The 115,066-nt window shown below is 66.4% G+C and carries 94 protein-coding genes, 1 tRNA gene and 2 pseudogenes (2 of these 97 only partly in view); 41 read left to right on the top strand and 56 right to left on the bottom strand.

Annotated features, from left to right (window positions below; all coding sequences use genetic code 11):
* Positions 1-10, top strand: the 3' end of a protein-coding gene (locus tag QTH91_RS01290) for a YqaA family protein (RefSeq protein ID WP_286658228.1). It extends 473 nt beyond the left edge of the window; the window shows 10 of its 483 coding nt (coding positions 474-483); its start codon lies beyond the left edge, outside the window; the stop codon is at positions 8-10.
* Between the two features lie 9 nt (positions 11-19).
* Here the strand turns inward: QTH91_RS01290 and QTH91_RS01285 are convergent, their stop codons facing one another.
* The 3 genes from QTH91_RS01285 to QTH91_RS01275 are packed head-to-tail and all read right to left on the bottom strand — an operon-like array spanning position 20 to position 2,753.
* Positions 20-694 carry a glutathione S-transferase gene (locus QTH91_RS01285; protein ID WP_286658227.1) on the bottom strand — a complete coding sequence of 225 codons (675 nt, stop codon included), beginning with the start codon at positions 692-694 and terminating at the stop codon, positions 20-22.
* A gap of 20 nt (positions 695-714) precedes the next feature.
* Positions 715-1,809 (bottom strand): redox-regulated ATPase YchF, encoded by a 1,095-nt coding sequence (gene ychF, locus QTH91_RS01280; RefSeq protein WP_286658226.1) that lies wholly within the window; start codon positions 1,807-1,809, stop codon positions 715-717.
* A 59-nt stretch (positions 1,810-1,868) separates the two neighbouring features.
* Complete coding sequence (locus QTH91_RS01275) at positions 1,869-2,753, bottom strand: MOSC domain-containing protein (protein ID WP_286658225.1); 885 nt, start codon at positions 2,751-2,753, stop codon at positions 1,869-1,871.
* A 75-nt stretch (positions 2,754-2,828) separates the two neighbouring features.
* Here QTH91_RS01275 and QTH91_RS01270 point away from each other — a divergent pair, with 75 nt between their 5' ends.
* The 4 genes from QTH91_RS01270 to QTH91_RS01255 are packed head-to-tail and all read left to right on the top strand — an operon-like array spanning position 2,829 to position 7,364.
* Positions 2,829-4,004: an FAD-dependent monooxygenase gene (locus tag QTH91_RS01270; protein ID WP_286658224.1), complete on the top strand. Its 1,176-nt coding sequence runs from the start codon at positions 2,829-2,831 to the stop codon at positions 4,002-4,004.
* Positions 4,005-4,012: 8 nt separating this feature from the next.
* Complete coding sequence (locus QTH91_RS01265) at positions 4,013-4,738, top strand: DsbC family protein (RefSeq protein ID WP_286658223.1); 726 nt, start codon at positions 4,013-4,015, stop codon at positions 4,736-4,738.
* Complete coding sequence (locus QTH91_RS01260) at positions 4,738-6,588, top strand: M61 family metallopeptidase (RefSeq protein WP_286658222.1); 1,851 nt, start codon at positions 4,738-4,740, stop codon at positions 6,586-6,588. The genes QTH91_RS01265 and QTH91_RS01260 overlap by 1 nt, the downstream gene beginning before the upstream one ends.
* On the top strand, positions 6,585-7,364 hold the full coding sequence (locus QTH91_RS01255) for an enoyl-CoA hydratase (protein WP_286658221.1): 780 nt from the start codon (positions 6,585-6,587) through the stop codon (positions 7,362-7,364). Before QTH91_RS01260 ends, QTH91_RS01255 begins: the two co-directional genes overlap by 4 nt.
* A 23-nt stretch (positions 7,365-7,387) precedes the next feature.
* Here the strand turns inward: QTH91_RS01255 and QTH91_RS01250 are convergent, their stop codons facing one another.
* Together QTH91_RS01250 and QTH91_RS01245 are read right to left on the bottom strand one after the other, a co-directional pair.
* On the bottom strand, positions 7,388-8,794 hold the full coding sequence (locus QTH91_RS01250) for a hypothetical protein (RefSeq protein WP_286658220.1): 1,407 nt from the start codon (positions 8,792-8,794) through the stop codon (positions 7,388-7,390).
* Positions 8,791-9,462 (bottom strand): sigma-70 family RNA polymerase sigma factor, encoded by a 672-nt coding sequence (locus QTH91_RS01245; protein ID WP_286658219.1) that lies wholly within the window; start codon positions 9,460-9,462, stop codon positions 8,791-8,793. The genes QTH91_RS01250 and QTH91_RS01245 overlap by 4 nt, the downstream gene beginning before the upstream one ends.
* A 136-nt stretch (positions 9,463-9,598) precedes the next feature.
* Between QTH91_RS01245 and QTH91_RS01240 the strand changes: the two genes are divergently transcribed.
* The 3 genes from QTH91_RS01240 to QTH91_RS01230 all read left to right on the top strand — a co-directional run bounded on the left by QTH91_RS01240 (position 9,599) and on the right by QTH91_RS01230 (position 12,753).
* Positions 9,599-11,116 (top strand): vWA domain-containing protein, encoded by a 1,518-nt coding sequence (locus QTH91_RS01240; RefSeq protein WP_286658218.1) that lies wholly within the window; start codon positions 9,599-9,601, stop codon positions 11,114-11,116.
* 58 nt (positions 11,117-11,174) lie between these two features.
* Positions 11,175-11,251 (top strand) — tRNA-Met (locus QTH91_RS01235).
* Positions 11,252-11,478: 227 nt separating this feature from the next.
* Entirely contained in the window at positions 11,479-12,753 is a 1,275-nt protein-coding gene (locus QTH91_RS01230) for a hypothetical protein (RefSeq protein WP_286658217.1), read from the top strand.
* Positions 12,754-13,058: 305 nt separating this feature from the next.
* On the opposite strand, the pseudogene QTH91_RS01225 reads toward QTH91_RS01230, so the two are convergent.
* Together QTH91_RS01225 and QTH91_RS01220 are read right to left on the bottom strand one after the other, a co-directional pair.
* Positions 13,059-13,220 (bottom strand): annotated as a pseudogene (locus tag QTH91_RS01225) (type I restriction enzyme endonuclease domain-containing protein); the annotation flags it as partial.
* Positions 13,221-13,607: 387 nt separating this feature from the next.
* Positions 13,608-14,360, bottom strand: a complete 753-nt coding sequence (locus tag QTH91_RS01220) for a DUF5677 domain-containing protein (RefSeq protein WP_286658215.1) — start codon at positions 14,358-14,360, stop codon at positions 13,608-13,610.
* A gap of 374 nt (positions 14,361-14,734) precedes the next feature.
* On the opposite strand from QTH91_RS01220, the gene QTH91_RS01215 reads away from it, so the two are divergent.
* The gene (locus QTH91_RS01215; RefSeq protein WP_286658214.1) at positions 14,735-14,869 is read left to right on the top strand and encodes a hypothetical protein; all 135 of its coding nucleotides are present in this window, start codon (positions 14,735-14,737) and stop codon (positions 14,867-14,869) included.
* Here QTH91_RS01215 and QTH91_RS01210 read toward each other — a convergent pair.
* Complete coding sequence (locus tag QTH91_RS01210; RefSeq protein WP_286658213.1) at positions 14,866-15,051, bottom strand: hypothetical protein; 186 nt, start codon at positions 15,049-15,051, stop codon at positions 14,866-14,868. The genes QTH91_RS01215 and QTH91_RS01210 overlap by 4 nt on opposite strands.
* 125 nt (positions 15,052-15,176) lie before the next feature.
* On the opposite strand from QTH91_RS01210, the gene QTH91_RS01205 reads away from it, so the two are divergent.
* Positions 15,177-15,377, top strand: coding sequence for a hypothetical protein (locus QTH91_RS01205; protein ID WP_286658212.1), 201 nt, complete (start codon positions 15,177-15,179; stop codon positions 15,375-15,377).
* 20 nt (positions 15,378-15,397) lie between these two features.
* Here the strand turns inward: QTH91_RS01205 and QTH91_RS01200 are convergent, their stop codons facing one another.
* Entirely contained in the window at positions 15,398-16,231 is an 834-nt protein-coding gene (locus QTH91_RS01200) for an IclR family transcriptional regulator (RefSeq protein ID WP_286658211.1), read from the bottom strand.
* Between the two features lie 137 nt (positions 16,232-16,368).
* On the opposite strand from QTH91_RS01200, the gene QTH91_RS01195 reads away from it, so the two are divergent.
* The 5 genes from QTH91_RS01195 (at position 16,369) to QTH91_RS01175 (ending at position 21,960) form a co-directional block, all read left to right on the top strand.
* Positions 16,369-17,397 (top strand): TRAP transporter substrate-binding protein, encoded by a 1,029-nt coding sequence (locus QTH91_RS01195; RefSeq protein WP_286658210.1) that lies wholly within the window; start codon positions 16,369-16,371, stop codon positions 17,395-17,397.
* Between the two features lie 8 nt (positions 17,398-17,405).
* The gene (locus tag QTH91_RS01190) at positions 17,406-18,101 is read left to right on the top strand and encodes a hypothetical protein (RefSeq protein WP_286658209.1); all 696 of its coding nucleotides are present in this window, start codon (positions 17,406-17,408) and stop codon (positions 18,099-18,101) included.
* Between the two features lie 84 nt (positions 18,102-18,185).
* Positions 18,186-19,346 carry an acyl-CoA dehydrogenase family protein gene (locus QTH91_RS01185; RefSeq protein WP_390368658.1) on the top strand — a complete coding sequence of 387 codons (1,161 nt, stop codon included), beginning with the start codon at positions 18,186-18,188 and terminating at the stop codon, positions 19,344-19,346.
* A 103-nt stretch (positions 19,347-19,449) separates the two neighbouring features.
* A complete protein-coding gene (locus QTH91_RS01180; protein WP_286658207.1) occupies positions 19,450-21,285 on the top strand; it encodes a DUF294 nucleotidyltransferase-like domain-containing protein in 1,836 nt (611 codons plus the stop codon).
* Positions 21,286-21,294: 9 nt separating this feature from the next.
* Entirely contained in the window at positions 21,295-21,960 is a 666-nt protein-coding gene (locus QTH91_RS01175; RefSeq protein ID WP_286658206.1) for a 3'-5' exonuclease, read from the top strand.
* A 4-nt stretch (positions 21,961-21,964) separates the two neighbouring features.
* Here QTH91_RS01175 and QTH91_RS01170 read toward each other — a convergent pair whose 3' ends face one another.
* From QTH91_RS01170 to QTH91_RS01155, 4 genes are all read right to left on the bottom strand, one after another.
* Positions 21,965-23,695 (bottom strand): cation acetate symporter, encoded by a 1,731-nt coding sequence (locus QTH91_RS01170; RefSeq protein ID WP_286658205.1) that lies wholly within the window; start codon positions 23,693-23,695, stop codon positions 21,965-21,967.
* Positions 23,692-24,000, bottom strand: coding sequence for a DUF485 domain-containing protein (locus QTH91_RS01165; protein WP_286658204.1), 309 nt, complete (start codon positions 23,998-24,000; stop codon positions 23,692-23,694). The genes QTH91_RS01170 and QTH91_RS01165 overlap by 4 nt, the downstream gene beginning before the upstream one ends.
* A 122-nt stretch (positions 24,001-24,122) precedes the next feature.
* A complete protein-coding gene (locus tag QTH91_RS01160; RefSeq protein ID WP_286658203.1) occupies positions 24,123-24,869 on the bottom strand; it encodes a response regulator transcription factor in 747 nt (248 codons plus the stop codon).
* Positions 24,866-26,824 (bottom strand): hybrid sensor histidine kinase/response regulator, encoded by a 1,959-nt coding sequence (locus QTH91_RS01155; RefSeq protein ID WP_286658202.1) that lies wholly within the window; start codon positions 26,822-26,824, stop codon positions 24,866-24,868. The genes QTH91_RS01160 and QTH91_RS01155 overlap by 4 nt, the downstream gene beginning before the upstream one ends.
* 136 nt (positions 26,825-26,960) lie before the next feature.
* On the opposite strand from QTH91_RS01155, the gene QTH91_RS01150 reads away from it, so the two are divergent.
* From QTH91_RS01150 to QTH91_RS01125, 6 genes are all read left to right on the top strand, one after another.
* Positions 26,961-28,604: an acyl-CoA synthetase gene (locus tag QTH91_RS01150; RefSeq protein ID WP_286658201.1), complete on the top strand. Its 1,644-nt coding sequence runs from the start codon at positions 26,961-26,963 to the stop codon at positions 28,602-28,604.
* 35 nt (positions 28,605-28,639) lie between these two features.
* On the top strand, positions 28,640-30,610 hold the full coding sequence (gene acs / locus QTH91_RS01145; RefSeq protein ID WP_286658200.1) for an acetate--CoA ligase: 1,971 nt from the start codon (positions 28,640-28,642) through the stop codon (positions 30,608-30,610).
* A gap of 424 nt (positions 30,611-31,034) precedes the next feature.
* Positions 31,035-31,304: a hypothetical protein gene (locus QTH91_RS01140; RefSeq protein ID WP_286658199.1), complete on the top strand. Its 270-nt coding sequence runs from the start codon at positions 31,035-31,037 to the stop codon at positions 31,302-31,304.
* Between the two features lie 155 nt (positions 31,305-31,459).
* Positions 31,460-31,966, top strand: coding sequence for a hypothetical protein (locus QTH91_RS01135; protein ID WP_286658198.1), 507 nt, complete (start codon positions 31,460-31,462; stop codon positions 31,964-31,966).
* A 158-nt stretch (positions 31,967-32,124) separates the two neighbouring features.
* Positions 32,125-33,867, top strand: a complete 1,743-nt coding sequence (locus QTH91_RS01130; RefSeq protein ID WP_286658197.1) for a DEAD/DEAH box helicase — start codon at positions 32,125-32,127, stop codon at positions 33,865-33,867.
* On the top strand, positions 33,864-35,873 hold the full coding sequence (locus QTH91_RS01125; protein ID WP_286658196.1) for a DEAD/DEAH box helicase: 2,010 nt from the start codon (positions 33,864-33,866) through the stop codon (positions 35,871-35,873). Before QTH91_RS01130 ends, QTH91_RS01125 begins: the two co-directional genes overlap by 4 nt.
* A gap of 147 nt (positions 35,874-36,020) precedes the next feature.
* Here QTH91_RS01125 and QTH91_RS01120 read toward each other — a convergent pair whose 3' ends face one another.
* Positions 36,021-36,371, bottom strand: a complete 351-nt coding sequence (locus tag QTH91_RS01120; protein ID WP_286658195.1) for a DUF1428 domain-containing protein — start codon at positions 36,369-36,371, stop codon at positions 36,021-36,023.
* 75 nt (positions 36,372-36,446) lie between these two features.
* Complete coding sequence (locus QTH91_RS01115; RefSeq protein WP_286658194.1) at positions 36,447-38,369, bottom strand: bifunctional metallophosphatase/5'-nucleotidase; 1,923 nt, start codon at positions 38,367-38,369, stop codon at positions 36,447-36,449.
* 130 nt (positions 38,370-38,499) lie between these two features.
* On the opposite strand from QTH91_RS01115, the gene QTH91_RS01110 reads away from it, so the two are divergent.
* Complete coding sequence (locus QTH91_RS01110) at positions 38,500-38,886, top strand: c-type cytochrome (protein WP_286658193.1); 387 nt, start codon at positions 38,500-38,502, stop codon at positions 38,884-38,886.
* Here QTH91_RS01110 and QTH91_RS01105 read toward each other — a convergent pair.
* From QTH91_RS01105 to QTH91_RS01095, 3 genes are read right to left on the bottom strand one after another with little or no spacing between them, the layout of a single operon-like run.
* On the bottom strand, positions 38,865-40,379 hold the full coding sequence (locus tag QTH91_RS01105) for an efflux transporter outer membrane subunit (RefSeq protein ID WP_286658192.1): 1,515 nt from the start codon (positions 40,377-40,379) through the stop codon (positions 38,865-38,867). The two genes, QTH91_RS01110 and QTH91_RS01105, sit on opposite strands and share 22 nt — an antisense overlap.
* Positions 40,366-43,557, bottom strand: a complete 3,192-nt coding sequence (locus QTH91_RS01100; protein WP_286658191.1) for an efflux RND transporter permease subunit — start codon at positions 43,555-43,557, stop codon at positions 40,366-40,368. The genes QTH91_RS01105 and QTH91_RS01100 overlap by 14 nt, the downstream gene beginning before the upstream one ends.
* Positions 43,554-45,119, bottom strand: a complete 1,566-nt coding sequence (locus tag QTH91_RS01095) for an efflux RND transporter periplasmic adaptor subunit (RefSeq protein WP_286658190.1) — start codon at positions 45,117-45,119, stop codon at positions 43,554-43,556. Before QTH91_RS01095 ends, QTH91_RS01100 begins: the two co-directional genes overlap by 4 nt.
* Before the next feature lie 190 nt (positions 45,120-45,309).
* Between QTH91_RS01095 and QTH91_RS01090 the strand changes: the two genes are divergently transcribed.
* The 4 genes and pseudogenes from QTH91_RS01090 to QTH91_RS01075 all read left to right on the top strand — a co-directional run.
* Complete coding sequence (locus QTH91_RS01090) at positions 45,310-46,599, top strand: RNA polymerase sigma factor (RefSeq protein WP_286658189.1); 1,290 nt, start codon at positions 45,310-45,312, stop codon at positions 46,597-46,599.
* A gap of 93 nt (positions 46,600-46,692) precedes the next feature.
* Positions 46,693-47,055 carry a YciI family protein gene (locus QTH91_RS01085; RefSeq protein WP_286658188.1) on the top strand — a complete coding sequence of 121 codons (363 nt, stop codon included), beginning with the start codon at positions 46,693-46,695 and terminating at the stop codon, positions 47,053-47,055.
* Complete coding sequence (locus tag QTH91_RS01080) at positions 47,052-47,414, top strand: YciI family protein (RefSeq protein ID WP_286658187.1); 363 nt, start codon at positions 47,052-47,054, stop codon at positions 47,412-47,414. Before QTH91_RS01085 ends, QTH91_RS01080 begins: the two co-directional genes overlap by 4 nt.
* Positions 47,411-48,910 (top strand): annotated as a pseudogene (locus QTH91_RS01075) (MFS transporter); the annotation flags it as partial. The gene QTH91_RS01080 and the pseudogene QTH91_RS01075, both read left to right, overlap by 4 nt.
* A 28-nt stretch (positions 48,911-48,938) precedes the next feature.
* Here the strand turns inward: QTH91_RS01075 and QTH91_RS01070 are convergent.
* The 10 genes from QTH91_RS01070 to QTH91_RS01025 all read right to left on the bottom strand — a co-directional run bounded on the left by QTH91_RS01070 (position 48,939) and on the right by QTH91_RS01025 (position 72,634).
* Positions 48,939-49,232, bottom strand: coding sequence for a hypothetical protein (locus tag QTH91_RS01070; protein ID WP_286658185.1), 294 nt, complete (start codon positions 49,230-49,232; stop codon positions 48,939-48,941).
* Positions 49,233-49,254: 22 nt separating this feature from the next.
* Positions 49,255-52,230, bottom strand: a complete 2,976-nt coding sequence (locus tag QTH91_RS01065; protein ID WP_286658184.1) for a hypothetical protein — start codon at positions 52,228-52,230, stop codon at positions 49,255-49,257.
* A 10-nt stretch (positions 52,231-52,240) separates the two neighbouring features.
* Complete coding sequence (locus tag QTH91_RS01060; protein WP_286658183.1) at positions 52,241-56,284, bottom strand: hypothetical protein; 4,044 nt, start codon at positions 56,282-56,284, stop codon at positions 52,241-52,243.
* A gap of 13 nt (positions 56,285-56,297) precedes the next feature.
* Entirely contained in the window at positions 56,298-57,344 is a 1,047-nt protein-coding gene (locus QTH91_RS01055; RefSeq protein WP_286658182.1) for a hypothetical protein, read from the bottom strand.
* A complete protein-coding gene (locus QTH91_RS01050; protein WP_286658181.1) occupies positions 57,341-59,179 on the bottom strand; it encodes a hypothetical protein in 1,839 nt (612 codons plus the stop codon). Before QTH91_RS01050 ends, QTH91_RS01055 begins: the two co-directional genes overlap by 4 nt.
* 3 nt (positions 59,180-59,182) lie before the next feature.
* Positions 59,183-69,169 carry a DUF6603 domain-containing protein gene (locus QTH91_RS01045; protein ID WP_286658180.1) on the bottom strand — a complete coding sequence of 3,329 codons (9,987 nt, stop codon included), beginning with the start codon at positions 69,167-69,169 and terminating at the stop codon, positions 59,183-59,185.
* A 25-nt stretch (positions 69,170-69,194) separates the two neighbouring features.
* Positions 69,195-69,764, bottom strand: a complete 570-nt coding sequence (locus tag QTH91_RS01040; protein WP_286658179.1) for a hypothetical protein — start codon at positions 69,762-69,764, stop codon at positions 69,195-69,197.
* Between the two features lie 175 nt (positions 69,765-69,939).
* Positions 69,940-70,332: a VOC family protein gene (locus tag QTH91_RS01035; protein WP_286658178.1), complete on the bottom strand. Its 393-nt coding sequence runs from the start codon at positions 70,330-70,332 to the stop codon at positions 69,940-69,942.
* Positions 70,333-70,486: 154 nt separating this feature from the next.
* Entirely contained in the window at positions 70,487-71,575 is a 1,089-nt protein-coding gene (locus QTH91_RS01030) for a tartrate dehydrogenase (protein WP_286658177.1), read from the bottom strand.
* A 123-nt stretch (positions 71,576-71,698) separates the two neighbouring features.
* Positions 71,699-72,634 carry a LysR family transcriptional regulator gene (locus tag QTH91_RS01025; protein WP_286658176.1) on the bottom strand — a complete coding sequence of 312 codons (936 nt, stop codon included), beginning with the start codon at positions 72,632-72,634 and terminating at the stop codon, positions 71,699-71,701.
* Positions 72,635-72,787: 153 nt separating this feature from the next.
* Between QTH91_RS01025 and QTH91_RS01020 the strand changes: the two genes are divergently transcribed.
* Positions 72,788-73,789, top strand: coding sequence for a Bug family tripartite tricarboxylate transporter substrate binding protein (locus QTH91_RS01020; RefSeq protein WP_286658175.1), 1,002 nt, complete (start codon positions 72,788-72,790; stop codon positions 73,787-73,789).
* A gap of 37 nt (positions 73,790-73,826) precedes the next feature.
* Here QTH91_RS01020 and QTH91_RS01015 read toward each other — a convergent pair whose 3' ends face one another.
* Positions 73,827-75,533, bottom strand: coding sequence for an amidohydrolase (locus QTH91_RS01015; protein WP_286658174.1), 1,707 nt, complete (start codon positions 75,531-75,533; stop codon positions 73,827-73,829).
* Between the two features lie 96 nt (positions 75,534-75,629).
* Positions 75,630-76,565, bottom strand: coding sequence for a LysR family transcriptional regulator (locus QTH91_RS01010; protein WP_286658173.1), 936 nt, complete (start codon positions 76,563-76,565; stop codon positions 75,630-75,632).
* A gap of 82 nt (positions 76,566-76,647) precedes the next feature.
* Here QTH91_RS01010 and QTH91_RS01005 point away from each other — a divergent pair, with 82 nt between their 5' ends.
* Positions 76,648-77,676 (top strand): Bug family tripartite tricarboxylate transporter substrate binding protein, encoded by a 1,029-nt coding sequence (locus QTH91_RS01005; protein ID WP_286658172.1) that lies wholly within the window; start codon positions 76,648-76,650, stop codon positions 77,674-77,676.
* Positions 77,677-77,711: 35 nt separating this feature from the next.
* A complete protein-coding gene (locus QTH91_RS01000) occupies positions 77,712-78,920 on the top strand; it encodes an aromatic ring-hydroxylating dioxygenase subunit alpha (RefSeq protein WP_286658171.1) in 1,209 nt (402 codons plus the stop codon).
* Between the two features lie 18 nt (positions 78,921-78,938).
* Here the strand turns inward: QTH91_RS01000 and QTH91_RS00995 are convergent, their stop codons facing one another.
* Complete coding sequence (locus QTH91_RS00995) at positions 78,939-79,658, bottom strand: GntR family transcriptional regulator (protein ID WP_286658170.1); 720 nt, start codon at positions 79,656-79,658, stop codon at positions 78,939-78,941.
* A gap of 124 nt (positions 79,659-79,782) precedes the next feature.
* Between QTH91_RS00995 and QTH91_RS00990 the strand changes: the two genes are divergently transcribed.
* From QTH91_RS00990 to QTH91_RS00980, 3 genes are read left to right on the top strand one after another with little or no spacing between them, the layout of a single operon-like run.
* Complete coding sequence (locus QTH91_RS00990; RefSeq protein WP_286658169.1) at positions 79,783-80,769, top strand: Bug family tripartite tricarboxylate transporter substrate binding protein; 987 nt, start codon at positions 79,783-79,785, stop codon at positions 80,767-80,769.
* A gap of 18 nt (positions 80,770-80,787) precedes the next feature.
* A complete protein-coding gene (locus QTH91_RS00985; protein WP_286658168.1) occupies positions 80,788-81,543 on the top strand; it encodes a sulfite exporter TauE/SafE family protein in 756 nt (251 codons plus the stop codon).
* Between the two features lie 21 nt (positions 81,544-81,564).
* A complete protein-coding gene (locus tag QTH91_RS00980) occupies positions 81,565-82,962 on the top strand; it encodes an amidohydrolase family protein (protein ID WP_286658167.1) in 1,398 nt (465 codons plus the stop codon).
* 27 nt (positions 82,963-82,989) lie between these two features.
* Here the strand turns inward: QTH91_RS00980 and QTH91_RS00975 are convergent, their stop codons facing one another.
* From QTH91_RS00975 to QTH91_RS00940, 8 genes are all read right to left on the bottom strand, one after another.
* On the bottom strand, positions 82,990-83,790 hold the full coding sequence (locus QTH91_RS00975; RefSeq protein WP_286658166.1) for an enoyl-CoA hydratase-related protein: 801 nt from the start codon (positions 83,788-83,790) through the stop codon (positions 82,990-82,992).
* Positions 83,790-84,968 carry an acetyl-CoA C-acetyltransferase gene (locus QTH91_RS00970; protein WP_286658165.1) on the bottom strand — a complete coding sequence of 393 codons (1,179 nt, stop codon included), beginning with the start codon at positions 84,966-84,968 and terminating at the stop codon, positions 83,790-83,792. The genes QTH91_RS00975 and QTH91_RS00970 overlap by 1 nt, the downstream gene beginning before the upstream one ends.
* Positions 84,969-85,091: 123 nt before the next feature.
* Positions 85,092-85,874, bottom strand: coding sequence for an SDR family NAD(P)-dependent oxidoreductase (locus QTH91_RS00965; RefSeq protein ID WP_286658164.1), 783 nt, complete (start codon positions 85,872-85,874; stop codon positions 85,092-85,094).
* Positions 85,875-85,978: 104 nt separating this feature from the next.
* Positions 85,979-86,398, bottom strand: coding sequence for a YidH family protein (locus QTH91_RS00960; RefSeq protein WP_286658163.1), 420 nt, complete (start codon positions 86,396-86,398; stop codon positions 85,979-85,981).
* Positions 86,388-87,908 carry an arylsulfatase gene (locus QTH91_RS00955; RefSeq protein ID WP_286658162.1) on the bottom strand — a complete coding sequence of 507 codons (1,521 nt, stop codon included), beginning with the start codon at positions 87,906-87,908 and terminating at the stop codon, positions 86,388-86,390. The genes QTH91_RS00960 and QTH91_RS00955 overlap by 11 nt, the downstream gene beginning before the upstream one ends.
* Before the next feature lie 187 nt (positions 87,909-88,095).
* Positions 88,096-90,624 carry a cbb3-type cytochrome c oxidase subunit I gene (locus QTH91_RS00950; protein ID WP_286658161.1) on the bottom strand — a complete coding sequence of 843 codons (2,529 nt, stop codon included), beginning with the start codon at positions 90,622-90,624 and terminating at the stop codon, positions 88,096-88,098.
* The gene (locus QTH91_RS00945) at positions 90,625-91,599 is read right to left on the bottom strand and encodes a cytochrome c oxidase subunit II (protein WP_286658160.1); all 975 of its coding nucleotides are present in this window, start codon (positions 91,597-91,599) and stop codon (positions 90,625-90,627) included.
* Positions 91,596-92,006 (bottom strand): c-type cytochrome, encoded by a 411-nt coding sequence (locus QTH91_RS00940; RefSeq protein WP_286658159.1) that lies wholly within the window; start codon positions 92,004-92,006, stop codon positions 91,596-91,598. Before QTH91_RS00940 ends, QTH91_RS00945 begins: the two co-directional genes overlap by 4 nt.
* 78 nt (positions 92,007-92,084) lie before the next feature.
* On the opposite strand from QTH91_RS00940, the gene QTH91_RS00935 reads away from it, so the two are divergent.
* Positions 92,085-92,963: a c-type cytochrome gene (locus tag QTH91_RS00935; protein WP_286658158.1), complete on the top strand. Its 879-nt coding sequence runs from the start codon at positions 92,085-92,087 to the stop codon at positions 92,961-92,963.
* A gap of 28 nt (positions 92,964-92,991) precedes the next feature.
* Here QTH91_RS00935 and QTH91_RS00930 read toward each other — a convergent pair whose 3' ends face one another.
* The 10 genes from QTH91_RS00930 to ruvA all read right to left on the bottom strand — a co-directional run bounded on the left by QTH91_RS00930 (position 92,992) and on the right by ruvA (position 103,293).
* Positions 92,992-93,828 carry a hypothetical protein gene (locus tag QTH91_RS00930; protein ID WP_286658157.1) on the bottom strand — a complete coding sequence of 279 codons (837 nt, stop codon included), beginning with the start codon at positions 93,826-93,828 and terminating at the stop codon, positions 92,992-92,994.
* A gap of 50 nt (positions 93,829-93,878) precedes the next feature.
* Positions 93,879-94,100, bottom strand: coding sequence for a formate dehydrogenase subunit delta (locus tag QTH91_RS00925; RefSeq protein WP_286658156.1), 222 nt, complete (start codon positions 94,098-94,100; stop codon positions 93,879-93,881).
* Positions 94,090-94,962: a formate dehydrogenase accessory sulfurtransferase FdhD gene (fdhD, locus tag QTH91_RS00920; RefSeq protein ID WP_390368676.1), complete on the bottom strand. Its 873-nt coding sequence runs from the start codon at positions 94,960-94,962 to the stop codon at positions 94,090-94,092. Before fdhD ends, QTH91_RS00925 begins: the two co-directional genes overlap by 11 nt.
* Positions 94,959-97,826, bottom strand: a complete 2,868-nt coding sequence (gene fdhF, locus QTH91_RS00915; RefSeq protein ID WP_286658155.1) for a formate dehydrogenase subunit alpha — start codon at positions 97,824-97,826, stop codon at positions 94,959-94,961. The genes fdhD and fdhF overlap by 4 nt, the downstream gene beginning before the upstream one ends.
* Before the next feature lie 36 nt (positions 97,827-97,862).
* The gene (locus QTH91_RS00910; protein ID WP_286658154.1) at positions 97,863-99,419 is read right to left on the bottom strand and encodes a formate dehydrogenase beta subunit; all 1,557 of its coding nucleotides are present in this window, start codon (positions 99,417-99,419) and stop codon (positions 97,863-97,865) included.
* Complete coding sequence (locus QTH91_RS00905; protein ID WP_286658153.1) at positions 99,416-99,928, bottom strand: formate dehydrogenase subunit gamma; 513 nt, start codon at positions 99,926-99,928, stop codon at positions 99,416-99,418. Before QTH91_RS00905 ends, QTH91_RS00910 begins: the two co-directional genes overlap by 4 nt.
* Before the next feature lie 129 nt (positions 99,929-100,057).
* A complete protein-coding gene (locus QTH91_RS00900; RefSeq protein ID WP_286658152.1) occupies positions 100,058-100,999 on the bottom strand; it encodes a LysR substrate-binding domain-containing protein in 942 nt (313 codons plus the stop codon).
* Positions 101,000-101,060: 61 nt separating this feature from the next.
* Positions 101,061-101,651: a hypothetical protein gene (locus QTH91_RS00895; protein ID WP_286658151.1), complete on the bottom strand. Its 591-nt coding sequence runs from the start codon at positions 101,649-101,651 to the stop codon at positions 101,061-101,063.
* A 6-nt stretch (positions 101,652-101,657) separates the two neighbouring features.
* Positions 101,658-102,713, bottom strand: a complete 1,056-nt coding sequence (gene ruvB, locus QTH91_RS00890) for a Holliday junction branch migration DNA helicase RuvB (protein WP_286658150.1) — start codon at positions 102,711-102,713, stop codon at positions 101,658-101,660.
* 7 nt (positions 102,714-102,720) lie between these two features.
* A complete protein-coding gene (gene ruvA, locus QTH91_RS00885; RefSeq protein WP_286658149.1) occupies positions 102,721-103,293 on the bottom strand; it encodes a Holliday junction branch migration protein RuvA in 573 nt (190 codons plus the stop codon).
* A 28-nt stretch (positions 103,294-103,321) separates the two neighbouring features.
* Here ruvA and QTH91_RS00880 point away from each other — a divergent pair, with 28 nt between their 5' ends.
* Positions 103,322-104,275: a PhoH family protein gene (locus QTH91_RS00880; protein WP_286658148.1), complete on the top strand. Its 954-nt coding sequence runs from the start codon at positions 103,322-103,324 to the stop codon at positions 104,273-104,275.
* A 9-nt stretch (positions 104,276-104,284) separates the two neighbouring features.
* Positions 104,285-104,740 (top strand): rRNA maturation RNase YbeY, encoded by a 456-nt coding sequence (gene ybeY / locus QTH91_RS00875; protein WP_286658147.1) that lies wholly within the window; start codon positions 104,285-104,287, stop codon positions 104,738-104,740.
* Between the two features lie 12 nt (positions 104,741-104,752).
* Here the strand turns inward: ybeY and dtd are convergent, their stop codons facing one another.
* The gene (gene dtd, locus QTH91_RS00870; RefSeq protein ID WP_286658146.1) at positions 104,753-105,193 is read right to left on the bottom strand and encodes a D-aminoacyl-tRNA deacylase; all 441 of its coding nucleotides are present in this window, start codon (positions 105,191-105,193) and stop codon (positions 104,753-104,755) included.
* Positions 105,190-106,104 (bottom strand): cation diffusion facilitator family transporter, encoded by a 915-nt coding sequence (locus QTH91_RS00865; RefSeq protein WP_286659577.1) that lies wholly within the window; start codon positions 106,102-106,104, stop codon positions 105,190-105,192. The genes dtd and QTH91_RS00865 overlap by 4 nt, the downstream gene beginning before the upstream one ends.
* 120 nt (positions 106,105-106,224) lie before the next feature.
* Between QTH91_RS00865 and QTH91_RS00860 the strand changes: the two genes are divergently transcribed.
* A complete protein-coding gene (locus tag QTH91_RS00860; protein ID WP_286658145.1) occupies positions 106,225-106,821 on the top strand; it encodes a FecR family protein in 597 nt (198 codons plus the stop codon).
* Positions 106,818-107,429, top strand: coding sequence for an OmpA family protein (locus tag QTH91_RS00855; RefSeq protein WP_286658144.1), 612 nt, complete (start codon positions 106,818-106,820; stop codon positions 107,427-107,429). The genes QTH91_RS00860 and QTH91_RS00855 overlap by 4 nt, the downstream gene beginning before the upstream one ends.
* Here QTH91_RS00855 and tyrS read toward each other — a convergent pair.
* Entirely contained in the window at positions 107,426-108,658 is a 1,233-nt protein-coding gene (tyrS, locus tag QTH91_RS00850; protein ID WP_286658143.1) for a tyrosine--tRNA ligase, read from the bottom strand. The two genes, QTH91_RS00855 and tyrS, sit on opposite strands and share 4 nt — an antisense overlap.
* A 189-nt stretch (positions 108,659-108,847) precedes the next feature.
* Between tyrS and QTH91_RS00845 the strand changes: the two genes are divergently transcribed.
* The 3 genes from QTH91_RS00845 to QTH91_RS00835 all read left to right on the top strand — a co-directional run bounded on the left by QTH91_RS00845 (position 108,848) and on the right by QTH91_RS00835 (position 112,489).
* Positions 108,848-110,194 (top strand): M23 family metallopeptidase, encoded by a 1,347-nt coding sequence (locus QTH91_RS00845; RefSeq protein ID WP_286659576.1) that lies wholly within the window; start codon positions 108,848-108,850, stop codon positions 110,192-110,194.
* Positions 110,195-110,268: 74 nt separating this feature from the next.
* The gene (locus QTH91_RS00840; RefSeq protein ID WP_286658142.1) at positions 110,269-111,408 is read left to right on the top strand and encodes an anhydro-N-acetylmuramic acid kinase; all 1,140 of its coding nucleotides are present in this window, start codon (positions 110,269-110,271) and stop codon (positions 111,406-111,408) included.
* Positions 111,409-111,478: 70 nt separating this feature from the next.
* On the top strand, positions 111,479-112,489 hold the full coding sequence (locus QTH91_RS00835; RefSeq protein WP_286658141.1) for a glycosyltransferase: 1,011 nt from the start codon (positions 111,479-111,481) through the stop codon (positions 112,487-112,489).
* An 86-nt stretch (positions 112,490-112,575) separates the two neighbouring features.
* Here QTH91_RS00835 and erpA read toward each other — a convergent pair whose 3' ends face one another.
* From erpA to rplM, 3 genes are all read right to left on the bottom strand, one after another.
* Entirely contained in the window at positions 112,576-112,941 is a 366-nt protein-coding gene (erpA, locus tag QTH91_RS00830) for an iron-sulfur cluster insertion protein ErpA (RefSeq protein WP_286658140.1), read from the bottom strand.
* Positions 112,942-113,077: 136 nt separating this feature from the next.
* Entirely contained in the window at positions 113,078-113,470 is a 393-nt protein-coding gene (gene rpsI / locus QTH91_RS00825) for a 30S ribosomal protein S9 (protein ID WP_286658139.1), read from the bottom strand.
* Positions 113,471-113,482: 12 nt separating this feature from the next.
* On the bottom strand, positions 113,483-113,911 hold the full coding sequence (rplM, locus tag QTH91_RS00820) for a 50S ribosomal protein L13 (RefSeq protein ID WP_286658138.1): 429 nt from the start codon (positions 113,909-113,911) through the stop codon (positions 113,483-113,485).
* A gap of 220 nt (positions 113,912-114,131) precedes the next feature.
* Between rplM and QTH91_RS00815 the strand changes: the two genes are divergently transcribed.
* Positions 114,132-115,040 carry a 23S rRNA (adenine(2030)-N(6))-methyltransferase RlmJ gene (locus tag QTH91_RS00815; protein ID WP_286658137.1) on the top strand — a complete coding sequence of 303 codons (909 nt, stop codon included), beginning with the start codon at positions 114,132-114,134 and terminating at the stop codon, positions 115,038-115,040.
* 7 nt (positions 115,041-115,047) lie between these two features.
* Here the strand turns inward: QTH91_RS00815 and QTH91_RS00810 are convergent, their stop codons facing one another.
* A protein-coding gene (locus QTH91_RS00810) for a porin (protein ID WP_286658136.1) crosses the window boundary here: on the bottom strand, positions 115,048-115,066 show its 3' portion. Its footprint extends 1,043 nt past the window's final position; the window shows 19 of its 1,062 coding nt (coding positions 1,044-1,062); the start codon falls outside the window, past its right edge — the gene reads right to left on this strand; it ends in the stop codon at positions 115,048-115,050.

Below are 115,066 nucleotides of genomic sequence, written 5' to 3'. Positions count from 1 at the left end.
CCTGGGCTGAGCCGTCGGCTCAGGCTGCCGGCGCGGAAGGCCCGCCGCGCTCCAGCGCCCGCCGGTAGGCGGGCCGCGCGTGGATGCGCTCGAGCCAGGCCATCAGGCGTGGACGCGAGCTGTCCAAACCGGCACGCGCACGTGCCGCCTCGACCGGAAAGCTCATCTGGATGTCTGCCGCACTGAACTGTTCCCCGGCGAACCAGGTGCTGCGGCCCAACTCGGATTCCATGTAGTCCAGGTGCGTCTTGAGCTGCGGCTCGATGAGCGCACTGCGCACCTTGCCCGCGATGCCGCGCGCAATGGGCCGCACGAAAAAGGGCATCGGACCCTTCTCCACGCGGTCGAACACCAGCTTGAGCAGCAACGGCGGCATGGCCGAACCCTCGGCGTAATGCATCCAGTAGCGCCAGCGAAGGCGCTCGGGCGAACCCTCCGCGGGCACGAGACGCCCATTGCCGAAGCGTTCGAGCAGCGTCTCGATGATCGCGCCCGATTCCGCCAGCACTGTTCCATCGTCCAGCACGACCACCGGCGACTTGCCCAGCGGATGCACCGCCTTCAACGCGGCCGGCGCGAGCATCGTGGCGGGGTCGCGCTGGTAGCCCACGATCTCGTAGGGCAGACCGAGCTCTTCGAGCAGCCACAGCACGCGCTGGGAACGCGAGTTGTTCAGGTGGTGGACGGTGATCATGGAGGTGGCGGTGTGGTCGCTCAGACGTTGAACAGGAAGTTCATCACGTCGCCATCCTTGACGACGTATTCCTTGCCTTCAGAGCGCATCTTGCCCGCATCCTTGGCGCCCTGCTCGCCCTTGCAGGCGATGAAGTCGTCGAAGGCGATGGTCTGCGCGCGGATGAAGCCGCGCTCGAAGTCACCGTGGATGACGCCGGCTGCCTGCGGTGCGGTGTCGCCGATGTGGATGGTCCAGGCCCGCACTTCCTTCACGCCTGCGGTGAAGTACGTCTGCAGGCCCAGGAGCTTGAAGCCGGCGCGCACGAGGCGGTTCAGGCCCGGCTCCTCCTGGCCGATTTCCTCGAGGAACATCTTCTTGTCCTCGTCGTCCATGTCCGCCATCTCGGCTTCGATCTTGGCGCAGATGGCGACGACCGGCGCGTTCTGCTGGTTGGCGAACTCGGTCAGGCGATCGAGCAGCGGGTTGTTCTCGAAGCCGTCTTCGCTCACGTTGCCCACGAACATGGCGGGCTTGGCCGTGATCAGGCACAGGGGCTTGATCAGCGCCTGGTCTTCTTTCGACAGGCCCAGCGAGCGCACCGGCTTGCCCTGGTCCAGCGCGGCCTGAATCGGACCGAGCACCTTGACCATGGCGGTGGCTTCCTTGTCGTTGCCGCTCTTGGCCTGCTTGGTGTAGCGCGCCACGGCCTTTTCGACCGTGCCCAGGTCGGCCAGGCAAAGCTCGGTCTGGATGACCTCGATGTCGGAGATCGGATCGACCTTGCCGGCCACGTGGATCACGTTGGGGTCTTCGAAGCAGCGCACGACGTTGACGATGGCGTCGGTCTCGCGGATGTGGGCCAGGAACTGGTTGCCCAGGCCTTCGCCCTGGCTCGCGCCCGCCACCAGGCCGGCGATGTCGACGAACTCGACGATGGCCGGGACGATGCGCTCGGGCTTGACGATCTCGGCCAGCTGCGCAAGGCGCGGATCAGGCACTTCGACCACGCCCACATTGGGCTCGATGGTGCAGAAGGGATAGTTTTCCGCCGCGATGCCGGCCTTGGTCAGGGCGTTGAAAAGAGTGGACTTGCCGACGTTGGGCAGGCCAACGATGCCGCATTGCAGGCTCATGGCGCAACTTTCAGGGTTTCTAGGGGAAGCCGGCGATTTTAGGCGGGCCGGCGCAGGCCCTAGTCGAAGCGCAGATTCGCCCCCACCGCCTGTCCCACCTTCAGGTTGCAATCGACGCCCTCGATCACGATGGCGTTCATGCCGAAGGTGATGGCGCCATCGACCCGCGGATCGGCCCGGTAGGTGCGCAGGGTGTCGCCGACTTCCGGGCTGCTGGTGGCGGTGGCCGGGTCGATGTCCGGAATGGGGCAGCGCGAGCATGGCTTGACCGGACGCAGCTGGGCCGCCTGCGCGTCTTCCGTCTGCACATGCAAAGCGTCGACCCGGTCTTCGTCATGGGCCTCCAGACCCGCCAGCACGATGTTGGGTCGGAAGCGCTCGATTCCGACGTTCGCGTGGCCGGCGGCCGACAGGCGCTCGTTCAGGCTGGCGAGCGATCCCTCGCCGACCACCAGCAGCGGAAAGCCGTCGGCGAATTCGGTCGGCGCTTCCACGTCGCCGGTCCACTTGCGGCTGGCCAGCCTGCGCTGATCGGGATCGAAGCGCACCAGCCGAAGCCGCTGCGGCTTTCCGGGTTCGGAAAGGAAGTCGCTGAACCACTGCGCCGCGATGTCGCCCATGTCGTAGGCGGCCACTTCGTCGTCCCATACGCGCACCTTGACGGGCGCCTCGACGCGGTCGAAGGCAATGTGCAGCGCCAGCATGCCGGGGGCGCGCAACACCATCTCGCTGTATTTCAAGGTGGGGCGGATGAGGGCCATGCGCGGCAGCTCGCGCTGGCTGACGAACTCGCCGGTCTCGTCCACCACCATCCAGGCGCGGTCGAATTCCAGGCCGGTCTCGACCAGCAGGCTTTCCTTGAGCTCGACGCCCGCGCAGGACTTGATGGGGTAGACGAATAGCCGCGCAATCGTGGCCTGAAGGTCGAAATCGGCAGGGTTCACAAGAGTCCTCGAACAGTGGGCAAGGATTGTCCATCATCGCCCCGCCGCCCGAATGCAACTCCCTACAATGGCCGAATGGCTCTTCCCCCTGAAGTCTGCATCCGCGGCGCCGGCATTGTTGGCCGGGCGCTGGCATTGCTGTTGGCCGGCGCGCGAGTACGCGTCGCACTGGTCACACCCGAGCAGGATCGCGAGGCGCGGGCGCGCGAGGACATCCGGGCCTACGCCCTCAACGACGCCTCGCGGCGCCTGCTCGAATCGCTTCGCGCCTGGCCGGACGACATGCACGTCACCGCGGTTCGCGAAATGCAGATCCGCGGCGACGCCGACGGCAGCGTGCAGTTCAAGGCCGCCGACCATCATGTCGACGCCCTCGCCTGGATCGCCGACGTGCCCGCCCTGGAGCAGCGCCTGGCCGATGCCGTTCGATTCCAGCCGTTGGTCGATGTGGTGAAAGCCCCGGTCGCCGCCCCGCTCACCATCGTCTGCGAAGGCCGGGCCAGTGCCACACGCGAAGCGCTGGGCGTGAACTACGAAGTCACGCGTTATCCGCAGCAGGCCATCGCGGCGCGCTTCACGGCCGAGCAGCCGCACGGCGAAGTGGCCCGACAGTGGTTCAACCATCGCGGCGAAGTGCTGGCCCTGTTGCCGCTGGGCGGAACAGGCGGCCACGAAGTGGCCCTCGTCTGGTCGGTTGAGCTGGCCCACGCGGCGCGCCTCATGGCCCTGGACGAGACGGCCTTTGCCACCGAAGTCGCCGAAGGCAGCGGCAATGCGCTGGGCGCGCTGACCCCCATCGGCGAGCGGGCCGCATGGCCCCTTCAACGAGCCATTGCCGATCGCTGGACGGGCCACATGCCCGATGACGAACGAGACAGCTGGGCGTTGGCCGGCGATGCCGCCCACACCGTGCACCCGTTGGCGGGCCAGGGCCTCAACCTCGGCCTGGCGGATGCCCGGGCCTTGGCCGACGTCATTGCAACCCGCGAACATTGGCGCAGCGTGGGCGATCTGCGCCTGCTGCGCCGCTACGAGCGCGCGCGCCGCGGCGAGGTGATGGCGATGAGCCTGGCGACGGACGGCCTGCAGCAGCTCTTCGCACATGGTGCCGAGCCATTGCCGCGACTTCGCAACCTGGGCATGACCGGCTTCAACCGGACGCGGCTGCTCAAGTCATGGGTGGCTCGCCAGGCGATGGGCCTGCCGACCGCCGCCCCCCGATTCGAATTTCCCCGACTTCCCGTTCTCTGAGAAACATCATGAAACCCTCCCGCCTGCTGGCTGCCGCACTGGCCTGCGCCGCCGCCTGTATCGCTGTGTCTGCCGTCGCGGGCGAAGCCGAGATCCGCAAGAACCTCGGTGAACGCTTCCCGCAGTTCCAGAAGATCGACGAAGTGCGCAAGACGCCGATCGACGGCCTGTTCGAAGTCCGCGTCGGCTCCGACATCTTCTACGTGGATGCGCAGGGCAACTACCTCATGCAGGGCGAGATGATCGACATCAAGGCCCGCCGCAACCTCACGCAGGAACGCGTGGACAAGCTCAACGAAGTGGCCTTCGACAAGCTGCCGCTGCAAGACGCCTTCAAGATCGTGCGCGGCAACGGGCAGCGCAAGCTGGCGGTGTTCGAAGACCCCAACTGCGGCTACTGCAAGCACTTCGAGAAGGACCTGCAGAAGGTGGACAACGTGACCGTCTACCTGTTCCTGTATCCGGTCCTGGGGCCGGACTCGCACACCAAGTCGCGCGACATCTGGTGCAGCAAGGACAAGGGCAAGGCCTGGAACGACTGGATGCTGACGCAAGCCAAGCCGACCACGGCGCCCGCGAGCTGCAATGCCGACGTGCTCGCGCGCAACGTTGCCTTCGGGCGCAAGTACAACATCAGCGGAACGCCGACGCTGATCTTCGCCGACGGTTCGCGCATTCCCGGCGCGGTGCCCGCCGAGCAGGTCGAGCAGAAACTGGCGGCCATCAAGAACTGATGGCATCCCACAGAGCACCCATCGCCTATCGCGTGGCGTGTGCCGACCGGCACGCCCACCTTTTCGAAGTCCAGCTGCAGATCGAGAATCCGGCCGCATCGCAGCGCGTGTCGCTGCCGGCGTGGATTCCGGGCAGCTACCTGATCCGCGAGTTCGCGAAGGACCTGCAGGGGCTGCAGGCGAAGCAGGGACGGCGATCGCTCGCGCTTGCGCACTTGGACAAGGCCACCTGGCAGGTCGAATGCAAGCCCGGGCAGCCGCTGGTCATGACCTGGCAGGTCTGCGCGCACGACAACTCCGTGCGCACCGCCTGGCTCGACGACGCGCGCGGCTTTTTCAACTCCACCAGCCTGTGTCTTCGTGTCGAAGGTCAGACCGACGTCCCCCATGCGCTGGAAGTCGTGGCGCCCACGGCGTCGGCCGGAGAGGCGCGCTGGCAGTGCGCTACCGCGCTCGCGCCGCTCAAGGTCGATCGCCACGGATTCGGCAGCTACCTTGCCGCCGACTATGACGAACTGGCCGACAGCCCGGTCGAGATGGGCGCCTTCTGGAGCGGCAGTTTCGATGCGGGCGGCGTTGCGCACCGCTTCGTGGTGGCCGGTGCAGCGCCCACATTCAACGGCGAAAAGCTGCTGGCGGACACCCAAGCCATCTGCGAGGCGCAGATGCAGCTGTGGCATGGCGATCGCGTCGGGCGCCGCGGTGGATCGAAGCCGCCGCACGACCGCTACGTCTTCATGCTCAACGTGGTCGACGACGGCTACGGCGGACTGGAGCATCGCCACAGCACGGCCCTGATCTGCGCACGCCGCGATCTGCCGCGCATCGGCGAGACGCGACAGACCGAGGGCTACACCACGCTGCTGGGCCTCATCAGCCATGAGTACTTCCACACCTGGAACGTCAAGCGACTGCGACCCGCCGAGTTCGCCGCTTACGACTATGCATCCGAGAACTACACGCGGCTGCTCTGGTTCTTCGAAGGCTTTACGAGCTACTACGACGACCTGGTTCTGCGCCGCTCCAACCGCATCGACGACGCCACCTACCTGCGCCTGATCACCAAGACCATCAACCAGGTGCTGCAGACGCCAGGGCGCGAGGTGCAGTCGGTCGCGCAGGCGAGCTTCGACGCGTGGGTCAAGTACTACCGGCAGGACGAACAGACGCCCAATCTGACGGTGAGCTACTACACCAAGGGTGCCTTGGTGGCGCTGTGCCTGGATCTCACTTTGCGCGCCGAAGGCAAGGGCACGCTCGACGACGTCATGCGACTGCTGTGGACCCGCAGCGATGGCGGACCCATTGCCGAAGCGGATATTGCCGCAGCCTTGGCCGAAGTGGGGCATCGTTCGTTCTCATCCGAGCTCGACCGATGGGTGCACGGCACCGGCGAACTGCCGCTGACCGAACTGCTCATCGCGCACGGTGTGGCGGCCCTCGACGAGCCGGCGCAGCCTGCCCAGCGATTGGGCCTGCGAGTGGCCGAGACCAACGGCGCCGTGCAGGTCAAGGTGGTGCTGCGCGGCGGCGCGGCTGAAAAAGCCGGCTTTGCGGCAGGCGACGAATGGCTGGGTGTCGAGGTCACGGGCAACCGCGGTCGCCCCGCGCAAGCCTGGCGCATTGCCAAGCTCGAAGACCTGGCCCTGTACCTGGGCCCCGACGCCAAGACGGTCACCGCGATCGTCGCCCGGGACCGGCGCCTTCTGCGACTGCCGCTGCAACTGCCCGCAGGCATCACCACCTGGCGACTGGCGGTACAGGACGCCCGGCGCATGTCGCATTGGCTGGGCGGCGCGGTCAGCGAGCATCCTCCAACCCGTTCACGTTCAAAGAGGCAACCCAGATGAGCTACGAAAACATTCAGGTCCGCACCGAAGGCGGCAAGGTCGGCATCGTCACCCTGCATCGCCCCAAGGCGCTCAATGCGCTCAACGACGCGCTGATGGATGAACTGGGCCAGGCGCTGATGGCCTTTGATGCCGACGAGGCCATCGGCTGCATCATCATCACCGGCAGCGAGAAGGCATTTGCCGCTGGCGCCGACATCTCGGCGATGGCCAAGTACAGCTTTCAGGACGTCTACAAGAAGAACTTCATCAGCCGCAACTGGGAAACCATCCGCCAGGTGCGCAAGCCGGTCATCGCCGCGGTGAGCGGATTCGCCCTGGGTGGCGGCTGCGAGCTGGCGATGATGTGCGACTTCATCATCGCCGCCGACAACGCGAAGTTCGGTCAGCCCGAGATCAAGATCGGCGTGATCCCCGGCGCCGGCGGCACGCAGCGGCTTCCGCTGGCGGTGGGCAAGTCCAAGGCCATGGACATGACCCTGACCGGCCGCATGATGGACGCCCAGGAGGCCGAGCGCGCCGGCCTGGTCAGCCGCGTGGTGCCGGTGGACAAACTGGCCGACGAGGCCTTGGGAGCGGCCCTCGTCATTGCGGGCTATTCGCAGATCTCGGTGATGGCCGCCAAGGAATCGGTCAACCGCGCCTTCGAATCCGGCCTGTCGGACGGCCTGCTGTTCGAGCGCCGCTTGTTCCATTCGCTTTTCGCCACGGCCGACCAGAAGGAAGGCATGGATGCCTTCCTGAACAAGCGCGCACCGGACTTCAAGAACGCCTGAGCTTCGAGCACAGGCGCGGGGCGCTATTTGCGCCCTCGCCCCGAAGGCGCCCTGACCGCCTCGCGCAATGCGGCATGGAGCGCTTCGAGCAAAGCCGGGCTGGGGCGGCTCGTGATGGGCGCAGAAGCGCCTTCCGTCCAGCGAAGCTGACTGCGCCCGACTTCCAGCAATGCCAGTGGCTGGCCCTTGCGCTCCAGCGAAACGCGCCATTGCGGCAACTCTCGCAAGACCTCGCCGCTGGATTCCTGCGCCGCCGCCTCGTTCAGCAGCGCAACAAGGTTGCTGCCTTCCACACGCGGCACGGTCCTGATCTGGCCGGAAACGCTTGCGATGTGCAGTTCGCTCCAGCGCGAGAGTGATGCGTAGGCTGGGGTCGCCTTGGCCGTCGGCTCGGCCGGGGCTTGAGGCGTTGGCGTCGACGACGGCGACGACTGCAATAACGGCGATGACGGCGCCTGCGGCACCGGCCGGGTCGTGGCTGGCGGCATCGGCATCGGCATCGGCATCGGCATCGGCATCGAAGCTGCTGGCGCCGGCGGCACCGCAACCCGCGACTGCGCCTTCGCCAGGTCCTGCATCTGCGAAGGACTCAGGGCTTGGGCTTCTGCTGCGGGTGCCGAGTCGGTGCCTGCCTCCCCGAAGGCGCCCTGCTCGCGCGCGCCGTCCTTGCTGCCGGCATTGGCCGGCGGCGTGGGCATGGACGGGGTGGACGGTATGGATGGCGTGGCAAGGGGCGCCGATGGCGGTGCGGCCGACAGCGGCGGTAAGGGCGCTGCGGGTGCGGCTTTCGGCGCTGCCCCGGACGCTTGAGTGCCAGGTGCGCGCTGCTCGGCGGCTCGCTGCTCGACCACCTTTTTCTCGACCGCCCGCTGCTCGACTGCGCTTTGCCCGGCGGCACTTTGCCCGGCCGCATCGGGCTGAGCCGCGTTGCGATCCGCCGACCCTGGCTCGGTCGACGCTTCTTCTGTGGCCTTCCCGGTCTCCGGCGCTTCATCGCGGTCAAGCCGCTCGCGCGGCGACGATTTCATTTCCGGCGAGGCAACGCGCGGCCAAGACTCGTGATCGGGCCGCGCGTCGGGCACCGGTTCTCCTTGCCAGACCAAGGTGATCAACACGCCCACCACCACCGTGGCCAGGCCCGCCGCCCAGGGCATCGCACTGCGCCCGCGCGCTTCATTGCGGCCGCTGCGCAGCCAGGTACCGATGCGCCACCAGGCCGTCCGTGACCGGCTCGCGGCGATCAGTTCTTCGGCCGCGGCAACGGCGTCGTGCGCATGATCGAGCACCGCCTTGCGAACATGCCAATCCGGCAATTCGGAGCGGTCTGGCGCCTGAGCGAGCGCCTGGGCCATGAATGCATCGTGCAAGTCGGCATCGCCACCGGGGCCCTCGCCGGGGAGCGAATTCAGGTGTGGATCCTTGCTCGTCATGCGCGCGGCCCCAGTGCCTCGAGATAGGTGGCCATGCAGGCGCGCAACTTCTTCAGGCCGTAGCGAAGGCGGCTGCGTACGGTCTCGAATTCGACCTCCTGCATCTGCGCAATGTCTTCCACCGCCACGCCCTCTTCGTTGCGCAGCAGGAAGGCCGCGCGTTGATCGTCCGGCAACTCGTCCAGGCATGCCAGCAGCCGGCGACCGGCCGCACGCCAGAACGCAAGCTCCTCGGCCGACGGATGAGCGGCTTCTGCTCCGTGGCCCGCGCTGCGCGCCCGCCGAAATGCGCGCAAGGCTTCGGCGCCATCGCCGCCTTCTTCATCGTCGTCGCCATGAGCGAGCACGACTTCGCGCCCGCTGACGCGCAGTCGATCCATGGCCAGGTTGTGCGCGATCGTGAAGGCCCACGTTCGCCAGCGCGCGCCCTGGGGCGCGAAGCTTTCGCGTGCGGCGACGATGCGAAACCACGTTTCCTGGAACACCTCGTCCACCTCGGCCGCAAGCCGCACCCCGAGAAGCCGGCGCACGAAGCGGTACAGCGCGCCCTCGTGGCGCCCATAGAGGACATCGAAGGCACGGCTGTCGCCGTCGGCAAAGGCGCGCATCAATGCCTCGTCCGGCATGGCTTCATGCAGTTCGGCAATGGCGGCGTCGGGTTCGAGCATCGTTGGATTTTCACCTGAGCTGATACGGACCAAGGACGAGCTCGGGGTTAGTCCGAGGCGAATTCTTTCGCCCGACGCAACCCGCCTGCAGGGCGACGGCCGTATCAGTGGGCATCGACAACCCCGGAGCCTATCCATGAATCTGCCTTGCCCCCGCCCCCACTCACGCCTCTTGCGTCCATGGATCGCGCTGTTGTGCGTGCCATTGCTCGGTGCCGGCAGCATGGCAACCGCCGACGTGGTCGCGCCCCACGAGACGCGCTGGCCCCAGCCCGCGCGGCAGACGTCCTGGCCGATGGCCGTGCAGACGGCGCCGAATTTCAATGCGCCTTCGGCCACCCATTGCATGCGGCCTGCCCGGATGGTGGAGGTGCCCGGCGGCCAGAGCGCGCCGAGGGCGGTCGATGAAGCCGCGCCACCGGTCGGCATGCCGCGGCGGGATCGCGCAGGAGACGCGCTCTTCGAAAAGGGCGCGAGGCTTGAAAGCCGCAAGGAAATCGCTTCGGGAAGCGCGGCCCCGACGCCGGCTCCGGCCCCGTCGGCCCCGGCCGCGAGCGCCTTTGCAGACGAGCGCGCGCATGGCGCGGACAGCAAGCCAGAACGGCAACGGCAAGAGGAGGTCGTGACGGCCGGCATGGTCGACGACAACGCCAACTTCTCGGACTACCTGCAGTTCCTGCGCAAATACGCGCAGGTGCCGCACCGCGAGCGCAACGTGCGCGAGCGCTACCTGCTCGAAGTGCGTACGCCCGCCGGCATCGCCGTGCCCGACGCCGAAATCGCGCTGCGCGCCGACAATGGCGCGGCCATGTGGGCCCGCACCGACAGCGCCGGTCGCGCCTGGATCCACCCACTCGCATTCGATCCGCAGGGCAGCGCCCGCTATCAGGTGGCCGCGCGAAAGAACGGTCGCGAGGCCACCGCCGTGCTTGCCCGCGGGCAGAAGAGCGCCGTCGAACTGACCCTCGATGCCCCGCCCTCCCCGCCTCGCGCACAGCTCGACCTGGTCTTCCTGGTCGACGCCACCGGCTCGATGGGCGACGAGATCGGCAAGCTGCGCGCCAGTCTGCGCAGCATTGCCGACGAAGTGGCGCGGCTGCCCAGTCGCCCCGACCTGTGCTTCGGCCTGGTCGCCTACCGGGATCGCGGCGATGCCTTCCTGCTGCGCCGTTACGACCTTTCGAACGACCTGGCAGGGTTTCAGTCGGCACTCGATGCGCTGCGTGCCGATGGCGGCGGCGACTACCCCGAGGCCATGAACGAGGCCTTTCACGACACGCTCCACAACATCGACTGGCGCGGCCCGGGCGCCACGCGCCTGGTCGTGCTGCTGGCCGATGCGCCGCCCCACCTGGACTACGGGGGCCCGCAATACGACGAGGACATGATGGCTGCGCTCGGAAAGGGCATCAAGGTGTTCTCCGTAGGGGCGAGCGGCCTGCGTCGGCAGGGGGAATATGTGCAGCGCCAGATCGCCCAGTACACGGGCGGCAGCTTCGTTTTCCTGACGTACCAAGATGCGCGAAACCCCGCCAGCGGACCCGGCCGCGAGACCGTGCACGACGTGCGCAACTATTCGGTGCAGACGCTGGACAAGCTGATCGTGAAGCTGGTGAGCGACGAACTGGCAAAGCTGCCGGCAGGAAACGGTTGAGCGCCAACGTGCACCCAGTTGCGAGCCCCAGAAATTTCTGGGTTATAATTTTGGGCTCGGCTCTTTAGCTCAGTCGGTTAGAGCGATGGAATCATAATCCACAGGTCCGCGGTTCGAGTCCGTGAAGAGCCACCAAACGATAACCCTCGTGGTTACTGGAAAGCCCGCTATCAAAAAGGTAGCGGGCTTTTCTCTTTTCGGCGCTTCTGGCCCAGCGATGTGACGGCGGATGTAAGAGTATTTGTTGGCGCTGGTGGCAAAGCAGCTCCTATCGCGAAGACTGGGAGGCCGTAGGCGTTTACGAGACGCGGCCACGACCCCAGTGCTGTGACAATCTGCTACTGGACAAAGTGAGGCTTTGAATGACGAGTGAGGTATTGATCCTCAATAAGCGAGCAGTCGTTCTTGGAGCGGACAGCGCCGTCACGACATCCGGGGGCGGCGACCACCCCAGGTACTCCAAGACGGCAAACAAGATCTTCGAGTTGACGAAGCTCGGGTCAGTCGCCGCGGCCATCTACGGATCCGCGAGCATTGATCAAGTCCCTTGGGAGATCGTGCTAAAGCTCTTTCGACAGCACCTGAGTACGACTTCCTTTTCCCAGCTCGACGAGTATGCAACCGCACTTGCGGCCTTCCTCGATGGCAACGACGTTCTGTTTCCGGCGCCCCTCCGGGCAGGATGGGTTGAAGATCAATTCGACAACGCCCTTGTCGAGATAACGAAGCACATCGCGAGCAATGCACCGGGACTCGAGGATCTTTCGATCCCGCTTGCGGATCGCAAAAGGCTCTGGAAGGAGCAAGCCGAAGCACTGGAGACCACCCTTGATCGACGCGGCGTCGCAGCGCCCCTCTCTCAGGGGCGATTGGACGAGTTGCTCGCCAACCTAGGCCCATGGGTGCAACGGGCTCAAAACCAGATCAACGCGGAGCCCATTCTGGAGCCAATCGACTCAGCACACATTGCAGCGCTGGGTCACAAATTGCGCTACAACCTTCCGGAAATGGTTCTGCCGGGCAGGTCCGGGATAGCAGTCACGGGATACGGAGACACACAGATTTTCCCTGCCTTCACCCGACTGGAGGTGTTTGGGCATGTTGGCGATGAGCTTTACTTCACCTCGGCCGGCAACTTTGAAGTCACTCATACCAGCATCGCGATGATTCAGCCGTTAGCGCAATCGTCGATGATCGACATGTTCACAGACGGGTTCGGTCAATCGCTGGAACTCATAATTAACGAAAAGAGCAGAAGCGCTATTGCCGACGTGTTCAGCAAACTCGACGCAAAGGGCATCGGAGTTCCCCCGGACTTGAAGCAGGAGATTTCGGCGTCGTGCCATGAATCCTTCACTATGGAATGGAAGAAGGCGAACTGGCAGGAGAACTTCAACCCGCTGGTGGGAGTGCTGCAAAGTTTGAGCGTGGGTGAAATGGCGCACTTGGCCGAGTCACTTCTGGGTTTGCAATCCTTGAAGGAGCGCGTAACCTCTGCGTCTGAGACCGTCGGCGGGCCGATTGATGTGGCGGCGATCACGAAAGGTGAAGGTTTGGTCTGGATTAAGCGGAAACATTACTTTGATCCGGACTTGAACTTGCGATTCGCCGCGAGACTCAACAAATCATTCGACTAATGGAGATCGGTGTGGGGATATTTGATCAGTACCTGTTGTCGAAGAGGTCGAACGTAAATGCCGGCCGTTCGCCGAGGCCTACCCTCGACGGCCGCGCTAAGCTGTACAAGGCATTCGCCGAGGAAAAGAGGGCTGAGGATGCTCGCACGGAGCACAGCCCGCTGGTGGTGTGGGCACGTCGGGTAGAACATGGGAAGAACGCTCCAGAAGTGCACAAGCGACCGGCCAACCTCAAGACCATCGTCGAATAGCAAGAGCTCGCTTCGCCGTCCGTCAAGCAGGCCGCTTGGACCTGTACCTGCTGGCTATGTCCACTCAGCCGATAGAGACTCGGCCTGCCTCAGCACCGCCTCGGTCGCCTCTTCCTGCCGATCTGGCGGATACTTGTATTGACGCGGCAGGGTCCTCACCATGACTCGAATATGGGCCCGAACCGATTCGCGCTTGGCACAGTCCACCGTCACAGACCAATCTTCACGGCTACGATTGCGTTATGGCCGACGCCCTTTTCCGCCGCATCGACCGCCGCCATCCGGCGCCGTGGTACCGCCGACAACTGGACCGCGAGACTGGTGAAGTGAGGTACTACGCAAAGTTGCCACCAGGTTTCGCCTGCGGGGGGTCCGTGGAATCCTATTGGCTTACGCCCACCGAGACCGCAATGCCGAATTGCGCCTATCTGGATGGGGAAATGAGGCCGCATTGAGACCTGCCGGGCAGAACGGATTCAGCGCCTTTTTTCGGCCCAAGGCCAAGTTGGTGCCGTGACAACCTCGCGCGTGCGCGCGTAGTTTTCATCTCAATGTGCGGCTCGCGCGTGTTTGCGCGGGTCATGTCCTCAATCACGCCTGGGTCTAACCTCCCCACCCGGAAATCAAACTCTGCAGGAGAGCGTCAGCAGCCTGGAAGAAGGTCGCGGCTGTGTCCAGCGTTTGGCCTACATGGGCGAAGGTCGGTCCGAAAACGATGCCCGAGTTGTCGCCGTCCTCGATGGTCACGAACTCAAGGCTGCGAAGTGTGGCGTGCCCGGCAGTAAATGAGTAGCCACGAAACGCAAACTGGTACAGGTCATCCATGCCCGCGACGTGTGCGGCCCTCTCTGCTGTCAGGGTTGAAATACCTCCGTCGGGCGCCGCCGCAAGCTGATGCAAGAACTCAGCATTTCTTTCTGAGATTCGCGCCAAGAGTCGCCCATCCCGAACGATGGCGTTCGCCTGAGTACGGCGGTGCCGCTCGTCATTTGCATGCATGCTGGCGAGCAACCCGGGCTCCCTGAACAACGCCCCACTGAAGAATAGGCACTCCGCGCCCGTGCGAATCAAGACCTGCGCTTCTGCGACTAGGCCCCGCTCCACCAAGATGACTGCTCCTTGAAAAGCCGTCATCGCTCTGACCCATAAGGCGATCGTTGCAATGCGTGAGTCATCGAATTCGTCTGGCCAAGCCCAGTCAAAAAACCGAGTCGTCACAGTTTCTGACGCTGCCTTTGCCTGGCTCAGATTCTCGGCGAACTGCATTCGCACCTGAGCAGGAATGGCCTCCGCCTCGAGCGAGAGGTAGCCTCGCAGGGTGGAATCGTTGGGGGCTTCAAGAAACGTTGCCATCATCGCTCGGGTGGGGCTCAGGACTATGAAGCATGCCACGCCTGCGTGGATCGCTCCGGGAGCGTTTTTGAGCCGCGGACGCGGGCCCTGGCAGCGTGTTGATGGCTTCTTTGGACCCTTGTGGGCCTGGTGTACTGGCCGCCAACTCCTGCACGGCTCACACAAGGTTCCGGCCCAGTGAGGACATCTTTGCCTCGCGTGCGCGCGCGTACAACTCGAACCTTGCAGGGCCGCCCCCCGTGCCTACCTCGGCAGTGCGCGTCCTGACGGTTAGCCCAGGGGGGGGCGTGATGCCGCCTTCTCCCACAGCGCGGCGCACGCGCCGAGTGTACGCATCGAACGCCTCGCGGCTTACGCTCAGATCTGTCTCGTCCCACTTGCCCAGCCCCAGCTCGATGCTCTTGGCCTCGATGGTCAAGCGCGAATGGTCCCAGGAGTTCAAGGGCATGCCCGCGGCCGCCTCGATGGCACCGGCTTGGAAGAGCTGGCGCTTCACGATGCCCAGCATTTAGTTGAAACCCTTGGGGGGCGCGGCCTTCATGCACGTGTCGGCGGCGCCCTCGAAGGTATCAAGCGGAACGCCCTTGTCAACGAGCACACGGAAGTTAGGGTGGCCGGAATTGACATCGGCCATGCCCTTGGCACGGAGAGCCGCGGAGATGTGTTCGATGGCGACGTTCTTCTCCTGAGACACCACAGAACACCCGCGGGGTACTACTTGGGGGGGTTAATTTCCTTACACTGGTTCCGTACCCGGAACCGGTTCCGGGTACGGTGCCGGTGTCGGATTCAAGGCGAACTCCCGGCGAAGTCCCTTAGGTGAGCGTGGCAATCCTCAATCTGCCATCGTTGGCCTCCAGGGGCAGCGAGCGAGAACGCGCCCTGCTTTCCGTACTGAGCGAGAGCGAACGGGAATTGCTGCTCGCACTGCTCAAGCGGCTCCATGAGAACCTGCCGGAAGTGGAGTTGGCCACTCAGCGCTACGTTCAGGGCCGACTATCGAACGACGACGGCAAGTAAGGAACAGCCGGGGATCCAATTCATCCGCGCTTGCGCTGCGCCGGCTTGTCGGCCACGTTGCCCCACGTTCCCACGTTGGCGGACTTCAACAGCGGCGAGGCGCTGCCGGTCATGGCCAGTTCTTCCGCAGCGGCAAGAAGATCGGGGCCGAACTTCTGCATGCGCTCCAGCGTCAGGCGCTGGGAAGGTCCGGCCACGATGATCACGCCCGTCGCCGGCTCGCCCGCGCGTCGAACGGGCGCCGCCATCGAACTCATGCCTGGCGCGTACACGTCCTGGATGATGCTGTAGCCGCGCTTGCGATGCTGGTCGAGCACCTTCAGCAATGCCTTGATCGACGTGGGCGCGTTGGGCCCGTAGTTCTTGGGATCGCCCATGCCTTGGTGGCTCACATATTCGATGGCCGTGTCCTCGGGCAACGTCATCAGCCATGCCTGGCCGGCCGCACTGCACGACAGACGCAGGTCGATCCCCATGTCGGGGTCGTAGAGCAGCCCTGACCGTGCCCCCTGGGCTTTGGCGACGAGCGTGAGTCGCTCGCCATCGACGATGGCCAGCCTCACCAGCTCCTCCGTCGTCTGGGCCAACCGCGCGATCACCGGCTGTGCAATGTCCACAACCCCGGATTTACTGAGGAAAGTCAGCCCCATCGAAGCGAGCTTGGTCGTCAATGCGTAGTCGCCGCGCTGTGGCAGCTGCCGCACGTATCCGTACTTGATCAACTCATGCAGGGTTCGGTGGCAACCGCTGCGCAGCTGATTCAGGTCGGTCGAGATCTGAACCAGGCTGGTGCCGTCGGGGTAGTCGATCAGGTACTCCAGTATCGCCAGCGACTTTTCCATTGCTCCGCTCATGCGCGTGCCCCACCTTTGTGATCGTTCATTTTTTGAATGCTATCTGAAACTTGAATGACATTCAATATTCATGCATCATCGCGCTCCGCGGCGCCGGAGGGCTGCCGATTGCATTGCCAGAGAACCGAAGGAGACACATGAACTTCCGCAACCCCGTTCGCCGCGCACTCGTGGCTGCGCTTGGCGCACTGACCGTACTGGGCGCGTCGTCCCTGCACGCCCAGGAGATCAAGGAGCGCAACCTGCGCTTCGCCTTCAGCCTGGCCAAGGAGCATCCCCTGGGCGTCGGTGCCCAGAAGTTCGCGGACGCCGTGGCGCAAAAGAGCGGCGGCAAGATGAAGGTCACGCTGTTCCCCAACGCGGTATTGGGCAGCGATCCGCAGAACCTGTCGGCCGTGCGCGGAGGCACGCTCGACTTCACATCCATGGCCACCGGCCTGGTCGCCTCCATCGACAAGCGTTTCATGGTCTTCGACCTGCCCTTCCTGTTCAACGACGCCAAGGAGGCCTACGCAATCGCCGATGGCCCGGTCGGCAAAGGCTTGCTCGACGACTTGTCGGCACACGGCGTGATCGGCCTGGGCATCTGGGACCTGGGTTTTCGCAACATGACGAACAGCAAGAGGCCGATCACCAAGGCCGAGGACTTGCAGGGTCTCAAGATCCGGGTGATCGCCTCGCCGATCTTCATCGACCTGTTCACCACCCTCGGGGCCAACCCCGTTCCGATGACCTTCGGAGAGGTCTACGGCGCGCTGGAGTCCAAGGCCATCGACGGACAGGACAATCCCGTCGCGGTGATCGAGTCCGCCAAGTTCGCGGAAGTCCAGAAGTACCTCTCGCTGACGCGCCATGTCTACACCGGCATGCCGTTCATGATGAGCAAGAAGACCTGGGACTCCATGTCCGACGCCGAACGCAACGTGATCCGCGCTGCTGCCGAAGAAGCCAAGCAGGAAGAGCGCAAGGTCACCGCAGCCAAGGAAGGCCAGTCGGTGGAAACCTTGAAGAAGAGCATGCAGGTCAACGAAGTCAGTCCGGCCGAGGTCGCACGGCTTCGCGAGAAGGTTCAGCCGGTCACCGACAAGTTCTCCAAGGAAGTGGGCGATGCCACGTTCCAGCAGGTCAGCGCCGAACTGGCGCGCCTGCGCACTGCCAGCAAGTAGGAGTTCGGATGTCGCTTCTGGGCAAGGCCGCACTGGCCATGTGGTGGGACATGGCGCCCGACGCCCGTGCCGACTTCGAGCATTGGCACGCGCACGAGCATTTCCCCGAACGCTTGTCGATCCCGGGGTTCAGGCGCGCCTCGCGCTGGAGCAGCGCGGAAAACGAGGAAGGCGTGTTCGTCATCTACGAACTCGAAGACCACGCTGTGCTTTCGTCTGAGCCATACGCCGCGCGATTGAACGCGCCCTCCGCATGGTCCACGCGCATGATGCCCCTTCACCGCAACATGGTCCGCAGCCAATGTCGCGTTCTTGAAAGCCACGGCGTACTCACATCGCGCCAGGCGCTGACCATTCGCCTGTCACCCGCGCCGGGCCGCGCCGAATCGCTGCGCGCCGCCGTGAGGAGGTTGGGCCAGAAATTGTGGATGCAGCCGGGCATGGCAGGGCTGCACCTGCTTCGGCACGAGACACCTGCGCTCCCGTCGACGACCGAACAGAAGATGCGCGGCCTAGCCGACAAGGTCGCGGACTGGGTGCTCGTCGTCTGCGCCTACGATCCCGCCTCGCTGCAGGCGCTTGGCGAGAACGAACTGAGCGACCGCGCACTGGTCGACATGGGCGCGGCCCAAGGCACAGAACGCCACCGCTACAGCCTGGCCCTGTCCGCCACAGCGTACGAGTTCTCGCCCGCTTCCTCCTGAGCGCGACCTGGGCACAGCGACGGTAGGCCGGCGCGGCATGGCCGCTTGTGCTCCGAACGGAGCGTCTGCATGATGGACCGACGCATGCAACACGACACCGACCCCCACCAGGAAATCCGGGACGCGCTCCGCGCCTTGTGCGCGCAGTTCCCCGATGAATACCACCGCAAGGTCGACGAAGCGCGCCGCTATCCGGAGGAATTCGTCGATGCACTGACCCAGGCCGGCTGGATGGCCGCGCTGATTCCGCAGGAATACGGCGGCTCCGGCCTCGGGCTGACCGAGGCGTCGGTCATCATGGAAGAGATCAACCGCTGCGGCGGCAACTCCGGCGCCTGCCATGGCCAGATGTACAACATGGGCACGCTGCTGCGTCACGGCTCCGCCGAGCAGAAGGACAAATACCTTCCCAGAATCGCCAGCGGCGAATGGCGCCTGCAGTCGATGGGCGTGACCGAACCCACCACCGGCACCGACACCACCCAGATCAAGACGACGGCCGTGAAGAAGGGCGACCGCTATGTCGTCAATGGCCAGAAGGTCTGGATCTCGCGCATCCAGCACAGCGACTTCATGATCCTGCTGGCGCGCACCACGCCGCTGGCCGAGGTCAAGAAGAAGTCGGAGGGCATGTCGATCTTCATGGTCGACCTGCGCGAAGCCATCGGTCATGGCCTGGCGGTACGGCCCATCGCCAACATGGTCAACCACGAGACCAACGAGCTTTTCTTCGAGAACCTGGAGATCCCGGCCGAGAACCTGATCGGAGAGGAAGGCATGGGCTTCAGGTACATCCTCGACGGCCTCAACGCCGAGCGCACCTTGATCGCCGCCGAATGCATCGGCGACGGCTATTGGTTCATCGACCGGGTGACCCGCTACGTGAAGGACCGCACCGTGTTCGGCCGCCCGATCGGCCAGAACCAGGGCGTGCAGTTCCCCATCGCCGAGGCTTTCATCGAGGTGGAGGCCGCCAACCTCATGCGCTGGGAGGCCTGCCGCCGCTTCGATGCCCGCGAGCCTTGCGGCACGCAGGCCAACATGGCCAAGTACCTGGCCGCCAAGGCCAGCTGGGAAGCCGCCAACGCCTGCCTGCAGTTCCACGGCGGCTTCGGGTTCGCCTGCGAATACGACGTGGAACGCAAGTTCCGCGAGACACGGCTCTACCAGGTCGCGCCGATCTCCACCAACCTGATCTTCAGCTACGTGGCCGAACACGTACTCGGGCTGCCACGTTCGTTCTGACACGGCCAAGACGCGAACGGGGCGTGCGATCGCTTGATCCACATCAAACCCCATCGGCAGCGGCGCGGTCCAATCGACGCAACGGCTCGAGCCGGCTGCCACCATGCCCAGCGCCTTCAATTTCGAAGCTTCTCCCTTCGACTGCCTCGATGCCTACGAACGGCAGATCGTGCAAGACGGCGTCGTCATCGCTTACTTCCCCAAGGACCAGGTGATCCTCGATGCCGGTGCCGCGGCGACGCACCTCTATGTGCTTATCAAGGGCTTCGTGCGCCAGGAAAGCGGCGGCGAGACCATCGCCAGCTACGGGCCGGACGACACCTTCGACGGCCGCGGCCTCATGGCGGGCAGGACGAGCAGCCGCTTCGTCGCGACCGAAGAAGTGCTGGCCTACGAGCTTTCGCACGAAGCGGTCAACGCATTGATCGCGCGCAACGCAGCGTTTGGCGCCCTGCTCTTCGCCGACCTTTCCAACAAGCTTGACGCGATCGCCGGACGCCAGGGCCGGCACGAGTTGCAGTCGCTCAACCTGACTCGCGCCGACCAGGCGGGGCTGCGCCCGCCGCACTTCGTCGATGCGGATACCGATGTGCTGTCGGTCGTGCGGCTGTTCCAGGCGCAGCGCACCACCAACGTCATCGTGCGCGACATGACCGCGACGCCGCCTCGCCTGGGCATCTTCACCGCGACGGCATTGCAACGCGCGGTGCTCGAAGGCACGCCATTGGACCGCCTGCCGGTCGGCGCCGTCGCCAACTTCAATCTGGTGTGCGTACGCGCCAGCGACCCGGTCGGCGACGCGCTGACCGTCATGGTGCGCCATGCGGTGCACCGCGTGGTGGTCACGAGCGACGACGATGCGACGCAGATCGTCGGCGTGCTCGAGGCGCTGGACCTCTTCAGCTTCTTGTCCAACCACTCCTACCTCATCAACCGCGAGATCGCCGAAGCGGACGACCTCTCGGGCCTGCGCACGGCGGCCGCCCGCATCGAACCGCTGATCGCGCTGCTGCATCGAGGTGGTACGCGCGTCGGCCAGATCGCGGCGCTGGTGCAGGCGCTCAATGCCAAGTTGTTCGAGCGCGCCTGGGCTTTCATCGCCCCGCCGGATCTGGTGGCCAACAGCTGTCTCATCGTCATGGGCAGCGAAGGCCGGGGCGAGCAACTGCTGCGCACCGACCAGGACAACGGCCTGCTGCTGCGCGACGGGTACGAGCCGCCAGAGCAACTGCAGGCCGTCTGCGACTCGTTCTCGCAGGCGCTGTCGGACTTTGGCTATCCGCCATGCCGCGGCGGCGTCATGCTCTCGAACCCGGCATGGCGAGGCAGCGAACGCGACTTCTCCGACCGCGCCCGCGACTGGCTGTTGCGCGCCGATGGCGACTCGCTGATGTCGCTGGCGATCTTTCTGGATGCGCACGCAGTGTGCGGCGACACCGGCCTGCTGGAAACCGTGCGTGGGCGAATCTTCGCCGCAGCCAACGACAACGACGTCCGCCTCGCCCGTTTCGCCGCCGCCATCGACGCCTTCGCCGAAGACGAGAACTGGTGGAGCCGCCTCTGGGCACCCGGGCCTTCGCTCGCCGGTCGCCTCGATCCCAAGAAGCAAGGCACCTTCCCGATCGTCCACGGCGTGCGCAGCCTGGCGTTGCAGGCCCACGTGCGCGAGACCTCCACCGCCGCGCGGCTCGACGCGCTGGTCGCCGCCGGCCAGATCGACCGTGGCCTGGCCACCGACGTGCTCGAAAGCCTGCACTTCTTCATGCGCCTGAAACTGCAGGCCGGGTTGGAAGAGATCGACCGTGGCCAGGCTGTCAGCGGCAGCGTGGACCTCGCCCGCATGAGCAGCCTCGACCGCGATCTGCTCAAGGACACGCTGGACGTGGTCAAGCGCTTCAGGCGACTGCTGAGAATGCGCTTCCGGCTCGACGCGCTCTGACGGCCTCCCATGCCGGACACAACGCTCGATCACCTGGGCGCGCCGAAAGGCGGCTGGCTCGGGGCGCTCAAGCGGCAGTGGCTGCTCTACCACCTGGGCGATCCGCGCTACCGCTTCATGTGGGACCCGGCGCCGCCGCAGGAATGGGTGTCGATCGATTGCGAGACCACCGGACTGGATCGGCGGCGCGACGAGATCATTGCTATCGGCGCGGTGCGCATCCACGGCAACCGCATCCTCACCAGCGAACGGCTGGAGTTGCTCGTGCGACCCGACAAGCGCCGGGTGTCGGCGGACAGCGTGCGCGTGCACCAGTTGCGCGAGCAGGACCTGGCCGCGGCCATGTCGATCGACGAGGCCCTGCCGAGGCTGCTGCACTTCATCGGCAGCCGCCCGCTGGTGGGCTACTTCCTGGAGTTCGATGTGGCGATGATCGACCGGGCGCTTTTCCCGATGCTGGGCATGGGCCTGCCTCAGCCGCGCATCGAGGTGTCGGCGCTCTACTACGAGTTCAAGGACCGGCAGCGCCCGCCGCTCGAGCGCGGCCGAGATGTCGACCTGCGCTTTGCCACCATGATGCGCGAGTTGGGCCTGCCCTTGCGCGATGCGCACGACGCGGTCAACGACGCGATCATGGCGGCCCTGGCTTTCGTCAAGCTGCGCAACCTGCGCTGAATGCTCAGTGGCCCGAAGCGCCGGCCGCGCCCAGGCCGGTCTCCGAGCGCACCTGCTGCGCTGCGAAGGCGTCGCGTTCCTGCGCGGCGCGGGCGCTGCGGTCGAGCACCGAGAACAGCCAGATGCCCACGAAGCCGATGGTCATCGAGAACAGCGCCGGCGACGTGTACGGGAACCATGCCGAGCCCTTGGGATGGCCGAGCGTGGCCTCCCACACCGAGGGCGACAGCACCGTCAGCGCCACCGACGAAGCCAGACCCAGGAAGCCACCGATCACGGCCCCGCGGGTGGTGCAGTCCTTCCACAGCACCGACATGAACAGCACCGGGAAGTTGGCCGAAGCCGCGACCGCAAAGGCCAGCGACACCATGAAGGCGATGTTCTGCCGCTCGAACGCGATGCCCAGCAGCACCGCCACCATCCCCAGCCCGACCGTGGTGATGCGCGACACGCGCAGCTCCGCCGCACTGTCGGCCTTGCCCTTCTTGACCAGCGTGGCGTAGATGTCGTGCGACACCGCCGAAGCGCCCGACAGCGTCAGCCCGGCCACAACCGCAAGGATCGTCGCAAAGGCCACTGCCGAGATGAAGCCGAAGAACACGTTGCCCCCCACCGCCTTGGCCACCAGCACCGCCGCCATGTTGGCTGCGCCGCCGCCGCCCTTGATGACACCCGTGGCGGTGTTGGCGAACTCGGGGTTGGTCAGCACCAGCGTGATGGCACCGAAGCCGATGATGAAGATGAGCAGATAGAAGTAGCCGATCCAGGTCGTGGCCCAGAACACCGACTTGCGCGCCTGCTTGGCATCGGGCACGGTGAAGAAGCGCATGAGGATGTGCGGCAGCCCGGCGGTGCCGAACATCAACGCCATGCCGAACGAGATGGCCGAGATCGGATCCTTGACGAAGCCGCCCGGCCCCATGATGCCCAGGCCCGCCGCGGCCGCCTCCGACGCGCTCTTGCCGCTGCTGGCCGCGATCTGCGTGCGCACTTCCACCGACTTGGCAAACAGCGCCTCGGGACTGAAGCCGAACTGCGCCAGCACCATGATGGCCATGAACGTCACGCCGGCCAGCAGCAGGACCGCCTTGATGATCTGCACCCAGGTGGTTGCCGTCATGCCGCCGAAGAGCACGTACACCATCATCAGCACGCCCACGATGATCACGGCCAGGATGTAGTCGAGCCCGAAGAGCAGCTTGATCAGCTGCCCCGCACCCACCATCTGCGCGATGAGGTAGAAGGCCACGACGACAAGCGTGCCGGATGCCGCGAAGGCGCGGATCGGGCCGGGCTGGAAGCGATAGCCGGCCACGTCCGCGAAGGTGAACTTGCCCAGGTTGCGAAGCCGCTCGGCCATGAGGAACGTGATGACGGGCCAGCCCACGAGAAAGCCGATCGAATAGATCAGCCCGTCGTAGCCGGTGGCCATCACCGCAGCGGAGATGCCGAGGAACGAAGCGGCCGACATGTAGTCGCCCGCGATCGCCAGGCCATTCTGGAAGCCGGTGATGCCGCCACCGGCGGTGTAGAAGTCCGCGGCCGATCGGGTCCTGGCTGCGGCCCATTTGGTGATGAACAGCGTCGCCACCACGAAGGCCGTGAACATGCCGATGGCGATCCAGTTGGTGGGCTGCTTCTCGGCCTGGCCGAGGTCGCCGCCCGCGGCCAACGCGGCGCCGGCAAGAAGACAGAGCGGCGCAACGGCGACCGCGCGGGACAAGTGGCGGTTCATCGCACGCACTCCTTCAGGATCTCGGCGGTCAGCCGATCGAACTCGCCGTTGGCACGCCGGATGTAGATGGCGGTGATGACGATGGTGAACACGATCACGCCCAGTCCGATCGGAATACCGATGGTGGTCACGCCCGCACCGATGGGCTTGGCCAGGAAGGGCTTGTCGAAGGCAATGAGCGCGACGTAGCCGTAGTACACGACCATCATCAGTGCCGTGAGAAACCAGCCGAAGCGGTTTCGTTTTCGGCGCAGCTCCTGGTACTTGGGATGAGACTGGATCTTGACGACGAGCGGATCACGCATGAATGCCTCCTGGATGGGTCGAGGCGATTCTGGGATGCGGTCGCAGCGCGTGGGCGGCGATGCAAATATTCGTCACATTGCGGTGCATTCACTGCGCAAATGCGCAGCGCGACAGCCGCCCTTCAGCTCCAGCTCACGTCCGCGGCGAACAGGTAGCCCGCGCCGTACACGGTCTTGATGATGGTCGGGTCGTGCGGGTCGCGCTCGATCTTGCGGCGCAGGCGCGAGATGCGCACGTCGATGCTGCGGTCGCTGGGCAGCAAATCGCGCGAGCCGACCAGTTGCTCGCGCGTGAGGATCTGATGGGGCCGCTCGACGAAGCAGCGCAGCACCTGCGTCTCTGCCGTGCCCAGCAGGTGCTCGCTGCCATCGGCGGCGCGCAGGATGTTGGCGGCGCAGTCGATGCGCCAGCCCAGGAAGCTCGCATAGCGCCGCTGTCGGCCGCTCGCCGAACCGGGCACCGCGGCGCGCCGGCGCAGGATGCTGCGCACACGGGCCACCAGCTCGCGCGGCTCGAAGGGCTTGACGACATAGTCGTCTCCGCCCAACTCCAGGCCCATGACGCGGTCGGCCGCATGTCCGCGCCCGGTGAGGATGAGCACGCCCGCGCTCGACAGCGTGGTGATTCTGCGCAACAGGTCCAGGCCGTCCATGTCCGGCAGACCCAGATCGACGATGCACAGGTCGGGTGTTTCGGTCTGCATTCGGCGCAGTGCGGCGGCCCCGGTCTGGAAGCCCTCGCCGTTGAAGCCGAACTCCTTGAGCGTGGCGAGCACCAGGCGGGCGACATCGGGGTCGTCCTCGATGACGAAGATCAATGACGGCGGAGCGCCGTCTTCGCCGGCAGGATGGGGGAAAGGCGTACTCATCGCTGTGTGGCCTCGATGGCTTGCAACAGTTGCGTCGGGGTGAAGGGCTTGACCAGCACCGGCACGCCGGGCACGCGCAGCTCGCCGGGAGCGAAGCCGCTCATCAGCACCACCGCGCGAGCGCGGCCGGCCTCGCGCGCCGCACGTGCAACCTCGCGGCCATCCACCCCGCCGGGCATCATGATGTCCGACAGCAGCAAGGCGATGCCATCGGTGCGCTCCAGCAGACGCAGCGCCTCGGCGCCGTTGTCCGCCTCCAGCACCGAATAGCCGAGCGTCAGCAGGTCGCGCCGCACGACGCGCCGCACCTGCGTGTCGTCGTCCACCAGCAGCGCCAGGCCGCGCTCGCCGGGCGCGCCCGCGTCGGGGCCGGCGAGCGCGGCCTCGGCTTCGTCCGCCATGCCGGCAGGCAGCCACAGCGACACGGTGGTGCCCTGCCCCGGCCGGCTGCGCACGTCGATGGCCCCGCCCGATTGCTTGATGAAGCCGTAGACCATCGCCATGCCCAGCCCGGTTCCGCTGCCCGGCTGCTTGGTGGTGAAGAAGGGTTCGTAGATGTGGGCCAGCGTCTGCGCGTCCATGCCGATGCCGTCGTCCTGGACCTCGATGCGCACGCAAGGCCCCGGCGCCATCTGCAGCGCCTGCGCTGCCGGCTCTTCCAGCACCTGCTGCGTGGCGCTGATCTCGATGCGTCCGCCCGGGCGGACGGCGTCGCGCGCATTGAGCACGAGATTGAGCACCGCCTGCTCGAGCAGGCCCGCGTCGATCCAGGCATGGGCTGGCGCACGCGCACCCACGATGGCCAGGCGCAGGTTCTCCGGCAACGAGCGGCGCACCAGCCTGGCGACGCTGTCGATGAGCGCCGACACCTCCACGCTGGCCGCCTTGAGCGGCTGGCGCCGCGCGAAGCTGAGCAGCCCCTTGACCAGCTCCGCGCCCCGACGCGACGCGTCCAGCGCAGGCTGTACGTACTCCGGAACGGCAGGATCATCCGGCCGCGCCTGTGCCAGCGCCGCCAGGTTGCCGATCACCACGGTCAGGATGTTGTTGAAGTCATGCGCCAGCCCGCCGGTCAGTTGCCCCAGCGCCTCGAGCTTCTGTGCGCGGGCGATCAGTTCCTGCGAGCGCTTCTGCTCGGTGATGTCGAAGGTCAGCTCGAAGAAGCCGGCCACGCTGCCGTCGGCGGCCAGCTCGGGAATGATCGAGGTTCGCACCGCCAGCGTCTGGCCGGCCCGAGTGCTCAGTTCGTACTCGAAGCTCACCGCTTCGCCCGCGCGTGCGCGCAGCACGTAGGGCCGGACGATGGCATACACCGCCTCGCCCAGGAACGCGCGCGCGCTGACCTGGTCGGGCCGTGATGTGTCCACGCCGAACCAGTCGGCATAGCCACGGTTGAGGTACTGGTAGCCGCGCTCGCGGTCGGAATAGGCCACCAGCGCCGGAATCGAATCCATGATGAGGCGCACGCGCTGTTCGCTGCGCTGCAGATCCTGGGTGCGCGCCGCCACGCGGCTTTCGAGCTCGGCGTTCTGCCTGCGGATGATGCCCTCGGCCGCCTGCTGGGCCGTCACGTCGGAATAGAGGGTGACGAATCCATGCCCGGGCACCGGCACGCCACGGATGTGGAGCACACGCCCGTCCGGGCGTGTCCGCTCGATCTCGTGGGGCTCGAAGGCGCGCGCCGCCTGCAGCCGCCGGGCCACCAGGTCGTCGGGGTCGCCGGGTCCGTACTCGCCCCGGTTGGCGTTGTAGCGGATGAAGCTCTCGAAGGGCGCGCCCAGGTAGGCCATGTCCTGGGGAAATTCGAGCAGGCGGCAATAGGCGGCGTTCCAGGCGACCAGCCGCAGCGCGCCGTCGAAGATCGACAGCCCCTGGTCGAGCAGGTCCAGCCCGGCCTGCAGTGTCTGGTAGCGGGCCAACGGGGCTTCGGCAGGCGGCGAAAGATGGTGGCTCAAGACGTCTCCTTGGCTCGGCATCCGTCCGTGCGGCGTTCCGGCACTTGGTTGCACCCCCGCTGCAAACATTCGTCATTTTTGAAGGGGGATGGTGAAAACTTTGTCCGCCATGCTAGGTGCGCCAACCGGAGAGACCATGACGCACATCAATCCCTATGCATGGGGCCTGGACAAGAATTCGGCCAACTTCGTGGCGCTGTCGCCCCTCTCCTTCCTCGAGCGGACGGCGCACGTTCATCCGCAGCGCACCGCGCTGGTCTATGGCCGCCTGCGCCAGAGCTGGGCCGAGACCTATGCGCGCTGCAGGCGCCTGGCCGGCGCGCTGGCGGGCCGCGGCATCGGCGCAGGCGACACGGTCGCCGTGATGCTGCCCAACACGCCCGCCATGTTCGAGGCGCATTTCGGCGTGCCCATGTGCGGCGCGGTGCTCAACACGCTCAACACACGGCTGGACGCCTCCGTCATCGCCTTCATGCTGGCCCACGGCGAGGCGAAGGTGCTGCTGACCGACCGCGAGTTCGCCGGCGTGATCGGTCCTGCGCTGGCGACCTTGGGCGAGCGCCGCCCGCTGGTGATCGAGGTCGTGGACCCATCCGCGCCCGCCGGCCAGCAGCTCGGGGAGATCGACTACGAGCGCTTCCTGGCCGAAGGCGACCCGGACCATGCGTGGCGCCTGCCGGCTGACGAGTGGGACGCCATCGCCCTGAACTACACCTCGGGCACCACGGGCAACCCCAAGGGGGTCGTCACCCATCACCGCGGCGCCTACCTGAACTCGGCGAGCAATGCCATCGCCTGGACCCTTCCCGAAGGCTCGGTCTACCTCTGGACGCTGCCCATGTTCCATTGCAACGGATGGTGCTTTCCGTGGGTGATGGCGCTCACGGCGGGCACGAGCGTGTGCCTGCGTCGTGTGGACCCGGTGCGCATCTACGAGCTCATCCGCGAACACCGCGTGACCCACATGTGCGGCGCGCCGATCGTCTACAGCCTGATGATCAGTGCGCCGCCTGAATTGCGCGCGGGCATCGACCAACCGATCAAAGGGCTGGTCGCGGGCGCCGCGCCGCCGGCAGCAGTCATCGAAGGCTGCGAAGCGGCGGGCATCGAAACGACCCACGTCTACGGCCTGACCGAGGTCTACGGCCCATCGGCCATCTGCGCCAAGCAGCCGGAGTGGTCAGCGCTGCCCGTGGTGGAGCGCGCGCGGCTCAACAGCCGCCAGGGCGTGCCCTACCCGCTGCAGCAAGCGGTGACCGTGCTCGACCCGCTGACCATGCAGCCCGTGCCGGCCGACGGCGAGACCATCGGCGAGATCATGTTCCGCGGCAATGCCGTGATGAAGGGCTACCTCAAGAACCCGAGCGCCACGCAAGAAGCGTTTGCCGGCGGGTGGTTCCACACCGGTGACCTGGGCGTGCTGCATCCGGACGGCTACGTGAAGATCACCGATCGCAGCAAGGACGTGATCATCTCCGGCGGCGAGAACATCTCGTCGATCGAAGTGGAGGATGCGCTGCACCACCATCCGGCGGTGCTCAGTGCCGCCGTGGTCGCCCTGCCCGATGCCAAGTGGGGCGAAGTGCCCTGCGCCTTTGTGGAGTTGAAGGGCGGCAGCATAGTGAGCGAGCCCGAGCTGATCGACTTCTGCCGTCCGCTGCTGGCCCGCTTCAAGTTGCCCAAACAGATCGTGTTCGGCGAACTGCCCAAGACCTCCACCGGAAAGATCCAGAAATACGTCCTGCGCGAGCGCGTTCGCTCGAGCAGCGCCATCGAATGAGTCGCCCACCTTCGAACGTCCCCAAGGAGCCCGCCATGAACCCGACCGAGACCCGCCTCTACCCGCCCAGCGAAACCACCGTGCGCAACGCCCACGTGTCGGGCCGGCCCGCCTACGAAGCCCTGGTGGCCGAAGCCGAGGCCGACCACCAGGCCTACTGGGGTCGCCTTGCACGCGAGTTCGTCAGTTGGAAGAAGCCTTTCACCCGCGTGCTGGACGACAGCGAAGCGCCCTTCTTCAAGTGGTTTGCCGACGGGACGCTCAACGCCTCCTACAACTGCCTGGACCGCAACATCGAGCGCGGGCTCGGGCACAAGACGGCCATCATCTTCGAGGCGGACGACGGCACCGTCACGCACATCACCTACGCCGAACTGCTCGAGCGCGTGTGCCGCACCGCCAACGCACTCAAGAGCCTGGGCTTGAAGAAGGGCGACCGGGTCGTGATCTACCTGCCGATGTCGATCGAGGGCGTGGTGGCGATGCAGGCCTGCGCCCGCATCGGCGCCATCCACTCGGTCGTGTTCGGCGGCTTTTCGGCGCATGCGCTGCGCGACCGCATCGCCGACACCGGCGCGGTCCTGGTGATGACGGCCGACGAACAGATGCGCGGCGGCAAGGCGCTGCCGCTCAAGACCATCGTCGACGAAGCGCTGACCCTGGGCGGCTGCGACAGCGTGCGCCATGTGCTCGTCGCGCGACGCACCGGCGCGCCGGTGCCTTTTGCGGCGCCACGCGATCTCTGGATGGCCGAGCTGGTGGACGCACAGCCCACCACCTGCGAACCCGAATGGGTGGAGGCGGAGCACCCCCTGTTCCTGCTCTACACCTCCGGCTCCACCGGCAAGCCCAAGGGCGTGCAGCACGCCACCGGCGGCTATCTCCTGCATGCCGCCCTCACCTGCTACTGGACCTTCGACCTCAAGCCCGAAGACGTGTTCTGGTGCACCGCCGACATCGGCTGGGTGACCGGCCACACCTACATCGCCTACGGCCCGCTGGCACTGGGCGCCACCGAAGTGATGTTCGAGGGCGTGCCCACCTACCCCGACGCCGGCCGCTTCTGGAAGATGATCCAGGACCACCTGGTCACCGTGTTCTACACCGCGCCCACCGCCATCCGGTCGCTCATCAAGGCGGCCGAGGCCACGCCTTCGGTGCACCCGCGCAACTACGACTTGTCGACACTGCGCATCCTGGGCTCGGTGGGTGAACCGATCAATCCCGCCGCCTGGGAGTGGTACCACGAGCACGTAGGCGGCGGCCGCTGCCCCATCGTCGACACCTTCTGGCAGACCGAGACCGGCGGCCACATGATCACGCCGCTGCCGGGCGTGACCACCCTGGTGCCGGGCTCTTGCACGCTGCCATTTCCCGGCATTGCCGCGGCGGTGGTCGACGAGACCGGCAACGACCTGCCTTGGGGCCAGGGCGGCATCCTGGTGGTGAAGAAACCCTGGCCTTCGATGATTCGCACCATCTGGGGCGATCCGCAGCGCTTCAAGAACAGCTACTACCCCGAGGAGTTTCAGGGGCGCTACTACCTGGCCGGCGACGGCGCCGTGCGCGATGCGCAGACCGGCTACTTCACCATCACCGGCCGCATCGACGATGTGCTCAACGTGAGCGGCCACCGCATGGGCACGATGGAAATCGAATCCGCCCTCGTGGCCTGCACAGAACTCGTGGCCGAGGCCGCCGTGGTTGGCCGGCCCGACGAGACCACCGGCGAAGCGATCTGCGCCTTCGTGGTGCTCAAGCGCCCGCGCCCCACCGGCGAGGAAGCGCAGAAGATCGCGGCGCAACTGCGCGACTGGGTGGCCAAGGAGATCGGCCCCATCGCCAAGCCCAAGGACATCCGCTTTGGCGACAACCTGCCCAAGACGCGAAGCGGCAAGATCATGCGCCGCCTGCTGCGCTCGGTGGCCAAGGGCGAAAAGATCACGCAGGACACTTCGACGCTGGAGAATCCGGCGATCCTGGAGCAGTTGGCGAACAAGAGTTGAGCAAGGCAGGGGCATCCGGCGGACTCGGCCGGCTCTGGCCTGCCCGACATTGAACCGATGCCTCGCCGACGCCGTCGATGACCAGGTCCAAGAATGCGTGGCGCCGCGCCAGTCCAAGTAGGTCCTGGTGATAAGCGAACCAAACGTGCCTGCCAGCGGGGCGGATGCATGCCGTATCGCTCAGTAACGGGAAATTCCTTCAACATGGTTGTGGAATTCGCGGTCTAGCACCTCGAATTCCCTTGGCTAAGGCATCGCGTCGTTCAGCGCTCACAACGGATTTCGGGCGATTTGGAGTACCTTTTGTGCCCGCTTGCGGCCCGTCCGCGCAATCGACTCAAGGACCGATTCCAGTTGCAGCGTTGCCAATATTGGCGACCATGGGCCAAACGAGCACTAAAGCGCGATGCCTATGATGCCGGGCATGGAAGCGGAGACTCACGAATTCGGCGCCGATGGTGCGCGAGCCAGCATTTTGGAAGTTCAGGTGCGCCCACAGACGACACAAGAGCAACGGTCAGAGGTGCTTAGAAAGCTTGGCCGTGTGCTGCCGCGTCTTCAGCAGTATGAGCTACTCACCAAGGACATCCTCGTTTCGCATGAGGCGAGTGGGACGATGTCGAACTGGCAAGAGCGTCGCCAGGCGCGCCTCGGGTGTTTGCTAAGAAATCGCTTGGGCAACTGGTCGAAGTGATGGCGGAGTCATACCTATCGACGGACTCCGAGCGAGAGGAAAGTGCGTACTCCAAGGCCCCCGAGGGCCTGGCCGAAGTCTTGTTCACCTTCCGAGGTGGGCTGCAGCTTGATCCTCAGGGCTACTCAGATACCGTCGCAGCAATGAGGGAGCTCGTGGCACTTCGCAACGACATCGTCCATAACCTGCTCGAGCGCTTCGACCTTTGGTTGCTTGAAGGGTGCTCAGCTGCAGACGCCCATTTAGAGCAGAGCTATGGACTCGTCGACCGCCATATGGACCAGCTCCTAGCATGGGCTCGCGGTATGAACGAAGCCGCCCATGCAACCACCAGCTTCATGGCCACATCCGAGTATCGGGAGGCATTGTTTGCAAAGGAACCCGAGACAGACGGGGCCACGGATCATGCTCTTTCCGAACTCAGCGAGTACTGGTCGGTGGCCGAGCGGCTGAAAGAGGCTGAAGCCTTCCTGGCTGTAGAAGGCTCTGAAGAGGCAATGGCTTTCGTCGCGCGAGTCGATGCAGAGGAGAGCCCGTCGCGCTATCGACGCAAGAGCTGGCGGCAAATCTTGAGCGGCTGCGGCATCTTGGAGATGCAGCGCATTGCGCTTCCGGAGCGTGCGGGGCTCCACACGGTCTTCAGATCTAAGCGCAGAGCGTAGCTGCGCGAACTAGGGCGGTGCACCAGATGCCGACACCTTGGACAGCTAGGCTGTGCGAGGTAGTCTCTTCTCAGATCGGCATGGCGAAACTGCCTCAATGATTGCAAGGCTGACCAGTATCGACCTGCGCGAATGCACCACGAACCAACATTGAGTCCATGGCACAGTCTCACGCACAACTTCTATTCGACCTCCTGTCATTCGTGCGCGATGAGCAACAAGCCGCGAACGAGAAGCTACTGGCGATCTGGAATCAATCACTGCCAGAGAAGCTTGGCAAAGGTATGTCGCAGAGTTTCACGCGGCTGGAGCGAGCCGATGAACCGAACACCTTGTGGGCGTACTTGGGCGATGGCGAATCACGTTTTCGGGAGGGGGATCTCTTGCTTCTGCACGCCGGTGATCCACTGACAACGTCTCTCGGCCGTGGTTTGTCACTTGATGCCGAGGAAGACGATCGATGGCTACTGCGGGGCAATCGTGCAGCCGCGGTGTTGGCAGAGTATGGCGGTGGATGCTGCTATGGGGATCCCGATGGGATGGACTTAACGCCGTACTACGAACGCGCCCTTGAGGACATTAGCACCTCGAGGATCGGACGCGACATTGTTCTGCCGCTCCTTGGCGGCGACCTTGACATCAGTTTCGATGATCGTGACGTTGGCGAAGGAGAGCTGATCGCACTGACCGAGGGATTCAACCAAAAGCAAGCTGAAGCGGTGGGTTTGGCATTAGGGGCCGAGCAGATCGCATGCATCCAAGGGCCTCCGGGTACCGGCAAGACTCGAGTTCTATCACTCATCGCCCGACTTTTGGTTCTACGGGGTGAACGAGTGCTAATGACCTCACACACGCACATGGCAATCAACAATGCCCTCAACAAGATTCACGAGCAGGGCGTACCTACGGTGAAGGTCGGCCGGGACAGTCAGCGGAAGGGATTGGATGAAGCTGTCGCTTGCTATCCGAGCATGGATGCCTGGGAAGGCCGACCGACAAACGGCTATGTTGTTGGTGCCACCCCCTTTGCAACGTGCACTGCGCGACTGGAGAACTATGAGTTCGATACCGTGATCTTCGACGAAGCCAGTCAGATTACAGTTGCGCTCGCACTCATGGCAATGCGCAAGGGCAAGCGCTTCATCTTCATCGGCGATCAGAAACAGCTTCCACCCGTCGTGCTCTCACGGTCCGTCTTGGCGGAAAACGCACCATCGGTCTTTGGGGTGTTGACGTCAAAGGATGCCGACCACACAACCATGCTCGCCGAGACCTATCGGATGAACCACTGGCTCACGGATTGGCCAAGCCGGGCCTACTACGGGGGAAAACTGGTGTCGGCTGGCACAAACAGAGACCGAAGGTTGGTCGTCAACTACGTACCAGCGCGATTGGCCAATGTCTTTGAACCTTCGGAAAGCTCGATCTTCATTCCCACCTTAGACATCACGGCCAAGACGCGCAACTTTCGTGATGCAGAGCTTGTTGTCGAACTGTGCGCTGCGGCCGTCGGAGGCGGTGTACCTATTCATGAGATTGGGGTTGTGACACCGTACCGCTCCCAGGGGCGGGCAGTTCGGAATTTGCTGCGCAGTCACTTTGGAGGTGACTTGGGGAGACAAATAGTGGCCGACACGGTTGAACGGATGCAGGGGCAGGAACGCGAGTTCGTCATTCTTTCGCTAGCCACAGGCGACGAGGCTTTTCTGGGGGCAGTGGCACCATTCTTCTTTCAGCCCGAGCGCCTGAACGTCTCCATTACGAGGCCCAAGTCGAAGCTGATTGTCATTGGCCCTCAGGTCTCGCGTGAGCTGGGCTTGGTGGACAAGAATGTCTTGCCTTGGATCGCACAGTATTGCGACCTGATTTCGCGGTGCTTCAAGGTTGACTTGTCAGCATGACCACATTCATACCTGAGTGGGTCAAAGTTCCTGCCAGGCTTGTTCACGTCAAGCGCATGCTCAGTGTGCTAGACGGCGATTACGTCATCCGACGCCCTCTAACGGCGGATCACCGAATCGTAGATTTCTTCGTTGAACATCGTTCCAAGGGATGGCTCATCGTTGCAGTCGAACAAGCGCCGTTTGGAGAGATCGATCCAGCGCAGTTGTTTGACACGGATGCGAGAACCTTATTCGAACGACGCCTAGCGTCGTTGCAGAAGATGGCCTGCCTCGAGGGACAGCCTGCCGCTTTGGTCAAGGTGCTCGTAATCATGTGGTCGTGCTCCATCGAAGAAGCGCGGGCACTGATGATGCAGTACCTACCTAAGTACGGCACCCGCATTGTTTCGCGAGAGCAGTTCAGCAGCTGGACTGGCAAGATCCTGGAAGCGTCCTTGACTCTTCTATCTGAAGAAGTCAGCGATTCATTCCGAGGTACACACTTCCCGGAGGTAGAAATCCCGGCTGCCTGCACCACTCGACGCTTCTTCAACAGAGACAATCGTGCAAGCCTTAAGCGCCACTTTCTCGATCAAGAACAGGAGTTGGCGTCCAAGCTGGACCTAGAGCTCCCAGGGGACCAGGCTTCGACAGCGCGCGACTTTTCCGTACGCTTGATTAACGGCGTGGCAGGCAGTGGAAAGACATTGATCGCTCTGAATCGCGCGCTTCTCCTTGCGGAGCTCTTCCCGAAGCAAAGGCTGCTTATCCTCATCCACAACACTCCGGTCGTGGCAGATATCAAGGAACGGTTGCATCGTGTCCGGGGTGGGATACCGGAGAGCCTGGAGATCAGCACGTTCTTCAGCTGGACTTGTCAGCAGTGGCGCTACGCGTTTGGCGGTGCGCCAAAGATGCCGGGTGATCCGTATGTTGTGTCATACCTAGTTAAACAGGCACGCTCGAGGTGGCCTGACATCAAGTTGTCGGACGGCCAGCTCATCGCGGAAATGGATTTCATCAACGAGGCCCTAGTACTGGACGAGGCGGCATATCTTGAGGTCAATCGCGCCGGCCGTGGATTCTCGCTCAGGCCTAGGGAGCGCGAGCAAATCTGGTCGCTATATCAAGCAGTCGCTGCATCCCTTCAGGCGTCAGGACTGCGAATGTGGAGCGCGCTGCCGCGGGACATATGTCTGGCCGGCGCTAGCACGGATCGGATTCTTAAGTACGACCATATTCTGATCGATGAGGCACAGTTCTTCGCGCCTTCTTGGTTTCAGGTCGTCAAGCTGTCTACGGCTCCTGACGGACAACTATTTTTGTGCGCGGATCCGAATCAAGGTTTCATGAAGAACCGTTTGAGTTGGAAGAGTGCGGGCCTTGAGGTAGCTGGGCGAACCAGGAAGCTGCAAAAATCCTATCGCACCACAAGAGCAATCCTAGAAGCTGCAAGCGGCGTGCTGGCGAAACTGGGAAGTGGCAACGACGAGGACTACTTGCGTCCTGACTTTCGTGGGATGGAACCGGGCGTACGCCCAATGGTGATCTACACAGATTCACCGCAGGATGGTGTAGATCGGGTTCTGGCTGAGGTATCGGCCATTGCGGCAGAGGATGTACTTCCGCTAAGTGCTGTGCTACTGATCTATGGTGACGCCGTTCAGCGGTCCGCGTTCCATGAACAGCTGACTAGGCAACTAGGCGTCGGGAAGGTATGGTGGTTCAATGAAAAGGGCCAGAAGAAGGCACCTCCCAGTGGGTATGGAAAAGACTACCTGCGCATGGCATACGTGGAAACCGCAACAGGGCTCGAAGCAAGTGTCGTCTTCCTGGTGGGCGTCGAACAGCTCTTTTCTGGCAGCGAGAAGGTTGGCCTCAGCGAAGAGGCGCAGTCGGAGCTCCGAGAAGTCAATGCGCGCAAGCTATACATGGCGATGACGCGAGCTGGGCAACGCCTTGTTCTCATATCTTCCCAGCACCTACCTCCCGAACTGGAAGCGCTCTTCGACGTTGTCAAGTAGAAGGGCCTCACTCGGCCACTGAAGGTCTGCTTCTGACCGTCGTTCAGACGTTTGTGCATTGAAGTTTGGGAGGCCACTATCGCTGCTCAGCCGCCGTCCACTGGTCGAGACCGATCGGCAGAACCGGGCCCGAAACGTCCGCTTCAGTCAAAGGGCTGAGACCATCTCGAACCCGCCAAAGATCATCCGCTTGCCGTCGAACGGCGGCACCCCTGCAGATTGCATGCGCTGATCGGCCATGACCTTCTTCCAGGCTTCGTCGCGCACCTCGCGTGATGGCCAGGTGACCCAGCCGAAGACGACCGTCTCGTCCGGCTTGCACTGAACGGCCAGCGGAAACGACGTCAGCTTGCCTGGCGGCACATCGTCGCCCCAGCAGTCGACAACGCTGATCGCACCGAACTCCTTGAATAGCTTGGCCATGGACTGCGCGTGTTCCACGAACTCGGCGCGTCTGGCTGTCGCTACGGAGGCGACGAATCCATCGACGTATGCCATTGCAGTTCTCCTGTTGGGCTTGGTCGGTATCCGATCTCCGAAGCGGTTCGATCGAGGCTGAAGCGGCGACAACCTTCAGCCCGCCCTGATCGCGCGAACCTCCGCCGCGCGCGCGTCGACCGGGATCACCGGCAACTCGCCCTTGGCCTTCGGCGGCAGGCTGCGCAGGTGATCCATGATTGCCTGCCATTCCTTGACCTCGCGAATGCCACCGTCTTCGCCTCCGGTGGCAACACTATTCCTGTCCACCGTGCCGCGGGGCGCAAGCAGGAAGCCCGAGTTCTCACGCGGCGCATCCAGCGCATCGAGGCGTGACGTCAGAGGTTGGCCGTCCTTGCGCTTGGCGACCAGCGCAAGCTTGCCCTTGCTGTACTTGGGAATGGCGACCAGGATCACGCCGACCATCAGGGGGCAGGTCAGGCTGTACAGGCGAGTCGCCTTGTCAGTAGTGTCGATCGCCTTGTAGCCCCTGTCGATGTCGCCCAACTCGATGGCCGTCACGACGTCCAAGGCAGGGCGCGACTTGTCGTAGCGAAAGCGCATGCCCGATGCGCGAGGAAAGTATTCGCCAGGGTGAGCCGGGTTGTCCGTGAGGAAGAACTCCAGAATGTTCTTCAAGTCCATCCCCGTGAAGTAGCCTGTGACCATGGCGCTGCCGGCGGTGGTGTCGACCACGCCCGCGCCGAGCGGCGCCACGGCGAACACGTCATAGACCGTCAGCACGCCCGTCTTCCCGCGCATGAGCGGGGCACGCATCATCCCGTTGACGGTGAAGCCGATGTCCGCCTGCGTCGCCTTCCTGAATGAGTCGGTCACAAGATTGGCCAGGATCGTGCCGGCGGCGATGTCGGTGAAGGTGTTGGGCAGGTCCTGGGTCGTCATCGCCAGGGGCTGGTCGACGCCATAGCCTCGCGATGCAAACACGGCCGCGCTGACGCCCTGCTTCAGCTTGTCGATCTGCTCGCCGATGACGGGGTCGCCGGCAATGGTGTCGTCGATCGGGTGGAGCTGATAGGCATCGACCGTGAGCTTCGGGCCATCGATGGTGATGACCAACTCGCCGAGGTTCTTGCCTTCCAGTCCGGTCTGTACGACCGGCGTGCGGCCGTTGACCATGATCGGCTCGAGCAAGGCGGTGTGGCTGTGCGCGCCGATGACGACGTCGATGCCCGGCACCGCCTCGGGCAGACGCACGTCTTCACCTGTTGTGAAGCGCCCGTCCTTGCCCTTCTCGACGCCGCCGTGGCTGAGGGCGATGACCACGTCGACCTTCTCGATCTCGCGCAGCGTCTTCACCACCTCGCGCGCGGATTCAACGGGGTCGGGGAATTTGACCGCTCCGCCGCTTGTGTAGATCTGCGCTTCCTTGCCCAGCACGCCGAGGAGGCCGAAACGCACGCCGCCGCGCTCGATCACGAGGTAACGCCGCACCAGGCCTGCTTTCGACAACCGCTGGAGATTGGCCAGCGTGGGATCGCTGCCCGAGAAGTCGGTGTTCGACGACAGCACGGCCGGAATTCGCCCGGCCTTGCTCGCGACAGCGATCGCCTGACCCAGGCCGTCCGGCCCGAGGTCGAACTCATGGTTTCCGAAGGTGGTGGCGTCGTAGCCCATGCGGGCCATGACCTGCAACTCGCCGCCGATCTCACGGCTTGCAGCGGCAAAGGCGGTGCCCATGCTGAAGTCGCCGCCATCGACGATCAGCACGGGGCCCTGGTTTTCGCGTGCCTTCTTTCGCGTCGCGATCATCGTGGCCAGGCGCGCGTAGCCGCCGCGCGTCTTGTCGTCGTTGAGCGTGTACGGCGTGTAGTCTGACGCTGGGCCCATGCCGACGAAGTTCGAATGCATGTCGTTCGTGTGCAGTATGGTGAAGGTGCTTTTCAAGCTCTTCTCCTGTGCCATTGCAGGCAGCGCTCCGGTCAGGACAGTCGTGCCGCCCGCGGCGGCCGCGCCCGCGAGGAATTTGCGGCGCGAGAGCGTTGCGTTCTTCGCTGGCATTCATGTCTCCTTCAATGGCCGTGACGCGTCGAAAGAATGAAGCAGATGCGTCGTCCGCCGATGATGCTTGCGAACTACCCAGCGACTTTGACGTGCATCAAGTCATCTCCCGCTGGGCAAAATGCAGAACATGAAAGCCGGCATCGCGTTCCTCGCCTCACTCGCCACACTCGCCATCAGCCTGGCGGCGCACGCCGCGCCGCAGGCGGGAGACGTCACGGCAGGCAAGGCGGCATTCGCCGCTTGCGCCTCGTGCCACCAGGTCGGCACCGGCGCGCGGCATGCCTTCGGTCCTCGCCTCGATGGCGTCATCGGCCGCCGCGCCGGCACCCAAGCGGGCTTCAACTATTCGCCCGCGATGCGCAAGTCGGAGATCGTCTGGTCGCCAAGCACCCTGGCCGCGTACATCCGCCACCCCGACGAAGTCGTGCCCGGTACGTCCATGCGCTTCAGCGGCTGGGCATACAGCGAGCAGAAGCTGGCCGACCTGTTCGCCTATCTGCAGACGTTCCCGTAGGCCGGCCCGCAAACTTCACGCGTCGCCACCGATGGCTGCAGCGTCTTTTGATCCGCAAGATCCAGCCAGCCACCGCCCATTGCCTTGTACAGCGCGGCGGACTGCAGCAGCACTTCGGCCTGGCTTTGCGACAGTTGCAGTTGTGCATTGAACAGGCTGCGCTCTGCGTCCAGCACTTCCAGGTAGCTGGTGTAGCCGCCGTCGTAGCGCCTGCGCGCCAGCCGGGCATAGTTGATCAGCGCGACGGTCTGCTGTTCGGCCGCATCGCGCGCCTGTCTTGACTTGCTCACGCCCACCAGCGCGTTCTCGGTTTCCTGAAAGCCTGACTGCACCGCCTTGCGATAGCGCGCCAGCGATTCGCGCTGTGCGGCCTCCGCGCTTTGCACCTGGCCGGCAATGGCGCCCGCGGTGAAGATCGGAACGCTGATGTCCAACCCATACGACCAGATGCGCGCCGACCCCTTCGAGAGATCCGACAAGCTGCGGCTCGCACCGCCAAATGCGCCGGTGAGCGAAATGCTCGGAAAGTAAGCGGCCTTGGCCGCGCCGATGCGCGCATTGGCGGCCACGAGCGCCTGCTCCGCCGCCACGAGATCGGGCCGCCGCTCGATCAGTTCGGATGGAAGTCCCGCAGGCACCACGGGCAGCGCCAATTGGTCGATGGCCCGACCACGCGAAACGGGCCCCGGATTGCGGCCGACCAACACCGACAACGCGTTCTCCTGCTGCGCGGCGGAATACTCCAGTTGCGGCAGCGTGCGCAACGCAGTGGCGTATTCGGACCGCGCCTGGCTGACCTCCAGGTCCGACACCACGCCGCCTTTGAAGCGCCGCTCGAAGAGCTTGAGCGAATCCTCGCGCAGCTTGACCGTATCGCGCGCCACCTCCACCTGCTTGTCCAGGTCACGCAGCAGCACGTAGCCGGTGGTGACCGCGGCGACCAACGACAGGACCGTGCCGCGCCGAAACGCTTCGCTCGCCCTGGCTTCGGCAGTGGCGGCCTCGGTCAGGCGGCGCGTTCGCCCGAACAGGTCGAGCTCCCAGCTGGCCAGCAAGGCGGCCTGCACCGAGTCGTAGGGGTTGGTGAGGGGCGCCCCCGTCACGGTCTCGCGGCTGGCGCGCTGGCGGCTGCCGGTCAGGTCTGCGCCGACTTGCGGAAACAGTGCGGCACGGGTCGTGCCAAGCACTCCGTAGAACTGGTCGACGCGTGCCGCAGCGGCCACCACATCCAGATTGTTGGCCAGCGCCTCGTCGACCAGCGCATCGAGTTGCGGATCGCCGAATTGCTGCCACCAGGCGGTGTCCGTGGCGGTGGCGCTCGTCGACGTGCTTTCGGCCGGGGCAGCGCGGAACTGCTCCGGGACAACCAGTTCCGGGCGCCGGTAGTCGGGCCCGAGCGTGCAAGCCGACACGAGCAACAGTGCGGCGCATGTCGCCGCAAGCACCGGCAGCGGCGCTCGCGTCGCTGGTCCATGAAGGTCAGTGCGTGGCATGCCCCTCCTCCGCGCCCTCATCGCCCGGCGCAGGCGCATGCGGCGCCTTCTTCTTGTTGCTGCTGCGGTCGCTCCAGGTCTCCAGCCCCCAGAAGAACATGGGAATGAAGAAGATCGCAATCGCCGTTGCGCCCAGCATGCCGCCGATCACGCCCGTGCCCAGCGAATGCCGGCTGGCCGACGACGCGCCACTCGCAATGGCCAGCGGCACGCAGCCGAGGATGAAGGCCAGCGACGTCATGATGATCGGCCGCAGCCGCAGCTTGGCCGCCCCAAGCGCCGCGTCGTAGGGCGACAGGCCCTCCTTTTGCCGAAGCTCGATGGCGAACTCGAAGATCAGGATGGCATTCTTGGCCGCCAGTGCGATCAGCACCGTCAAGCCGATCTGGAAGTACACATCGTTCTCGGTGCCGCGCAGCCAGATGGCGGTGATGGCACCGAACAGCGCGAACGGCACCGCCAGCAGCACGCCGATCGGCAGGGACCACTTTTCGTATTGGGCGGCAAGGATCAGGAACACCATCACCAGCGCAAACGCGAACACCGCGCCGGCGGTGGAGCCGGACTTCTTCTCCTCGTAGGCCTGTCCGGACCACGCGAACGAGAAGCCCTCGGGCAGCACCTCGCGCGCCGCGGCCTCCATCGCATTCAGCGCCTGACCCGAGCTGTAGCCCGGCGCCGGCCCGCCCGAGATCTTGGCCGCCGGATAGTTGTTGAAGCGCGTGACGAGGTCCGAGCCCACCACGTAGCGCGTGTTGGCCAGCGCCTTGAGCGGCACCATTTCGCCGCTTCGGTTGCGCACGTACATGTTCTGAAGGTCTTCGGGCCTGGTGCGGTAGTCAGGCTCGGCCTGCAGGATGACCTGGAACAGCCGGCTGTTCTTCGGAAACTGGCTCACGTAGAGCGACCCGAACAGCGTCTGCAAGGTGCTGTACACATCCTGCACGGGCACGCCGAGGCTTTCGGCCTTGTCGCGGTCCACGTCCACCATCAGTTGCCGCGATCGCGTGTTGATGGTGGAGTTCACGCCCTGCAGCTCTGGCCGTTGCCGTGTCTTGGCGATGATGGCCCGCGTGAGTTCTTCCAGCCGCTGCAGCGTCGCATCGCCCTCGCTTTGCACCCAGAACTCGAAGCCGCCGGTCGTGCCCAGGCCGGGAATCGACGGTGGATTGACCGGCACCAGCACGGCCTCCTGGTCCTTGGCGAATTCGTGCGAGGCGTCGCGAATCAGGGCGTCGGCCTTGTCGGAGGCAGCCTGCCGCTCGCCGAACCCCTTGAGCGAGACGAACAGCACGCCGGCATTGGCCTTGAGTTGCGAGTCGATGAGCGAGAAGCCCGGCACCGTGGCCACCGACTTCACGCCCGGTTGCTTGGCGAACCAGCTCTGCGCCCGGTCGGTCGCGGCCTCGGTGCGGTCCAGGCTCGCCGCGTCGGGCAGGATGGCGGCCGTGTACAGGTAGCCCTGGTCTTCCACCGGAAGGAACGACGAAGGCACCCGCTTGAACAGGCCCAGCATGATCACCACCATGCCGACGATGAGCAACAGGGCCATGAGCACGCGTCGGATCGCGAGCTGCACCGTGCGTCCGTAGCCATCGGTCAGCTTTGCGAAGCTCCGGTTGAACCAGCCGAAGAAACCCTTCTTGCCATGCTCGCTGCCCGGCGGATGCGGTTTGAGCAGGATGGCGGCGAGTGCCGGCGACAGCGTGAGCGCCACCACGCCCGACAACACCACCGACACCGCGATCGTCACCGCGAACTGCTTGTAGAGCTGGCCGGTGATGCCCGACAGAAAAGCCACCGGGATGAACACCGCGCACAGCACCAGGACGATGGCCACCACCGGCCCGCTGACCTCGTCCATCGCGCGCTTGGCGGCGGCCTTCGGGTCCAGGCCGAACTCGGTCATGTTGCGCTCGACGTTCTCCACCACCACGATGGCGTCGTCGACCACGATGCCGATGGCCAGGATCATGCCGAACAGCGTCAGCATGTTGATCGAGAAGCCCATCGCCGTCATGCCGATGAAGGCGCCGATGATCGACACCGGCACCGCCAGGATCGGCACGATGGTGGCCCTGAAACTCTGCAGGAACAGAAACACCACCAGCACCACCAGCACCACCGCCTCGAAAAAGGTGTGCACCACTTCGTCGATGGATTCCTTGACGAACTCGGTGGTGTCCAGCGCGACGTCGTAGTCCAGCCCGGGCGGGAAGGTCTTCTTCATCTCGGCCAGCGCCTTTCGCACATCGTCGGCCACCTGCAGCGCGTTGGCGCCGGGCTGCTGGTAGATGGCAATGAGCGTGGCCGTCTTGCCGTTGTACTTCGAGCGGATCGAATAATCCTTGGCGCCCAACTCGGCGCGGCCGATGTCCTTGACCCGGACGATGGCGCCGGTTCCCTGCTGCGCCCGCAGGATGATGTTCTCGAACTGCGAAGGCTCGGTCATCCGGCCGGACGTGGCCACCGGAAAGGTCTGCTGCACCGGCGCTGCCGTGGGCGAAGCGCCCAGGCGCCCGGCGGCGAACTGCTGGTTCTGCTGCGCCACGGCGTTCTGCACGTCGGTCGCGGTCAGGCCCAGGCTGGCCATGCGGTCGGGCTTGAGCCACAGGCGCATGGCGTAGTCGGGAGCACCGAAGATGGAGCTCTGGTTCGCACCGGGAATGCGCTTGATGTTGTCCAGCACATTGATGTTGGCGTAGTTCGCCACATAGGTCTGGTCCAGGCTGGCATCGGGCGAGTAGATCGCCACGATCATCATGAACGCCTGCGACTTCTTGGCCACCGAGACGCCCTGCTGGCTCACCGCCGATGGCAGCGTGGGCAGCGCGAGGTTCACGCGGTTCTGCACGTCGACCTGCGCGAGCGACGGGTCGGTGCCGATGTCGAAGTAGACCGACAGCGTCATGTTGCCGGTCGAACTCGATGTCGAGTTCATGTACATCATGGCGTCCGCGCCGTTGACCTGCTGCTCGATCGGCGCCGCCACGTTCTGCGCGACCACCTCGGCGCTGGCGCCTGGGTAGGTGGCCGTCACCGAGATCTGCGGCGGCGTGATGTCCGGGAACTGCGCGATCGGCAGGTTGAGCATGGCCACGGTGCCGGCCAGCACCAGGATGATCGAAAGTACGCTTGCAAAGATCGGGCGGTCGATGAAGAAGTGCGCCAGCTTCATCGTGCCTCCGCCAGCACGAGGTCCACCCGCCGCGCCTGCGCGGGGGACTGGCCGCCGGTGATGTCGGCGGGTTTCTCGAGCACGATGCGGTCGGCCGGAACGCCGGCGGCGGCCAGCGCGTCGCGCACCGCGTTGGCGCGCTGACGCGCCAGTTCCCGATTGCGCTTGCTGCTGCCGCTGGCATCGACATAGCCGTGCAGCGTCACGCGAAGCTCTGGCTGCGCGCGCAGGGCAGCGGCCACCTGCCCCAGCACGGCCTGGCCGGTGGCATCCACCCGCGCACGGTCGACGTCGAAATAGACCGATTCGGTGCCGGCGCGCGGCGACGCTCGCGCCGCCTGTGTCGTGGGTGGCGCGGCTGCACCCGGCGGCGCCTGCGAGGTCGCCGAGCCACCCGAAGCGGCCGCGCCTCCCGCCGCCGCTGGCAGGGGCTCGGCCGCCACCTCCTTGGCCTGCACCGGCATGCCCGGCGCCAGGCGCATGAAGCCATCGACGATCACGCGCTCCCCGTCCTTCAGGCCCTGGCTGACCAGCCATTGGTCGCCCACCCAGTCTCCGGCCGTGACCGGTCTCTGGAGCGCCTTGCCTTGGGCATCCACCACCCAGACGAACTGCCCGCGCGGCCCCTCCTGCACCGCGCGCTGCGGCACGACGATCGCGTTTGGCCGGGTAAAGCCCAGCACGTTCACGCGCACGAACTGCCCGGGTCGAAGGTCCCCCTTCGGATTCGGCAACTCGGCCCGCAGCAGGAAAGTGCCGGTCTCTTCGCTGAACGCGGCATCGGCAAAGGTGATGCGCCCATGCTCCGGGTACACCGAGCCATCGGCCAGCACGAGCTCGACCGGATAGTCGTCATTGGCCATGCCGCGCAACTGGCCCTTGGCCAGTTCGTCCTTGAGCCGCAGCGTCTCGTTCTCGGACAGGCTGAAGTTCACGCGGATCGGATCCAGCCGAGCCACGTAGGTCAACAGGCTGTTGGCGGGACCCACATAGGCGCCGTCCTGCACCTTGGCGAAGGAAGACAGGCCTTCCAGCGGCGAGGTGATGGTGGCGTATCCGAGCTTGAGCTGGGCGTCGATCACCCGCGCCTTGGCCGACTCCACAGCCGCTGCGGCGGCCTGCTCCTGACCGGTGGCATCGTCCAGGTCCTTGGCTGCCAGCGCGTTGTCGGCCACCAGGGGCTTCACGCGGGCGAGGTTGGCGCGGGCCGTGGACAGCCGCGCCTGCTGCTGGGCCAACTCGCCGTTGGCGGCCTGCAGGTCGGCCGCGAAGGGCTTGGCGTCCATCTGGAACAGCACCTGGCCCTTCTCGACGCGGCTACCCTCGCGGTAGACCCGCTTTTCCAGGAAGCCCGCCACGCGGGCCCGGATCTCGACCTGCTGAGGGCTTTCGGTCTGCCCCACGAACTGGAAGGTCACCGGGATCGTCCTGGCCTGAACCGCCAAAGCCGACACCGCAGCCGCCTGTGCGGCTGGCGCGGCGGCCTCTTGCTTCGAGCAGGCCGCAATCAGCCCAGCGGCACACAGGGCCAGACAAAGTCCCCCGGAATAGCTGATCTGCATGAATCGCCTTCCTCACCGCCACGTGGATGGTCATTTGTTAGACCGCCATTCAACCATTGAATGCAGGTTGAATTCAAAGGTTACGTGAGGGATGGATGGCGAGAGTGGGCGGTGCTGGCCGCGAGCCCGACCTTGGGTCGATTCCCGCTTGAATGTCGAGTAGATTTGCCCGGCTGCACCAACGACTCGCATGCCCAACCGCCCTGTTCTTCCATCCAACGGCGTCCACAAGGCGATCGACGCGCTCTACCGAGCCGAAGGCCGGCGCATCTTCGCGACGCTCGTGCGCCTGCTGGGGGACTTCGACATGGCGGAGGAGGCGCTGCACGACGGTTTTCGCATTGCACTGGAGCGGTGGGCGACCGAGGGCGTTCCCGATAACCCGCGCGCATGGATCGTGTCGGCCGGCCGATTCAAGGCGATCGACGGACTGCGGCGCAACGCCCGGCTTGTCGGGTGGGACGAGGCGGGCGAAGCCGCCCGGGACGCATGCGACCCGACGTCCAACTGGGATGAACGCGATGTGCAGCACGATCTGCTCGAAGACGATCGCCTGCGTCTCATGTTCACCTGCTGTCACCCCGCCCTGGCGCCTGAGGCTCAGGTGGCGCTGACCCTGCGCGAGGTGTGTGGCCTGAGTACCGAAGCCATCGCCAGTGCATTCCTGGTGCCCGCGCCTACGCTGGCTCAGCGCATCGTGCGTGCCAAGGCCCGCATCCGCGAAGCGCGCATACCTTACGAGGTGCCCGAGCGCGCCGAACTGGCCGCACGTTTGGACAACGTGCTGCGGGTGGTCTACCTGGTCTTCAATGAAGGCTATTCGGCCTCTGCCGGCGACCGCCTCACGCGGCCCGACCTGTCAGCCGAAGCGATCCGGCTGGGCCGCTTGCTGCTGCAACTGCTGCCCGAGCCGGAAGCGATGGGCCTGCTGGCCCTGATGCTGCTGCACGAATCACGCCGAGACGCGCGCAGCACGCACGCCGGCGACCTGATCCTGCTCGAAGACCAGGACCGCAAGCTCTGGAGCAAGGCACTGATGGCCGAAGGCAAGACCCTGGTGGAGCAGGCGCTTGCCTCGCGCCGCTTCGGCACGTACACCGTGCAGGCGGCCATTGCGGCCCTGCACGCCGACGCTCCCGACGCGGCGGCCACCGACTGGCCGCAGATCGCCGGCCTTTACGACGTGCTGCTGCGGGCGGCGCCATCGCCGGTGGTGGAACTTAACCGCGCCGTGGCGATTGCCATGCGCGACGGGCCGGCGTCTGGCCTGGCGCTCATCGACGCTCTGCTCGCGCGCGGCGCGCTGAACGACTATCACCTGGCACACGCCGCGCGGGCCGACCTGTGTCGCCGCATGGGCCTCGTCGAACAGGCGCGCACGTCGTACCAGCGCGCCCTGGAATTGGCGCAGCAGGCACCCGAGCGCGCCTTCATGACGATGCGGCTTGCCGCCCTCAACCGCGCCGACCCTACGACCTGATACAAATTCTTTGCGGCCGGGCTGTCGAAAACCACGCGTCCCGTTCGACCAGTGTGGTCGTCACATCGACGTCGTCACTCAGAGGAATCCGTCATGCGCTACCTGTGCCTTGTCCACTTCGACGAAGGGTTGCTCGACGCGCTCTCGCCCGCTGCGCTTGCTGCGTTGGAGCGAGAGTCGCTCGCCTACGACCTGGAACTGCAAAGCCGCGGCCAGCTCTTGGTCGCTCATGCCCTGCAACGGCTCGACACGGCAAAGGTTGTCCAGCTTCGCCAGGGTCGAATTCATCGGACCGACGGGCCTTTCATCGAAACCAAGGAACAGCTTGGCGGCTTCTTGCTGATCGATGTGCCGGACCTCAATGCGGCAATTCAGGTCGCAGCGCGCGTGCCAATGGCGCGCTACGCGAGCATCGAAGTGCGCCGGGCTGCCGTCGTGGAAAGGATGGCGCCATGAGATACCTGTGTCTGATCCACTGCAGCGATGCACAAATGGCCGACGGCGTTCCGCCCGAGGAATTCGCCAGCTTCGTCAACGCACACCTCGACTATGACGACGCGCTGCGCGCAAGCGGCCAGCTTGTCGCTACAGAAGCGTTGGAGTCGGCGCACTCCGCCTCCATCGTTCGCGTGCGCCAGGGCAAGTTGTGGGTGACCGACGGCCCTTTCGCCGAAACCAGCGAACAGCTCGGCGGCTTCTACCTGATCGATGCCGCGAGCGAGGAGGATGCGGTGAGGATCGCAGCAGGCATTCCGTCGGCGCGTGTCGGCAGCATCGAGCTGAGACCGGTGGCACACCAGAAGGCTGTGCCATGAATCTCAAAGTCGCGAACAAGGCGGGTCCACGAGAATGGATCGGCCTGGCCGTCATCGCGCTGCCCTGCATGATCTATGCGATGGACCTCACGGTCCTGAACCTGGCGGTGCCGCACTTGAGCGCGGCGCTGGCGCCGACCAGCGCGCAGATGCTGTGGATCGTCGACATCTACGGCTTTGTACTGGCCGGCTCGCTCATCACCATGGGCACGCTCGGCGACCGCATCGGGCGGCGCAAGTTGCTGTTGATTGGTGCCCTGTGCTTTGGTATGGCGTCGGTACTGGCGGCCTTCTCGACGAGTGCGCCCATGCTGATCGCGACCCGCGCGCTGCTGGGCCTGGCCGGTGCGACGCTGGCACCGTCGACCCTCTCGCTGATTCGCAACATGTTTCTCGACGAGCAAGAGCGCAGCGTGGCCATCGGCGTGTGGATTGCCAGCTTCTCGATCGGAGGCACCATCGGCCCACTGGTCGGCGGCGCCCTGCTCGAGCACTTCTGGTGGGGTTCGGTGTTTCTGGTGAGCGTGCCGGTGATGGCAATGCTGCTACTGCTCGGGCCCTGGCTGCTGCCCGAGTATCGCGACGAAGCAGCCGGGCGACTGGATCTACTCAGCGCGCTGCAGTCGTTGCTGGCGGTGTTGGGCGTGATCTACGGCCTCAAGCGATGGGCAGAAGGTGGCGCTGGACCATTGGCATCGGGCGCCGTGGTGGCTGGGGTTCTGCTCGGAATCGCCTTCGTGCGGCGCCAGCGCCGGCTCTCCGACCCGTTGATCGACCTGCAACTGTTTGGCCGCCCCACCTTCCGCGCAGCATTGACCATCAACACGCTGGGTTTCTTCGTCGCCTTCGCGTGCTTCCTCCTGGTGTCGCAGTACCTGCAGCTCGTGCTGGGACTCAGCCCGCTGCAAGCAGGACTATGGACCGTGCCGTCCGGCCTCGCCTTTGCGATCGGCTCGACCATCGCACCTCGATGGGTGCGAGTGATGCCAGCGGGCCGCATCGTGGCATGCGGCCTGCTCACCGCAAGTGTCGGATTCGCCGTCATGGCACGGGCCGGTCGCGGCGACGGACCGTTGCTGCTTGTGAGTGCCTATACCTTGCTGTCGCTGGGTCTTTCGTTCGTGTTCACGCTGTCGGTCGACCTGATGGTGGGTGCGGCGCCACCCGAACGCGCGGGCGCTGCTGCGGCCATTCAAGAAACGAGCTCGGAACTGGGAGGCGCCCTGGGCATCGCGATGCTCGGCAGCATGACGGTTGCTGTCTACCGGATGACACTGGGCCAGGCCGCGCCCGATGGCCTGCCGGCGCATATCCTGGAGGCGGCGCGCGCAGATCTGAACTCGGCAGTGCTTGCTGCGGTTGGACTGCCCGCTGGACAGGGACAAGCCTTGCGAGAGGCGTCGCGCCAGGCATTCGAGACCGCCTTCCAGGTCTGTGCAAACGTCAGCGCAGGGGTTGCATTGGGCGCGGCGATATTGGCGGCGCTGATGTTGCGCAGTCCGACGCGGCCGCCGGATGCGATGGCTACCCCGAGCCCGTCGGCCGAGCCTCCAGGCCACGCCGCTGCACCCAGCGCCGCCAGTCCCTGCGCGCCATCCAACCCGTGACCAGCGCAGCGATGGCAAAGGCCAGCACGATGCCCCATTCAGCCTCGCCGCTGCCCTGATCCGGGCTCACCTCGAACCACCGCTCGATCCAGTCGGGCACGAACCAGGTGAGCACGGCCAGCGCGGCGCAGATGGCCGACAGCAAGCCTTCGGCCTTGATCCGCACAGGCATGCGCGAGTCGGTGGTCAATTCAGGTCGATCGAGGTTCATCTGCATGGCTCCTGGTCGTTGATCACTGCGTGGCCACCACGGCGCCCACCACCAGCGCAGCCATGCCCACGGCCACCAGCACGCCGAGCACGATGGTGCCGGTGGATGCGCTCAGGTCGGCACGGCGCAGCGCCGTTCGCTTGTTGGTCGTGGCCACCAGCCGCACGTCGGTGCGCGACTCGGCAATCGGGTCTTCGTCGCAGCTCACCACCGCGAACAGGCCCACGTCGTGCAGCCCTTCCGGCGCGATGAAGTTGAAGGTGAACACCTGCGGATCACCCGGCGCGACGCTGGCGCGCGTCTGCGCCGCGGCCACAGCGTGCCAGCTGCCGCCATCGGCCAGCGCGCCATCCGGGAAGCTGGCCCAGAAGCTCGCCGGCAGCGCGGGAAAGTTGCCATCCGCCTGTCGTTCGCACCAGTACACGCGGGCCTTGACGTTGCTGGCCGACGCCGGCCCGCGATTGAGCACCTGCAGGTGCACGCGCGCGTCGCAGTCGCGCAGCAGGCCTTCGCTGCCCAGCTTCTGGAAGCCCACGTAGTCGAGCGCGCCGGCGGGTGTGTAGTCGATGGTGCCGGGCGCCGTCTGGAAGCCGCCCTCGAACAGGGCCGAGCTGTCCACCTTGATGTCCACCGCATCGAACCAGGCCAGCGTGCCGCTCGCGGCCAGCGGGTCGGTGCCGCTGTCGGGCGTGTCGAAGCGGCCGATGTCGATCACGTTGTCGCGGATGTAGAGGTCCGCCTGCGTCTCGGGCGCGCCGAGCGGATCGACCGGCCGTTCCCACACGCTGCGGCCCATCGTGGCCGCGCGCAGCAAGCGATGCGCGGGATGGAACTGCAGGTCCACCACGGGTGCCAACGGCAGATCGGTGCCGAAGGCGGGCGTCCAGCTCGCGCCGCCGTCCACGCTTTCGAAGACGCCCATGTGGCAGCCCACGAACAGGCGCTGCACGTTGGCCGGATCGATGGCGATGGCGTTGACGAAATTCCATTCGAAGCCAAGTGCCGGCCCTGAAGGGAAAGTCACTGCCGGCAGCGTCGTGCCCAGTGCGGTCCAGTCGGGCGCGGCGCCGCTGGTGAAGTCGTATTTCCAGATGCGCCCGGCGTTCACCGGCGTGGGCGCGAAGCCGCTGAAGGTCAGGTAGCTGCTGCCCTGCACCGCATACACCGGCGCCAGCGCACCGGGCGCCGCCAGCTTGGGCACCGCCACGTCGGTGAACTCGCGCAGATCTGGCAGGGGCGCGGCGCCACTGGTGCGCGCCTGGGTGACGGTGACGGTCGCCTGGCCATTGGCCGCCACGCTGTCGATGTGCACCCGGAACAGGCGGCCGTGGCCCGTCCCCACGTAGACGTTGGTGTTGTCGTTGGGGTCGACGGCGATGCACTTGATGCTGTTGGCGCCGAAGGGCGTACCCGCGGTGGTCGAGAAGAAAGTGCCGTCGGCCTTGCGCACCGCCTGCCAGCTTTCGCCGCGGTCCTGGCTGCGCCACAGGCGCGTGGTGCCCAGCCACAGCACCTGGGGCGCCACCGGATCGCAGACGAAGGGCACGTAGAACGGCTCGTTGTTGGCGCCGTATTCGGTCGGGTCGATGCCGCTGGTCTTGGTGACCCAGTTGGCGCCTGCGGCATCGGAGCGCTGGATCGCCGCGATGTTGCCGCTGCCGTCTCGGTAGACGTAGCTGGCGTACCAGTAGCGCGGGTCGATCGGGTCGATGGCGCAGAAGAAGCCGTCGCCACCGCCGATCAGGCTCCAGCCCGGGTGGCCGGCGTAGCGCTGCGTGCCGTTGTCCTGCGCGCCCGCCAGCAGCACGCTGTCGACCGTGGGGTGATGCACCAGCGCGTAGTACTGCAGCGTCGCCAGTCCCCGGTTGCGCGAAGACCAGGTGCTGCCGCCATCGGTCGACAGCCACACGCCGCCATCGTTGCCGAGCCACACGCGAGTGGGGTCGGCCGCATCGAAGGCCAGCGCGTGCTGGTCGGAATGCGTGCCCGGTGTGGCCGATGCCAGGTCGGTCCAGGTGCTGCCGCCGTCGGTGCTGCGCCAGATGCCCGTCTCGCCGAAGTACAGGGTGTCCGGCGTGGTGGGATGCACCGACAGGATGATGTTGTAGTGCGACTGGCCCAGCGGACGCTGCGGCGAGGTGGCGGCGGGCAGCGTCATGCGCGTCCAGCCCTTGCCGCCGGCATCGCTCTTGAAGATGCCGTCCCAGCTGTTGTCGCTGCGGCCCAGCGCCAGGTACACGCGCTCGGCGTTGCTGGGCGCCACCGCCAGGATGATGCGCTGCCCCATGGCCGCCACGGCGGGCAAGGCGCCCAGGTCGGTGGTGAGCGCATCGAACTGCGTCGGGTCCGCCGCGCGGCGCACGTACAGGCGCTGGTCCCAAAGCGCCACCAGCATGCGCGCGGTGCCTTGGCTCGTGCACAGCACCATCGAGGCCACGTCGTCGCTCAGGCGGCCATTGAAGGTGACCTGCGTCCAGGCCCCGCCGCTGTCGGTCGATCGGAACAGTCCATCGTTGGTCGCCCACCAGACGATGGGCGGATTGGCCCCGTCGGGCTCCAGCAGGATCTGCGCGCTGCGCAAGGCGCGGAAGTCGTCGGCCCCGCGCGGCGCCGGCAGGTTGGTAAAGCGCGTGATGGTCGGCGTGGCATTGCCCAGCGTGGTCGTGTCCAGCATGAACAGGCCCTGCCCGAACATGGCGCGACCGGCGCGGTTGCCCTCGCCCGAGCCGATCCACAAGCGGTGGTTGGCCGCGTCGAACGCCAGTGCGCCGATGGAGGCGCACGGCAGCCGATCGGTCAGCGGCCGCCAGCTCACGCCTTCGTCGCCCGAGTGCCATACGCCGCCGCCTGCCGTGCCGATGAACATGGCGCCCGCATTGCCGCGAACGAGGCATGTCACGCGGCCGGCGATGGTGGGCCCGTTGGGTGTGGAAGGCAGGTGCATCTGCCCGTCGAGCACCCCGGTGGGGCCCAGCAGCGTCCATCGGGTTGAGCTCATCGCGCCCTCCTCACCCGCCTTCGGCGCCGCCATCGGGCGGCGGCGCATCGGGGTCCAGCGGGGTCAGCCGCAGCCAGCCTTCGCTGCCCACCGGCGGGTCCTGCGGGAACAGCGCGTCGTGCGTGGCGTGCTGCACCGGCAGGTTTTCCCAGGTGGTGACGTCGGTGCGATGGTCCCAGCTCCAGGTGCCGTGCAGGTCCACCGCCACCGGCATGCGCACCTTCTTCGGATCGACCAGAACGGGGCCGAAGCGGAAGGTGGGCGACAGCCTGGCCAACGCGTCCTGCGTCCACTCGCGTCGCAGCCCCACTTCCTTGCGGGGCAGCACGCCGCAGGTCGCATGCACCAGCGTGTGCGGCTCCAGCAGCAGCGTCAGGCGGATGTCGCGGTTGGGCCGCACGGTGATGACGCCGCTGCGATCCACGTACGGATGCGTGATCGGGTCGATGGCCGCGTCATCTCCAAAGCCATCGGCATATTGCGGCACGGCCTCCACGGCCTGCAGGAAGCCGCGGTTCTGGCCGAAGGCGCGCGCCAGTTCGGCCACAGAGGCCTGCGAGCAATGCAGGGTGCGGTAGTCGTCGTCGACAAAGTAGCCCAGCAGCCCGTCCTGCCATTGCGTGAGCGCACCCAGGCGCATCTGGAAGGCCATGCCTTCGACCTTGGTCGGGTCCACCGGCTCGTCCACTTCCAGGCGCAACACCGCGCGCACTACCACCACCGGCTGGCCCACCAGCAGCGCGAGGTGCTCTTCCCCCTGATGGCCGAAGGGATCGACGGTCCAGCGCGTGGTGTCGATCACGCGCATCAGCGCGCGCAGCGCGGTGTCGGTGTCCTGCTCGCCATCCAGCAGGCCGGCGTCGCTCACGCCCCAGTCGAGCAGGCCCTGCGCCATGCCGGCCGCAAAGGGGTTGGCGATCGCCTGCGATGGCGAGGCCCCCACGGTGGAAGGCGCGCCTGGCGCGTCCTCCCAGACGATGCGGTTGTCCTCGCTGCGGCGAACCACGCCCAGGTCGCGCCCGTCGGTGCCGTAGAAGAGCAGCGCATCGTCCAGGTGGTTGGGCATGAGGTAGCCACACACGGGCGTGATCTCCTCGTCGACATCGGTCTTGTCGTGCGCCTCGTCCGGACCGCCGCGCGCATCCATGAAGCGCAGCCACAGCCGCGCCGGCGAAGTCAGCCGCGGCGCCAGCGCCAGCCACTGCGCACGCGTGGTCACTTCCAGCGATTCACTGCGGCCCAGGGACTTGGTCACCGCGTCCGGGTCGCTGGCCGGACCGGAACCGGCCAGATCCAGCACCTGGCCGAAAGCGTCCACCACCCGCAGGCGCCGGATCCGCAGGAAGCCGGAGCGCAGGGCCACGAAGTCCGGCGGCACGCTGCCATCGCCCGGCGCGGCGGCGCCATCGCCGACAAAGCCGCCGCGCAGTTTGGTGTGTAGGCCGTCGAGCGATGCGGACAGCAGGTCCGACTGCTCCAGCGCGCTGGCAATGTCGTCCAGCGTGGCACGGTCCTGCGCGTCGATGCTGCTGGCGCCGCCTGCGCTCGCCGTCATCACCAACTGGCTGATCTTCTGGCTGAACTTCAGGAAGCCCATCGTGCCCCCGGCCTGCACCGCCTGCACGTTTATCGCCGCGCCGGCGTCTGCGCGGCCGGCACCGGCATCGGCCAGCGCACGACGGATGGCGCCAGCCATGGTGCGCCCCACACCGGCCGACAGCGGCGTGCGTCCTTCCAGCACCAGCGGCGTCACAGCCGCCGGATCGGGCAGGTCGGGCACGTCTTCGTCGTAGTCGATCTCACCCAGCGACCAATCGTCGATCGGACGGGGCGATGCGATGTAGTCCACCCGCCATTCCAGATGCAGCGGGTTCCAGGGCCGCGACGGCAGGTTGATGGCCACCGGCGAAGGCAGCGTGCCACTGAACGGCGCCAGGCTCAGCATCGCGGCGCTGTCGGTGCGCGGATCGCGCATGGCCCACCAGGCCGTCTGCTGCACCTGCACCGTGTCGGCCAGGCCGCGCTGCACGGCCGCGCTGGCGCGCGTCTTGACCGGGTTCGCCACGCCGGCGATGGGCAACGAAGAGCCCGGATCGAGCAAGGCCAGTTCGCCCAGCAGGTCTTCGCACTCGGGCGGCACACTGCCATTGGCGATCGAGCGGTCGAGCAGGTCTTCGGCCTGCACCGTGCGGCCCGTGGGCTTGAAGCGGAAGTCCTTCACCGGCGCGCCCGACAGCCGGCAGCCGAGCCAGCCGTCGCGCGAGAAGCGGCCATCGCCGCCATGCTGGTACGAACGCTTGATGCCCTCGATGACCAGTTGCGGGTCCATGGGCCGATAGAAGCGCGGCAGCGGGCGTTCGCGATCCACCCAGCGTCCAGGCCGATACGGCGTAGCCTGCGGCCCGACGCCCAGCCGGTTGGCCACCTGCACCAGTCGGCCCTGCTCCACCGCCACCTGCGCCATCAGCTCCTTGCCGGCATAGGCGGTAGCCTTGAATTGCGAGGGCGGCGACGCCGCGGCGGCGCCTGCACCCAGCGACTTCTTCGCGCTGGTGGTCGTGCCGGCGGCGCCTTTGACCGAGAAGAACTTGCGCTCGTCGGTAGGCTGCGAGCCGCCGCGCGCCTTGACGGCGGCCGACATGCTGCGCTGGCCGTCCTTGCCCAGCAAGGCCTTGCCGCCGGCGCCACGCGTGCCCTTCTCGTCGCGCCGGTAGTAGCGCTCGAACACGCCGGGCCCGGCCGTCTTCGGCACGGGCTCGGCCGGGGGTTCGCCCAGCGGCGGCTGCCAGACCCGCTCGGTCACGCTGCCGCCGAGCAGCGACGTGAAGGTCGTGGCATGCATCAAGGCATCGAGCCTCGCCCTGCCGTCGGGCTCGTCCAGCTCGTTCATCGCGCCGAGCTGAAAAGCCTGCAGCACGCGCGCACGCTGCATGTTGCCGTCGCGCCGGGCGATCATGGCCGACATCGCATCCGTCAGCGTGGTGCCGAAGCCGACCTTCACATCCTTCGCGCTCGGCGGACCGCCCACCTCCTCGCCGGTGGCGCTGCCGCCCAGCAGCGGCGCGCCGCGCTCGTCCAGCGCGCGGCCCGGCCAGCCGATGCCGACCACCGCGCCGTGATAGAGCGAGTGGCGCGGCCACCAGGCATCGGGCGCGATCTTCACCTTGCGCAGCGCCTTGGACTGCACACGCGTCACCGTCTCGGTCGGCTGCGCGCCCAGCGTGGCCTTGCGGTAGGCGTTCTTCACGCTCTGCGAGATGGGAAGGCCGATGGCGTCGAGCGCCTGGCTTTGCTTCTGCGCGCGCGCCTGCGCCTCCTTGAACAGGTGATCGGGCAGGTGCCAGCGAAAGTCCTGCAGCAGCTTCTCGAACTGCGCCTGCGTGCGGATGTCGGGGTCACACAGCGGATCGCGGTCGGGGTCGCGGTACCAGCCGCACACCAGGTAGGCCACCGGGCCGCTGGCCACGTCGGTCAGCGGATCGTGGAAGCCGAAGCGGTTCTGCACGTTGTCGAAGTAGCCGATCCAGTCGAGCTGGCCGGGGCCCACGGCCGTCACTGCCGGGCCGCTGGCGGCGCCATCCTCGGGTTCGATGGCGTCCACGTATTGCTCCAGCGACACGGGCGCGGCGCCCTCTTCGTCCGCCTTGAGCACCCAGCCGCGCACGGTGCGACGGCCGCTGGCCAGGCGCGAGGGCGAGATGCGCAGCACCAGCCAGCGCTCGGGCAAGGGCGGGAATTCGATCGGCCCTTCTTCGTCGTCGTGCGGCTTGCGCCCGCGCGCCAGCGCGTCGGGCGGAGCCCACAGCAGATAGGCCCCCTTGCCGCGCGGCGAACTGCGCGCCGTGAAGGGTGGCGGCGCCTGCAGGTCGCCGGGCGTCAGCGCCGTTTCGGCCCAGTCGGTCTTGCCTTCGCTGCGCACCACCAGCACGTCCAGGTGCACCGGCACCAGCAGCCGCGGCTCTCGGGGCAACCAGGGCGACCAGGTGGCGGCCATCTGCGCCGACAGCCCGATGGCGGCATTGAGGCCGAAATCGAATCGCGTGAAGGTACTCATGGCGTTGCCTCCATCACGTGCCGAATTCCTTGAGCAGCACCGGCACGGCCGGATCGAGCGTGCGCGCGGCCAGCTTGAAGTTGGCCACGTAGCGTCCGGTGCCGTGATAGCCGGGCTGCCCGCCCTGCCCCTGGAAGCGCTGGCGCCAAGGCCGGTCGAGCATGGCGATGGCGAAGTTGCCCGCGCCGTCCTGCACCGGCATTTGCGGCGATGCCGGCACGCCGTTGACCACGGTCGTGCGCGCCGCTTCCATGCGCCGCCGGATCTCCGACACCGCCAGCACCCGCAGCCCGCCCTGGCGCAGCGGGATCGGGATGGGCGCCGTGTGTTCGAGCGCGACGCCCGCCGCATCGCGCCGCAACGCGGTGAGCTGCCCGTCGTTGTTGTTCACGCCGAACTGGATGCCGTGATGCGGCTCCTCGCACATCACGAAGTTGGGCACGCCCTGGAACAGCGCCAGCAGCACGCCCGGCGCCAGACGCTCCAGGCGCAGCGTCTCCAGCTGCTTGTTCTTGATGGCCGGATCGTCCGGATCGAAATTGCGCGGCGGGTTCGTCTCGCTCACCGTGCCGGCAAAACGATACGCACGCACATCCATCTGCGGCCAGCCCGACACGGCGCGCGATCGCATCAGGAAGCCTGTCACCACATCCGCCGGGCCCGGCAACTCGAGCTTGGCCAGGTCGTCGAAAACCAGGCGTCGGCGCTGCAGGTCGCGCACGTGGCGCTCGGTGATGTCCAACTGACGCACGACATAGCTGGCGCGCGCCTGGTGATGCGCCTGTTCGCGCGAACCCACCTTGCCCACCGCGATGGCGCCATCCACCAAGCGATCGGTCCAGGACCGGTCGACGTAGAAGAAGCGGATCGACTCGATGGGCAGCAGCCGCGCATCGGGCACCAGGTAGTCGAAAGGCACGCCGATGAGCAGCCGCAGGTGCGACAGGAAGCTCTCCATGTACGGCGGCATCTGCGCCTCGCGCGAAGGTGCATCCACCTGCCGATGGGCCACCAGCCGCTCGTGCAGCGCCGCCTTCGACTGGATCCAGGGTTGCTTCATCGTCCGCCTCCCTTGCCCTTGCCCTTGCCCTTGCGTGCGCCCACCGGCCCGAACACCGTGCTGCCTGCCTTGCCGATGGTGTCGACGCGAAGGCGCACGTTGTCGATCACCTGCCCGCGCGTTTCCTGCAGCATCGACAGGCCCTGCACGTCCTTGAGCACCTCGGCCAAGGTGCCGCCCTTGAGCACCGGCTCGGCCTGCGTCGGCACCCGCGTGGCCAGGGGCTGCGAAATGCCCAGCATCGCCTCGCGCGCCGCCTCGATGCCATCGAGTCCGAAGGCCTTGGCGACGAGTTCCGGCTGCATGCCGCGTGTGGCGCTCATCAGGCCGAGCCCGAACGCATCGCCGGCGGGCGGGCCCACGGTGGCAAACGTCTTGATCAGCTCGCCGGCCACCACCGGCAGCACGTATTGCTGGAGCTTTTGCGGGATGGCCTCGGCCAGCACCAGGTCGAGCCGCGCCTCCAGATCGGCCATCACGTCCAGCCGGGCCGCCGCGCCGAATCCCTTGCGGCGCCAGCGCATCAGTTCCTGGGCCAGCCTGGCATCGGCCGCGGCCAGCAGGCGCCCGACCTCGAAGGCGCAGGCATACGAGATGTCCTGCAGCCCCAGTTCGGGCGCGATGCGACGCGCCTGGTCGGCGCTGTGATACGGCCCGTCGGGATCGCGCTGCAGCGGCATGGGCACCAGCGGGCCGCGGAACAACGCCGTCTCCTTCGTGCCGGCGCGGGTGCCCAGCTCGACGCGGATGTGACCCGTGTCGGTCACCGGCGGTTTGCCGTCCTTCGTCTTGCCGATCAGGCCCACGTCCAGGTGCTGCATCAGCTGCATGAAATCGCCATCGCCTTCGCAGGTGAAGCTCCACGAAGTCATCGCCACCAGCTTGGCGCGCGGCTTCTTCAGCCTGGGCAGGACGCGCGCCTTGGCCAGCACGTTGGCTTCTTCGCGCACCCGCGCGCCCTCGAAGGCGCTCGCGCTCCTGAAGGCCTGCGGCGCATCCAGGAACGCGGGCAGGCTGGCCTCCTTCATCTGCAGCACGGTGTCGTCGTCGGCCAGCTCGAAGACCGTGTGGTCCAGCAGTCCCACGAGGCCGCCGCCGTGGCTTCCGACGAAGGCCGGCGGGTTGGTCGCCACCAGGTCGGTCCGCCCTTCCAGCGACACCAGCACCGCGCGGCACTTCTTGCCCGGCGCGGGCAGCCGGTTGCACACGACCACCGCGAACCATCCGTCGCTGCCTTCCACCGACAGCTCGCGGTCGTTGGCGTTGACGCGCCGCACATGCGAAAGCAGCTGCAGTTCCTCTCGCGCCGGCAGCACGGCATCGAGCAGCGCGCGGTCGATGTCCAGCGCCTCCACCAGCACGTTGGCGGGCGAGCCGATGGTCTTGAACACCGCCGACGGCAGCACGCTTTCGAGCGGCAGGTTGGGCTGCAGCTCCCAGTCCTCGCCCTCGGCCAGCAGCAACAGCGCCATCCAAGGTGTCGGGTAGTCCGGCTTCTGGTTGGGCAAGGCCGTGGGCGCACTCGGCGCCGGCAGCGCGTTGGCAATCACGCGTTCCCAAGGCAGCGTGCGTCGCCGCATGACGATCTGCGGCAGCACCGCCGAGAACGGGCCCTGCGAATTGCGCGGCGGCACCACGCCGGCGATGTCGCCCGGGTTGAGAACGAAACGCGGCCCCACCACCGAGAAATAGCGCTCGTGCGACAGGGTCTCGGTGGACGTGCCCGACTTCTCGATGCTGGTGGAAACCTCGTAGCGATAGTCGCCCGGCAGCAGCGGCGGCGCAGCGTAGTCGTAGAGGTACATCGATCCCGATGGCGGAACGGGCTCAGCCATGGCTCACACCTTCTCCTTTCCGGCGCGCGTGGCGCGAACGGGCTTGCGGGCGGTTCGCGTGGGCCGTGTCGGCGGCGTGGGCCGCGTGGGCCGCGTCGGCGGCGTGGGCCGCGTGGGCCGCGTCGTGGCCGGCAAGACCTCGAAGCGCACGCGCACCGCGCCGTCGGCGCTCAACGCCAGCGGTGCCACCAACTGGGGCGGCACGTTCTCGGCCAGGCGTTCGCCCCAGCCGTCGGCATCGCCGGGCAGGCCGATCACGCCAGCCAGACGCCATGCCTCGCGGCTGCCCACGCTGATGGAGAGGTAGCCGCGCTGGATGCCCACGTCGTCGGCCAGCGCGTCGTAGACGAGCGTGCGTCGCGTGCCGGCGGACACCACCACCGGCGCTTGCGAAAGCTGGCCGCCATCGCAGGCGATGGCCAAGTCGCCATCGTTGACCGCACTGGCGTCCAGCGCGTCGAGCTGCACGACCACCACCGTCACGTCGTCGGGCAGGCGGGTCTCGACGGCCGTCTGCCGCACCATCACTTCGCCGGCGCGCACCAGGCCGGCACTGAGCAACCCTCGACGCCCCGCCTCGATCGGCCGAGATGTCTGCACGCTGGCACCGCGAGCCAGCAAGGTATGCGCACCGACCATGGCCAATTGGCTGCCGGCCTGCCAGCCCACGGCCGGCACGCCGCCGGGCAGCGACCAGTTACGGCTGATGTCGCCCATGCCGGCGCCCAGGCGCGACGCGTTCGCATCTTTCAGCCCCGGCACGCGCCCCAGGCAGGCAACGGCAAGCATCGCGGCGTCTTCGGGCATCTGCAGCACCTGCTCGCTGGCCAATGCGCGCTCCTCGTCGAGCAGCACATCGCCCTGCGCGTCGAGCCAGGCGATGCGGGCCACGCCGTCACCACTGAGACGAAGGCGAATGCGGGCGCGGCCGGCGGCATCGGTCTCGGGCAACTGCCACAGGTGCGTGGTGCCGGCCGGCACGTCGAAGCCATTGCCCATCACCTGCTTGGCGGCCTCGTCGAAGGCCGTGGCGTGGGCCACGCCGCCGGGTGCGAATGCGGGATGCAGCAGACTGCGTTCGCCCTGCACGGCGCGTGTGGGCGCTGCCGCCTGCGCCGGCGCGGCGCGGTGCAGTCGCGCACCGGCCAGTGCCTTGCCGCGCGGTGCATCCATGCGTACCGCGCCCTTGGCCTGCCGCACCTTCAGCACGGTGGTGCGCAGCGCGAGCGGTTCGCTGCGCGTGGGCGTGCCGCGCTGGCGCATCACGGCCATGAGGCGTGGCGCGTCCAGGCGCGGGGATGTGTCGTTGCCGTCGACGAAGACCGGCGGCGTGCCCTGGGCCGGCGCCTGCATCGTCAGGCCGGTGGTCAGCGGCACGATGCGAGCGGGCGCCGAACGGGTCACCAGGTCGCGCTGAGCCAGTGCCGACAGCGCCTGTCCGCGCACCGCTGCCCGGCCGCTCGCGAACTCCGGCGAAGCCAGCAGTGTCGCGCTGGCATGGCGCCGCTCCTGCGGCGTCCATGTGAGCACGAGGTTGCCCAGATCGACCGCCACCTGCCCGATCGCGATCAGCTCCCCGAAGAAGGCCGAGCCCGGCTGCTCGAACGGCAATGGCAGCGCGTATTCGGGCAGGTCGTCCACGGCATCGGTGATCTGCACCAGCGCGCTGCGATGGACGATCTCGGCCACGCCTTCCACGCGCAGACCGGACAGGCGCCGGATGTTGGCCGCGCCCGCCTGCACCTTGCGCGGGTCCTGCCAGCGCCAGGTGGCTTCGGGGAAGTTGCCGCCGCGCTGGCTGAGGATGAAGCGGTCCGGATCGAGCGCCTGCGCCAGCGCGCCGCCGTTGGCCAGGCGGATGCGCAACTGGTGGCGCGCCGTGACGCTGCGGCGGTTCATGGGCGCCAGGTCGACCTTGCCGCCCAGGTCTGCGTCCATGGCACGGTCCGCGTCCTGCCAGCGCAACGCGTTCGAGGGCGCGCGCGTTTCCGATTCGAAGACCCACTCGGCGCCCACGACCCAAGGTGCCTCCTTCGTGCCCGGAGCCGGGTCGGCACCGGGCGGGTTGGTGGGCAGCAGGCCCGCGCGCAGATGCACGTCCACCGGATGGTCGCGCCCGTCGCCGGTGGTGAGGTACTTGTCGCGAAACACCGAGAAGTCGTCGATGTAGTCGATCTCGCGCGCAGGATCGCCGAACTCCACGCGGATGGTGACCACGACGATCTCGACTTCGACCCAGCCGAACATGGGCGGGCCTTCCACATGGACCGTGGCGCCCAGGCTGACGCCGATCTCGCCCAGCCAGGTGTCGACCGATGCACCGATCTCGATGCCGGTCTCGAACACGTAATAGAACGGGTCCCACGACACCAGCACGTCGAGGTAGCACTTGAACCAAGCCTTCACCGGTCCGCCGCGGTAGCTCGCCTCCAGGCGCCCGCCGGCCATGACGCAGGTGGTGGTCAGGGCGAAGTAGCTTTCGCCCTTGATCACCACGCAGTCGCTCACGCTCCAGCGGAAGCCCAGGCGCGGCACCACCGGGAATTCCGGCGGCTTCGAAAAGGCCTTGTGATAGCCGCCCAGCGTGAGCACGAACTTGCCGGTGTTGAACCACAGGAAGAACGCAAAGCCGCCCGTCAGCTGGCAGGACGGATGGAACAGGTACGAGCGATCGGTGAGCTGCGCCTGCACCGACAACAGCCCTTCTTCGGTGGAAAAGCGCGCCTTGAGCGCCAGCTCGATCTGCGCGATGGCGAAGTCCTCGGCCGGCAGCGACATGCGCGACAGCCCCAGCAGCCCGACCTCGAAGCCGTGATCCAGCGCGACGTAGATCACCGCCGTGGAATTGACCACCACGAAGGTCGAGAACTTCAGCCCCGCCGCCAGCCAGAAGCCGCCGCGGCTGGGCGGCATGTTGGTGCCCATGGTGCGCAGCGCGCCCATCGGGTCGTTGGCGAAGCCGCTGTTGTCGATCGCCGCCACCAGCGGAAAACCGGGGATCTGGTTCAGATCGGTGGGCACGATCAGCGATCGATTGATGCCCAATCCGCCGCCCAGCCCCAGCACGAAGAAGTAGGGCGGCCCGCCCAGCGGGATCGGCAGCGAGACGAAGACGAAGAACGAAACGTACTCGCCCAGCTCGTCCTTCGGCCGCGCGTACGAGCCGATGGCGGTGAAGCCGCGCCCGGCCACGTCGACCATGAGCGCGCCGTCGTAGCTGGTGGGTGGCCCCGCGTTCTTGAGCAGGCCACCGGCGATCTTGACGGTGCCGGCCTCCAGCGACACGGCCATGCCCTTCAGATCCAGCCCCCACTGCGAGGCATCGCCCAGCTTCTTGATGGGAATGACGATGGTCAGGTCGTCTACCTGCACCGCCAGGCCCGAGATCTTCACGCCGCCGTCGAGCAGCAGGCCCACCTTGTTGCCGCCCTCGAGAGTCTGCACGCCGATCTGCTCGATGTAGATCGGCCCGAGTTGCTTCTGGACGGTGATCCACAACGCCTGGTCGCTCTGCCCGCCGATGGTCAGCGAGAAGTCGTTGGGGGCCATGAAGCGGATGCCGATGTCGCATTCGGGGCTGACGGCGGTGGTGTCGCCGCCGGCGCTGCCGCCGTCGCTCGACAGCAGGCTCGCCGCTACGGGGTTGCCACCGTCGCCGCCACCACCGGCGGCCGCGCCCAGCGGCAGGCCAAAGCGCGTCAGCTCGGCCTCGAAGCCCCAGCCGCTGGTGGAGAAGGCGCCGAACAGGTTGACGTTGAAGAAGGCCAGCGCCGCCACTTCGCCGATGCGCACGATGCTGGTGTCCACCAGCGGCTTCTCGTTGCGGTTCGAAAAGCCCAGGCCCACGCCGCGCGCCTTGATCTGCGGCTGGAAGGCGAAGGCCGGCAGCGTGAACAGGTTGAGCGTGAAGCCCGCATCCGCATCGCCCAGCGGGCCCGAAGGACGCTGGCCGAAATACAGCGTCAGGTCGAAGTCGCCCACCGCGATGGGCAGCTTGCCCTTGAGCCGTGCACCAAGCCGGCCGGCATCGGGAGACAGCCCGATCGACAGATCGCCCAGCGGCAGCGACAAGCCAGCCAGCAGGCCCTGCAGCGCGCCGGTGACCAGCGCCGGCAGATCAGGCAAGGTGGCCGGCAGGTTGGTGCCGTTGCGCAGGTGGGCCGCATCGAGCACCGCGCCGAGTGTCGGCCCGCCGCTCCACAACACCGACGCATGGACGCTGCGCGTCGCCTCGAAGATGACCTTCACCGCGATGGGCAGCAGCCACTGCTCGGCCAATTGGGCCGGCAGCGCATCGCTGGCCACCACCTGTGCATTGGGCAGCAGCCGCACTTCCAGCGGCCCGGCATCGGCGGCGCCGAAGGGCCGCAGCTTGAGCACCACCGGGCCGCCGCCGGCCTCGAACAGCAGGGCCGGCACGGCAGGCACGCTGATGACCGACAGATCGACGCCCAGCGCGGCGCTCACGCTCAGCGCACTCGATTCGAAGCCGCCCGCCAGGCTCAGGCGCAGCGGCGCGGCATCCACGCGCCAATCGATCGCCTCGAGCCTGAACGACGGTCCGCCCGCATCCCAACCCGCCGCCACCCGCAGGGTGCCCGACACGCCGGGCAGCGCCGGAGAAGTCCAACGCAGACGCACGCCATCGACGTCGAACTGCGTGCTGCCGGTCAGCGTGTTGAGCAGCGTGCGCGCGGCGGTGATGAAAGCGCCGCGCAACCCGCCACCGATGCTGGCGATCGAGCCGCCGACGAGCAGCGCGCGCCATTGGCTGCTGTGCGCGGCAAAGCCGCCCGGTGCGTCGTAGAGGTCGAGCGCGCCGGCAACCGCCAGCGTGTTGGTCTTGAGCGCGGAAGCGGGCAGCGCATCGTCGACCGCGTCGAGCACGGCCGGCAGCAGCGACTGCGCCGCCGCGCTAAGCAGCCCGCCGAAGCCGCTGAATTCCGGCAGCAACTGGATCGGCGCACCCGCGCCGCCCGGCGTGACCGACAGGCTCACCTGCCCCGTTCCGGTCACGCCGAAGGCCACGGCCAATCCGGGAAACGCGCCGGCCGCCGGCACGTCGATGGCGACACTGCCGCCGGGGCTCGCGTGCAGCAACTCGTCGATGGTCAGTTGCGCCGCCAACCCGAGCACGCCGCCGATGGGCGTGCTCGTGCCCAGGCTGAAGGTGACCGCGGACGTGCCGCTGGCGCCCAGTTGCAGGCCGCCCGGCAGTGCAATGCCGGGGCCGGCCTGGCCAAGCGCATGGGCGATGGCGTTGAACAAGGCGGCCACCTTGGCGCCATCCAGCAGCCCCGCTGCGGCACCGCCGCCACCGCTGCCCAAGGCCTTCGGACCGGTGAGGAAGCGCACCGGATCGAGGATCAGCGCATCGAGCGCAGCGATGCGCGCCGCCGGTGCACCGCTGGCGGCCAGCAGCGCCTCCACCAACCGCGACACCGCACTCGACACGAGAAAGCGCGGCAGCAATTCGCTCGCCTTGGCCTGCAGCGCATTGCCGGCCGGCAGGGGAAGCACCGTGAAAGGCGCATCCAGCCACGGCGGCGCCAGCACGGCCAGACTGGGCGCGCCGCCTTCGAAGCTGGCCTGCAACTCGATGCCGCCGAGCGACAGCTGCAGGTGCCCGCTCGGGCGCATGGGCTGCGAGGCCGAGCCGAGGTCGAGCCCGGCGTCCAAGGCCAGCGCGATCGGCGCCTGCGAGGCGTTGCCCGAGCTCAACGCACGATCGATGGCCACGCCCAACTGCCAGCGCGTGTTGCCACCCACGCGGCGGGCATTGAGCGCGATGTCGCCCAGCGCGAGCCGGTAGCCCTCGGCCGTGGCCAGAATGCCCAGCCAGCCCTGTGCCAGAGCGACGTTCAAGCGCGGCAGCAGGAAGCCCATGGCGTCGGCCCGCAGCGCCGCCAGCGCATCCATCGAGAAGCCGACGCGGCCCTGCGCATTGAGCGCCAGCAGGCCGATGCGCTGCAGCCCGTCCGACAGTTCGGCCACCAGGCTGCCGGGCGTGGGTGGCGGATTGAACACGCGGTCGAAGGCCGCCCCGACGAGCGCCGGGGCCAGCGGATCGTCCAGCAATACGCGCGGCAACGTCGGCCCGTGGAAGGCGGCGTCGAGCGCCTCGCCTTCGACGCTGAAGGCCAGCGCGCCACCGCTGCTGCGGGTGAGGCGCAGTGCCAGCCGCAACGCACGCACGCGAACGTCGGCGATGGGCATGCCGATGGCCAGGTGCGCCTGCGCCGGGCCTACCAGATAGCCGCCCAGCGGGTCTTCCAGGCTCAACGTGGCCGACAGCGCCTGCGCCGGACGCGCGGGCTCCGGCACACCGGCGCGCAGGGCAATGCGGACCAGGTCCGCGCGCACATGCAGCCGCACCGCGGCCAGCGAATCGACACGCTCGCCCAGGGCTGCGCGCACGCCCACGCCCAGGTGCGTCGGCGCATCGGCACTGGCGGCGGACGCCAAAGCCGACAGGCCGCTGCGCAGCGCCTGGAACGCATCGCCGCCCAGGCTGCTGCCCAGCGCGAGCGCCGGCACGCCCCCCGTGGCCACGCTGGCGGCAGGCGCGAAGCTGCCGACCGGGAAGACGCTGGGCACCGGCAGTTCGCCGCTCGGCCCTTCGTGCCAGCCGTCGAGCGCGTCGTGAAGCAGCGTGAGCGCGTCCTTGATCGGAGATGCCGGCATCGCGCCGATCCAGCGACCGGCCAGGCGCAGCGCCTGGGCCTCGGTGGCATCGCGCAGGGCCGTGAGCGGCGCGCCACGATGCGGTGTGCCGAGCGTGACGAGGCCAGCGGCCTGCGTTGGCTGGTCCAGGCAGAACTGCCGCGCGGCCACGCCAGCGGTGCTGTGCGCCACGATGAACAGCCTGGCTCCCGGACGCAGTTGCGCGATGCGTGCGGCCACGCGGGCGATCTGCTGCGACAAGGTCACATGGTTGCCGCTGCCATCGTCCTGCAGATCGGCGGTATAGATGCGCGACACGCCGGCAGTGACGTCCAGGTCCACCGTCAGCGGATTGGCGCCTTCGATGCGCAGGTCGAAGTGCCGCGCATCGGCACTGGTGGGCGCAGCGGCCGGATCGCGCGCGACGGTGGCGGCAATGAAGTCGTCCCAGCAATCGCGGCCGGCGAAGGCGGGATGCAGCAGCAGCACGACGCGGTTGGCGGCGTTGGGCTCCCAGGCCTCGATGCGATCGAGCGCGAGCGAGATCAGCAGCACGTTCTTCGGCTGCAGATGGTGCGCCGCCTGTGGCACCACCGCGCCCAGTTCCCACGCGGGATCGTCCACGCATTGCGAAGCCACCGGCACGAGGCCATCGCTTTCTTCGAGCGAACGCGCCAAGGCGTCCAGCCCGGCGGCGAAGGCAGGCACGGAGCCACCCTGCAAGGCCTCGCGCAGGGGCGGCAGCAGAGCAGCCAGGGGCGCCGCCGCGCGCAGCATGGCGAGCGCGTCGCCGCTGGCGCCCACGGCACCGGCCAGCGCCGCGCCCCATTCGGCGGGCGCACCATCCGGGTCGAGCCACAGCAGCAGCTCAGTGCGGGCGGCCGGGCCGCTGCCGGCGATCGGAACGCACCAGGGGTCGGCGTACACGCCGCTGCCGCGCAGAGTGGGCAGCGCGTCTGCGATCGACTGCAGGTTGGGCGGCGTGCCGGCGCCGGTCGCCAGCCCCTGCTGCAGCCAGGCCACGAGGCGCGCGATGTGCGGCAGCGTCTTGGCGGCGCCTTCGTCGACGCCGGCCGCAGCGCCGCTCACCAGGCGGTCCAGCCAGGCGCGCAACGCGGCTTCGGGATCGGTGGCGATGCGCAGCGGATCTGCCGGATCGAACAAGGTGGGCCAGCCCGCAGGCAGGCGCGGCAGGTCGGCATGCAGGCCGACCATCGCGCCGGCCCAGACCCCCGCAGTGCCCAGCGACTCTTTCAGGCCGCGAGCGATCAACGCACTGGCCACCCGCGCCAACTGGTCGGCGGGCAGCGGGAGGCTGGCGGGGTTGCCCAGGTCGATGGGCACCGCAGGCGGCAGGGCCAGCGTGCCCAGCGCCATGTCGGTGCCATCCAACCGCATGCGCAGGTTGCTCAGTTGCGCATGCCCCTGCAGGCCGCTGCCGGGCTGCCACTGCAGCTGCGCCACCAGGTTGTCCGCGGTGATGGGCACCTGCGCCGACAGAGCCGGGAAAGGCCCGACCGCGAGGCGCAGTGTCTGGCCGCCGAACAGGCGCACGTCGGCGCTGCCATCGGCCGCGATGTCGAAGCCCAGCACGTCGGCGCGCCATGCAAGCTGCCACGGCGGACTCTGCAACTGCGCGCGCAGCCCGATGCGCAGCCGCGCGATGGCATCGCCCGGCGTCTCGTTGTAGGCCGCCAGCCCCACCGCCAGCGCGCCGGTGCTGCCCAACGGCACGAACCAGGGCGCATCGGGCGTGCCGCTGCCGCTGACGGCCGTGGGCAGGCCGAACAGGCGGCGCAGCTCGTCGAGCATGAAGCCCCAGTGGTTCGTCGCATCGGCCAGCATTGCGCGGTGCAATGCGCCCAGCGTGCGCGTGGGCTGCGTGGCCAGCGCCTGCAGGCGCGCGGCGTCGAGCCGGTGCGGCCAAGCGCCGGGCGCGCCTTGCGGATCGGCCAGGCCGATCAGCGCCAGCAGCGGCGCGCCCGCACCACCCAGCAGTGCAGTGAGGGCAGCCTCCAGCCCCGCAGCGGCGGCATCGACGACCGAGTCGGCATGGGTCAGGTCGATGCGCGGCTGCGTCGGCATGGCGCCGAAGGTGACGTCCAGCAACTCCAGCGTGGGCAGCAGCGCGCCCTGCTCGCCGTTCCAGCGCAGGCCCGCGTTGATGCGCTGCACGACGATGGTGCCGGGCTGGTTGACCAGCGGCCCGGCACCGCCGGGCGCCGTCACGAGCAGATGCGCACTCGGCAAGGCCAGGGCCGAGCCGGTGCCGGCCAGCGGTATGGCCACCAGCGTGGCGCTGGCCTCCAGACGCGCGGGCGGGTTGGCGCCATCGGGTGCGATGCGCAGGCCGAGCGACAGGTGCAGCCGGTTGTCGGCGCGGGCCACGCCCAGGTTGAACTCGCCGTTGCCTCCAAGCGCCAGCAGTCGGATGCGACGCGGGTCATCCAGGAGACCGCTGCCCTGGGTCGCGACCGGCAGGCCGACCAGCCCGCCGAAGTGCCCCAGCCACGTCCCGAGCTGGCCGCCGTCGATGATCTGGCCCAGCCAGGCCTGCAGCGCCGCGGGCCCTTGCGTGAGCTGCGCCATCGGCAGGGGCGGCACCGGGTCTTCATCGAGGCCGAGCACGCCCAGCAGATGGCGCAGTGCCGCGGCCGGGCCGCTGTTGGGAAGCAGTTGCTTGACCAGCGCGCCGATCACCTCGACCGTGGCGCCGCCCAGCGCGGCAGGGTCCAGTGCCAGGTCGCGCGTGCCGCCATCGTCCAGGCCCAGGCCTTCGAGCACGATCAGCAGCATCGGCGCGTTGCCGGTGGCGCAAGCCCAGCGCAGTGACACGCGCGCTGCGGCCAGCGTGATCGCGTCGCCGCCGGCGCGGCTCAGGCCGAGCTCGACGCGCAGGTCCAGCGCCAGCGGCGCCTGCGATTGCCCAGCCACCAACTGCGGCGCCCCGCTGCCGAAGCGCAGCAGCGGCACATGCACGCGCAACTGGCCTTGCGGACCACCGGGCGGACCACCGAAGACCTCGCCAGCGAGGCCGACGACGACATCGGCGCCCACGGCGCGCACCGTGAAATAGGCATTGCCCTGCGGCTGTTCGCCCAGGAGCGGATGCCATTTCTCGCCGGCCGGCGTGCCGGGCGGATTGCGCGGCGGCGCAAGCCGGTCGAGCATCGACAACAGCGCCTTGCGCTGCGCGGGGTTGGAAAGGATGGAGGTGGCGCGCTCGAACACATGCTCGAACCACGAGGCGTCGAAATCGCCGTTGTCCTTGACCAGGCCGATGGCCTTGGCCGCATCCAGCAGTTCGGGGTCGAGCTTGAGTGCCATGGACTTGCCCTTCCCTTGGAGGCCGCTACCGGCTTGGCCCGCGTGGCGGCGTCGGCACCAGGGCGCGCACCGCCGTCTTCAGTTGCATCAGTTCGGCGGGCTTGGCCGCACGCAGCGACAGCACACCATCGCCAGCCGTAAAGCCGAAGGGCAGCTTGTTCAGCCGCGTGGCGTAGTCACCGATCACGCCGAGCAGCGCGGCCCACACCGCGTCCTGCACGATGCGGCCCCAGCGGCCCACCAGAAGGCCGTCGCCGCGCGGCAAGGATTCGGTGGCGGCGATCAGGCCGGCCGGGTCGCGCGCCCCACCCACGGCGAAGGGCATGACCAGCGTTTCGCGGCCGGTCTGGTCGCATTCGAGGTCCACGCTGACGGCGATGAGCCGATCGCGCAGTGCCACGCGCACATCGGGCAGGTGCACCAGCACCTCGTCCGCACCGTCCACCCACACCACGGGCGGCGGCGCGGCGAAGCCGGCCGGCAGGGCTTCGGGCGAAGCGAGACGACGCGCGACGGCCGCGGCCAAGGTCGCTTCATCGAGACGTGCGGGAATCTCGAAACGCCGCTTGGGCGAGATGACGAGGCGCGTTGCCACGGCATCCGCCGTTCAAGAAGACATCCAGAAAAGCGCGAAGACGATCATGGCCTTCCCCTCTCGGTGTTCTTGGGAAGCGGCGGATTCTGAGAGCGCTTGGCGCGCGGCGCAATCTGTCTGATGGCCAGGGGCCGCGCAAAGGCGCTGCGGGAGCCGGCCGCATGGCCGGCAAGAATTACTTGGGACGATGCAAGGCGCAGAGCTTGTTGCCGTCGGGGTCGCGCACATAGGCCAAATGCATGGCCCCCAGCGAGCCTTCGCGCAGCCCGGGCGGTTGTTCGATCGACGTGCCGCCGTGCGCAACCGCCACGTCGTGAAACTCCTTCACCTGCTCGGGCGAGACGCACTTGAATCCGATGGTGCCGCCGTTGGCGAACGTGGCGGCTTCACCATCGATGGGTTCGCTGATGCAGAACGAGCTTCCTTCGTGCCGATAGAAAAGCCGGACCTGGCCGGTGGCATTCTTGTTGCGAACGGGCTCCTTCGCCCCTAGCACGCCGAGCACGGCGTCGTAAAACCGCTGGGAACGCTCGATGTCGTTCGATCCGACCATCACATGGCTGAACACTTTGCTTGTCTCCTGTCTTGGTTGAAAGGCGTTGTTGGAACGGTCATGGTACAGGGTGGCATGGCGACATCCGTTGCCACCGCTGCGCCGAAACTGACCGTGCCGTGCCCGATGCGGTCGGCCACGACAAGCCCATCAGCCCATCAATCCGGGACTAGGCAGCCTTGCGGGCCGTAGCCTCTTGGAGCAGATCGCAGACAGCATCGGTGACCTGTACGGTGGTTGCCGAACCACCAAGGTCGCCGGTATGCAAGGCAGGCGTGGCAGTGACCTGCTCGATGACGGCCATCAGGCGGCTTGCCGCCGCATCCTCGCCAAGATGCTCCAGGAGCATCACGACCGACCAGAACGTTCCGACGGGATTGGCCAAGCCCTTTCCCATGATGTCGAAGGCCGACCCATGGATGGGCTCGAACATGGAGGGATAGCGCCGCTCCGGGTCGATGTTGCCGGTCGGTGCAATGCCGAGACTTCCTGCCAACGCCGCAGCCAGGTCGCTGAGGATGTCCGCATGCAGATTGGTGGCAACGATGGTGTCAAGCGACGCCGGCTTGTTCACCATGCGAGCCGTCATCGCATCGACGAGTTCCTTGTCCCACTGCACGTCCGGGAACTCCGCGGCCACTTCGCCGGCGATCTGGTCCCACATCACCATGGCATGACGCTGGGCGTTGCTCTTGGTGACCACCGTCAGTTGCTTGCGCGGTCGCGACTGGGCCAAACGGAATGCGAACCGCAAGACGCGCTCGACGCCGGCACGGGTCATCATGGAGACATCCGTGGCCACCTCGATGGGGTGGCCTTGATGTGCGCGGCCGCCGACGCCCGAATACTCACCCTCGGAGTTCTCCCGCACGATGACCCAGTCGAGGTCTTCTCGCCTGCATCGCTTGAGAGGCGCGTCAATGCCGGGCAGGATTCGCGTCGGCCGGACGTTGGCGTACTGGTCGAACCCCTGACAGATCTTGAGCCGCAGCCCCCACAACGTGATGTGATCCGGAATGTGCGGATCACCGGCCGAACCGAACAAAATGGCATCTTTGTCGCGAAGCGAGTCCAGGCCGTCGTCCGGCATCATGACCCCGTGCTCGCGGTAGTAGTCCCCGCCCCAGCCGAAGCTCTCGAACTCGAATCGGAAGCTGTCGAAGCTGGCGGCCAGCGTCTCCAGCACTTTCTGCCCCGCGGGAATGACTTCCTTGCCAATCCCGTCGCCGGGAATGGTTGCAATCTTGTAGACCTTCATGTTCCTTGCGCCTTGGTGATGTGTACGTGCGACTGTAGGCATTCAAGAATCAGGGGAACGGCTTCGATCTCAATCCATACTTAACTTCAATTCAAGTATGTCGCCTCAAGCGCTACGCTGTTGTCAGCGTGGCACGCGACCGCTGGCTTCCCACTGGGCAAAGGACTCCGCGAAGAAATCGACAAACGCGCGTACCCTGGCGAAGGTGTGCTGATTGCGTGGGTAGACCGCGTAGATGTCGGCGTCGGGGGTGTCGTACTGCGGCAATACCTGGACGAGCCTTCCGCTCTGAAGGTAGCGGCTGATGTCCCACTCGGCGCGCATCACGATCCCGTGACCATCGAGCGCCCAGTTGACCGCGATCTCGCCATCGTTGGTGGTCAGGTTGCCTCGAATCTTGACAACCTGATCTTCCGGACTGCGGCCCTTGATGGGTGTCAGCCGCCAGACGCCGTAGCCTTCGTCGCCTTGGCGAATGGTGATGCAGCTGTGGCGCAAGAGGTCGCTCGGTGTCTTCGGGACACCTCGGCGTGCGAGGTAGGCCGGCGAGGCGCACAGCAGCCGGCGATTCTCCGCGAGCTTTCGGGCAAGCACGCGAGTGTCTGGTGGCGCTCCAAAGCGGATGCAGACATCGTAGGCATCTTCTGTCAATGCAGGCGGGCCCACGGAGAGTTGAAGTTGCACATCCACATCCGGATGGCGCTTGGCAAACCGCGATATGAGGGGAGCGACATGACTGCGTCCGAATCCCAGGGTGGCATTGACACGCAGAAGCCCGCTGGGCTTTGCCTTGGCCGAACCCAGGACTTGCTCCAGTTCATCCACGCCAGCCAGGATTCGCTTGGAGTGCTCGAAGTAGATCTCCCCCTCGGGCGTCAAGCCCATGCGCCGGGTCGAACGGTTGACCAGAGAGAAGCCGAGCCGGGTCTCCATCGATGCAAGGTGCTTGCTGACGGCAGCCGTCGAGATGCCAAGCTCCCGCCCCGCGGCGCTGAGACTGCCCGCTGCAGCCAAGGTTGCGAAGAACGAAAGGTCGGATGGCTGAATGCGCTTGCTCATGGTTCAGTCTGTTCGGGCGTCGGCTAGCTTAACTCCAGGTTAAAGACAGTTTTCCTTTGATGGTGCCGCCGCATGGCCTTCCCTGTCTAGAGTCGGCCTTCATGCCCAGTCAGGCTGGCGAAGTGACGGAAACCATCAATACAGGAGACATCAATGTTCAATGCCGTTTCGAAGGATGCCATCAAGACCCGCCGACGTACGCTGTTGACATTGGCTGTTGCTGCAACTTGCCTGAGCGCCAATCTGGCCTACGCCCAGACCTGGCCGTCGAAGACGATCAGCCTGGTCGTTCCGTTTCCGGCTGGGGGAACGACCGACGTGTTGGCTCGCGCGCTGGCGGAGCCTCTTGGCAAGGCGCTGGGGCAGGCCGTCATCGTCGAAAGCAAGCCAGGAGCGGGCGCGACGCTGGGCGCGGACTACGTCGCCAAGTCACAGCCGAACGGATACACCCTGCTGGTGGGTGCCGTGCATCACACGATTGCCACCAGCGTCTACAAGAAGCTGCCCTATGACTTCCAGAAGGACTTTGCCCCTCTCACCACCATCGCGTTGGTTCCCAATGTGCTGGTCGTGAGCAGCGCGTCGCCTGCCAAGGATGTCGCCGGGTTGATCTCGATGGCCAAGGCGGCCACGGAACCGATGGCGTATGGCTCCAACGGGAACGGCACTGCGCAACACCTCATCGGCACGCAGTTCCAGAATCTCACCGGCGTCAAGCTCCTGCATGTTCCCTACAAGGGAAGCGGTCCGCTGACGGTTGATCTGCTAGGCGGCCAGGTTGCCATGTCGTTCGACACGGTGACGCCCGTGCTTCCGCATATTCAAGCCGGCAAGCTCAGACCGCTTGCGGTCACGACAGCCAAGCGTTCGAGTGCGCTTCCCGACGTGCCCACGCTGGACGAGGCCGGGCTCAAGGGCTTCAACATCGGCACCTGGTTCGGCGTTCTGGCGCCGGTGGGCACACCCAAGGAGGTCCAGGCCCGCTTGTCGGCCGAGATGGTGAAGATCATCCACTCTCCGGATTTCAAGGCTCAGATGGCCAAGATTGGCGCCGAGCCAGTCGGAAACTCCCAGGTGGAAATGGGCAAGCAGATTGCGGACGAGACCGAGAAGTTCGCCAAGCTGGTGAAGGACAGCAACATCACTGTCGAATAGTCGACGCGCCGAACGCGCGAGGGCCGGTCGCCACTCTTCAGGGCGAAAGGCGGAACACGCTGCCGCCTTCCTTGATGGTCTCGACCACCTTGATCTTGGAGAGGTTGTTCGGGTTGCCGGCAGTCGGGTCGCGTGACAAGACCACGAAGTCGGCCAGCTTTCCCACCTCGATGGATCCTTTGGAGTTCTCCTCGAAGATCTGGTAGGCCGGCCAGATCGTCATGGCATGCAGGGCAGTCAGGACGTCGACCTTCTGCTTCTCGCCGATGACCTTGCCGGAGCGACTTCGGCGCGTGACCGTGGCGTCCAGGACCCGCATCGAATCCGGCAGCGCCACCGGCGCATCGTGGTGGGTCGTGAAGATCATGCCTCGGCCTCGGACCCAGCCCGTCGGCGAGATGTTCGGGCACAGCTGCGGACCCACGGTGTGCTCGCAGTGCCAATCGCCCCAGTAGAACGTGTGCATGGGAAAGAGCGACGGGATGACGTGCAGGCGCTGATAGGCGTCGACCTGGTCCTCCCGGAGAAACTGGCCGTGGATCAGCGTGGGACGCTGGTCCTTGTAGGGATGCCTGGCCTCGGCGGCGTCGATCGCCTTGATGAGCAGGTCCGAAGCCGCTTCGCCATTCGCGTGCGTGATGATCTGCACGCCGTTGGCGAAGGCCCATTCGACGGCATCCATCACCTCTTCGGGCTTGGCCGCGGCGTAGCCGGCATAGCCCTTGGGATAACTGCCGACCGGGTCGTAGTAGGCCCGGTCACGCCATGCCGTGAAGCCCTGCGGGCTGCCGTCGATCGTGAGCTTCGCACCGGCCACGCGCAAACGGTTCTTGTACGCGGGGCTTGCATGGCTGAGGATGTACTGGCGGTCCACCAGCACGTCCGGATAGGTCAGCACGTCGATCTTGAACGCCCCTTCGTCCGCGACCTTGCGCAGCACGTCGGCGATGCCGGGCACCGAGCGTCCTTCCTGCGCCGTGGTGTACCCGAAGCGGGCCCACTGCTTCGCGCCGGCCTTGGCGAATGCCTCGATGCCCAGCGGGCCGATGTTGTGCAGCACCTTGCCCATCAGCGGGAAGAAGGCGGTTTCCTCCAGCGTCCCGTTCGGCTCCTGCGAACCGGCCTTGCGCTGGATCACGCCACCCTCCGGATCTTTCGTCGACGCGTCGTAGCCGACCAGTTCGAGCGCCGCCGAATTGGCGCTGGCCAGGTGCCCCGACTGGTGGATGACCACCACGGGAACGTCCTTCGAAACCTCGTCCAGTTCTTCTTTGGTCGGGTGGCGCAGCTCCTTGAGCTGGGCGTTGTCGTAGCCGAAGCCGACGATCACGTTGCCCGCCTTGACGGCGGCGCCGTTGGCCTTCGCCCAGGACTTCAGCGTCGCCACCATGCCGGCGATGTCCTTGATCTTGCCGTCGGGCGGGGCCAGCATGTTGGCCGAAAGCGCCTGCAGGCCGCCCATGACCATGTGGCCGTGCGGATCGACGAAGCCAGGCAGCATCGCTCGGCCCTTGAGGTCGAACAGTTGCGTGTTCGCCCCCTTGAGCTGCATGACCTGGGCCTTCTGCCCGACAGCGATGATCTTGCCGCCTGCCTCGGCCACCGCTTCGACCCGCATCGCCTGGTCGTTCATCGTCAGGATCGGACCGCCCGACCAGATCCGGTCGGCCGTCGGCTGGGCGCCAGCCGCCGTCAGACTCAAGCAAGCGACGGCGAATGCGATGACCCTGTAGTGGCAAGACATCGTCAACTCCTATGCCTGGATCTGTCCAGGCGCATGGATTCGATAGGCAGGTTGGTGGCAGTACCGCTCAAACCAGTAGGGCGAGGTGGTTGGCCATCATGCGGAGGTCGCCGAACGAGGCGTTGTCGCCCGCCCGAACCCCACCACCATCTCGCGCAACCAGCGCACCGCAGCATCGGCATTAGAGCGCGTGTCCCAGCAGACGTACAGCCGGTAGGCGGGCAGCTCGAAGGGAAGCGAGACGGCATCGAGCAGGTGGCCCCACCGGGCCGCGACGCGCTGCGGGAACACGGCCACGGCATCGGTGCTGGCCAGCAGGTCCGCCATCTGGCTGAAGGTGGTGACGGCCGCCTGCACATGCCGCGAGAGGCCTTGCCGTGCCAGTGCCTGATCGATCGCATCGTCGAGGTTTGAGCGGCTCTGCCCCAGCACCACGTGCGGCATGGCGCAGAAAGCCTCCAGGTCGTGGCCCACCCCGAACTTCGAATGGCCCTTGCGAGCGACGGCGACATAGCTGTCCTCGTACAAAAGCTCGGACTCGACGCCCGAGGCCGGCACGATGCGCGGCAACAGGCCCAGGTCGACATCCCCGCGCCGCAGACGCTCTGGCAACTGGCCATAGTCGGCAAGCTCCCAGGCCAGGCGGATTCGCGAGCCCTGGGCCGTGAGGGCCGTGCACAGCATGGGCAACAGCATGCGGCTGCTGTAGTCGCTGCCCGCGATGCGCAGGATGCGCGCCGATGTGGCGGGATCGAATTCCCGGTCGGTGTCGAGCAGGTCTTGCATGTCCTGCAGCACGGCTTCGACGCGGGGCGCGAGTTCGAGCGCGCGGGGCGTGGGCACGACCCCGTGCGCGGTGCGCGTGAAGAGCGGGTCGCCAAAGGTCTCGCGTAAACGCTTGAGCGAGGCGCTCACCGCAGGCTGGCTCAGGAAGAGGCGGGATGCCGCCCGCGACACGCTGCGCTCGCGCAGGAGGGCATCGAAGGTCCGCAACATGGCCAGGTCCACGCTTCGGATATCAGATCGACCCATATCAGTTATCCAAACGTTCGAATTGATCTTGGGGGTGGGGTACTCCTATCGTATGCGCACCCACAAGACCAAGGAGACAAACATGCCCGCTCGCCCGAAGCACGGTGACTCATTCCGCGCGCAGCGCCGCAACGTCCTGCGCGGCGGCGCCGCGATCGCGGCCCTGGCCGCACTTCCGATGGCCCCGCGCGCCCTGGCGCAACAGGCATCCGGCAGTTTCCCGAGCAAGGTGATCCGCATCGTGCCGTTCGGTACCGCAGGCGGGCCGATCGACGTCATCGCGCGCGTCTATGGCGAGAAGCTGCAGCAGCGCTGGGGCCAGGCGGTGATCGTGGAGCCCAAGCCCGGCGCCAGCGGCATCCTGGCATCGGACATGGTCGCCAAGGCCGCGCCCGACGGCCACACGGTGCTCTTCACCCTGCCGCTCACGCACATCAACAACGCGATCCTGCAGTCCAAGCTGCCCTACGACCCGGTCAAGGACTTCGAGCCCATCTCCCAACTCGCCACCGGCGGCCCCATGCTGGTGGCGCGCGCCGATGCGCCCTATTCCAACGTCAAGGAATTCGTCGCCTACGCGAAGAAGCACCCGGGCATGACCTACGGCACCTGGGGCAACGGCTCGCAGGCGCACTTGATGGGCGAACTGCTCAAGCACCAGGCCCACCTCGAACTCACGCACGTGGCCTACAAGTCGGAGTCCGCGGCGCACAACGACATGATCGGCGGCGTGCTCGACTTTGCCTGGGCCAACCCGTCGACGGCGCGCGCGCAGTCGCAAGGCGGTCGGATGAAGGCACTGGGCATTGCCGGCAGCCGGCGCGTGTCCACCATGCCCGACGTGCCCACGTTTGCCGAGCAAGGCTTTGCGGGCTTCGACCTGGACAGCTGGATCGGCGTGTACGCCCCCGCCAAGACGCCCCAGCCCATCATCGAGCAATGGACGCAGGCCCTGCGTGACATCACCCGCATGCCCGAGGTGCGCGAGAAGCTCATCAACTACGGCTTCGAGCCGCTTGGCAGCACGCCTGCCGAATTCAAGGCCAGCTATGAGGCCGACTACCCGCGCGTGGCCGAGCTGATCAAGGCCGCAGGAGTCACTGCCCAGTGAGCGCCACGAACCCCACGACCCCCGAGGAGCTTTCGATGAACCCCGCCACCGCGCAGAAGGTGATCCCCATCGCCGTCGACACCGGTACCGCCTATGGCCGCCAACCCGGCACCTACAACGCCGCGCTCACCGAAGTGGGCGCCGGCACGCCCATGGGCGAACTGCTGCGGCGCTACTGGCACCCGATCGGTCTTGCCGGCGACGCCACCGACACGCCGCGCAAGGTGCGCGTGCTGGGCGAGGACCTGATCCTGTTTCGTGACAAGGGCGGCCGGCCCGGGCTTGTCCACCCCAACTGCGCGCATCGGGGCGCGTCGCTCTACTACGGCAAGGTGGAGGAACGGGGCATCCGTTGCTGCTACCACGGCTGGCTGTTCGACGTTGAAGGCCATTGCGTGGAGCAGCCCTGCGAACCCGAGATGGGCCGCGCCCGCGGACGCATCCGCCAGCCTTGGTACCCGGTCCAGGAGCTCTATGGCCTGGTGTGGGCCTACCTGGGCCCGCCGGAGAAGAAGCCGATCCTGCCGCGCTACGACGCGCTGGAGCGCCTCGACGAGGGAGAGATCATCGAGACCAACGACGCCAGCATCGGCGGCGGCGGCCCGCAGGTCATTCCCTGCAACTGGCTGCAGCACTACGAGAATCTGGTCGACCCGTTCCACGTGGTGGTCCTGCATTCGAGCTTCAGCGGCACGCAGTTCGTCGATGCAATGGCACAGATGCCCGAGGTGACCTGGGACAGGGTGCCGCTGGGCGTACGCACCACGTCCATCCGCCGCATGCCTGATGGCAAGGTGTTCCGCCGCATCAGCCAGGCTGGCGTTCCCACGCTGAGGGTGATTCCCAGCCCGCGGGTCGGCCGCTACGGCCGCCTCGAGTCGCTCGGCTGGATCCTGCCGATCGACGATCACAGCTTTCGCATCTTCGTTGTCGGCCGCGTCAGCGAGAAGGGAGACCTCACCCGCATGCGCTCGCGCATGAACGGCAAGCTGTGGGAAGAACTCACCGAGGAAGAACACCAGCGCATGCCGGGCGATTACGAAGCCATGGTGAGCCAGGGTCCGATCGCCTTGCACTCGGAAGAGCACCTGGCCACGTCCGACCGCGGCATCGTCATGCTGCGCCGCTTCCTGAAAGAGCAGCTGGAATGCATGAAGGCGGGCGGCGATCCGGCCGGCGTGAGCTTCGATCCCGATGCGCCTGCGGTGGTGTTCGACGCAGGCAACTATCTCGAAGACGCCTGAGCGTTTTCGCGGCTCGCATCAACGTCGCAGGTTGAGCCTGTACCTGAAGTTGTCGGCCCGGTAGACCGCCAGTTCCACATGCACAGGCCCGCCCTGGGCCATGTGCAGCACCCGCTCGACTTCCAGCACGGCGGTGCCTGGTTCGATCTGCAAGAGCTTGGCATCCTGCGCGCGGGCCGCACCGGCGCCGATCTCGACCTGCGCCTCGCCGATCGCGATACCGCCTTCGTGCTCGAACACGTCGATCAGGTCGCGCTGCGAGAAATCGACGCGTGCCACCCGCTCGCCCAGAAAGCGCGGCAGGTAGGAGTTGTTGACCGACAGCGGCTCGCGGTCCATGTAGCGCAGGGTCTGCAGGTGATAGACCGTTTCGCCCGCTGCCAGGTCCAGTTGGCGGGCAACGGCCGGCGGCGCCTTGATCTCGCGCCATGCCAGGCGCTTGCTGCTGACGGCATGCTTGTCCAGGGCCAGCGCCTCGTTGAGCCCCTGCAGACGGTTCAGGCTCTGCGCCGCCCTGGGATGGGACACGAATGCACCTTTACCGTGCAACTTGACGATCAAGCCTTCGGCCTGCAATGCGCCCAGCGCCTGCCGAACGGTGATGCGGCTCACGCCATGCTCGGCCGTCATCTCGGATTCGGAGGGCAGCTTGGCACCTGGCGGCAAGCGTCCGTCGAGGATGCGCGCCCGGATGGCGTCGCGCAACTGCGCGTGGAGCGACTGCGGCAGTTCAGACATGGCCGGCCACGCAACGGCATCTGGCATGCCACTTGCATGCCTTGTTATAACTTGTCATAACGAGTACATTCTCGCACCGTCTGGGTGCTTTTTCGTTCTTCCAATCGCTCTGAAGGAAACGACCATGCCTGCTGCCCGATCCCTCCTGCGTTCTCTTGTTGCCACGGTCTGTCTGGGGGCCGCGCTTGGCGCCGCTCACGCCCAAGGCTATCCCGCCAAGCCGATCAGCCTGATTGTGCCGTTTGCCGCTGGTGGCGGCGTCGATGCCACCGCGCGCCAGATCAACACCAAGCTGGGCGAAGTGCTCAAGCAGCCGGTGGTGATCGAGAACGTCGCTGGCGCTGCCGGCACCATCGGCACCCAGAAGGTGGCGCGCGCGCCGGCCGATGGCTACACGATGCTCTTCGCCGTGGCCAGCCCGCTGAACGTCGCGCCGCTGGTGGCGCCCAATGCGGTGCGCTACGATACCTTCAAGGACTTCATCCCCGTCGCCACCATCGGCACTGCACCGTTCGTTCTGATCGGCAACTCGCAGTTGACGGCCAACACCACGGCCGAGCTGATCAAGCTGGCCAAGCAGCAGCCGGGCAAGCTCAACTTCGGCACCGATGGGGTGGGCACGTCGCTGCACGTCACGGCGGAGATGTTCAAGCAGCGTGCCGGCATCGACATCGTGCACGTGCCTTACAAGTCGGGGCCGCAGGTGCTGACCGACGTGGCCGGTGGCCAGGTCGATCTGGCGGTGCTGCCGCTCACGCTCGCACAGCCCTTCATCAGGGATGGCAAGGTCAAGGCCTATGGCGTGACCTCGACCGTGCGCTCGCCTTCGGCGCCCAACATTCCGACGCTGGGCGAAACGCCCGAGCTCAAGGGCTTCGAGATGGATTCGTGGCTGGGCGTGCTGGCACCCGCGGGCACACCGCAGCCGGTGATCGCCGCCTGGGTGGCCGCACTGGAAGCCGTGGCCAAGGATCCGGACATCGCCCGCAAGCTGGGCGAAGTGGCCGTCAAGCCGAACGTCATTGCCGGCCCCGCCTTCGCCGAATACCTGGCCAAGGAGCGCAAAGCCGTCGCCGGCGTGGTTCAGGCCGCCGGCATCAAGGTCGAATAGGCACAGGCAGGAAACCGCATGCCCTGGATGCTCACCGGTGCCTGGATCGTGCTGCCCGGCGTCGTGCTGGCCGGCGCGCTCATCGGCGCCACCGGCATCGGCGGTGTGCTGCTGGTGCCGCTGCTCACGAGTCTTGGCGGCGTGCCGCTGCCGCAGGCGATTGCAGCCGCTTCGCTGGGCTTTGCGTTGCCGGCCTTGGTGGTGCTTCGCCCATTGCTGCGACAACCCGAGTTGGCCGCGCGTTGCCTGCCGCTGCTGGCGGGCGCGCTCGCGGGCAGTGCGTGCGGTGCGTTCCTGGTTCGCTGGCTGCCGGGTGCGGCACTGATGGCGGGCGTGACGGCGCTGGTGCTGTTCTCTGGGTGGCGCGGCCTGCGGACCAGTCGCGCGAATGCGCCACACATCGCTGCCGAACCATTGCCGCCGCTTGCATTGCTCGTGGTGGGCGCGCTGGTCGGCGTGGGCTCCGCCCTCACCGGCACCGGCGGCCCTGTGCTGGTGCTGCCGCTGCTGATGCTGCTTCGACAACCTGTGCTCTTCGCGGTGGTCGCGGCGCAGGCCATCCAGTTGCCGGTCGCCATCGCGGCCAGTGCCGTCCATGCCTTCGAAGGCCGACTCGAACCGCGGCTGGCCCTGATGTGCGGCGCGTTGATGCTGGCTGGCTCGCTGCTCGGCCAACGCGCGGCGATGCGGCTCGACACGCGTCAACTCCAACGCCTGGTGTCCGCGCTGCTGCTCGGCGTAGGCCTCTGGTTCACCTGGCTGCTGCTGACCTGAACTGCCCTCGGAGCTTCAACAATGATTTCCCGCGACTCTTTCCATACGACCGGCCCGATGCTGCTGGCCCCCGAATGGCTGATGCTGCCCGACGGCCCTCACCCAGACATGGCCGTGCTGGTCCAAGACGGACGCTTTGCCGCCGTGGGTCCGTTGCAGGAGGTCCAGGCAGCGCATCCCGGACTCCAGCCGGTGGTGTTGGCGAAGCACCTGCTGATGCCCGGGCTGATCGACACGCACACGCACCTGACGCAATCCTTCGGCAAGGCGCTGGCCTTCGGTGAGCCTTCGGAAATCTTCCGTCGCATCTGGGTGCCGATGGAACAGGTGCTCGATGCCGATGCCGCCTACCTGTCGGCCAAGCTCTCGGCGTTCGAGTCCCTGCGCGGCGGCTTCACCACCGTGGTCGATGCAGGTACCCGCTCCGAAGCCGGGCTGGAGGGCGTGGCTTCGGCCGCGCGCGACGCAGGCATCCGCTGCGTGCTCGGCATGATCTGCAACGATGCGGCGATCGAGGGCGACGAGGCCGCGGCCCGGCGCATTCTGGACGGCGCCGCCGGATTCATCTCGCGACTCGAGCACGATCCGCTCGTGCACCCCTCGCTCGCCATCTCGATCCCCGAGGCCGCGACCGACCGCATGCTGCGCGACGTCGCTGCCCTCACCCGCGAAAGCGGCAGGCGCTTCCAGACCCATGTGAACGAGCATCTGGCCGCCGTCGAGCGCTCGCTGGTGGCACGCGGCCTGCGGCCGCTCGAGCTGCTTCATGCTTGCGGCGCGCTCAACGAATCCGCATTGCTCGCCCACGCCACGCTGCTCACGCCGCGCGAGATCGGCCTCCTGCGCGACAGCGGCGCCGCCGTGGCCTACAACCCAGTCGCCAGCGCATGGAAAGGCAACGCCGTGCTCGATGCCGGTCTTCTCGGCATGCTGGGCGTTCCTTTCGGGCTCGGCACGGACGGCACGCGGGCCGATGGCTTCCGGCTGATGGACGCCGCCGAAGCCACGCAGCGACTGACGCATGGCCTGGCCAACGGCGATTCGTCCTGCGGCGGCGGCTGGCTGTGGCTGGACCATGCCACGCACCTGGGCGCATCCGCGGCCGGCCTGGGCACCGTCACCGGAGCGATCACCACCGGGTTGGCGGCCGACTTCCTGCTGGTGGACCTCGACGTGCCGGAGTTCATGCCCAGCTGGGATCTGAGCTGGGAACTGGTGCGCTTTGGCAATCGCGACCAGATCTCCGCCGTCTTCGTCAACGGCAGCATGCGCCTGTGGAAGGGCTGGCCGACCGATTGGGACGCGCGCGCCCTGATGCGCGAAGTGGCCGCCGTTGCCCGTCGCGACGTGCAGCGCGCGCCCATTCAGCGGGTGCATCCGGTGGCGGATGTGCATCGGGCGCGGCAACAGGGCGCTTGATGAGCCCGTCACCGCGGCCCGCGCGATCTATCGCGACGGAAACGTCGGCGCCCGCTTGTTCATGAACGCATCGACCCCTTCCTTGAAGCTCGGCCGGTCCAGCAGCACGCGCTGTCGTTCGGCTTCGGTGTGCAACTGCGCCAGCAGGTCCTGCTCGCCCGCCAGCTTGTAGATGCTGCGGATCTCCTGCGCCGCGTGCGCGGGCAGGCGTGCCAGGCGCTGCGCCAGGGCGAGCGCGTCGGCGCGCAGTTCGGCGTCTTCCGAAACCTTCCAGACCAGGCCCCATTGCTGAGCCCGCTCGGCCTCCAACCGTTCATCGAGCAGCGACATGGCCACGGCCCGCGCGCGTCCGACGGCGCGTTCCAGAAACCAGGTGCAGCCCACGTCCGGCACGATGCCAAGGCGTGGCATGAAGGGCAGGTAGAAGTAGGCCGAGCGTGCGGCCACCACCACATCCGCCGCCAGCGCCAATCCCACACCGGCGCCGGCGCACGGTCCGTTGACCGCGCTCACCACCGGAAAAGGCAGCGTCTGCAGGTCCTCGACCATGCGATTGGTGACCGCTTCCATCGTATCGGCCATGGCCTGGCCGATGCTCTGGCCTTCGGGTGGCCCCACGTCGCTCAGGTCGGCGCCCACGCAGAAAGCCTTGCCTTCGCCGGTGATCACCAGCGCGCGCACCGAGCGGTCTTCGCGCAGGTTGGCCAGGTGTTCGCGCAGGCGCTTCTGCAGCCCCAGCTGAATCGGGTTCAGCCGCTGCGGCACGTTCAGGCTGAGCAGCGCGACTTCACCGTGGCGCTCGAGCAGGACGGGGTCTTCGGCTTGCATCACAGGCGCTCGATGATGGTGACGTTGGCCATGCCGCCGCCTTCGCACATGGTCTGCAGCCCATAGCGCTTGCCGCGCGCGCCTAGCGCATGGACCAGCGTCGTCATGAGCTTGGTGCCGGATCCGCCCAGCGGATGGCCCAGCGCGATGGCGCCGCCGTTGACGTTGAGCCGCTCGTTGTCGCCACCCAGGGCCTTGAGCCAGGCCAGCGGCACCGGCGCGAAGGCCTCGTTCACTTCGTACAGGTCGATGTCGTCCAGCTTCATGCCCGCCTTTTTCAGCGCACGCTCGGTGGCGGGCAGCGGGGCTTCGAGCATGATGACCGGGTCGTGGCCGATCACCGTCATGTGATGGATGCGTGCCAGCGGCTTGGCGCCCAGGGCCTTCAGGCCGCGCTCGTTGACGATCATCACGCCGGTGGCGCCGTCGCAGATCTGGCTGGCGTTGGCGGCGCTGATGACGCCGCTCTCCTCCAGCAGCTTCACGCTGCCGATGGATTCGAGCGTGGCTTCGAAGCGGATGCCTTCGTCCACCTTGTGCAGGTCGTCCGTCTCCACGCCTTCGGCGTTGCGAACCTTGAGCGGCAGGATCTCGGCATCGAAGGCGCCGGCTCGCGTGGCCGCAATGGCACGCTGGTGGCTCTGAAGCGCGTAGCGGTCCAGGTCTTCGCGCGAGAAGCCGTACTTCTTCGCGATCATCTCCGCCCCCATGAACTGGCTGAACACCACGTTGTCGTAGCGCCGGTTGATGGATTCGCTCTGGTAGTAGCCCATGCCGGCCTTGCTGGCCAGGATGGACGGGCTGCCCATGGGCACGCGCGTCATCGACTCGACGCCGCCGGCAATCACCACGTCCATCGTGCCCGACATCACGGCCTGCGCCGCGAAATGCACCGCCTGCTGCGACGAGCCGCACTGGCGGTCGATGGACGTGCCGGGCACCGACTCGGGCAGGCCGGAGGCCAGGACCGCATTGCGCGCCACGTTGTTCGATTGCTCGCCCGCCTGACCGACGCAGCCCAGGATCACGTCTTCGACCAGGGCCGGATCGGCATCGACACGGCTGACCAGTTCATCGAGCACGCGGGCGGCCATCTCGACCGGATGCCATCCGGACAGGCGGCCGCCACGGCGCCCTCCAGCGGTTCGAACAGCGGAGACGATATAGGCTTCAGGCATGGCGAGGCATCCGGCAGGAGGTTGGAGATGCCTTCATTCTGTGCCTCGCGCCCGCGCGCCGAGTCGTCCGAACTGACGATTTTTGTGTCGCGACGTTCGCCTCGGCGGCGGGCCGCGCGAGGCTCAGCGCGGCGCCATGCGAATGGCGCCGTCCAGGCGCACGCATTCGCCGTTGAAGTAGCCGTTGGTCAGCATCGTCTCGGCCAAGTGGGCGAACTCGCCGGGGTTGCCCAGGCGCTTGGGAAAAGGCACCGAAGCGGCAAGCGCTTCCTTGACCTTGTCGGGCGCGCCTTGCAGCAGGGGCGTATCGAAGATGCCCGGCAGGATGGTGTTGACGCGGATGCCCTCGCTCATCAGGTCGCGGGCAATGGGCAGCGTCATGCCGACGATCCCTGCCTTGCTGGCCGAGTAGCTGGCCTGGCCCATCTGCCCGTCCTGCGCGGCCACCGACGCGGTGTTGACGATCGCGCCGCGCTCGCCGTCGGCCAGCGGTTCCAGCGCCAGCATGCCGGCGGCGGATTTGGCGATGCAGCGGAAGGTGCCGACCAGGTTGATCTGGATGATGCGGTCGAAGTTGACCAGCGGATGGTGGCGGATCTCGCCAGTGGCCTTGTCGCGGCTGGCGGTCTTGAGGGCCGTGCCGGTGCCGGCGCAGTTGACCAGGATGCGCTCCTGACCGTGCGCCGCACGCGCCTTCGAGAAGCCGGCATCCACCTGCGCCTCGCTGGTCACATCGACCTGGCAGAAGACGCCGCCCAGCTCCTTGGCCAGTGCTTCGCCCTGCTCGGCATTGAGGTCGAACAGCGCCACCTTGACGCCCTGCGCGGCCAGCCGGCGCGCCGTGGCGGCGCCCAGGCCGGAAGCACCGCCGGTGACGACGGCGGAGATGCTTGAATCGAGTTTCACGGCGTTCGTCTCCAGATGGGTGCCATGGATGGCGGGCCCCAGTCTAGGAATCGCACCGCGCGGCGAACATCGTCCGAAGCGACGAAAAGCGGGGCGCGCCGGCGCTACCGCACCACCAGGCTCCAGAACGCCAGCACGCCCAAGGCGGCCACCAGGGTCGAGATCCACAGCGCCAGGTTCCACTGCTTGACCAGGCCGAATTCGCGCAGGGCGCGAACCCGGCGGTGGTGCTGGATCACCGCCAACACCATCGCCACCGTGCCGATGGCGATCATCGAAAGGCCCACCGTGTCCGAGGCCCAGGTGCGTCCGGCCGCACCCACGACAGGGGTTCCGTGCTGGGTCTCGAGGTAGGCGAAGAACTTCGCCAGCGTGAAGCCGAAGCCGATCATCGACAGCGAAGTCCGCAGCCAGGCCATGAGCGTGCGCTCGAAGGCCAGGAAGCTGCGTTCGACCGCCAGCGCAGTGCGCTGCTGCGCCAGTTCGGTCCCGAGGTCCGGGACCGGATGAGCGTCAGTGGCCACCGCCCGAGGAGGCCTCGGTCATCTTGGCCAGCACCTGATCCAGGCTGAAGCTCGCGGCCTTCTGGCGTGGCGGGAAATCCTTGAAGGTGGCCAGGAATTCAGCCACGCCGGCCTGCGCGGGCACGAGCAGGTAGATGTGCCGGAACATCCAGTCGTAGAAGGTGTTGGACGTGATCTGCGCACGCTCGTACGGGTCCATCCGCAGGTTGAAGATGTAGGGCGTTCGCAGCACCACGAAGGGCTCCTGCCAGATCTTGAGCGTGCCGGTCACGCGCTGTTCCATGAACAGCATCTTCCAGTTGTCGTAGCGCAGCGCAGCAACGTCGCCGTCGTCGGTGAAGTAGATGAAGCCCTTGCGCGGGCACTCCTTTTCCTTGCCCGTCAGGTAAGGCACCAGGTTGTGGCCGTCCAGGTGGACCTTGAAGGTCTTGCTGCCGACCTTGCAGCCTTTCTTCAGCCTTTCCTTGATGTCCGTATCGCCTGCCGCCGCGAGGATGGTGGGGAACCAGTCCAGGTGGCTCACGATGGCATTGGATTCAGAGCCCGCTTCGATCTGACCGGGGTAGCGCACCATGCACGGCACGCGATACGCACCTTCCCAGCTCGAGTTCTTCTCGTTGCGGAAAGGCGTGGTACCCGCATCCGGCCAGGTGTTCATGTGCGGGCCGTTGTCGGTGCTGTACTTGACGAAGGTGTTATCGGCGATGCCCAGTTCGTCCAGCAGGTCGAGCAGTTCGCCGATGCACTTGTCGTGGTCGATCATCACGTCGTGGTATTCGGACTGCCAGCGACCCGACTGGCCGCGGCTTTCCGGCTTGACGTGCGTCCATGCGTGCATGTGCGAGGTGTTGAACCACACGAAGAAGGGTTCGCCCGACTCGTGCGCCGACTTGATGAACTTCTTGGCGGCCGCCAGGAATTCGTCGTCGCAGGTTTCCATGCGCTTCTTGGTGAGCGGGCCGGTGTTCTCGATCTTCTGGCCGCCCTTGCCGTCGGCCCAGCAATGCAGCACGCCGCGCGGACCGTAGTTCTTCTTGAAGTTGGGAAAGTCCTTCTCGTTCGGGTAGTCGACTTCCTCGGGCTCTTCTTCGGCGTTGAGGTGATAGAGATTGCCGAAGAACTCATCGAAGCCGTGCATGGTCGGCAGGTGCTCGTCGCGGTCGCCCAGGTGGTTCTTGCCGAACTGGCCCGTGCGGTAGCCCAGCGGCTTGAGCGCTTCCGCGATGGTGATGTCCTCGGCCTTCAGGCCGAGCTCGGCCCCAGGCAGTCCCACCTTGGTCAGGCCCGTGCGCAGTCCGCACTGCCCGGTGATGAACGACGAGCGGCCCGCGGTGCAGCTTTGCTCCGCATAGCAGTCGGTGAAGATCATCCCCTCCTTGGCGATGCGATCGATGTTGGGCGTGCGGTAGCCCATCATCCCCTTGGTGTAACAACTCAGATTGGACTGCCCGATGTCGTCCCCCCACATGACGAGGATGTTGGGTTTCTTGGATTGCTTGCCCTTGGCCATGCTTGCTCGCTCCTTGATGGTTGGTTGAAGCCGATCGACAACAAGAGCGGCGAATCCTAGTCCTGGTACCGAGGCCCATCAACCTCAATGTTCGGAGTGACCAAGGGACATCACCAATGACACTTTGACAAAGGCATGGCGGCGTGGAACATTCGCTGCCCTCGCACGTCGCGTGGCGCAGCCCGTTTCAACCCAGCCAGGGCGGAATGCGCGTCACCGCCTCACCCACCAGGCCCTGCACGGTCGCCACATGCCAGAACAGCGCCACGTTGTCCAAGGTGGCCCGGGCACGCGGACCGAGCAGCCCAGCCCAGGAACGGGCCATGAGGTAGACGCCCAGCACCAGCAGGATGACGAGGTGCATGCCCTGGTAAGCCAGCAGCGCCGCCACGCTTGCGCTCCAGCCGTCGGCCGTCGGATTCAGCCCCGCGAGCGCGTTGCCCTGCCAGGCGACGGCGAAAGCGCCCGCGGCGCACGCGAGCGCCAGCATCACCCGCAGCCGCAGGGGCCGCTGGACCGATGACTGCTGCGGCAACGGCGCCCGTGCCGACCACTCCATCAACACCGAACCGGCCAGCAGAAGCAAGACGTTGGCCGCGCCCTGACCGACCGGCGAAAGCGCAGCGCCGGGCGGCGGACAGACATCGAGCAGCATCGCCAGGTGCACGTGGGCATAGGCCATGGAGGCAAGCACGGCGAAGTCCACCACGCCGAGCAGCGCCGTCGCCCACCAAGAATGAGAGCGTCGCCCCAGGGGCAGCACCGGCAACGTCACGCCGTCGGCCACCGTGGCCGCATCGGCCGGTGCGGCACGGTCGGACCCCCAGAGCCAGTAGACGAGGGCCGCAACGGCACCCAGTCCGAACGCAAATGCCGTGAATACCCAGCCCACGGTGAGCAACAGGAAGAAGCCCGCCGTTCCGACCGCCGCCAGGAAAGGCGACCAGCCGTCGCCCGGGAGGCGAAGCAGTTGCACCGGCCGCGCGTCGACGATTCGGGTGACCAGCGTCTCGCGGCCGCCGAACACCGTGCCCGGCAGCCAGTGGCGCCCGGCTTCCACCTCCTCGGACAGCGAGGGCCGCGACCACAACGGCTCGGTCGAATCGACCTGCGGAATGCTGCGCACGCCGTAGTCGCGCAGCGGCAGCCATTCGAGGGTGCCGGCGCGCCATGGATCGTCGTGCTCTCGCTCGGGGCGACGCAGCACGCGCACCGCATCCACGAGCCACAGCAGAACCCCCAGCGCGAAGACGTAGGCGCCGATGGTGGACAGCAGGTTCAGTGCGTTCCATCCCATGTCTTCGCCATAGGTGTAGACGCGGCGCGGCATGCCAAGCAGGCCGGTCACGTGCATCGGGAAGAACGCAAGGTTGAAGCCGCCGAACATCAGCCCGAAGACCCAGCGCGCCAGGCGTTCCGAGAACTGCCAGCCATTGAAGAGCGGCAGCCAGTAATAGAGGGCCGCGAACACCGGGAAGACCATGCCGCCGATCAGCACGTAGTGCAGGTGGGCCACGATGAAGTAGCTGTCGTGGGCCTGCCAGTCGAAGGGCAGCACCGCGACCATCACGCCAGTCAGCCCGCCCAGCACGAAGATGAAGAAGAAGCCCAGCAGGAACAGCGTCGGTGCGGCGATGCGCACCCGGCCGCGCCAGAAGGTGGCCAGCCAGGCGAACACCTGCAGGACACTGGGCACCGCGACCGCGAAGCTGGCCAGCGAGGTAAGCACCAGGGCCGTGATCCCGACGCCCGAGGCGAACATGTGGTGAATCCACAGCAGGAAACTGATCACGCCGACGCCCGCAAGCGCCGCCACCACCGCACGATGGCCCACCAGCGGCACGCCCGCCATCGCGATGACCAGCATCGAGACCATGCCCGCCGCCGGCAGGAAGATGATGTAGACCTCCGGATGGCCGAAGAACCAGAACAGGTGCTGCCACAGCAGCGGATCACCGCCGCGGGCGGGCAAGAAGAAGGGCCAGTCGAACGCACGCTCCAACTCCAGCAGCGTGGTGGCCGCGATGACTGCCGGAAACGCGAACACGATCATCAGCGCCGCCACTAGCACGGCCCAGGCGAAGATCGGCATGCGCGCAAGCGTCATGCCCGGCGCGCGGGTGAAGAGGATGCCGATGATCAACTCGATGGCGCCGGCAATGGCCGATATCTCGATGAAGCCAATGCCCAGCAGCCAGAAGTCCGCCCCGACGCCCGGCGAATACTGCTTGCCGGTGAGCGGCGGATACATGAACCAGCCGCCGTCGGGCGCGGCGCCGAAGAACACCGTGCAGAAGAAGGCCAGTCCGCCGATGGCATAGGCCCAGAAGGCGTAGGCCGACAGGCGCGGAAACGGCAAGTCGCGAGCGCCCAGCATCGAGGGCAGCAGGTAGACCGCGATCGCCTCGACGATCGGCACCGCGAACAGGAACATCATCACCGTGCCGTGCATGGTGAAGAGCTGGTTGTAGGTGCCGGCATCGACCAGACCCGCTTCGGGCACGGCCAGCTGGGTTCGCATCAGCAGCGCCAGCACCCCGCCGAGCACGAAGAAGACCATCGCCGTGACGATGTAGAAGGCGCCGATGTGCGTGTTGTTGACCGCGCTCAGCATTCGCCAGCCGCGCGGCGCGGCCCATGCGCGTTCGAGCGCCTCGCGCTCGCCCTCGGGACGCGGCAGCGAACTGGGCAACTGGCTTGCGTCGTCGTGTGGCATCTACTGCAGTACCGCCAGCCAGGCCGCGATGTCGTCGATGGCTTGCGCCGGCAATCGGGCATCGCCGGCCGGCATCTGCACGCCGGGCTTCAGGGCCTGCGTGTGGGCCACCCAGTCACGCAGGCCTTGTTCGGAGTTGGCCAGCGTTGCCGCGCCGAGGGACAACCTACCACCGACATGGGTCAGGTCAGGGCCGCGCCCGCCGTCCGCGCCCTCGGCGGTCAGGCCGCGCACGGCATGGCAGGCATCGCATCGGTGCGACAGGAAGGCTTCGCGCCCGGCGCTCACTCGCGCGTTGCCAGATGCAGGCGGAGACGGCGCTGCGGGCTGCATCTGGCGGCGCGCCCAAGCCTCGAAATCCTGCGCAGACAGCGCGACGGCGTCGATCGACATGCGCGCATGCTGCGCACCGCAGAACTCGGCGCATTGGCCGCGCCATCGGCCGGGCGAGTCGGCTTGCACCAGCAGGTGCTGCATGCGTCCGGGCACCATGTCCATCTTGCCGGCCAGGGCCGGCACCCAGAAGCTGTGGATCACGTCGCGGCTCGACAGTGCCAGGTAGACCGGGCGTCCGGCGGGCAGCCGCAGTTCGTTCGCGGTGCGAAAGCTCAGGCCCGCGCGCCGGTCTTCGTAGCGCACATCCCACCACCACATGTGGCCGGTGACGGAGACGACCAGCGCATCGGGCGGCGGCACCGGGCGCCAAACGGGGCGATGGCGCTCGCTGTAGATGAAGAGCGCACCCAGCACGCCGATGGGCAGCGCCAGTCCTCCGCCCCAAAGCCACCAGCGCGCCCTCACAACGCGCGGGCCGCGCAGCGACCAGGCCAGGAGGAGCATCAGGAACAAGAGCAGCACGCCTGCACCGATGGCCAGGACGAGCGTCACCTCGAAAGCACCCTGCGCCGAGGGGCCTGCGGGATGCAGTGCCGACTGCAACGGACGCAGCGGATTGGCGTCGCCGGCCTCGCTCATCGCAGCGTCATCAGGTAGGCCGCCATGAGTTGCGCATCGGCTTGCGACACGCCCATGGCCGGCATCGCCGTGCCCGGGACCAAGGACTGCGGTGCGACGATCCAGGCCGCCAGCGCATCCGGGATATTGGCCAGGCGGCCTGCGATGTAGCTGCGCCGCCCGAATCCCTCCAGCGTTCCGGCGGCAATGCCTTGCGCGCCGGCAACGCCCGGGATCGTGTGGCAGCTGCCGCACTGGTACTGCGCGAGCAGCGTCCGGCCGGCCTCGGTGGAACGCGGATGCTCCGCATGCCCCGTTGATTCGGCCGCGACGGGGCCTGCCGCATCGATCAGCCAGGCACCGGCCAGCGTCAGCATGCAGGCGCGCCAGTTCGTCGCTGGCGAGGATGGAATAAGTCGCCTGCTCATGCCGGCCATTGTCGGAAGCGTTGCATCGGCTTTGGCCGACACGATGGGCTGCAATGCGCGTAGGACAATTTCGCGCAAATGAGCACGCTCCGCACGGTGGGCCTAACCCTGGCCGGCACAGCACTCGCTGCCGCCCTGGCCGCGGGCGCGGTCATTTGGGGCGGCTTCTACAACGTGGCAGCGACTCAGTCTCACTGGCAGACCGTCTACGGCGTGCTCGAAACGGCCATGCATCGATCGGTGCGCTGGCGTGCGAAGGACATCGAGGCACCGGCGCTGGATGATCCCGATTTCGTCGCACGCGGTGCGCGCTGCTACCAGGCCAAATGCGTTCAATGCCACGGCGGGCCCGGCGTGGCCCAGGGCGACATCGGCATGAGCATGCAGCCGCTGCCCGGTCCGCTGGTCGATGCAGCACGGAAGTGGGAGCCGCGCGAGCTCTACTGGATCACCCGCCATGGGATCCGGATGAGCGGAATGCCCGCCTGGCAGCATCGTCTGACCGACGACGACCTGTGGTCGCTGGTGGCCTTTCTCGATCACCTGCCGCGCCTGTCGCCGGCTGCCTATGCGCAGATGGCAGGCAACAGCTGGACGGTGGCGTCGTCTTCCGCAGCGGCCTCCTCGAACGCCCGCCCGGCGGCATGCGGGCCGTCGATGGCGCCCGCCAGTCGGCCAGCAGACGTGGAGCTCGGCCGCGCCGCCTTGTCGCAATATGCGTGCATCGCCTGCCACACCGTGCCGGGCGCTGCGAGTTCATCACCGCAGGTCGGCCCCCCGCTTGGTCAAATGGGCCGGCGCACGCGCATTGCCGGCGTGCTCGACAACACGCCCGAGAACATGGCGCAATGGCTCATGCACACGCAGCAGGTGAAGCCCGGAACCGCCATGCCCGAGATGGGCGTCACCCCGCAAGACGCGCTCGACATCGCGGCCTACCTGCAGACGCTTCGCTAGTGCTGGCGGGTGTGTGCTGCCGCGGCGCTCAACCCTCGCGCGCCACGCGCCAAGGCGCCATCACCAGCGCCCTGGCCAGCCGCCACGACATCCAAAGGAACAGCAATGGCAGCAGCACGGTCTGCAGCACGAAGATGGCGATGAGCCGGACGATCCGGTCGCTCCATTGCCCGGCCTGTTCGAGCAGCTTCTTGTAGCCCGCCTGGATCTCGTCGAACTTGCCTTGCAACGCGCGCAAACGGTCCATCACCCCGCCTTCTCCGGCCGGCGGCTGCGACAGGTTGCCCGGCACCTGCGACACCGAGGACTGCAGCGTGGCATAGGCGGCGTCGTATTCCTGGTGCAGGAACACGCGGTAGATCGCCTCGTTGGCCACTGCGGCCACCGGCACGGCAAAGCGCACCAGCAGCACCAGCAGGAGCAAGGGCTGCATCCAGCGCCCCGCGCGCGTGCCCGGTCCGCGCCAGGCCAGCACCAGCCACGCCAGCAAAGCGACCGTCAGAAACACCGACACCGCCACATGCCCGCCGATCTTGAGCGCCAGCAGCTGCACGCCGAACGCTACGCTGGCCACCAGCATCACATCGGCGAACTTGTCGACCAGTTCGTTGATGGGCCGCAGTGCCTGGCCGGGTGCCAGCGTCACGCCGATGCCCAGCGGCTCCAGGCTGAGTTCGGTTCCCTCGGCGACGGAAAGCGCGGCGCCCAGAGCACGCGCACCGGCAAAGGTGGTCAGGGCGCGGGTGAGGCCGGCCTGTGTTTCGGCGCGTGCCTCGGTGTCGAGCCAGGGCGTCCAGGCGGCGACAAGCAGCAGGGCTGCCAGCAGGACGATGCCGGCGCGGCGAAAACCGGATGTGGCTTGCATGGGTCAAGCATACCGATTGCGGCTTGGCCGCACCAATGCGCCGGCTTGGTCTAGAGCAGTTGCCCCCGATGCCGCGCCAGTGCCTCGGACGCCATCTGGTTCAAGCCGTCGCCGCTGCGGTCCACATGCTCGAGCAATTGCTTGCGCATGCGCGGCTCCCAGAACTTGCGGATGTGCTGGGCCATCTCTTCGAGTGCGACGGCGCGGTCGGGCATGGCTTCGAAGAAGGTGCCGATCTGGTTGGCCATCCGGACTAGGTTTTCAGTGTGCATGGGCGTTGTCCAGGGAAGGCTCGAGCGTGAGTCGCCCGCTGTCGCAGTAGACGACCAGGTCCTGCTGGCGCGCAAAGCCCACCAGCGTCATGCGTGCGCGCTGGGCGGTGGCCACGGCATAGGACGTTGGCGCAGACACGGCCGCCAACAGCGGCACGCCCGCCATGGCGGTCTTTTGCACCATCTCGAAACTCGCGCGACTGGTGACGGCAATGAACCCGCTCGCGGCATCCACGTCCTGCGCCGCCAGCGCACCGATGAGCTTGTCCAAGGCGTTGTGGCGACCCACGTCTTCGCGCAGCCACATTACCTCGCCCTGTGCCGAGCACCAGGCGGCCGCATGCACCGCGCCCGTGGCCTGCTGCAGCGTCTGGAACGAAAAGAACTGCGACATGGCGCGGCTGATGGCTTCGCGCTCGAGCGGCGTCTGGTCGGTGAGCACCGGCAGGTCGCGCGCGACCTGGGCCAGGCTCTCTGTGCCGCACAGGCCGCAGCCGGTGCGGCCCGCCATCGAGCGGCGCCGCTCCTTCAAGCGAGCGAACGCGCTGGACGCCACTTGAAGCCGTAGGGTGATCCCAAGTTCGGACACAACCTCTTCCACCGCGTAGAGCTCGTGGGCGGCTCCCAGAATGCCTTCGCTGAGCGAAAAGCCCAGCGCGAAGTCCTCCAGATCCAGCGGCGTGGCGAGCATCACGGCATGCGAGATGCCGTTGTACTCGAGCGCGACGGGCACCTCGTCGGCAACCCAGTCGTGCACGGCAAAGGCGCGGCCTGCGCGCACGCCGCGCACCGCCAACGATCGGGCGCCTTCGCAGAAGGCCACGGCATCCAGTGATGTATCGAGCATGATGGCCTCGCTCATTTGGCGGGAACCGCTTCGTCCGCGGTGCGGCGCTCGTCCAGCAACTGCTGCTGCACCTGGCTGAACCGGCTGTACTCGCGCTGCCAGGTCGAAGGCTGCATGACCGGTGTCACCTGAACGGCCGTCACCTTGTACTCGGGGCAGTTGGTGGCCCAGTCGGAGTTGTCGGTGGTGATCACGTTCGCGCCCGACTCGGGAAAGTGGAAGGTCGTGTAGACCACGCCCGGCTGCATGCGTTCGGAGACCAGGGCGCGCAACACCGTCTCGCCAGCGCGGCTCTGGATGCCCACCCAGTCGCCGTCCTTCACCCCGCGTTCTTCGGCATCGTGCGGATGGATCTCCAGCCGATCCTCGCTGTGCCACTGGTTGTTCTCGGTGCGGCGCGTCTGCGCGCCCACGTTGTATTGCGACAGGATGCGCCCGGTGGTGAGCAAGAGCGGAAAGCGCTTGGTGACCTTCTCGTCGGTCGCCACGAACTGCGTGATGATGAAGCGCCCCTTGCCGCGCACGAAGGCGTCGATGTGCATGGTGGGGGTGCCTTGCGGCGCGCTGTCGTTGCAGGGCCACTGGATGCTGCCCAGTTCGTCGAGCTTGCGATAGTTCACCCCCGTGAAGGTGGGCGTGAGCATGGCGATCTCGTCCATGATCTGTTCCGGGTTGGCGTAGTCCATGGGGTAGCCCAGGGCGTTGGCCAGCATCACGGTGACTTCCCAGTCGGCGTAGCCGGCCTTCGGCGGCATGACCTTGCGCACGCGGGAAATGCGGCGCTCGGCATTGGTGAAGGTGCCGTCTTTTTCAAGGAACGATGCGCCAGGCAGGAAGACGTGGGCGTACTTGGCCGTCTCGTTGAGGAAGAGGTCCTGCACCACAACGCATTCCATGGCAGAAAGCGCCGCCGCCACGTGCTGCGTGTTCGGGTCGGACTGGACGATGTCCTCGCCTTCGCAATAGATGCCCATGAAGCTGCCGCCGATCGCGGCATCGAACATGTTGGGAATGCGCAGGCCCGGCTCCGGGCTGATCTCGACGTTCCAGACGGCTTCGAACTGGCTGCGGGCGGTGCTGTCCGAAACGTGGCGATAGCCGGGCAGTTCGTGCGGGAACGAACCCATGTCGCAGGAACCCTGGACGTTGTTCTGGCCACGCAGCGGGTTCACGCCCACGCCCTCGCGGCCGACGTTGCCGGTGGCCATCGCCAGGTTGGCAATGCCCATGACCATGGTCGAGCCCTGGCTGTGTTCGGTCACGCCGAGTCCGTAGTAGATGGCCGCATTGCCGCCGGTGGCGAACAGTCGGGCAGCGGCGCGCAGTTCGGCGGCCGGCACGCCAGTCATCACCTCGGTCGCCTCCGGCGCGTTCTCCGGCCTGGCGACGAATTCCCGCCACTGCTCAAAGGACACCGGTTCGCAGCGCTCGGCCACGAACGGCTCGTCCACCAGTCCCTCGGTCACGACCACGTGCGCCAGCGCATTGATGATCGCCACGTTGGTGCCCGGGCGCAGTTGCAAGTGGTGCTGCGCGCGGATGTGCGGCGACTTCACCAGATCGATCCGGCGCGGATCGACCACGATCAGCTTGGCGCCTTCGCGCAGGCGCTTCTTCATCCGCGAGGCGAAGACGGGGTGGCCGTCGGTCGGATTCGCGCCGATGACCATGATCACGTCGGCCTTCTCGACCGACTTGAAGGTCTGCGTGCCGGCCGATTCGCCCAGGGTCTGCTTCAGGCCATAGCCGGTGGGGGAATGGCACACGCGGGCGCAGGTGTCGACGTTGTTGTTGCCGAAGGCCGCGCGCACCAGCTTCTGCACCAGATACGCCTCTTCGTTGGTGCACCGCGACGAGGTGATGCCGCCCACCGAATCGCGCCCGTACTTGGCCTGCAGCCGCTTGAACTCGCTGGCGGCGTGGTTGATGGCCGTCTCCCAGCTCACTTCCTGCCAGGGGTCGGTGATCTTCGCGCGGATCATCGGCTTGAGGATGCGGTCCTGGTGCGTCGCATAGCCCCAGGCGAACCTGCCCTTCACGCAGGAATGGCCGTCGTTGGCCTTGCCGTCCTTCCAGGGCGTCATGCGCACGACTTCGTTGCCCTTCATCTCGGCCTTGAAGGCGCAGCCCACGCCGCAGTAGGCGCAGGTGGTGATGACGCTGTGCTCGGGCTGGCCGAGCCAGATGACCGACTTTTCCTGCAGGGTCGCGGTCGGGCAAGCCTCGACGCATGCGCCGCAGCTCACGCATTCCGATTCCATGAACGGTTCGTCCTGGCCGGGCGACACGCGCGAATCGAATCCGCGGCCACTGATAGTCAGCGCGAAGGTGCCCTGGGTCTCCTCGCAGGCGCGCACGCATCGGTTGCACACGATGCACTTCGACGGGTCGTAAGTGAAGTACGGATTGGATTCGTCCTTCTCGCTCTTGCAGTGGTTGGCGCCGTCGAAGCCGTAGCGCACGTTGCGCAAGCCAGTGACGCCCGCCATGTCCTGCAGTTCGCAATTGCCGTTGGCCGAGCAGGTCAGGCAATCGAGCGGGTGATCGGAGATGTACAGCTCCATCACGCCCTTGCGCAAGTCCTGCAAAGCCGGCGACTGGGTCCGCACCTTCATGCCGGGCTCGGCCGGCGTGGTGCATGAGGCGGGATAGCCGCGGCGCCCTTCGATCTCCACCAGGCACAGGCGGCAGGAACCGAAAGGCTCCAGGCTGTCGGTGGCGCAAAGCTTGGGCACCTGGATGCCCGCATCGACCGCCGCGCGCATCAGCGAAGTGCCGGCCGGCACGGTGACCTGCTGGCCGTCGATCTCCAGCGTGACCTCCTGCGCCGATTCACGCGCCGGGGTGCCGTAGTCGAGTTCCTTGAGGTGATTGAGCATGTCTGTTCGTCCTGAGCGAGATTCGGGGTGATGCTGCTAGGCAGCCTTCTTGTCCGGCACCGACACGCCGAAATCCTGCGGAAAGTGGTTGAGCGCCGACAGAACCGGGAATGGCGTCATCCCGCCCATGGCGCACAAAGAACCATTGACCATGGTGTTGCACAGGTCGCGCAGCAGCGCCACCTGCTGCACGCGGTTGTGGTCGGCGCGGATGCGGTCGATCACCTCCACGCCGCGTGTAGAGCCGATGCGGCAGGGCGTGCACTTGCCGCACGATTCGATGGCGCAGAACTCCATCGCGTAGCGCGCCATCTTCGACAGGTCGGCCGTGTCGTCATGCACCACCAGACCGCCGTGGCCGACGGTGGCGCCCACGGCGGCGAAGGCCTCGTAGTCCACCGGCAGGTCGAACTGGCTTTCGGGCATGTAGGCGCCCAAGGGTCCGCCGAACTGCACGGCCTTCACCGGCCGGCCGCTGGCCGTGCCGCCGCCGAAGTCGTAGAGCAACTCGCGCAGCGTCACGCCGAAGGCCTTTTCCACCAGGCCGCCGTAGCGGATGTTGCCGGCAAGCTGCATGGGCAGCGTGCCCAGCGAGCGGCCGACGCCGAAGTCGCGATAAAAGCCGGCGCCGCGCGTCAGGATGATCGGCACGCTGGCCAGCGTGATCACGTTGTTGATCAGCGTGGGCTTGCCGAACAGGCCCTGCAGGGCGGGCAGCGGCGGCTTGGCACGCACGATGCCGCGCTTGCCCTCGATGCTTTCCAGCAGGGCGGTCTCCTCGCCGCACACATAGGAGCCGGCGCCCTTGCGCACTTCGAGCCGGAAGGCATGGCCGGAGTCCATCACGTTGCTGCCCAGGTAGCCGGCGGCCTCCGCGCGAGCGATCGCTGCTTCCAGCGTTGCAATGGCGTGCGGGTACTCCGAGCGCACGTAGATGTAGCCGTGCGTGGCGCCGGTGGCGATGCCCGCGATGGTCATGCCCTCGATCAGCACGAAGGGGTCGCCCTCCATGGTCATGCGGTCGGAGAAGGTGCCCGAGTCGCCTTCGTCGGCGTTGCACACCACGTACTTCTGCGCGGCGCTGGTGCCGGCCACCGTCTTCCACTTGATGCCCGCCGGGAAGGCGGCGCCGCCGCGACCGCGCAGGCCGGAATCGAGCACCTCCTGCACCACCTGCGTCGACGCCATGGTCAGCGCGCGGCGCAAGCCGGCATAGCCTTCGTGCGCCTCGTAGTCCTCGATCGAAAGCGGGTCGGTCACGCCCATGCGGGCGAAGACGAGGCGCTCCTGCTTCTTCAGATAGGGAATCTCCTCGGTCAGGCCCAGCGCCAGCGCATGGGTGCCACCGAGGTGGAAGCCTGCATCGAACAGCCCGGCGACGTCGGCAGGCGTGACCGGGCCATAGGCGACGCGGCCGGCCGCGGTCTGCACCTCGACCATCGGCTCGAGCCAGAACAGGCCGCGCGAGCCGTTGCGCACCATGCGCAGCTTGATGCCGCGCGCATTGGCCTCGTCGGCGATGCGGCGCGCAACGCGATCGGCCCCAGCCGCCAGCGCGGCGGAGTCGCGCGGCACGTAGACGGTGACGCTCATGCTTCGCTCCTCGCTTCCTCGATCAGTGCATCGAAGGTCTTGGGCGTGACGCGGGCGTGCACCTCGCCGTCGAGCGTCAATGCTGGGGCGGATGCGCAAAGCCCCAGGCAATAGACCGGCTCCAGCGTGAACTCGCCATCCGCCGTCGTGGCATGGCTGTGGCAGCCCAGGCGCAGTTCGGCATGCGCCATCAGCGCGTCGGCCCCCATCGACTGGCAAGCCTCGGCGCGGCAGATCTGCACCACGTGGCGCCCCGCCGGCTGATCGCGAAAGTGGTGGTAGTAGGTGACGACGCCGTGCACTTCGGCGCGTGAAAGGTTCAGCGCCTCGGCAATCTCCGGCACGGCTGCGGACGGCACGAAGCCAAGCCGATCCTGGATGTCGTGCAGGATGGGCAGCAAGGCGCCGTCATCGTGCGCGCGCCGCGCCAGCACCTCCTGAACCACGCCATCCGCCCCGCCAGAAGGGGCGAGATGCGCGGGGGCGCGTTGTTCCTGGACCAGGGCCATGCGAGTCTCCTTCTTGTGCCTGATGCACACCCCGTGGGGCGGGGTGCATGCGGCGGAGTCTGCGCAAGGCGCGGCGGCCGGTCCAATTTATTCGGGGAATGGGTCGATGCGTTCGGCGAATGAACGGCTTTATTCGAGCGCCCCAGCATGGCCGGCAACCTCGCGCTTCCAGGCGGGATCGTCGGCAAAGGCCAGTGCGGCCTCCAGGGTGCGCGAGGGGCGATTGGTGTCGTGCACCATGAAGGCGATGCGGATCTCCACCTTGGGCTCGACCAGGGGCAGCGCCTCGATGTCGTCGTAGCCCTGCACGTCGTCGACCAGGGCGCCGGGCATGATGCTGCATACCTTGCCGGCTCGAACGCTCAACGCCAGCGTGGAGATGGAGTTGGTCTCGATCGCCGGTTGCGGGTCGACCCCTGCTTCGGCAAACGCGCGGTCGATGATGGTGCGGTTGTGCATCTCGGCGCTGAGCAGGCAAAGCGGCAGCTTGCCCACCTCGCTCCATCGCATGGGTGGGCCGATGCGCGGCCCATTGCGCTTCGCGGCTTTGGCCTTGCGCAGCAGGAAGTAATGCTCCGTGTACTGGGGGATCACGCGCACCATCGACGCGCTCTTGTCCATCCGTTCGGTGTAGCCCAGCCCCATGTCGAGCGACAGGCTTTCCAGGCCGGTCTCGACCTCCACCGAGCTCATCGAGCGCAGCGTGGGGACGATGCCAGGATGCCGCTCCTGCAGCATGGCGACGAAGCGCGCAGCGATCGGCATCGCCGTGGGCACGGCGCCGACCACCAGGTGGCCGCGCGGTGCATCGCGGCTGCTGTGCAAGTCTTGCTGGAGCAGTTCGTACTCGCGCAGGATGCGTCGGCCGCTGGCCAGGATGCGTTCGCCTTCGACCGTGAAGCCGGCGAAGTTGCGGCCGCGCTTGACGATGGAGGTGTCAAAGCTCACCTCCAGCGCCCGGATCGCGTTGGACAGCGCCGGCTGCGTGACGCTGCAGGCCAGCGCCGCCCGGCCGAAGTGGCGGTGATCGTCGAGCGCGACCAGGTATTTGAGTGAGACGAAGAGGTTCATCGTGGCAGGACGTCCGTCGGCACGGGGCATTCGGTGCCCGCCTGCCGTCGGGGGGGTCAAACTAGGGCTTGTGCCGCTCCTTGGCCAAAAGGCGCGCGATCATCGAGGGCGGCGGCGCGGTGACCGGCTCGGCCTGGGCCGCATCGATCTTGCGCTGCGCGAACCCCTGACGCTCCTCGTTCAGCGCGTGCGCCAAGGCTTGCGCGTTGTCGGCGTTGTAGTACCAGACGCCTCTCACGACGAAGTGCGCCGAATGGCGCGGGTGCGGCTTGGGCACCATCCGGATCTCCGTCGTGCCCACGCTGTGCAGCATCTGCATGCGGGCCTGAGCGAGCCGGCGGGCGCCACCTTCGGTCCCGTCCAGGGCTTCGACATCGGCGGAAAGCGAAATGTCGAAGGCGCTGACCGACGGATGGCGATCGACCAGATAGCTCAGGATCTCCACCACGATCAGGCGCGCAGTGCGCCACGTCTGCAGGCGCTTGAGGTCCGTGGTGCGGAAGTCGTCCAGGTGCAGCGTGCCTCCTCCTGCGCCGACCTGGATGGAGTTGAGTCGGCCCAGGTGCAGATCGCCATCGAACACGTCCAGCGGCTCCCCCAGCACATAGGCATCGGGCTTGGGGCCTGAGATTCGAAGGCCGGGGCTGCTCATGGCGAGTCAGGCGCCGAACAGATCGCTGTTGTCGCGCTGCGGCGGTGTCACACCCAGGTGACGGTAAGCCGCCAGCGTGGCGATGCGCCCGCGTGGCGTGCGCTGCAGGTAGCCTTGCTGAATCAGGTAGGGCTCGATCACGTCCTCGATGGTGCCCGCCTCCTCGCCGATGCTGGCGCCGATATTGTCCAGGCCCACCGGGCCGCCGTCGAAGCGATGGATCACCGCCTCGAGCAGCTTGCGGTCCATCAGGTCGAAGCCCTGCGGATCGACGTCGAGCATGGCCAGCGCCTTGTGCGCGATCTGCTCGGTGATGCGCCCTGCACCCTTGACCTCCGCATAGTCGCGAACGCGGCGCAGCAGGCGGTTGGCGATGCGCGGCGTACCGCGCGAGCGGCGGGCGATCTCGAAGGCGCCTTCGGCATCGGCAGGCACATTGAGCAGCCCGGCGCTGCGCCGCACGATGCGCGCCAGTTCATCAGCGGTGTAGAACTCGAGCCGCGCAACGATGCCGAAGCGGTCGCGCAGCGGGTTGGTCAACATGCCGGCGCGGGTGGTGGCGCCCACCAGGGTAAAGGGCTGCAAGTCCAGCTTGATGCTGCGCGCCGCCGGTCCTTCGCCGATCATGATGTCGATCTGGTAATCCTCGAGCGCCGGGTAGAGGATTTCCTCGACCACCGGGGACAGGCGGTGGATCTCGTCGATGAACAGGACGTCGTTCTTCTCGAGATTGGTCAGCAGCGCCGCCAGGTCCTTGGGCTTTTCGAGGACCGGGCCGCTGGTCTGGCGCAGGTTGACGCCCAGCTCGGCGGCCACGATGTGCGACAGCGTCGTCTTGCCGAGGCCGGGCGGCCCGAAAAGCAGGACGTGATCGAGCGCCTCGCCGCGCTTGCGAGCGGCGCCGATGAAGATTTCAAGCTGCTCGCGCACCTTGGCCTGTCCGACGTACTCGTCGAGCAGGCGCGGTCGCAGGGCGCGCTCGATCACCTCCTCGTTGGGCGAGGCCGGCGCGGCGGACACCATGCGCGGGGCGGGTGCGAAATCGTCGGTCTGGATGCTCATGACTTCGCTACTTTGCCAGAGCCTTCAGCGCCAGCTTGATGCCATCGCTCACCGCCACGTCGCGCGGAAGGGCCTTGAGCGCCGCGGCCGCCTCCTTGTCGCTGTAGCCGAGAGCCACCAGCGCCTGCAGGATGTCTGCCTGCGCGTCGCTTTCCACCTGCGCCGGCACGCCGATGTCGGCCCCGATCTTGCCCTTGAGCTCCAGCAGCAGGCGTTCGGCCGTTTTCTTGCCAATGCCGGGGATCTTCACCAGGCGGCCTGCTTCCTGCATCGTGATGGCCTGCGCCAGCTCGGCCACGCTCATGCCGGAAAGCACGCCCAGCGCGGTGCGCGGTCCGACGCCGGCAATCTTGATCAGCTGGCGGAACGTCGCCCGCTCCTGCGCGGTGCCGAAGCCGAACAGGACCTGCGCGTCCTCTCTCACGACAAAATGCGTCAGCAGGGATACTCGCTCCCCGGCTGGCGGCAGGTTGTAGAAGGTGCTCATCGGCACGTCGACCTCGTATCCGACCCCGTTGCAGTCCACCACCACCTGCGGGGGATTGCGTTCGGCCAGCGTTCCGGTGAGTTTGCCTATCATTGGCTCAAGTCAGATTAATGGAAACCGCGTGATTCTCCGTCACAGCTTCGCCCCACCCAACAACACCCGCCTTTCTCACCTGTGCGGGCCGCTCGATGCGCACTTGCGCCGCATCGAGGAAGCGCTCGGCGTCAAGATCGCCCACCGCCACGAGCAGTTCAAGATCGACGGCCCCAAGCCCAAGGCGGAGCGTGCGCTCGAGGTGCTGCAGGCGCTCTACGAAATGGCCAAGCGGCCGATCGATGCCGGCGCCGTGCAGCTCACCCTGGCCAGCGAAGACGTGCTGGGTGAGGCCGATGACGGCGCGATGACCCTCGCCACCCGCCGGGCCGACCTGCGCGCCCGCACGCCCAATCAGAGCGTGTACCTCGACAACATCGCGAACCACGACATCACATTCGGCATCGGCCCTGCCGGCACCGGCAAGACCTACCTGGCGGTGGCTAGCGCCGTGGATGCACTGGAGCGCAGCAGCGTGCAGCGCATCGTGCTCACCCGCCCGGCGGTCGAGGCGGGAGAGCGCCTGGGTTTCCTGCCCGGCGACCTGACGCAGAAGGTCGACCCCTATCTGCGCCCGCTCTACGACGCCTTGTACGACCTGATGGGCTTCGACCGCGTCACCAAGGCCTTCGAGCGCAACACGCTGGAAATCGCGCCCCTTGCATTCATGCGCGGACGCACACTGAACAATGCCTTCGTCATCCTCGACGAAGCGCAGAACACCACGCCCGAGCAGATGAAGATGTTCCTGACCCGCATCGGCTTTGGCGCCAAGGCGGTCGTCACCGGAGACGTCAGCCAGATCGACCTGCCCAAGGGGCAGTTGAGCGGGCTGATCGACGCCGAGCGTGTGCTGCGCCGGGTCAAGGGCATCGCCATCACCCGCTTCGACAGTTCGGACGTGGTGCGCCATCCGCTGGTGGCGCGCATCGTCGATGCCTACGACGGCGCCCGAAAGCGCGGCGCGGCTGCCGGCGAATAGGGACGCACGATGCCCATGCCCCACCTCTCGCTGTCGCTGCAGTTCGGCGCCGTCGAGCAATCGGCGCGCCACCGCGCCGCCCTGCCCCGTCATCGCGTGGCGCGCAGCATCCGCCACGCCCTCGAGACCGATGCGGAGATCACCGTGCGCATCGTCGATGCGGAAGAAGGCCAGCGCCTGAACCGCGAGTTCCGCGGCAAGGACTACGCGACCAACGTGCTGACCTTCGACTATGCGCAGGCGCCGCTGGTCATGGCAGATCTGGTGCTTTGCGCGCCCGTCGTGGCCCGCGAAGCGCGCGAACTGGGCAAGACCCTGGCAGCCCACTACACGCATCTGCTGGTGCATGGCACGCTGCATGCCCAAGGCTGGGACCACGAAACGGGCGATGAAGACGCGCAGGCCATGGAGGCTCGGGAGATCGACATCCTCGCCGGCCTCGGCGTGCGAAATCCCTACGCGTGATCGCGCTGGCCTTCAAGCCATGTCGATCGGGATGGTCACCGGTCCGTCGTTGACCAGGTGGACCTGCATGTCGGCGGCAAATATGCCGGCAGCCACCTCGGCATGGACTTGGCGGGCGCTCGCCACGAAGTAGTCGTAGAGCCGCCGCCCTTCGTCCGGCGGCGCAGCGCGGGTGAAGCTCGGGCGGTTGCCGCCGCTCACGTCCGCCGCCAGCGTGAACTGACTCACCAGCAAGAGCCCGCCACTGACATCCTGAACGCTGCGGTTCATCTTGCCCGCCTCGTCCGAAAAAATGCGCAGCTTGAGCAGCTTGGCCAGCAGCCGATCGGCCTGCGCTTCGGTATCGCCGCGCTCTGCGCAGACCAGGACCAGCAATCCCGCGCCAATGGCGCCGACCACTTCGCCTTCGATCTCGACGCGCGCCTCCCGCACGCGCTGCACCACGGCTTTCAAGCTTCCTGCTCCATCAGCCCGACGCGAGGCTCCATGTTCAACGGAAGCAGCTGGATCGTGACGCGCAAGCCGGGCACGGCCTCGATCAGTGCGCGCTCCAGGCCGTCGCGCAATGTTGCGGCGCGCTCGAGCGACCAGTCTCCCGGCACGTGCATGTGCAGATCTGCAAAGGCGCGACGGCCTGCGCTCCGTGTGACGATGTCGTCGAAACGCAGATGCTGACCATCAGGCACGGCGGCCTTGAAGCGCTCCAGTGCTTCTTGCAATGCCGCCTGGGCCGCCGGATCGATGGCGGCGTCCATCAGACCCTGGGACGAACGCCAGACCAGTCGCGCACCTTCGAACAGGATGTTCAGCCCAACCGCCACAGCCACCAGCGCGTCCAGCCAGAGCCAGCCCGTCAGGGCGACGACGCCGACGCCGACCAGAACGCCTACGGTGGTCCAGACATCGGCGATGAGATGACGTGCATCGGCCTCCAGCGCGATCGACTTGTGGCTGCGCGAGCCACGAAGAAGCAACCAGGCCATGCCCGCATTGAAGGCGGCGCTGAGGACCGACAAGGCGGTGCCCCAACCCAGCTGCTCCAGGGGTTCCGGTCGCCATAGCCGCATCAGCGCGAAGGCGACGATGGCGCAGCCGGCGCCCAGGATGAGAGCACCCTCGAAGCCCGAAGAAAAATACTCCGCCTTGTGGTGGCCGTAGGGATGTCCCTCGTCCGCGGGCCGTGCCGCGATGCTGACCATGGCCAGCGCAAAGCTGGCTCCGGCCAGATTGACGAAGGATTCCATCGCGTCCGAGATGAGACCCATCGAGTTCGTCAAGTAGCCGGCAACACTCTTCAAGACGATCGTCAGAAGCGCGACGACGACGGAGAGCCGAAGGAGCACCTTCGGCTCTGACAGCGCCATCAGTTGACTTTGTTTAACGAACACAAAGGTGAAACAACGGTTCTGGATGCCAAAAACCGCATTATCCGGGGCAATATTCGCAGTAAGCTTTGCTCCGCAAGTTGACCTATCCACCGATGATTGCCAGCTTGTCTCGGGAGTAATAAAAATTTGGAGGGCAACAACATGTTGACCAGAATGTTGACCGCGGGAGTCGCAGGCCTTGCCTTCGCTGCCAGCGTATCAGCTCAAACCATCGCGGCTGTGGATGCCACGACCTCGCCGCCCGTGGCCGTACCGGCCACGTCTGCACCTTCTGCCGAAGCTGCCGCGAGTGGCAGAACAGCCGATCGTGTCCACGCCGGGTTCGTGAAATCGGTCGATGGCACTGTTCGCATCATCGGCAACACCGGCACTTCCAAGGTCGCCAAGCCGGGCGACTCGCTGGCCGCTTCCGACCGGGTCGAAACCGATGCCGAAAGTGGCGCCAGCGTCGTCCTGCGCGATGGAACGATGATGGTCGTCGGCCCTTTGTCGCAACTCGACCTGCTCCAGTTCGGCTTCGATTCGACCACCCATGACGGCAACGTCTTCGTCAAGTTGCTGCGCGGCTCCATGCGAATGGTGACTGGCCTGATCGGCAAGAAGAACCACGACGCCATTCGCGTGGACACGCAAACGGCAACGATCGGCATTCGCGGCACCGACTTCATCGTGACGGCGGACGGTTCGTCGTGAGCCGGGCCGCCTGGGCAAGATTTGCCACTTTCGCCCTGGCGAGCCTGTTGCTGGCCGGATGCGCGTCGCGAGGCACGCGGGTCGTTCTTCTCCCGCAAGAAGACGGAACACCCTCTGCGGTGGTGGTGCGCACCAAGGGCGGCGAGCAACTTGTGTCGCAGCCCTATCAACGCGCCACGGCGCTCGTCGGGTCCGACAAAGCGCCCACGCTCGACAAGGCTGACGAGAACGCGGTGCGCGAATCCAACAAGCAACTTTTCGATCTGGCGCCACCCAAGCCGCAACGCTTCGTGCTGTATTTCGACGCCGGCGGTACCGTGCTGACTTCCCAGTCCAAGCTCGAGCTCGACAGCGTCATACAGGCTGCGATGGCTCACCCTGGCGCGGACATCACGGTCACCGGCCACACTGACACCCGCGGGTCGATGACCCGGAATGACCAACTGGGGCTGCAGCGCGCAACCGAGATCAAGGGGCTGCTCGTCCAGCGCGGTTTCCCTGACAATCGGATCGAATCGGTCGGCCGTGGCCAACGCGAGTTGCTCGTCCCCACCGCTGATCAAGTCGACGAGCCACGCAATCGCCGCGTGGTCGTCCTCGTGCGCTAGACCGACAGCGTCACCCGAGCGAACTTGCGCTTGCCCACCTGCAGCACGTAGGTGCCTGGGGCCAGCTTCAATCCCTTGTCGCTGACCACCGACTGATCCACCCGCACGCCGCCGCCATCGATCAGTCGATTGCCTTCCGACGTCGACGCGGCCAGGCCAGCTTGCTTGAGCACCAGCGCGATGCCCAGGGGCGCTCCCGAAAGCTCCAGCTCCGGAATCTGGTCAGGGACCCCGCCACGGCTGCGGTTGATGAAGTCCTGTTCAGCCGCAGCCGCCGCGGCCGCGCCGTGAAAGCGTGCGGTGATCTCCTTGGCAAGCGCCACCTTGGCGTCCTTGGGGTTTCGGCCGGCCTCGACCTCGGCGCGCAGCGCTTCGATCTGCGCCTCGGTTTGGAAGCTGAGCAGGGTGTACCAGCGCCACATCAGCGTGTCGGAGATGGACAGCACCTTGGCGAACATGGTGTTCGGCTCTTCGCTGATGCCGATGTAGTTGTTCTTGCTCTTGGACATCTTGTCGACGCCATCAAGCCCTTCGAGCAACGGCATGGTCAGGATGCATTGCGGTTCCTGGCCGTACTCCTGCTGCAGGTGGCGCCCCATCAGCAAGTTGAACTTCTGGTCGGTGCCGCCGAGTTCCAGATCGGACTTGAGTGCCACCGAGTCGTAGCCCTGCATCAGCGGATACAGGAATTCATGCACCGAAATCGACTGGCCGGCCTTGAAGCGCTTGTTGAAGTCATCGCGCTCCATCATGCGAGCGACGGTGTACTTGGCCGCCAGCTGGATCATTCCGCGAGCACCCAGGGGGTCGCTCCATTCAGAGTTGTAACGAATTTCTGTGCGTGCAGGATCCAGAACCAAGCTGGCCTGCCGGTAGTAGGTCTGAGCGTTGGCTTCGATCTGCTCCTTGGTCAGAGGCGGACGCGTGGAATTTCGCCCGGATGGATCGCCGATCGTGCTGGTGAAATCCCCAATCAGAAAAATGACGGTGTGGCCCAGGTCTTGCAACTGCCGCATTTTGTTGAGCACCACCGTGTGCCCGACGTGGATGTCCGGGGCTGTCGGGTCCAGGCCGAGCTTGATTCGCAGGGGCGTACCTGTCGCCTCCGAACGGGCCAGCTTGCGAACCCATTCCTCCTGCGGGAGCAGTTCATCCACGCCGCGCAGCGTGACCTTCAAGGCGTGGGCGACGGCATCGGAAATGTTGGGGGTCGAATCAGGAACTGCCATGTGCTTGTTACCAAATGCCTTAGCTGTTTTTACTATGGCCAAAGCTATACTCGTCGGTTACTTTCGGGGCCGCCGAATTCTACGCGGTGCCTCTTCCCTGGCCCTCGTGAAGGGCCCGTCGGCACCGGCCGACTCGCTTCGCACCGGGACTGCTTCCCGGCCGGTTGGTTCATTCAGGATTTTTTCAAGTTGATCAACGGTATCCTTGCCGCCGAAGAAATGCTCGCCGCGCGTGTTTCGGGCTTTGTTCGTGCGTACCCGCGGCAGATCACCGCAGCCATTGCCACTGTGCTGCTATGCGCCGGCGGCGGCGCCTTCGCCGTCGCCACCCTGCCCAACGACAATCAGGTCACGGTTCGTCAAGTTCTCGAGGCCGTGACGCCCAGCCCCATCGGTGAACAAACCGAGGCGCTGGAAACGCATGATTTCACGCTGTTTCGCAGCGACCTGACCCGCTCGAGCGACACCGCCGAGTCGCTTTTGCGTCGACTGGGCATCGACGACATGGCCGCCGCCAAGTTCGTGCGAGCCGATGCGACGGCGCGCTCTGCCTTGCTCAGCCAACCCGGCCGGGTCATTACCGCGGAAGCCACCCAGGACAACGAATTCGTGCGCCTGAGCGCGCGCTGGATTCCGGACGGCAAGGAAAGCTTCAAACGTGTGACCATCGAACGCGATGGCGCCGGCTTTCGCGTCGACACCAAAGCCGAGGAACTGACGACGTCCAGCCGGATCGGCAGCGGCGTGATCCGCTCTTCGTTTTTCGCCGCGACCGACGCCGCCGACATTCCAGACGCCGTAGCCAGTCAGATGGCAGACATCTTTTCGGGCGACGTTGACTTCCGGGCGCTGCGCAAGGGAGATCGGTTCGCGGTCTCGTACGAAACCTTCGACGCGGACGGGCAATCGCTGCGCACTGGTCGCGTTCTCGCCGCCGAGTTCGAGTCCAACGGCAAAGTGCATCAGGCCATCTGGTTCCAGGAGCCCGGCAAGAAGGGCGGCTACTACCGCCCCAACGGCGACAGCCTGCAGCGGGCCTACCTGCAATCGCCGGTGGAGTACTCGCGCATCTCCAGCGGCTTCGCGATGCGGATGCACCCCATTGCTCACTCGTGGCGCCAGCACAAGGGCATCGACTTCGCCGCTGCTCGCGGCACCCCCGTGCGAACCGTGGGTGATGGCACGGTCGAGTTTGCCGGACGTCAATCCGGATACGGCAACATCGTCATCATCGAACACCGCAATGGCCAGAGCACGGCATACGCGCACCTGAGCCGGATCGACGTCAAGCAGGGTCAGTCGGTCAGCCAGGGCCAGTTCATCGGAGCGGTGGGCGCGACGGGCTGGGCGACCGGCCCTCACCTGCACTTCGAATTCCGTGTGAATGGCGAGTATCGCGACCCGTCCACCATCGCGCAGCAGGACGGCGGAGTGCCCATCGCAGCCGCGTCGCGCGGTGACTTCGCCCGCGTGGCGGCAGCGTCCAGCAAGGACCTTTCCGCTGCTTTCAGCGTGCTCCAGGCCAGCGCAAACTGATGAACTGCACGACGGGCCCGCAGTGCGCGCACGGCGGACTCGTCGATTGGCCCTTCCTTCTCTAGGGACGTAGATTGCCCAGCACGCCTGAGTTCTACCTCGGCCTGATGTCGGGCACATCACTGGACGGCATCGACGCCGTCCTGGTCGAATTCGCCGGCGAGCGCATTGCTGCGCGCGCCCACGCCAGTTCCCCCTTGCCGGCATCGCTTCGCGCTGAACTGCTGGCCCTCAATGCCCCTTGCGGCGTCGATGAGCTTCATCGCTCCGCGCTCGCGGCCAATGCGCTGGCCCGGCAATACGCGTCACTCGTCGAAGCCGTGCTGACCGACGCCTGCGTCCCCGCATCGGCAGTTCGCGCCATCGGGGCGCATGGCCAGACGGTGCGTCATAGGCCGTCGGAATTCGACGATGTCGGCTACACGCTTCAACTCAACAGCCCTGCGCTGTTGGCCGAACTCAGCGGCATCGACGTCGTCGCGGACTTTCGTTCGCGGGATCTCGCCGCCGGTGGGCAGGGTGCGCCTTTGGTACCTGCGTTCCATCGCGCGGTGTTCGGCCAGTCCGGGAAAAGACTGGCGGTGCTGAACCTGGGTGGAATCGCCAATCTCAGCATTCTTCCGGCACCAGACGACGCCGATGGCGACGTCATTCTTGGATTCGATTGTGGGCCTGCCAATGCGCTGCTCGACCATTGGTGCCAGCAACATCTCGGCCAGGCCTTCGATGAAGGAGGACGCTGGGCCTCCAGCGGGCAGGTGCTGCACGGATTGCTCGACCGCATGCTGGCTGACGCCTACTTCGAACGGATGCCACCCAAGAGCACAGGGCGCGACCTGTTCAACCCGGAATGGCTGACGGGTCATCTGCAAGCGTGTTCCGCGCCCGTGCGGGCTCAAGACGTCCAAGCCACGCTGGCCGAATTGACGGCTGTCTCCGTCTTGCGGGACTTGCACCGGCACGGCGGAAACGCGGTCGAGTTGATCGTTTGTGGCGGCGGTGCTTTCAACAAGCATCTGCTCTCACGCATCGCGGCTCACCGCTCAGGTGTGCAGGTGCTCACTTCTTCGGAACGAGGCCTACCTCCCACCCAGGTCGAGGCAGCGGCCTTTGCGTGGTTGGCCCGAGCCACCATTCGGCGCGAATCGGGCAACTTGCCCAGCGTGACCGGTGCCCGCGGACCGCGGGTGCTCGGCGCCATCTATCCAGCCTGATTGGCTGACGCGAACCCTTTGCGCATTCTTCCGACACGAAGAACCCAAAGGCGCCCAAAACAATCCCGTGATGACGGCATCCAGCATTTCCATCGTTCTCGCGACACACAACGGCGCCGCATTCCTCGGCGAGCAACTGGAAAGCCTGCTGTCCCAATCACTGCCGCCGCTGGAAATCGTGGTGGGCGACGATGCATCGACGGACGATACGCTGGCAATACTGAATTCCTTCGCGTCGCGATCGAAGGTGCCCATCAGGGTTCATCGCAACCTGCCCGGCCTCGGATTCAGAGAGAACTTTCTGGACTGCTGCTCGCACGCCAAGGGCGAGTGGATCGCTTTTTGCGACCAGGACGACGTCTGGCACCCGCAAAAGCTGGCCACCTGTGCCCAGCATTTCGGACGCGAAGGGGTGGTCATGGTCACCCATGCTGCCCATCTGATTGATGCCCAGGGCAAAACCATCGGTCGCTTCCGGCAAGGCATTGACAGCGATGCGACGAAACCACCGCTTGCCTACGACCCGTGGAGCACGTTCTGGGGCTTCTCCCTGGTCTTCAAGCGCCGCCTTCTTGATCTGTGCAGCAGCGACGGCCGTTTCGTGGACTATATCGCCCCCCGCCACAAGATCGCGCACGACCGTTGGGTGTGCTTTCTCGCGCAGTGCGTTGGCAACACGGTCGAACTGGCACAGCCTCTTGCCGGCTACCGTCAGCACGGCGCCAATGCCTTCGGCGCCGGCGACAAACGGGCTCGCAACATTCGCAAGGAAACCGTCGAGCGCCATCGGCACTATGTGGCTGCGACCGAACGGATGCTGGACATCGTCGAATCCATGCCCGCCTGGGCCGAACACGAATTCCCGGCGTTCGACCGTGCGCGTGCCTACGCCTTCTTTAGTGCCGCGCTGGCCCAGTTGAAGGCACGATCTGCCGTGTACGAGAAAAGCCGTGGTGGTGGCGTGGTCCAGGCCGCTCGGAATTTCATCGACGGCAGCTATGCCGACGTACGGAGCGGCCGCATGCGCTGGCGATCCCTGTGGCGCGACGTCATCTATTGCGCAAGCCCCGGCAAGCGCTGAGGCGTGGGTCGCTCACGAAGGGGCTGGTTCGCCCCCAAACAAAAAGGCCGCCCTTGGGCGGCCCTTGATGTTCCCGAACGGGTCGATCAAGCCGAGAAGCTCGAACCACACCCGCAGGTGCTGGTGGCATTCGGGTTCTTGATGACGAACTGCGCGCCCTGCAGATCTTCCTTGTAGTCGATCTCTGCGCCCACCAGGTACTGATAGCTCATGGCGTCGATCAAGAGCGACACGCCATTCTTGGTCATGGTGGTGTCGTCATCGTTCACCACTTCGTCGAAGGTGAATCCGTACTGGAAGCCGGAGCATCCGCCACCCTGGACAAACACGCGCAGCTTGAGATCGGGGTTGCCCTCTTCGGCGATCAGGTCCGCAACCTTGGCCGCGGCGCTGTCGGTAAAGACGATGGGCTCGGGCATCTGGGTCTGGACATTTTCGGCAACAGCGCTCATGAAAGAGACTCCTGAAAAACGGCCGCTGCACAAAGTGGCAGGCGGACAATGGGCCAATCCTAGCGCAATCAAAAAAAAACCGCCCGAAGGCGGTCTTTTCGCAGATCGCGGCCCGAGAACCGGGCCAGGCAATACATCAGCGCTTGGAGAACTGCTTGCGGCGGCGTGCAGAGTGCAAACCGACCTTCTTGCGTTCCACTTCGCGCGCGTCGCGAGTCACGAAGCCAGCCTGGCTCAGAGCCGGCTTGAGGGCTGCGTCATAGTCGATCAGGGCGCGGGTGATGCCGTGACGGGTGGCACCGGCTTGACCGGACTCACCGCCGCCGTGGACGTTGACCTGGATGTCGAAAGCTTCGGCATTGCCGGTCAGCATCAGGGGTTGCTTGGCAATCATGATCGAGGTCTGGCGGCCGAAGTATTCTTCGATCGGCTTGCCGTTGACCGTGATCTTGCCACTGCCCTTCTTCAGAAACACGCGGGCGACGCTGGACTTGCGACGGCCGGTGCCATTGTTCCATTCACCAATCATTCTCAAGGCTCCTTAGATTTCCAGCACCTTGGGCTGTTGGGCGGTGTGCGGGTGCTCCGCGCCACCGTAGACCTTGAGCTTCTTGATCATGGCGTAGCCAAGGGGACCCTTGGGCAGCATGCCCTTGACCGCCTTTTCGAGGGCGCGGCCGGGGTGCTTGCTTTGCATGTCGCGGAAGCTGGTGGCGGTGATGCCGCCCGGGAAACCCGAGTGACGGTAGTAGATCTTGTCGGTGTTCTTGGTGCCGGTCACACGCAGTTGAGCTGCATTGATGACGACAATGAAATCACCGGTATCGACGTGAGGCGTGTAAATGGCCTTGTGCTTGCCGCGCAGACGGAGGGCAACTTCGCTGGCTACCCGTCCGAGGACCTTGTCGGTCGCGTCAATCACAAACCACTCGTGCTTCACGTCAGCGGGCTTGGCGCTGAACGTAGACATGAGTTTTCCTTTGAGGGAACTGGTTTGGCGAGCCCTTTTCCACGGTCGGTGTTCCTCTGAAGGGAACCTCTTAGGTGGTCACTACAGGCCCTTGACGAAAAGCGCCCATACTCCGCCGCGGGGCTCAAGATCTCGCTGCGAAGCCCGCCATTATAGCCCGCCGACCGATTTCTGCCAATCAAGAGCCGCCTGGAGCGCCAATGGCGGACAATGCGCGGCTATGTTCAGTTATCGCCACGCCTTCCATGCCGGCAATCATGCCGACGTGCTCAAGCACGTCGTGCTCATCGCCGCGCTCGACCATCTGCTCGAAAAGGACGCGGCGCTGACGGTGGTCGACACCCACGCCGGCGCCGGCCTGTACAGGCTCGACGGCGACTACGCAGGCACCAGCGGCGAGGCGGCTGAGGGCGTCCATCGCCTGCTCGCCACCAAGCCCGAGGGTGGCGCCTATTCGCCAGCCGTCGAGCGCTACATCGAGCTGCTGCGCGACTTCAACCCAAAGGCCAAGACGGCCGCCATGCGCGTCTATCCCGGGTCCCCGTTCATCGCTCAGCACCTGCTGCGCGAGCATGACAAGCTCAAGCTGTTCGAACTGCACCCGACCGACGCGCGGGCGTTGGCCGGCAACATTGCCCAGCTCGAAGCCGGACGGCGCATCGCCGTCGCTCACGAAGACGGGTTCAACAGCGTTGCGAGCGTTCTGCCGCCCCCGTCGCGCCGAGCCTTGCTGCTGTGCGACCCAAGCTACGAGATCAAGACCGATTACGCGCGTGTGGCCGCGCTGCTCGAGCAGGCGCTCAAAAGATTCGCGACCGGCACCTACGCCATCTGGTATCCCATCATCGCGAGGCCCGAGGCCCACGCCTTGCCGCGCCGGCTCAAGACATTGGCGGGCAAAGCCGGCAAGCCCTGGCTGAATGCCACGTTGACGGTGAAGTCGAACCGGGTTGCAGCGGGGGCGGCGGCGCTGGCCGAAACCAGGCGCGGCGGCCTGCCGGCCAGTGGCATGTTCCTGGTCAACCCGCCCTGGAAGCTCAAGGAGCAACTGGCCGCCGCACTGCCGCAATTGACGGCGGTGCTGGGCCAGGACAAGAACGCCGGCTTCACGCTGGAAGCCGGCGACTAGCTTCGGCTCAGAAGCGGTGGCGGATG

The sequence above is a fragment of the Variovorax dokdonensis genome (assembly GCF_030316895.1).
Classification (GTDB): domain Bacteria; phylum Pseudomonadota; class Gammaproteobacteria; order Burkholderiales; family Burkholderiaceae_C; genus Variovorax; species Variovorax dokdonensis.
The sequence above is the reverse complement of the archived record's forward strand: the minus strand, read 5'-3'. Positions and strand labels throughout refer to the sequence as shown.

Excerpts from the sequence above, each read along its gene's own strand:
- QTH91_RS00895 (WP_286658151.1), bottom strand. The coding sequence starts at position 101,651 with ATGAGCAGCCCCGGCCTTCGAATCTCAGGCCCCAAGCCCGATGCCTAT.
- QTH91_RS00970 (WP_286658165.1), bottom strand. The coding sequence starts at position 84,968 with ATGCCTGAAGCCTATATCGTCTCCGCTGTTCGAACCGCTGGAGGGCGC.
- QTH91_RS00910 (WP_286658154.1), bottom strand. The coding sequence starts at position 99,419 with ATGAGCGTCACCGTCTACGTGCCGCGCGACTCCGCCGCGCTGGCGGCT.
- QTH91_RS01055 (WP_286658182.1), bottom strand. The coding sequence starts at position 57,344 with ATGAAGCAACCCTGGATCCAGTCGAAGGCGGCGCTGCACGAGCGGCTG.
- QTH91_RS01285 (WP_286658227.1), bottom strand. The coding sequence starts at position 694 with ATGATCACCGTCCACCACCTGAACAACTCGCGTTCCCAGCGCGTGCTG.
- acs (WP_286658200.1), top strand. The coding sequence starts at position 28,640 with ATGAACCCGACCGAGACCCGCCTCTACCCGCCCAGCGAAACCACCGTG.
- ybeY (WP_286658147.1), top strand. The coding sequence starts at position 104,285 with ATGCCCATGCCCCACCTCTCGCTGTCGCTGCAGTTCGGCGCCGTCGAG.
- QTH91_RS01150 (WP_286658201.1), top strand. The coding sequence starts at position 26,961 with ATGACGCACATCAATCCCTATGCATGGGGCCTGGACAAGAATTCGGCC.
- tyrS (WP_286658143.1), bottom strand. The coding sequence starts at position 108,658 with ATGGCAGTTCCTGATTCGACCCCCAACATTTCCGATGCCGTCGCCCAC.
- QTH91_RS00945 (WP_286658160.1), bottom strand. The coding sequence starts at position 91,599 with ATGAGCGAGGCCGGCGACGCCAATCCGCTGCGTCCGTTGCAGTCGGCA.
- QTH91_RS01070 (WP_286658185.1), bottom strand. The coding sequence starts at position 49,232 with ATGAACCTCGATCGACCTGAATTGACCACCGACTCGCGCATGCCTGTG.
- QTH91_RS01220 (WP_286658215.1), bottom strand. The coding sequence starts at position 14,360 with ATGATGGCAACGTTTCTTGAAGCCCCCAACGATTCCACCCTGCGAGGC.
- QTH91_RS01265 (WP_286658223.1), top strand. The coding sequence starts at position 4,013 with ATGAAACCCTCCCGCCTGCTGGCTGCCGCACTGGCCTGCGCCGCCGCC.
- rplM (WP_286658138.1), bottom strand. The coding sequence starts at position 113,911 with ATGTCTACGTTCAGCGCCAAGCCCGCTGACGTGAAGCACGAGTGGTTT.
- QTH91_RS01005 (WP_286658172.1), top strand. The coding sequence starts at position 76,648 with ATGCCCGCTCGCCCGAAGCACGGTGACTCATTCCGCGCGCAGCGCCGC.
- QTH91_RS01250 (WP_286658220.1), bottom strand. The coding sequence starts at position 8,794 with ATGACGAGCAAGGATCCACACCTGAATTCGCTCCCCGGCGAGGGCCCC.
- QTH91_RS01260 (WP_286658222.1), top strand. The coding sequence starts at position 4,738 with ATGGCATCCCACAGAGCACCCATCGCCTATCGCGTGGCGTGTGCCGAC.
- fdhD (WP_390368676.1), bottom strand. The coding sequence starts at position 94,962 with ATGAGCGAGGCCATCATGCTCGATACATCACTGGATGCCGTGGCCTTC.
- QTH91_RS00865 (WP_286659577.1), bottom strand. The coding sequence starts at position 106,104 with ATGGCGCTGTCAGAGCCGAAGGTGCTCCTTCGGCTCTCCGTCGTCGTC.
- QTH91_RS01000 (WP_286658171.1), top strand. The coding sequence starts at position 77,712 with ATGAACCCCGCCACCGCGCAGAAGGTGATCCCCATCGCCGTCGACACC.
- QTH91_RS00990 (WP_286658169.1), top strand. The coding sequence starts at position 79,783 with ATGCCTGCTGCCCGATCCCTCCTGCGTTCTCTTGTTGCCACGGTCTGT.
- QTH91_RS00930 (WP_286658157.1), bottom strand. The coding sequence starts at position 93,828 with ATGCAAGCCACATCCGGTTTTCGCCGCGCCGGCATCGTCCTGCTGGCA.
- fdhF (WP_286658155.1), bottom strand. The coding sequence starts at position 97,826 with ATGCTCAATCACCTCAAGGAACTCGACTACGGCACCCCGGCGCGTGAA.
- QTH91_RS01240 (WP_286658218.1), top strand. The coding sequence starts at position 9,599 with ATGAATCTGCCTTGCCCCCGCCCCCACTCACGCCTCTTGCGTCCATGG.
- QTH91_RS01130 (WP_286658197.1), top strand. The coding sequence starts at position 32,125 with ATGGCACAGTCTCACGCACAACTTCTATTCGACCTCCTGTCATTCGTG.
- ruvB (WP_286658150.1), bottom strand. The coding sequence starts at position 102,713 with ATGAGCATCCAGACCGACGATTTCGCACCCGCCCCGCGCATGGTGTCC.
- QTH91_RS01030 (WP_286658177.1), bottom strand. The coding sequence starts at position 71,575 with ATGAAGGTCTACAAGATTGCAACCATTCCCGGCGACGGGATTGGCAAG.
- QTH91_RS01065 (WP_286658184.1), bottom strand. The coding sequence starts at position 52,230 with ATGAGCTCAACCCGATGGACGCTGCTGGGCCCCACCGGGGTGCTCGAC.
- QTH91_RS01095 (WP_286658190.1), bottom strand. The coding sequence starts at position 45,119 with ATGCAGATCAGCTATTCCGGGGGACTTTGTCTGGCCCTGTGTGCCGCT.
- QTH91_RS01050 (WP_286658181.1), bottom strand. The coding sequence starts at position 59,179 with ATGGCTGAGCCCGTTCCGCCATCGGGATCGATGTACCTCTACGACTAC.
- erpA (WP_286658140.1), bottom strand. The coding sequence starts at position 112,941 with ATGAGCGCTGTTGCCGAAAATGTCCAGACCCAGATGCCCGAGCCCATC.
- QTH91_RS00985 (WP_286658168.1), top strand. The coding sequence starts at position 80,788 with ATGCCCTGGATGCTCACCGGTGCCTGGATCGTGCTGCCCGGCGTCGTG.
- QTH91_RS01230 (WP_286658217.1), top strand. The coding sequence starts at position 11,479 with ATGACGAGTGAGGTATTGATCCTCAATAAGCGAGCAGTCGTTCTTGGA.
- ruvA (WP_286658149.1), bottom strand. The coding sequence starts at position 103,293 with ATGATAGGCAAACTCACCGGAACGCTGGCCGAACGCAATCCCCCGCAG.
- QTH91_RS01175 (WP_286658206.1), top strand. The coding sequence starts at position 21,295 with ATGCCGGACACAACGCTCGATCACCTGGGCGCGCCGAAAGGCGGCTGG.
- QTH91_RS00980 (WP_286658167.1), top strand. The coding sequence starts at position 81,565 with ATGATTTCCCGCGACTCTTTCCATACGACCGGCCCGATGCTGCTGGCC.
- QTH91_RS01115 (WP_286658194.1), bottom strand. The coding sequence starts at position 38,369 with ATGCCAGCGAAGAACGCAACGCTCTCGCGCCGCAAATTCCTCGCGGGC.
- QTH91_RS01165 (WP_286658204.1), bottom strand. The coding sequence starts at position 24,000 with ATGCGTGATCCGCTCGTCGTCAAGATCCAGTCTCATCCCAAGTACCAG.
- QTH91_RS01060 (WP_286658183.1), bottom strand. The coding sequence starts at position 56,284 with ATGAGTACCTTCACGCGATTCGATTTCGGCCTCAATGCCGCCATCGGG.
- QTH91_RS01190 (WP_286658209.1), top strand. The coding sequence starts at position 17,406 with ATGTCGCTTCTGGGCAAGGCCGCACTGGCCATGTGGTGGGACATGGCG.
- QTH91_RS01015 (WP_286658174.1), bottom strand. The coding sequence starts at position 75,533 with ATGTCTTGCCACTACAGGGTCATCGCATTCGCCGTCGCTTGCTTGAGT.
- QTH91_RS00905 (WP_286658153.1), bottom strand. The coding sequence starts at position 99,928 with ATGGCCCTGGTCCAGGAACAACGCGCCCCCGCGCATCTCGCCCCTTCT.
- QTH91_RS01200 (WP_286658211.1), bottom strand. The coding sequence starts at position 16,231 with ATGAGCGGAGCAATGGAAAAGTCGCTGGCGATACTGGAGTACCTGATC.
- QTH91_RS00940 (WP_286658159.1), bottom strand. The coding sequence starts at position 92,006 with ATGAGCAGGCGACTTATTCCATCCTCGCCAGCGACGAACTGGCGCGCC.
- QTH91_RS00835 (WP_286658141.1), top strand. The coding sequence starts at position 111,479 with ATGACGGCATCCAGCATTTCCATCGTTCTCGCGACACACAACGGCGCC.
- QTH91_RS01010 (WP_286658173.1), bottom strand. The coding sequence starts at position 76,565 with ATGGGTCGATCTGATATCCGAAGCGTGGACCTGGCCATGTTGCGGACC.
- QTH91_RS01185 (WP_390368658.1), top strand. The coding sequence starts at position 18,186 with ATGCAACACGACACCGACCCCCACCAGGAAATCCGGGACGCGCTCCGC.
- QTH91_RS01080 (WP_286658187.1), top strand. The coding sequence starts at position 47,052 with ATGAGATACCTGTGTCTGATCCACTGCAGCGATGCACAAATGGCCGAC.
- QTH91_RS00935 (WP_286658158.1), top strand. The coding sequence starts at position 92,085 with ATGAGCACGCTCCGCACGGTGGGCCTAACCCTGGCCGGCACAGCACTC.
- QTH91_RS01140 (WP_286658199.1), top strand. The coding sequence starts at position 31,035 with ATGGAAGCGGAGACTCACGAATTCGGCGCCGATGGTGCGCGAGCCAGC.
- QTH91_RS01120 (WP_286658195.1), bottom strand. The coding sequence starts at position 36,371 with ATGGCATACGTCGATGGATTCGTCGCCTCCGTAGCGACAGCCAGACGC.
- QTH91_RS01245 (WP_286658219.1), bottom strand. The coding sequence starts at position 9,462 with ATGCTCGAACCCGACGCCGCCATTGCCGAACTGCATGAAGCCATGCCG.
- QTH91_RS00815 (WP_286658137.1), top strand. The coding sequence starts at position 114,132 with ATGTTCAGTTATCGCCACGCCTTCCATGCCGGCAATCATGCCGACGTG.
- QTH91_RS01255 (WP_286658221.1), top strand. The coding sequence starts at position 6,585 with ATGAGCTACGAAAACATTCAGGTCCGCACCGAAGGCGGCAAGGTCGGC.
- QTH91_RS00900 (WP_286658152.1), bottom strand. The coding sequence starts at position 100,999 with ATGAACCTCTTCGTCTCACTCAAATACCTGGTCGCGCTCGACGATCAC.
- QTH91_RS01170 (WP_286658205.1), bottom strand. The coding sequence starts at position 23,695 with ATGAACCGCCACTTGTCCCGCGCGGTCGCCGTTGCGCCGCTCTGTCTT.
- QTH91_RS01180 (WP_286658207.1), top strand. The coding sequence starts at position 19,450 with ATGCCCAGCGCCTTCAATTTCGAAGCTTCTCCCTTCGACTGCCTCGAT.
- QTH91_RS01105 (WP_286658192.1), bottom strand. The coding sequence starts at position 40,379 with ATGCCACGCACTGACCTTCATGGACCAGCGACGCGAGCGCCGCTGCCG.
- QTH91_RS01125 (WP_286658196.1), top strand. The coding sequence starts at position 33,864 with ATGACCACATTCATACCTGAGTGGGTCAAAGTTCCTGCCAGGCTTGTT.
- rpsI (WP_286658139.1), bottom strand. The coding sequence starts at position 113,470 with ATGATTGGTGAATGGAACAATGGCACCGGCCGTCGCAAGTCCAGCGTC.
- QTH91_RS01020 (WP_286658175.1), top strand. The coding sequence starts at position 72,788 with ATGTTCAATGCCGTTTCGAAGGATGCCATCAAGACCCGCCGACGTACG.
- QTH91_RS00975 (WP_286658166.1), bottom strand. The coding sequence starts at position 83,790 with ATGCAAGCCGAAGACCCCGTCCTGCTCGAGCGCCACGGTGAAGTCGCG.
- QTH91_RS01110 (WP_286658193.1), top strand. The coding sequence starts at position 38,500 with ATGAAAGCCGGCATCGCGTTCCTCGCCTCACTCGCCACACTCGCCATC.
- QTH91_RS00925 (WP_286658156.1), bottom strand. The coding sequence starts at position 94,100 with ATGCACACTGAAAACCTAGTCCGGATGGCCAACCAGATCGGCACCTTC.
- QTH91_RS00955 (WP_286658162.1), bottom strand. The coding sequence starts at position 87,908 with ATGGCCAAGGGCAAGCAATCCAAGAAACCCAACATCCTCGTCATGTGG.
- QTH91_RS01045 (WP_286658180.1), bottom strand. The coding sequence starts at position 69,169 with ATGGCACTCAAGCTCGACCCCGAACTGCTGGATGCGGCCAAGGCCATC.
- ychF (WP_286658226.1), bottom strand. The coding sequence starts at position 1,809 with ATGAGCCTGCAATGCGGCATCGTTGGCCTGCCCAACGTCGGCAAGTCC.
- QTH91_RS01025 (WP_286658176.1), bottom strand. The coding sequence starts at position 72,634 with ATGAGCAAGCGCATTCAGCCATCCGACCTTTCGTTCTTCGCAACCTTG.
- QTH91_RS01090 (WP_286658189.1), top strand. The coding sequence starts at position 45,310 with ATGCCCAACCGCCCTGTTCTTCCATCCAACGGCGTCCACAAGGCGATC.
- QTH91_RS00995 (WP_286658170.1), bottom strand. The coding sequence starts at position 79,658 with ATGTCTGAACTGCCGCAGTCGCTCCACGCGCAGTTGCGCGACGCCATC.
- QTH91_RS01100 (WP_286658191.1), bottom strand. The coding sequence starts at position 43,557 with ATGAAGCTGGCGCACTTCTTCATCGACCGCCCGATCTTTGCAAGCGTA.
- QTH91_RS01160 (WP_286658203.1), bottom strand. The coding sequence starts at position 24,869 with ATGAGTACGCCTTTCCCCCATCCTGCCGGCGAAGACGGCGCTCCGCCG.
- QTH91_RS00950 (WP_286658161.1), bottom strand. The coding sequence starts at position 90,624 with ATGCCACACGACGACGCAAGCCAGTTGCCCAGTTCGCTGCCGCGTCCC.
- QTH91_RS01270 (WP_286658224.1), top strand. The coding sequence starts at position 2,829 with ATGGCTCTTCCCCCTGAAGTCTGCATCCGCGGCGCCGGCATTGTTGGC.
- QTH91_RS01195 (WP_286658210.1), top strand. The coding sequence starts at position 16,369 with ATGAACTTCCGCAACCCCGTTCGCCGCGCACTCGTGGCTGCGCTTGGC.
- QTH91_RS01085 (WP_286658188.1), top strand. The coding sequence starts at position 46,693 with ATGCGCTACCTGTGCCTTGTCCACTTCGACGAAGGGTTGCTCGACGCG.